Annotated in this window: 103 protein-coding genes, 2 tRNA genes and 1 other RNA gene (2 of these 106 running past the window's edge); 59 read left to right on the top strand and 47 right to left on the bottom strand. The window is 40.2% G+C overall.

The features are described 5' to 3' along the window. The 6 genes in view from pspF to ACOB80_RS02780 are tightly spaced (at most 9 nt apart) and all read left to right on the top strand, a layout consistent with a single transcriptional unit that may run on beyond the window. A protein-coding gene (gene pspF, locus ACOB80_RS02805) for a phage shock protein operon transcriptional activator (protein WP_473164280.1) crosses the window boundary here: on the top strand, positions 1 to 301 show its 3' end. 803 nt of this gene lie to the left of the window's left edge; 301 of the gene's 1104 nt are visible here — the last part of the coding sequence; the start codon falls outside the window, past its left edge; the stop codon is at positions 299 to 301. A 9-nt stretch (positions 302 to 310) separates the two neighbouring features. Next, entirely contained in the window at positions 311 to 1942 is a 1632-nt protein-coding gene (locus ACOB80_RS02800; RefSeq protein WP_473164279.1) for an ABC transporter substrate-binding protein, read from the top strand. After that, positions 1942 to 2973 (top strand): ABC transporter permease, encoded by a 1032-nt coding sequence (locus tag ACOB80_RS02795; protein WP_473164278.1) that lies wholly within the window; start codon positions 1942 to 1944, stop codon positions 2971 to 2973. The genes ACOB80_RS02800 and ACOB80_RS02795 overlap by 1 nt, the downstream gene beginning before the upstream one ends. Then, the gene (locus tag ACOB80_RS02790) at positions 2960 to 3853 is read left to right on the top strand and encodes an ABC transporter permease subunit (protein WP_473164277.1); all 894 of its coding nucleotides are present in this window, start codon (positions 2960 to 2962) and stop codon (positions 3851 to 3853) included. The genes ACOB80_RS02795 and ACOB80_RS02790 overlap by 14 nt, the downstream gene beginning before the upstream one ends. Beyond that, on the top strand, positions 3853 to 4842 hold the full coding sequence (locus ACOB80_RS02785; protein ID WP_473164276.1) for a peptide ABC transporter ATP-binding protein: 990 nt from the start codon (positions 3853 to 3855) through the stop codon (positions 4840 to 4842). Before ACOB80_RS02790 ends, ACOB80_RS02785 begins: the two co-directional genes overlap by 1 nt. Then, on the top strand, positions 4843 to 5625 hold the full coding sequence (locus ACOB80_RS02780; RefSeq protein ID WP_473164275.1) for a peptide ABC transporter ATP-binding protein: 783 nt from the start codon (positions 4843 to 4845) through the stop codon (positions 5623 to 5625). Between the two features lie 91 nt (positions 5626 to 5716). On the opposite strand, the gene ACOB80_RS02775 is transcribed toward ACOB80_RS02780, so the two are convergent. After that, positions 5717 to 6121 (bottom strand): HvfA family oxazolone/thioamide-modified RiPP metallophore, encoded by a 405-nt coding sequence (locus ACOB80_RS02775; RefSeq protein WP_473164274.1) that lies wholly within the window; start codon positions 6119 to 6121, stop codon positions 5717 to 5719. A gap of 147 nt (positions 6122 to 6268) precedes the next feature. Between ACOB80_RS02775 and ACOB80_RS02770 the strand changes: the two genes are divergently transcribed. The 7 genes from ACOB80_RS02770 (at position 6269) to ACOB80_RS02740 (ending at position 10555) form a co-directional block, all read left to right on the top strand. After that, positions 6269 to 7234: a tRNA-dihydrouridine synthase gene (locus tag ACOB80_RS02770; protein WP_473164273.1), complete on the top strand. Its 966-nt coding sequence runs from the start codon at positions 6269 to 6271 to the stop codon at positions 7232 to 7234. Between the two features lie 60 nt (positions 7235 to 7294). Then, positions 7295 to 8005, top strand: coding sequence for a substrate-binding periplasmic protein (locus ACOB80_RS02765; protein WP_473164272.1), 711 nt, complete (start codon positions 7295 to 7297; stop codon positions 8003 to 8005). Between the two features lie 93 nt (positions 8006 to 8098). Beyond that, positions 8099 to 9073, top strand: coding sequence for a methylenetetrahydrofolate reductase (locus ACOB80_RS02760; RefSeq protein WP_473164271.1), 975 nt, complete (start codon positions 8099 to 8101; stop codon positions 9071 to 9073). 8 nt (positions 9074 to 9081) lie between these two features. Further along, a complete protein-coding gene (locus tag ACOB80_RS02755; RefSeq protein WP_473164270.1) occupies positions 9082 to 9324 on the top strand; it encodes a hypothetical protein in 243 nt (80 codons plus the stop codon). Between the two features lie 20 nt (positions 9325 to 9344). Then, complete coding sequence (locus tag ACOB80_RS02750) at positions 9345 to 9524, top strand: hypothetical protein (RefSeq protein ID WP_473164269.1); 180 nt, start codon at positions 9345 to 9347, stop codon at positions 9522 to 9524. 169 nt (positions 9525 to 9693) lie between these two features. Continuing rightward, positions 9694 to 9981 (top strand): hypothetical protein, encoded by a 288-nt coding sequence (locus ACOB80_RS02745; RefSeq protein ID WP_473164268.1) that lies wholly within the window; start codon positions 9694 to 9696, stop codon positions 9979 to 9981. A 199-nt stretch (positions 9982 to 10180) separates the two neighbouring features. After that, the gene (locus tag ACOB80_RS02740) at positions 10181 to 10555 is read left to right on the top strand and encodes a hypothetical protein (RefSeq protein WP_473164267.1); all 375 of its coding nucleotides are present in this window, start codon (positions 10181 to 10183) and stop codon (positions 10553 to 10555) included. Positions 10556 to 10648: 93 nt separating this feature from the next. On the opposite strand, the gene fahA is transcribed toward ACOB80_RS02740, so the two are convergent. After that, entirely contained in the window at positions 10649 to 11971 is a 1323-nt protein-coding gene (fahA, locus tag ACOB80_RS02735) for a fumarylacetoacetase (protein ID WP_473164266.1), read from the bottom strand. A gap of 310 nt (positions 11972 to 12281) precedes the next feature. Between fahA and ACOB80_RS02730 the strand changes: the two genes are divergently transcribed. After that, positions 12282 to 13805 carry an HD domain-containing phosphohydrolase gene (locus ACOB80_RS02730; protein ID WP_473164265.1) on the top strand — a complete coding sequence of 508 codons (1524 nt, stop codon included), beginning with the start codon at positions 12282 to 12284 and terminating at the stop codon, positions 13803 to 13805. A gap of 93 nt (positions 13806 to 13898) precedes the next feature. Here the strand turns inward: ACOB80_RS02730 and ACOB80_RS02725 are convergent, their stop codons facing one another. From ACOB80_RS02725 to ACOB80_RS02690, 8 genes are all read right to left on the bottom strand, one after another. Further along, complete coding sequence (locus tag ACOB80_RS02725; protein WP_473164264.1) at positions 13899 to 16340, bottom strand: TonB-dependent receptor plug domain-containing protein; 2442 nt, start codon at positions 16338 to 16340, stop codon at positions 13899 to 13901. Positions 16341 to 16529: 189 nt separating this feature from the next. Further along, positions 16530 to 17969 (bottom strand): GAF domain-containing sensor histidine kinase, encoded by a 1440-nt coding sequence (locus tag ACOB80_RS02720; protein WP_473164263.1) that lies wholly within the window; start codon positions 17967 to 17969, stop codon positions 16530 to 16532. Positions 17970 to 18001: 32 nt separating this feature from the next. Further along, positions 18002 to 18202, bottom strand: coding sequence for a hypothetical protein (locus tag ACOB80_RS02715; RefSeq protein WP_473164262.1), 201 nt, complete (start codon positions 18200 to 18202; stop codon positions 18002 to 18004). Positions 18203 to 18278: 76 nt separating this feature from the next. Continuing rightward, positions 18279 to 18581 carry a DUF1289 domain-containing protein gene (locus tag ACOB80_RS02710; RefSeq protein WP_473164261.1) on the bottom strand — a complete coding sequence of 101 codons (303 nt, stop codon included), beginning with the start codon at positions 18579 to 18581 and terminating at the stop codon, positions 18279 to 18281. A gap of 62 nt (positions 18582 to 18643) precedes the next feature. Continuing rightward, a complete protein-coding gene (locus ACOB80_RS02705) occupies positions 18644 to 20200 on the bottom strand; it encodes a SulP family inorganic anion transporter (RefSeq protein ID WP_473164260.1) in 1557 nt (518 codons plus the stop codon). Positions 20201 to 20415: 215 nt separating this feature from the next. Next, positions 20416 to 21078, bottom strand: a complete 663-nt coding sequence (locus ACOB80_RS02700) for a GntR family transcriptional regulator (protein WP_473164259.1) — start codon at positions 21076 to 21078, stop codon at positions 20416 to 20418. Positions 21079 to 21191: 113 nt separating this feature from the next. Further along, positions 21192 to 22715, bottom strand: a complete 1524-nt coding sequence (locus ACOB80_RS02695) for an aldehyde dehydrogenase (NADP(+)) (RefSeq protein WP_473164258.1) — start codon at positions 22713 to 22715, stop codon at positions 21192 to 21194. 49 nt (positions 22716 to 22764) lie between these two features. Further along, positions 22765 to 23778 (bottom strand): 4-hydroxyproline epimerase, encoded by a 1014-nt coding sequence (locus ACOB80_RS02690; RefSeq protein ID WP_473164257.1) that lies wholly within the window; start codon positions 23776 to 23778, stop codon positions 22765 to 22767. Positions 23779 to 24089: 311 nt separating this feature from the next. On the opposite strand from ACOB80_RS02690, the gene ACOB80_RS02685 reads away from it, so the two are divergent. The 6 genes from ACOB80_RS02685 (at position 24090) to ACOB80_RS02660 (ending at position 28828) form a co-directional block, all read left to right on the top strand. Continuing rightward, the gene (locus tag ACOB80_RS02685; RefSeq protein WP_473164256.1) at positions 24090 to 25118 is read left to right on the top strand and encodes a proline racemase family protein; all 1029 of its coding nucleotides are present in this window, start codon (positions 24090 to 24092) and stop codon (positions 25116 to 25118) included. 7 nt (positions 25119 to 25125) lie between these two features. Beyond that, positions 25126 to 26394, top strand: coding sequence for an NAD(P)/FAD-dependent oxidoreductase (locus ACOB80_RS02680; protein ID WP_473164255.1), 1269 nt, complete (start codon positions 25126 to 25128; stop codon positions 26392 to 26394). Positions 26395 to 26567: 173 nt separating this feature from the next. Then, positions 26568 to 27308, top strand: a complete 741-nt coding sequence (locus ACOB80_RS02675; protein WP_473164254.1) for a DUF1538 family protein — start codon at positions 26568 to 26570, stop codon at positions 27306 to 27308. A 1-nt stretch (position 27309) separates the two neighbouring features. Then, positions 27310 to 28077, top strand: a complete 768-nt coding sequence (locus ACOB80_RS02670) for a DUF1538 domain-containing protein (protein WP_473164253.1) — start codon at positions 27310 to 27312, stop codon at positions 28075 to 28077. 11 nt (positions 28078 to 28088) lie between these two features. Further along, on the top strand, positions 28089 to 28439 hold the full coding sequence (locus ACOB80_RS02665) for a P-II family nitrogen regulator (protein ID WP_473164252.1): 351 nt from the start codon (positions 28089 to 28091) through the stop codon (positions 28437 to 28439). Next, positions 28436 to 28828 (top strand): CBS domain-containing protein, encoded by a 393-nt coding sequence (locus ACOB80_RS02660; protein ID WP_473164251.1) that lies wholly within the window; start codon positions 28436 to 28438, stop codon positions 28826 to 28828. Before ACOB80_RS02665 ends, ACOB80_RS02660 begins: the two co-directional genes overlap by 4 nt. Positions 28829 to 28845: 17 nt before the next feature. Here ACOB80_RS02660 and ACOB80_RS02655 read toward each other — a convergent pair whose 3' ends face one another. Further along, on the bottom strand, positions 28846 to 30426 hold the full coding sequence (locus tag ACOB80_RS02655; RefSeq protein ID WP_473164250.1) for an ATP-binding protein: 1581 nt from the start codon (positions 30424 to 30426) through the stop codon (positions 28846 to 28848). Positions 30427 to 30554: 128 nt separating this feature from the next. Next, the gene (lhpI, locus tag ACOB80_RS02650) at positions 30555 to 31499 is read right to left on the bottom strand and encodes a bifunctional Delta(1)-pyrroline-2-carboxylate/Delta(1)-piperideine-2-carboxylate reductase (protein WP_473164249.1); all 945 of its coding nucleotides are present in this window, start codon (positions 31497 to 31499) and stop codon (positions 30555 to 30557) included. A gap of 184 nt (positions 31500 to 31683) precedes the next feature. Here lhpI and ACOB80_RS02645 point away from each other — a divergent pair, with 184 nt between their 5' ends. The 3 genes from ACOB80_RS02645 (at position 31684) to ACOB80_RS02635 (ending at position 36489) form a co-directional block, all read left to right on the top strand. Further along, entirely contained in the window at positions 31684 to 33141 is a 1458-nt protein-coding gene (locus tag ACOB80_RS02645; protein WP_473164248.1) for an NAD-dependent succinate-semialdehyde dehydrogenase, read from the top strand. Between the two features lie 365 nt (positions 33142 to 33506). Beyond that, positions 33507 to 35015 (top strand): MATE family efflux transporter, encoded by a 1509-nt coding sequence (locus ACOB80_RS02640; RefSeq protein WP_473164247.1) that lies wholly within the window; start codon positions 33507 to 33509, stop codon positions 35013 to 35015. Positions 35016 to 35154: 139 nt separating this feature from the next. Then, on the top strand, positions 35155 to 36489 hold the full coding sequence (locus tag ACOB80_RS02635) for a patatin-like phospholipase family protein (RefSeq protein ID WP_473164246.1): 1335 nt from the start codon (positions 35155 to 35157) through the stop codon (positions 36487 to 36489). Positions 36490 to 36608: 119 nt separating this feature from the next. Here the strand turns inward: ACOB80_RS02635 and ACOB80_RS02630 are convergent, their stop codons facing one another. The 5 genes from ACOB80_RS02630 to ACOB80_RS02610 all read right to left on the bottom strand — a co-directional run bounded on the left by ACOB80_RS02630 (position 36609) and on the right by ACOB80_RS02610 (position 44010). Further along, positions 36609 to 38126 (bottom strand): parallel beta-helix domain-containing protein, encoded by a 1518-nt coding sequence (locus tag ACOB80_RS02630; protein WP_473164245.1) that lies wholly within the window; start codon positions 38124 to 38126, stop codon positions 36609 to 36611. Between the two features lies 1 nt (position 38127). Then, a complete protein-coding gene (locus tag ACOB80_RS02625; protein ID WP_473164244.1) occupies positions 38128 to 39408 on the bottom strand; it encodes a cytochrome-c peroxidase in 1281 nt (426 codons plus the stop codon). Between the two features lie 8 nt (positions 39409 to 39416). Continuing rightward, positions 39417 to 40052 (bottom strand): c-type cytochrome, encoded by a 636-nt coding sequence (locus tag ACOB80_RS02620; protein WP_473164243.1) that lies wholly within the window; start codon positions 40050 to 40052, stop codon positions 39417 to 39419. A 161-nt stretch (positions 40053 to 40213) separates the two neighbouring features. After that, positions 40214 to 41254 carry an AraC family transcriptional regulator gene (locus ACOB80_RS02615; protein ID WP_473164242.1) on the bottom strand — a complete coding sequence of 347 codons (1041 nt, stop codon included), beginning with the start codon at positions 41252 to 41254 and terminating at the stop codon, positions 40214 to 40216. Between the two features lie 125 nt (positions 41255 to 41379). Further along, positions 41380 to 44010, bottom strand: a complete 2631-nt coding sequence (locus ACOB80_RS02610) for a TonB-dependent receptor (protein ID WP_473164241.1) — start codon at positions 44008 to 44010, stop codon at positions 41380 to 41382. A gap of 360 nt (positions 44011 to 44370) precedes the next feature. Here ACOB80_RS02610 and ACOB80_RS02605 point away from each other — a divergent pair, with 360 nt between their 5' ends. Together ACOB80_RS02605 and ACOB80_RS02600 are read left to right on the top strand one after the other, a co-directional pair. Further along, on the top strand, positions 44371 to 45798 hold the full coding sequence (locus ACOB80_RS02605; protein WP_473164240.1) for a DNA-3-methyladenine glycosylase 2 family protein: 1428 nt from the start codon (positions 44371 to 44373) through the stop codon (positions 45796 to 45798). Between the two features lie 14 nt (positions 45799 to 45812). Beyond that, positions 45813 to 46292 carry a methylated-DNA--[protein]-cysteine S-methyltransferase gene (locus ACOB80_RS02600; protein ID WP_473164239.1) on the top strand — a complete coding sequence of 160 codons (480 nt, stop codon included), beginning with the start codon at positions 45813 to 45815 and terminating at the stop codon, positions 46290 to 46292. Positions 46293 to 46332: 40 nt separating this feature from the next. Here ACOB80_RS02600 and ACOB80_RS02595 read toward each other — a convergent pair whose 3' ends face one another. Continuing rightward, complete coding sequence (locus ACOB80_RS02595) at positions 46333 to 47361, bottom strand: S1C family serine protease (protein ID WP_473164238.1); 1029 nt, start codon at positions 47359 to 47361, stop codon at positions 46333 to 46335. Between the two features lie 123 nt (positions 47362 to 47484). Here ACOB80_RS02595 and ACOB80_RS02590 point away from each other — a divergent pair, with 123 nt between their 5' ends. Next, a complete protein-coding gene (locus tag ACOB80_RS02590; RefSeq protein WP_473164237.1) occupies positions 47485 to 47868 on the top strand; it encodes a hypothetical protein in 384 nt (127 codons plus the stop codon). Here the strand turns inward: ACOB80_RS02590 and trmB are convergent. Then, positions 47845 to 48570: a tRNA (guanosine(46)-N7)-methyltransferase TrmB gene (gene trmB, locus ACOB80_RS02585; RefSeq protein WP_473164236.1), complete on the bottom strand. Its 726-nt coding sequence runs from the start codon at positions 48568 to 48570 to the stop codon at positions 47845 to 47847. The genes ACOB80_RS02590 and trmB overlap by 24 nt on opposite strands. A gap of 122 nt (positions 48571 to 48692) precedes the next feature. On the opposite strand from trmB, the gene ACOB80_RS02580 reads away from it, so the two are divergent. Further along, positions 48693 to 49379, top strand: coding sequence for a nucleoside-binding protein (locus ACOB80_RS02580; RefSeq protein ID WP_473164235.1), 687 nt, complete (start codon positions 48693 to 48695; stop codon positions 49377 to 49379). A 90-nt stretch (positions 49380 to 49469) separates the two neighbouring features. Here ACOB80_RS02580 and ACOB80_RS02575 read toward each other — a convergent pair whose 3' ends face one another. Then, positions 49470 to 49817, bottom strand: a complete 348-nt coding sequence (locus tag ACOB80_RS02575) for a 50S ribosome-binding protein YggL (RefSeq protein WP_473164234.1) — start codon at positions 49815 to 49817, stop codon at positions 49470 to 49472. Positions 49818 to 49923: 106 nt separating this feature from the next. On the opposite strand from ACOB80_RS02575, the gene mutY reads away from it, so the two are divergent. The 6 genes from mutY (at position 49924) to ACOB80_RS02545 (ending at position 53083) form a co-directional block, all read left to right on the top strand. Next, on the top strand, positions 49924 to 51009 hold the full coding sequence (mutY, locus tag ACOB80_RS02570) for an A/G-specific adenine glycosylase (protein ID WP_473164233.1): 1086 nt from the start codon (positions 49924 to 49926) through the stop codon (positions 51007 to 51009). 71 nt (positions 51010 to 51080) lie between these two features. Beyond that, positions 51081 to 51353 carry an oxidative damage protection protein gene (locus ACOB80_RS02565; protein WP_473164232.1) on the top strand — a complete coding sequence of 91 codons (273 nt, stop codon included), beginning with the start codon at positions 51081 to 51083 and terminating at the stop codon, positions 51351 to 51353. Further along, entirely contained in the window at positions 51353 to 51637 is a 285-nt protein-coding gene (locus tag ACOB80_RS02560) for a TMEM165/GDT1 family protein (RefSeq protein WP_473164231.1), read from the top strand. The genes ACOB80_RS02565 and ACOB80_RS02560 overlap by 1 nt, the downstream gene beginning before the upstream one ends. Positions 51638 to 51795: 158 nt before the next feature. Next, positions 51796 to 51871, top strand: a tRNA-Phe gene (locus tag ACOB80_RS02555). 75 nt (positions 51872 to 51946) lie between these two features. Continuing rightward, positions 51947 to 52022 (top strand) — tRNA-Thr (locus ACOB80_RS02550). A 443-nt stretch (positions 52023 to 52465) separates the two neighbouring features. After that, on the top strand, positions 52466 to 53083 hold the full coding sequence (locus ACOB80_RS02545; RefSeq protein ID WP_473164230.1) for a hypothetical protein: 618 nt from the start codon (positions 52466 to 52468) through the stop codon (positions 53081 to 53083). A 14-nt stretch (positions 53084 to 53097) separates the two neighbouring features. Here the strand turns inward: ACOB80_RS02545 and ACOB80_RS02540 are convergent, their stop codons facing one another. The 3 genes from ACOB80_RS02540 to ACOB80_RS02530 form a co-directional block, all read right to left on the bottom strand. Next, positions 53098 to 53754 carry a hypothetical protein gene (locus tag ACOB80_RS02540; RefSeq protein ID WP_473164229.1) on the bottom strand — a complete coding sequence of 219 codons (657 nt, stop codon included), beginning with the start codon at positions 53752 to 53754 and terminating at the stop codon, positions 53098 to 53100. Positions 53755 to 53889: 135 nt separating this feature from the next. Then, positions 53890 to 54258 (bottom strand): RnfH family protein, encoded by a 369-nt coding sequence (locus ACOB80_RS02535; RefSeq protein WP_473164228.1) that lies wholly within the window; start codon positions 54256 to 54258, stop codon positions 53890 to 53892. Further along, complete coding sequence (locus tag ACOB80_RS02530; RefSeq protein ID WP_473164227.1) at positions 54251 to 54694, bottom strand: type II toxin-antitoxin system RatA family toxin; 444 nt, start codon at positions 54692 to 54694, stop codon at positions 54251 to 54253. The genes ACOB80_RS02535 and ACOB80_RS02530 overlap by 8 nt, the downstream gene beginning before the upstream one ends. A gap of 134 nt (positions 54695 to 54828) precedes the next feature. Between ACOB80_RS02530 and smpB the strand changes: the two genes are divergently transcribed. The 4 genes from smpB (at position 54829) to ACOB80_RS02510 (ending at position 57862) form a co-directional block, all read left to right on the top strand. Continuing rightward, positions 54829 to 55317, top strand: a complete 489-nt coding sequence (gene smpB / locus ACOB80_RS02525; RefSeq protein WP_473164226.1) for an SsrA-binding protein SmpB — start codon at positions 54829 to 54831, stop codon at positions 55315 to 55317. A gap of 91 nt (positions 55318 to 55408) precedes the next feature. Further along, positions 55409 to 55760: a transfer-messenger RNA gene (gene ssrA / locus ACOB80_RS02520) on the top strand. Between the two features lie 392 nt (positions 55761 to 56152). Beyond that, on the top strand, positions 56153 to 57502 hold the full coding sequence (locus ACOB80_RS02515) for a replication endonuclease (protein ID WP_473164225.1): 1350 nt from the start codon (positions 56153 to 56155) through the stop codon (positions 57500 to 57502). A 117-nt stretch (positions 57503 to 57619) separates the two neighbouring features. After that, a complete protein-coding gene (locus ACOB80_RS02510) occupies positions 57620 to 57862 on the top strand; it encodes a hypothetical protein (protein ID WP_473164224.1) in 243 nt (80 codons plus the stop codon). 62 nt (positions 57863 to 57924) lie between these two features. On the opposite strand, the gene ACOB80_RS02505 is transcribed toward ACOB80_RS02510, so the two are convergent. The 3 genes from ACOB80_RS02505 to ACOB80_RS02495 all read right to left on the bottom strand — a co-directional run bounded on the left by ACOB80_RS02505 (position 57925) and on the right by ACOB80_RS02495 (position 61932). Continuing rightward, on the bottom strand, positions 57925 to 59094 hold the full coding sequence (locus ACOB80_RS02505; protein WP_473164223.1) for a hypothetical protein: 1170 nt from the start codon (positions 59092 to 59094) through the stop codon (positions 57925 to 57927). Then, positions 59075 to 60886, bottom strand: a complete 1812-nt coding sequence (locus ACOB80_RS02500; protein WP_473164222.1) for an AAA family ATPase — start codon at positions 60884 to 60886, stop codon at positions 59075 to 59077. The genes ACOB80_RS02505 and ACOB80_RS02500 overlap by 20 nt, the downstream gene beginning before the upstream one ends. Positions 60887 to 60975: 89 nt before the next feature. Beyond that, positions 60976 to 61932 carry a hypothetical protein gene (locus ACOB80_RS02495; RefSeq protein WP_473164221.1) on the bottom strand — a complete coding sequence of 319 codons (957 nt, stop codon included), beginning with the start codon at positions 61930 to 61932 and terminating at the stop codon, positions 60976 to 60978. 118 nt (positions 61933 to 62050) lie between these two features. On the opposite strand from ACOB80_RS02495, the gene xisR reads away from it, so the two are divergent. The 6 genes from xisR to ACOB80_RS02465 all read left to right on the top strand — a co-directional run bounded on the left by xisR (position 62051) and on the right by ACOB80_RS02465 (position 65901). Next, complete coding sequence (xisR, locus tag ACOB80_RS02490) at positions 62051 to 62221, top strand: excisionase family protein (RefSeq protein WP_473164220.1); 171 nt, start codon at positions 62051 to 62053, stop codon at positions 62219 to 62221. Next, positions 62206 to 63288, top strand: coding sequence for an Arm DNA-binding domain-containing protein (locus tag ACOB80_RS02485; RefSeq protein WP_473164219.1), 1083 nt, complete (start codon positions 62206 to 62208; stop codon positions 63286 to 63288). The genes xisR and ACOB80_RS02485 overlap by 16 nt, the downstream gene beginning before the upstream one ends. A 189-nt stretch (positions 63289 to 63477) precedes the next feature. Further along, complete coding sequence (locus tag ACOB80_RS02480; protein WP_473164218.1) at positions 63478 to 63792, top strand: hypothetical protein; 315 nt, start codon at positions 63478 to 63480, stop codon at positions 63790 to 63792. A gap of 15 nt (positions 63793 to 63807) precedes the next feature. Next, positions 63808 to 64353, top strand: coding sequence for a YgiT-type zinc finger protein (locus ACOB80_RS02475; RefSeq protein WP_473164217.1), 546 nt, complete (start codon positions 63808 to 63810; stop codon positions 64351 to 64353). Positions 64354 to 64382: 29 nt separating this feature from the next. Next, positions 64383 to 64814, top strand: coding sequence for a hypothetical protein (locus tag ACOB80_RS02470; protein ID WP_473164216.1), 432 nt, complete (start codon positions 64383 to 64385; stop codon positions 64812 to 64814). Between the two features lie 313 nt (positions 64815 to 65127). Continuing rightward, positions 65128 to 65901 carry a substrate-binding periplasmic protein gene (locus ACOB80_RS02465; protein ID WP_473164215.1) on the top strand — a complete coding sequence of 258 codons (774 nt, stop codon included), beginning with the start codon at positions 65128 to 65130 and terminating at the stop codon, positions 65899 to 65901. Here the strand turns inward: ACOB80_RS02465 and ACOB80_RS02460 are convergent. Further along, positions 65890 to 67023 carry an alpha/beta hydrolase gene (locus ACOB80_RS02460; protein ID WP_473164214.1) on the bottom strand — a complete coding sequence of 378 codons (1134 nt, stop codon included), beginning with the start codon at positions 67021 to 67023 and terminating at the stop codon, positions 65890 to 65892. The two genes, ACOB80_RS02465 and ACOB80_RS02460, sit on opposite strands and share 12 nt — an antisense overlap. A gap of 193 nt (positions 67024 to 67216) precedes the next feature. On the opposite strand from ACOB80_RS02460, the gene ACOB80_RS02455 reads away from it, so the two are divergent. From ACOB80_RS02455 to ACOB80_RS02445, 3 genes are all read left to right on the top strand, one after another. Continuing rightward, on the top strand, positions 67217 to 68428 hold the full coding sequence (locus ACOB80_RS02455) for a serine hydrolase domain-containing protein (RefSeq protein ID WP_473164213.1): 1212 nt from the start codon (positions 67217 to 67219) through the stop codon (positions 68426 to 68428). A 170-nt stretch (positions 68429 to 68598) separates the two neighbouring features. Next, positions 68599 to 69015, top strand: coding sequence for a hypothetical protein (locus tag ACOB80_RS02450; protein WP_473164212.1), 417 nt, complete (start codon positions 68599 to 68601; stop codon positions 69013 to 69015). Between the two features lie 210 nt (positions 69016 to 69225). After that, a complete protein-coding gene (locus ACOB80_RS02445) occupies positions 69226 to 69744 on the top strand; it encodes a prepilin-type N-terminal cleavage/methylation domain-containing protein (protein ID WP_473164211.1) in 519 nt (172 codons plus the stop codon). A gap of 127 nt (positions 69745 to 69871) precedes the next feature. Here ACOB80_RS02445 and ACOB80_RS02440 read toward each other — a convergent pair whose 3' ends face one another. The 11 genes from ACOB80_RS02440 to ACOB80_RS02390 all read right to left on the bottom strand — a co-directional run bounded on the left by ACOB80_RS02440 (position 69872) and on the right by ACOB80_RS02390 (position 84360). After that, positions 69872 to 70567, bottom strand: a complete 696-nt coding sequence (locus tag ACOB80_RS02440) for a potassium channel family protein (RefSeq protein WP_473164210.1) — start codon at positions 70565 to 70567, stop codon at positions 69872 to 69874. A 157-nt stretch (positions 70568 to 70724) separates the two neighbouring features. Continuing rightward, the gene (locus tag ACOB80_RS02435; RefSeq protein ID WP_473164209.1) at positions 70725 to 73457 is read right to left on the bottom strand and encodes a nitrate reductase; all 2733 of its coding nucleotides are present in this window, start codon (positions 73455 to 73457) and stop codon (positions 70725 to 70727) included. Between the two features lie 24 nt (positions 73458 to 73481). Beyond that, on the bottom strand, positions 73482 to 73826 hold the full coding sequence (nirD, locus tag ACOB80_RS02430; protein ID WP_473164208.1) for a nitrite reductase small subunit NirD: 345 nt from the start codon (positions 73824 to 73826) through the stop codon (positions 73482 to 73484). Beyond that, a complete protein-coding gene (nirB, locus tag ACOB80_RS02425; RefSeq protein WP_473164207.1) occupies positions 73826 to 76477 on the bottom strand; it encodes a nitrite reductase large subunit NirB in 2652 nt (883 codons plus the stop codon). Before nirB ends, nirD begins: the two co-directional genes overlap by 1 nt. A gap of 361 nt (positions 76478 to 76838) precedes the next feature. Next, entirely contained in the window at positions 76839 to 77975 is a 1137-nt protein-coding gene (locus tag ACOB80_RS02420; RefSeq protein WP_473164781.1) for an alginate export family protein, read from the bottom strand. Between the two features lie 71 nt (positions 77976 to 78046). Next, a complete protein-coding gene (locus tag ACOB80_RS02415) occupies positions 78047 to 78922 on the bottom strand; it encodes an ABC transporter ATP-binding protein (RefSeq protein WP_473164206.1) in 876 nt (291 codons plus the stop codon). 39 nt (positions 78923 to 78961) lie between these two features. After that, a complete protein-coding gene (locus tag ACOB80_RS02410; RefSeq protein ID WP_473164780.1) occupies positions 78962 to 79912 on the bottom strand; it encodes an ABC transporter permease in 951 nt (316 codons plus the stop codon). A gap of 89 nt (positions 79913 to 80001) precedes the next feature. Then, complete coding sequence (locus ACOB80_RS02405; RefSeq protein WP_473164205.1) at positions 80002 to 81444, bottom strand: CmpA/NrtA family ABC transporter substrate-binding protein; 1443 nt, start codon at positions 81442 to 81444, stop codon at positions 80002 to 80004. A gap of 395 nt (positions 81445 to 81839) precedes the next feature. Further along, positions 81840 to 82958, bottom strand: a complete 1119-nt coding sequence (locus ACOB80_RS02400; protein WP_473164204.1) for a CmpA/NrtA family ABC transporter substrate-binding protein — start codon at positions 82956 to 82958, stop codon at positions 81840 to 81842. Further along, on the bottom strand, positions 82955 to 83539 hold the full coding sequence (locus ACOB80_RS02395; protein ID WP_473164203.1) for an ANTAR domain-containing response regulator: 585 nt from the start codon (positions 83537 to 83539) through the stop codon (positions 82955 to 82957). Before ACOB80_RS02395 ends, ACOB80_RS02400 begins: the two co-directional genes overlap by 4 nt. Positions 83540 to 83778: 239 nt before the next feature. Next, positions 83779 to 84360 (bottom strand): hypothetical protein, encoded by a 582-nt coding sequence (locus ACOB80_RS02390; RefSeq protein WP_473164202.1) that lies wholly within the window; start codon positions 84358 to 84360, stop codon positions 83779 to 83781. Between the two features lie 335 nt (positions 84361 to 84695). Between ACOB80_RS02390 and ACOB80_RS02385 the strand changes: the two genes are divergently transcribed. Together ACOB80_RS02385 and ACOB80_RS02380 are read left to right on the top strand one after the other, a co-directional pair. After that, positions 84696 to 85214 (top strand): hypothetical protein, encoded by a 519-nt coding sequence (locus tag ACOB80_RS02385; protein WP_473164201.1) that lies wholly within the window; start codon positions 84696 to 84698, stop codon positions 85212 to 85214. An 89-nt stretch (positions 85215 to 85303) separates the two neighbouring features. Then, entirely contained in the window at positions 85304 to 86896 is a 1593-nt protein-coding gene (locus ACOB80_RS02380; protein ID WP_473164200.1) for a phospholipase D family protein, read from the top strand. Positions 86897 to 86967: 71 nt separating this feature from the next. On the opposite strand, the gene ACOB80_RS02375 is transcribed toward ACOB80_RS02380, so the two are convergent. Continuing rightward, the gene (locus ACOB80_RS02375; RefSeq protein ID WP_473164199.1) at positions 86968 to 87492 is read right to left on the bottom strand and encodes a hypothetical protein; all 525 of its coding nucleotides are present in this window, start codon (positions 87490 to 87492) and stop codon (positions 86968 to 86970) included. Between the two features lie 33 nt (positions 87493 to 87525). Then, a complete protein-coding gene (locus ACOB80_RS02370; RefSeq protein ID WP_473164198.1) occupies positions 87526 to 90090 on the bottom strand; it encodes an ExeM/NucH family extracellular endonuclease in 2565 nt (854 codons plus the stop codon). Between the two features lie 351 nt (positions 90091 to 90441). On the opposite strand from ACOB80_RS02370, the gene ACOB80_RS02365 reads away from it, so the two are divergent. The 4 genes from ACOB80_RS02365 (at position 90442) to ACOB80_RS02350 (ending at position 94970) form a co-directional block, all read left to right on the top strand. Further along, complete coding sequence (locus ACOB80_RS02365; RefSeq protein WP_473164197.1) at positions 90442 to 91260, top strand: hypothetical protein; 819 nt, start codon at positions 90442 to 90444, stop codon at positions 91258 to 91260. 22 nt (positions 91261 to 91282) lie between these two features. Then, the gene (locus tag ACOB80_RS02360) at positions 91283 to 92164 is read left to right on the top strand and encodes a hypothetical protein (RefSeq protein ID WP_473164196.1); all 882 of its coding nucleotides are present in this window, start codon (positions 91283 to 91285) and stop codon (positions 92162 to 92164) included. A 230-nt stretch (positions 92165 to 92394) separates the two neighbouring features. Continuing rightward, positions 92395 to 93117: a hypothetical protein gene (locus ACOB80_RS02355; RefSeq protein ID WP_473164195.1), complete on the top strand. Its 723-nt coding sequence runs from the start codon at positions 92395 to 92397 to the stop codon at positions 93115 to 93117. A gap of 128 nt (positions 93118 to 93245) precedes the next feature. Beyond that, entirely contained in the window at positions 93246 to 94970 is a 1725-nt protein-coding gene (locus ACOB80_RS02350; protein ID WP_473164194.1) for a hybrid sensor histidine kinase/response regulator, read from the top strand. 28 nt (positions 94971 to 94998) lie between these two features. Here the strand turns inward: ACOB80_RS02350 and ACOB80_RS02345 are convergent, their stop codons facing one another. The 6 genes from ACOB80_RS02345 to ACOB80_RS02320 form a co-directional block, all read right to left on the bottom strand. Beyond that, entirely contained in the window at positions 94999 to 95619 is a 621-nt protein-coding gene (locus tag ACOB80_RS02345) for a response regulator (RefSeq protein WP_473164193.1), read from the bottom strand. Positions 95620 to 95759: 140 nt separating this feature from the next. Continuing rightward, entirely contained in the window at positions 95760 to 97256 is a 1497-nt protein-coding gene (nhaC, locus tag ACOB80_RS02340) for a Na+/H+ antiporter NhaC (protein WP_473164192.1), read from the bottom strand. A gap of 62 nt (positions 97257 to 97318) precedes the next feature. Beyond that, positions 97319 to 98470 carry a saccharopine dehydrogenase family protein gene (locus ACOB80_RS02335; protein ID WP_473164191.1) on the bottom strand — a complete coding sequence of 384 codons (1152 nt, stop codon included), beginning with the start codon at positions 98468 to 98470 and terminating at the stop codon, positions 97319 to 97321. A gap of 9 nt (positions 98471 to 98479) precedes the next feature. Then, positions 98480 to 99547, bottom strand: coding sequence for a saccharopine dehydrogenase (locus ACOB80_RS02330; RefSeq protein WP_473164190.1), 1068 nt, complete (start codon positions 99545 to 99547; stop codon positions 98480 to 98482). A gap of 109 nt (positions 99548 to 99656) precedes the next feature. After that, the gene (locus tag ACOB80_RS02325; RefSeq protein ID WP_473164189.1) at positions 99657 to 101225 is read right to left on the bottom strand and encodes a sodium/sugar symporter; all 1569 of its coding nucleotides are present in this window, start codon (positions 101223 to 101225) and stop codon (positions 99657 to 99659) included. Positions 101226 to 101624: 399 nt separating this feature from the next. Continuing rightward, positions 101625 to 102350: a FadR/GntR family transcriptional regulator gene (locus tag ACOB80_RS02320; RefSeq protein WP_473164188.1), complete on the bottom strand. Its 726-nt coding sequence runs from the start codon at positions 102348 to 102350 to the stop codon at positions 101625 to 101627. Positions 102351 to 102572: 222 nt separating this feature from the next. On the opposite strand from ACOB80_RS02320, the gene lacZ reads away from it, so the two are divergent. After that, positions 102573 to 105764, top strand: coding sequence for a beta-galactosidase, LacZ type (gene lacZ, locus ACOB80_RS02315; RefSeq protein WP_473164187.1), 3192 nt, complete (start codon positions 102573 to 102575; stop codon positions 105762 to 105764). Between the two features lie 52 nt (positions 105765 to 105816). Beyond that, entirely contained in the window at positions 105817 to 108162 is a 2346-nt protein-coding gene (locus ACOB80_RS02310; protein WP_473164186.1) for an aminotransferase class III-fold pyridoxal phosphate-dependent enzyme, read from the top strand. Positions 108163 to 108258: 96 nt separating this feature from the next. Here the strand turns inward: ACOB80_RS02310 and ACOB80_RS02305 are convergent, their stop codons facing one another. Further along, positions 108259 to 109434, bottom strand: coding sequence for an ROK family protein (locus ACOB80_RS02305; protein WP_473164185.1), 1176 nt, complete (start codon positions 109432 to 109434; stop codon positions 108259 to 108261). Positions 109435 to 109661: 227 nt separating this feature from the next. On the opposite strand from ACOB80_RS02305, the gene ACOB80_RS02300 reads away from it, so the two are divergent. The 5 genes from ACOB80_RS02300 to ACOB80_RS02280 form a co-directional block, all read left to right on the top strand. Beyond that, a complete protein-coding gene (locus ACOB80_RS02300; RefSeq protein WP_473164184.1) occupies positions 109662 to 110732 on the top strand; it encodes a substrate-binding domain-containing protein in 1071 nt (356 codons plus the stop codon). Between the two features lie 9 nt (positions 110733 to 110741). Beyond that, on the top strand, positions 110742 to 111710 hold the full coding sequence (locus ACOB80_RS02295) for an ABC transporter permease (protein WP_473164183.1): 969 nt from the start codon (positions 110742 to 110744) through the stop codon (positions 111708 to 111710). Continuing rightward, the gene (locus tag ACOB80_RS02290) at positions 111703 to 112479 is read left to right on the top strand and encodes an ATP-binding cassette domain-containing protein (protein WP_473164182.1); all 777 of its coding nucleotides are present in this window, start codon (positions 111703 to 111705) and stop codon (positions 112477 to 112479) included. Before ACOB80_RS02295 ends, ACOB80_RS02290 begins: the two co-directional genes overlap by 8 nt. A gap of 122 nt (positions 112480 to 112601) precedes the next feature. Next, a complete protein-coding gene (locus ACOB80_RS02285; protein ID WP_473164181.1) occupies positions 112602 to 114215 on the top strand; it encodes a glycoside hydrolase family 3 protein in 1614 nt (537 codons plus the stop codon). Between the two features lie 186 nt (positions 114216 to 114401). After that, on the top strand, positions 114402 to 115343 hold the beginning of the coding sequence (locus ACOB80_RS02280; RefSeq protein ID WP_473164180.1) for a TonB-dependent receptor. 1668 nt of this gene lie beyond the right edge of the window; the window shows 942 of its 2610 coding nt (coding positions 1-942); the start codon lies at positions 114402 to 114404; its stop codon lies off the right edge, out of view.

The following is a 115343-nucleotide window of genomic DNA, read 5'->3' as shown; positions in this document are numbered from 1 at the left end:
GACACAAGACAGAGTTGCTGCGCCAGCACCTGTTGTACAGCCAGTTGCAAATGTAGAAAGCGCTGAACTATCTACGATTCAAAGCAATGAACCATTAGTGAAGCCTGAAATTAAACCTTCTTTCCCTGTAAACTTAAAATCATTGTCTCAAGACTACGAAGTTGATTTAATTCAAGCAGCGTTAAAAAATTGCCAGTATAATCAAAAGAAAACAGCGGATGCACTTGAACTAACCTACCATCAATTAAGAGGTTATTTGAAAAAGTATAATTTGCTAGATAGTCAAAACGTTGAAGATTAACCTATAGGCATGAAAAGTTTTTTTCAGCAATTACAATCAGGTAAAGTATTACTAGCCAGTATACTGGCATTGAGTGTATTTGCTTGCGATAACCCGAATAAACAGTTACTCAGTGAAAGAAGCTTAATTTACTGTAGTGAAGGCTCACCTGAAACGTTAAACCCACAGATTATCACCTCAGGTGTAACTGCTGACGCTACATCTAAGCAATTATATAACCAGCTTATCGTTTTCGATCCTAACGATAACAGTATTGCTCCTTCACTAGCAAAGTCTTGGCACATCACCCAAGACAATAAAAAGATTACTTTTTATTTGCGTAAAAACGTTGCCTTCCATACCACAGATTATTTTACGCCAACCAGAGCGTTAAATGCAGATGATGTGTTATTTAGTTTTAATCGAATTTTAAAAAGCGATAATTTATTTCATCATGTTTCTGGTGGGAAATACCCGTACTTCCAAAGCGTCGGTTTTTCTGAATTAATTGAAGATATCGAACGCATTAACGATTACACCATTAGATTTACTTTACGACGTGCTGACAGCTCATTTATGGCAAATTTAGCCAATGATTTTGCGGTTATTTTATCAAAAGAATACGCACAATCATTGGTATCAAAAAATAAGCTGACACAAATTGATAGTTTCCCTATTGGAACCGGCCCATTTAAATTTAAAGAATATCGCACAGGTGCTTATATTAGATATCAACCTCATCAAGAATATTGGGGCGAAAAGTCGTCGTTAAGCCAATTAATTTACGATATATCACCAGGAAACAGTAGTAGGTTAACCAAGCTTTTAGCTGGCGAATGTGATGTAATTGCATACCCTATCGCCCATGAAAAAATTAAAGCTAACCCGAACCTAGTGTTAGAAAGCGTAACGGCGCTAAATATTGGTTACCTCGGCTTTAATACGGCAAAGCCACCATTTAACAATAAATCAATTCGCTTAGCAGTGGCTCACGCAATAGACACGCAAGCCATTTTAAATACCGTGTATTTTGGTGACGCAGAAGCTGAGCCTGCTCACAGTTTGTTACCCCCTTCATCGTGGGCACACGAAAGCTCAATTACTGCGCCGACCTATGATTTAGAAAAAGCTAAAGAGTTGCTTGAAGAAGCAAATATTTCATCGCCTATAAAAATTGATTTATGGGCAATGCCGGTACAACGCTCGTACAACCCCGATGCTGTAACCATGGCAAAACTAATTCAGGAAGACCTTAAGAAAATTAATATTGAAGTGAATATCGTTTCTTATAACTGGCAAGAATTTTTAAGACGCTTGTCATTAGGTGAACACAATGCAGTGCTCTTGGGTTGGTCTGCCGATCACCCTGATCCTGACAACTTTTTAACACCTTTACTTAGTTGCGCGTCTGCAGAAATCGGAAACAATCGAACTTTTTGGTGTAACAATCAATTTGACAGCTTGCTCAAAAAAGCCCTTGATACAGCAGACGTAAAGCAGAGAAAACAACTCTATAGAGAAGCACAAAAAATAGCGGCTCAAGAACTTCCGCTTTTTCCGATAGCACATTCAAAACGCTTCCAAGCCCGTAAAAGCAATATAGAAGGACCTATTTTAAGTTCTTTTGGCGGAATTACTTTTGGTGAGGTGAGAAAAGAATAATGCTCATTTTTACTTTAAGACGGCTAAATTTATTCTTTTTAACAATGTTTTTGTTAACGATATTGACGTTCGCCCTAAGCTATTTATTTCCAGGTGAACAAATCGTTAATGTGTCGGGGCGAATCCACGCATCTCCAGATCAACTAACGTTAATTGCGCTAAATTATGGACAACATGAATCGATTGCATGGCAGTATTGGTATTATCTCAATAAACTGTTAAGCGGCGACTGGGGCGTGTCGATGACATCTCAACTACCAATTGCTGACGAAATCATGGCCCACTTACCAGCAACAATTGAATTAACACTCGTTGCTTTGATTTTAGCCATGGCGTTTGGTATTCCAATAGGTTTTCTCGCAGCGATTCACCATCGAAAAAACACAGATAACATGATTCTTTCAATGGCGATGATCGGCTATTCAATTCCTGTTTTTTGGTTAGCAATTTTATCGATTCTGGTATTTTCAGTTCAGTTAGGTTGGTTGCCATCAGCAGGACAAATCAGCTTAATTTATGAAGTTGAACAAGTCACCGGTATTTTGTTTATCGACATTTTGCTTAGCGACAATGAATACAAATGGCAAGCTTTCCAAGATGCATCCGCGCATATTATCTTACCAGCATGTGTTGTCGCGTTAGCGCCTGCTACAATTTTTATCCGCTTGGCACGAACGGCCATGCTCTCAGTACTAGAAAGTCACTACATTAAGGCCGCAATGGCGAAAGGGTTAAGTTATACGCAGATAATTCTGCGTCACGCCGTAAGAAATGCTTTTATCAAAGTAATACGAGATGTGGGTTTACAATTCGCCAATATTGTGACACTGGCAATGGTGACAGAAATCATTTTCAACTGGCCAGGTATTGGTCATTGGCTTATTCAAAGTATTTATCAACGTGACTATACGGCAATACAAGGAGGGCTTTTAGCACTATCTAGTTTTATATTTATTGTCCATATCGTCATTGATTTTATTTATGCTGGGTTAAACCCGTTAGCGAGGGAGTCCCGTTATGGCGCGAGATAAGATTTATCAGGAAGAGGAATTTCCATCTCCTATCGCTCAGTTGTGGCTTAACTTTAAAAACTCGCCTGCGGTTGTTATTGGCTTTAGTTGTTTTATCTTCCTAACTATCATGGCGATTTTAGGGCCATTTATTGCACCCTATTCACCAACAGAAAACAACCTTGAGCTTATTCTTCTGCCACCTGCCTGGCATGATGAAGGTAATGTGAGCTTTTTACTTGGCACCGACAATCTTGGCCGTGATATGTTATCTCGTCTTATCCACGGAACTTCATTAACGTTTGGTTTAAGCTTTATCGTGGTCATCGTTTCGCTAATTATCGGGGTAGTAATAGGTTCATTAGCTGCGCTAACCAAAGGGGTAAAGTCGAGCTTTCTAAACCACTTTTTAGATTTGATTCTATCTATTCCTTCACTGTTATTGGCCATTATTATCGTCGCTATTTTAGGTCCAGGATTAAGTAATACTCTATGGGCGATAGTAATGGTGTTAATTCCTCAGTTTATTCACATTACCCGAAACGCTGTAGCCGAAGAATTTAAAAAAGATTACGTACTTGCCTCTCGACTCGATGGCGCAGGCTCATTGCGTATTCTTTATTATTCAATTTTCCCCAATATAACTGAAAAGATTATTTCTCAGGCGACGTTAGCGCAATCAGCCGCAATACTAGACATTGCAACACTTGGTTTCTTAGGACTAGGAGCACCTATTCCAATGCCAGAATGGGGGGCTATGTTAGCCAATGGTTTAGATTTGTTTTATATCGCGCCCTGGACAGTATACTTGCCAGGATTAACCATTTTATTTGCGGTTGTAGTAACGAATTTAGTTGGTGAAGGTATTCGCCATGCGCTAAAACTTAGGAAGGAACACTAATGAATCTACTCGACATTAGAAACCTCTCTATTCAGCTGATGTCTGCTACATCCCCTATATTAGCGGTAGACAGAGTGAGCTTGACTATGAAAGAGGGGGAAGTTCGTGGTCTAGTAGGTGAATCTGGCTCAGGTAAATCTCTGCTCGCACAAGCCATAATGGGGGTACTCGACGACAAATGGAAAGTCGACGCTGATAGGTTTCATTGGCGCGGACAAGATTTAATGCGTTTAAGCCCTGATGAGCGTAAAGCGGTTATTACTAAAGATGTTGCTATCATTTTCCAAGAGCCAATGGCGTGCTTGGATCCAACAACAACCATTGGTGAGCAATTAGATGAAGCCGTTGCAGAAGACTCAAGTAAAGGTAGTTTTTGGCAACGCAGAAAAGAAAGAAAGCTGGCAACAGCTAACTTACTGCACAAAGTTGGCATTAAAAATCATGAGCTGTGTACGAAGAGCTACCCTCACCAATTAACAGAAGCTTTGTGTCAACGAGTGATGATCGCCATGGCACTTGCAAGAAAGCCATTATTACTGATAGCCGATGAACCCACAGCGGCAATGGAAAGCACCAATCAAGGACAAATATTTAGGCTGCTCGCTAGTTTAAATCAGCTTAAAAACATGTCTATTTTGCTGATTAGTCATGACTTAGAAAACGTAACGCACTGGACAAATACCATTACGGTAATGTATTCAGGGCAATTTGTTGAAGCAGGAACCACAGAACAAATTTTTGAAACGCCTTTTCACCCTTATACACGGGCTTTAGTTGATAGCAGTCCCAAAGCGAGCAGAAATATACCGGCGAAATCTAGATTGATGACTTTGCCTGGCAGTATTCCTATTTTGCAGCATTTACCCATTGGTTGTCGATTAGGCCCTCGTTGTCCAAAAGCCCAGCAAGCTTGTGTAAAAGCACCTAATGTTAAAAACTATCATGGCCACCAAGTAAGTTGTCATTATTCACTAAAGGACACTTACTAAATGACAGAGTTATTAAAAGTTAGTAATTTAAGTAAAACCTATCGCATAAAAGGAGAATGGTTTAAGCGAGAATCTGTCGTTGCCTTAGAGCCTTTATCTTTTGCATTAGAAGCCCACAAGACATTAGCTATTGTTGGAGAAACAGGCTCAGGAAAGTCTACGTTAGCAAAGTTACTTGTTGGCGCCGAAAAGCCAACGACAGGAAACATCAAACTTAACGGACAAGCTTTACAACACGGGAACTTCAAACAACGTTGTCAGCATGTCAGAATGATTTTTCAAGACTCAGGAACTACATTAAATCCAAGTTTAACCATCCAGCAATTGCTAGATGAGCCACTAAGCCTCAATACCTCTTTAACAGAGGATGAAAGAACTGAGCTTATCATCGCGACACTGAAAAAAGTTGGACTGTTAGCTGAGCATATGAATTTTTATCCTCATATGTTTTCAGGGGGACAAAAGCAAAGAATATCTCTAGCGCGAGCGATCATCCTAGATCCACAAGTGGTGATTTTAGACGAGGCACTTGCCGCTCTCGATCCGTCATTACGTTCACAAATGATCAATTTGTTGTTAGATCTTCAACAGCAAATGGGACTCGCGTTTATTTTAATTTCTCACAATTTGGGAATCGTAAGGCACTTCAGTGATGAAATCATGGTGCTATGTAATGGCCAAGTCGTGGAAATGGGACAAACTCAAGAAATTCTGAAGAACCCAAAACATAAATACACCAAAAAGCTGATCATGAGCCAGCACTTTTCACTCATGCATAGATAGCAGCAATCACTCTGGTTCACGTTGATAATAATTTACTTATAAAAAAAGCCGCATAAAGCGGCTTTTTTTGTAATAGTTCTAGCTTAGTAGCTTATTCACCACACTTGCTTTTTTTCTTACCTTCGCCGCACTTACCTTCGCCGCACTTGCCTTTTTTCTTACCTTCGCCGCACTTACCTTCGCCGCATTTGCCTTTTTTCTTGCCTTCGCCGCACTTACCTTCGCCGCACTTGCCTTTTTTCTTGCCTTCGCCGCACTTACCTTCGCCGCACTTGCCTTTTTTCTTGCCTTCGCCGCACTTACCTTCGCCGCACTTGCCTTTTTTATCTTTGCCTTCGCCGCAAGAATGATCTTGGTGAGCGTCATCAACGTAGGATAGCTGAACATTTTCAACTTCAAATGGGTTATTGTTAGCTTTCGCTGGCATTGAAATGAAACTCATCAATGCAAAAATAGCGAATACCAAAGCTAGAGGTGATTTGTTAAATGTCTTCATCTTGTTTCCCTTATTAATAAAAGTAAAATTCAGTTATCATACAACTCTAAATAACTAGACCCGACAAGCCATAATAAATTTCACTAAAAGTGATAATTTTAACTCTATGACAATAAGTTAAACTTGTCTAATTTCTTCAGTTTGCACATGAAACAAAATATTACCGTTGAAAAAATCGTTCTAGCACCAATGGAAGGTGTCGCAGATGCATTAATGAGGGAGTTACTCACGTCAATAAACCACTACGACTTATGCATCACAGAATTTGTGCGCGTAGTGAAAGGAAAAGTGCCTAAACATGTCTTTAAAAAAATTGCACCAGAGTTAAATAACAAAGGCTTTACTTCAAGCGGTACACCTGTTCGAGTGCAATTGTTAGGACAAGATCCTCAGTGGATGGGAGAAAACGCTATCCGTGCGATAGAGCTAGGCTCTCAGGGGGTTGATATAAACTTTGGTTGCCCGGCCAAAACGGTTAATAAGAGTAAAGGTGGAGCTGTATTATTGAAAACGCCTGAAACCATTTATCAGGTAGTCAAAAGCGTTCGCGATTCAGTGGCAAACGAGCATATAGTATCTGCTAAAATCCGCCTAGGATTTGATGACGCAAGTAAATTTTCAGAAATTGTTGACGCAGTCTATCAAGCAGGAGCGCAAGAACTAACCGTTCATGCACGCACCAAAAAAGATGGCTATAAGCCCCCTGCATATTGGCACCATATAGGCGAAGTCGTCGACAACTACTCAATGCCGATTTGCGCAAATGGCGAAATTTGGGATAAACAATCTGCATTGTTGTGTATCAAACAATCTAAAACTAACAGACTAATGTTAGGGCGAGGTGCTTTAGCGATGCCAAATCTTGCAAATGTGATTCGAAATAATGAAGCACCGTTGCCTTGGCTAGAGTTATGCTCGCTATTAAAACGCTTTGCAGAGCTAGAACTTAAAGGTGAAAAAAGCTTTTACTTTTCAAGTAGATTAAAACAATGGTTACGCTACTTAAAACTGCAATACCAACAAGCAGACGAGCTTTTTCTTGCTATCAAAACACTCAATAACAAAGACGAAATATTAGCGCAGCTAAACAAATTTATCTCTAATGCCGAATAACTTTATACGAATTTCGTCTTTTGGCTATACTAGAGATAAAGTATCGAAAAGAGACGCATTTTGAAGTGTATTTTAATACTGCTACTCATCTTAATCTCAACAAAAAGTAGCGCAGAAGAATTAAAAATAGCTTTACCTTTTGCTGGAAACCCTCCTTATTCCTACGGGGCATCTTTGCCGCCGCAAGGCATATATGTTGATATGCTCAACGAAATTTTCGCGCTAACGCCATACACACCAGTATATGTATATCTGCCAAACGCAAGAATTAGAGCTGCTTTTAAAGCAGGCGAAATAGACATTGAGTGTTGTCCCATTCCAAGTTGGCGACAAGAAGAGCAAGCTATATCTCATTACACTTTCAATTTTTTCGATACGACAGATTTGTATATCAGCAAACATAAAATACCTAGCGGCAAATTGAACGCAACTCCTATAGGCACTGTACGAGGATATGGATATAAGCAACAAGAGCAGTTTGCACGATTTGATGTTGAAAGCGAATTAGAAATTTTGCAGCTGATTAACAATCAACGAATTCAAGCTGGCATTGTCGACCAACAAGTTGCCAACTACTTAATAAAACAACATGGATTTGACTTAGTTGACAGCGGCGTTCACGATAATATTAGCCGTCGGCTAAGGGTACACCACAACAAACAACATGTTATTTTTAAAATAAATGAGGCGATTAACGCCCTAAAAAAAACACAAACATTTACTCAAATTCTCAACACCTACTTAACAAAAACACCAGCTAAAGAAAAATAACTAATTTATTGCCAATTCGACTAGTCGTACCCAAGATTTTTAGCCGTAATAGAGTTATTATACTGCTTTTCCAGCTATTAAAGATGTTTCCACGTGGACAAGAGTTCTGAATTAAGAGCGCGTTATAATGACGTAAATCGCGGTGTTTACTTTATCGGTACAACGCCACCTAAAAGTGATACACCAATCGAAAAAGTTGATGAAATAGCGACTAAGCTATTAGAGCGCGTAAGCGATATCGACTTTGACGGTTTAATTGTTTACGACATTCAAAATGAAGATTCTAGAACCAATAAAAAGCGCCCTTTTCCATTTAAATCAACACATGATCCACGACACTATTCCGCGTTACTTAACCAGAAATCGTCTCGTCCTGTAATTACCTATAAAAGCGTCGTACAGTCAGATGTTTCTGACTTTGAGAAATGGGCCAATGAGGCATGGCAAGATTACGGTATCCGTGACGTCGTGTTAGTTGGAAGCCCTTCTAGCCAAAACAATGTATCGCTACCGTTGGCTGATGCTTATAAAGCGTTAGTTGACAACGCACACCCTTTTTTCATCGGTGGTGTAACCATAGCAGAACGTCATGCGAAAAAGGGCACTGAACACGACCGTTTAGTAGAAAAATTCCATCAGGGTTGTAACTTTTTTGTATCACAAGCAATTTACAACCCACAAGCAACTATAGACATGCTAACTCGGTATGCACTTGAGTGTAAAAAGCAAGGCATTAAGCCACAGCGAATTATTTTAACCTTCTCGCCATGTGGAAGTGAAAAAACACTCGAATTTATCGAGTGGTTAGGCGTAAGTGTGCCTGAAGCAACAAGTTTGCGTATTTTAAATGCAGAGAAACCGCTTTATGAATCTATTCGCATTTGTGCTAACAGCCTTCATCAAATACTCGACGCAGTGCTTCCCTATCAACTTCCGCTTGGCTTAAACATTGAAAGTTTAACCAATCGCAAAGAAGAAATTGACGGTTCGATTTTGCTTTATAAATTGTTACGCTCTACTATGGATAACTATCTGGCGAAACAAGAACTGCAACATTTGATTGTATAGGAGGCGTTATGACTGGCACGACAATGGTTGTTCTTATCGTATTGATTTCGGTAGGTTTTGGCGTTTTGTACGATATGTATAAGAAGCACCTAGAATTTAAAGAGAAAACCTTAAAATATGAAGCAAGTACGACAGAAAAAACTAACTCCATGAGCCAAAAAGTTGCGCAACTTGAACAACGGGTACAAACGTTAGAAAAAATTGTGACCGATGAAGGTTATCAAGTAAATAAAGATATTAATAACCTTTAGTCACTATAATGAAACTAATTATGAGGTCTGAGTTTGATAACTTACGCAATAACGATGCGCACAGTTATCAAGCTGACAAAAATGGCGATAAACAAGTGGTGAAAATTTTTCGAAACGAAATTCTCATAGCTAAAAAAGTCACCGTAAAAAAGTCTATCCGTTATTTTGGTATAAAAGGATATCAAGAGTTTTTAGAATAAAAACTTTCGATCACCACTCTCAGCCGAACACCAACCAACTAAAATAAAACTGTCCACTTATGTGGACATTACAAGTTATTTCCAAAAAGTTACAGTTTGCTACAAATTTTACAACTCCTACCTGTACAATTTATACTCAACAGATAAGAGTAACGTATAGAGAGTTAGTATGAAAAATAGTATGTTAGTTGTTTTTTTCATGTTCTTCGTTGCAGGGTGTGCGTCGAATGGCGATGTAACACATTGGCAAGGGGAGTCGTTAAGCGCACTCATTGAAAAGTACGGTACGCCAGACTCTTTTCTTAAATTAAATGACGGTAGCAAAGTGCTTGAATATGACAAAGCTACTTCTAGAAATTTAGCTGGAAATTTTTGCTCGGTTACCTTTATGGTAGACAGTCAAAATAAAATTTTGGGTGCTAGTCGTCAAGGAGACGGTCAAAACTGTACTCCTTAATTGCCCTATCAACGAATAAATAGCCAATAGAGTGTGTTAAGCACTCTATTGCTTTACTTACCAAATTATCCTTTTCTAAAAAATAAATTTCCCGGTAGTTCAAATAGATAGCTTTTTTTTCGAATTTTTTTAAACTTTTCTGAACTTTTTTACGTTTTATAACGACTAGATAGGTAATAACAGCGTTAAGGAAAGCAAAATGTCAAAAGTAACCGGCTTTAAAATTTTACTCGCCATAGCCAGTAGTGTTGTCTATTTAGGATTGTTTAGTTTATTTACGCCGCAGGCATCAGCCAGTAATAAGCTAAACATGCAATCAATTGGCACGAGTCACATAGAGGTTGTTCATTCAGAAGCGTTTTCACTTGCAGATACAGGGTTTAAAACGGTAAGCCCTAGTGTGGAATCTTTGTGGGAAAGCGCGAGTATTCTGAAATTAGTGAAAGCGGAAAGAGATAGGATTCAGCCATTTAAAGAATACCTAGAAGCGAGCATCAAGCAAAATATAGAGTCTAGCGAGCAAATTGTTAGATTAGCTGACGAGCTTTTGGCTATCTCTCAAACACAAGACTAGCTCAATGACAGGGTCTACTTTGTACCTTAACCAGCATAAAAAAAGCGCCTTAGCTCACAGAGCTAAAAGGCGCTTTTTACTTAGATACTTCTCTTAATCAGCTGGTAAAATAACAGCCTCTACTTTACCAAAGCCAATTCGTTTTGCGCCCTCGCGCTCACAGAAGCCACTTAAAATAACATTATCGCCATCTTCTAAGAATGTTCTGCTTTCACCATTTGGTAATTGTACAGGTTCACTTCCAGCATTAGATAACTCCAATAACGAACCAGCTTCTTCAGGGTTTGGACCAGATTGAGTACCAGAGCCAAACATATCCCCCGGCTTTAAATTACAACCATTCACTGTGTGGTGCGCAACCATTTGAGCAACAGTCCAGTAGCTATCAATAAAGTTTGATTGAGATAACTGTACCGCCGGCTCTGATGCGTTTCTCATTGATTCGGTTTCAAGCAACACTTGCAATTGAATATCAAAACCACCCGCGTCGCGGTTTTGCGCAGACTCTAAATACGCTAAAGGTTGTGGATCGGCTTCGTCACGTGTCCAGGATGCTCGGTAAGGCGCTAACGCTTCAGTTGTCACAATCCATGGAGAAATAGTAGACGCAAAGTTCTTCGACAAGAAAGGTCCTAGCGGTTGATACTCCCACCCTTGAATGTCACGAGCAGACCAATCATTGAACAAACATAAACCAAACACATGATCTTCTGCATTTTCAATAGAAATAGCTTCACCTAATTCATTACCTGAACCGATAAATATACCTACTTCTAGCTCGTAATCTAGTCGCTTACATGGACCGAAGCTTGGTTCAGTTGCTGTTGGTGCTTTGGTTTGCCCTTTTGGTCTTTTAAAATCACTACCGCTAACTTCAATTGACGATGAACGACCGTGATAGCCAATAGGCACCCACTTGTAGTTAGGAAGCAGTGGATTGTCTGGTCTAAATTTCTTACCTACCGATGTAGCGTGATGAATAGAGGTATAAAAGTCAGTGTAGTCACCGATAGTACATGGAAGAGCAAACTCTGCCTGAGCTTGTGACACTAAGCAAGCTGATAGAGCCGATTCTAGTTCTGAACCTGACTGTAAAGCTTTAGATAACGCAGCTCTCAGCGTAGACCAAGCTACTTTTCCCATAGCCATATAATCGTTTAATTGCTCTTTTGCACAAGCAGACACTGCTTCTTGAACGTCGCCATCAAATATCTGAGCATTTTTTAACGCCAACATATCCAAAATTTGATCTCCAATAGCAACACCACCGCGAAATGGTTGCTCACTACCTTTTACTCGAAAAACGGCAAATGGTAAGTTTTGAATAGGAAAGTCAGTTCCTTGTTGGTTTGCTGACTCGACCCAACTCGTTAATGTTGGGTTATGGGTGTCGTTGAGTAACGCCTTATTAGTCATTAATTCTATGCTCCAAAATCATACTAAGACCTAATATTCTTAATAGGTTAAGTAAATTACATTAGGCTAAAAACGCAAGCATTATATCAGCCAACATTTTAAAGGAAACGCTTCGCCCTAAGACAAGTAATTCAATAGCGTATAGCAAAGCGGACAAATATCTTTACACTCAATGTAAAAATAACAAGTAATTTACGAAAGCAAATTCAACAAGTTAAAAGTAGCTTGTATAAACTGGATTTTTGGTAATTTCACATCGATTTGCTATACCTAAAGTATAGACATTAAATCTAGCCGTTAAGTAGGTAGAATGCCGTTATCTTTTCTCGCTAAAGACAATAAGCCAACTCTTCCTCCGTGGAAAGTACTAATTGTTGATGATGAAGCCGACATACACGATATAACCACATTAGCGCTTAAACGCTTCAGTTTAGATAATAAATCGCTGCACTTTTTGCACGCTTATTCAGCAGCAGACGCCAAATCTATTTTGAGTGAAGAATCAGATATAGCGCTGATTTTTCTGGATGTTGTTATGGAAACTGATGATGCGGGGTTATCACTTGCTCACTGGATTCGGAAAACACTAAACAACCATTTTGTCCGTATCGTGTTAAGAACTGGCCAGCCGGGTCAAGCGCCCGAAGAACAAGTTATAGTTGACTACGACATTAACGACTACAAAGAGAAAACAGAGCTCGATCGCAAAAAACTGTTCACCACAGTATTTTCTTCTCTTAGGGCATACAGAGATATCATTGAGGTAGAAAAAGCACGAAGGTATCAAGAACAATACCGAGCAGGCTTAGAACGCGTTATAAGCTCTACGAGTAACGTTTTAGAAGGACGCTCTTTAACAGAATTTTTCAGCGGCCTGTTACAACAGATAATGTCTTTACTGCAATTGAACCATAATAGCTTACTGTTACAGGTCACGGGGCTTGGTGCAATCTACTCAGAGAACGATTTTCAGATTATCGCCCAAATTTCAGATGATAGTGGCGATGACGCCATTGACGCGACTGCATACCAATATTTAAACAAAGCGATTGAGCAGAAATCGAGTATTTTCGAAGATGATATTTTAGTTGGCTACTTTCCCAGCCAAACGGAAAAAGTCAGTTTACTTTACTTAAAAGGTATTCAAGAACTATCTTCTATCGATGCTAAGTTGTTAGAGATATTCTCAGGCAATGTCAGTTTGGCTTTTGACAACTTGCTATTAAACAAAGAAATAGTAGACACACAAGAAGAACTTATTTATCGCTTAGGGGATGTTGTAGAGTCTCGCTCGAACGAAGCGGGAAACCACATTCGCAGAATGGCTGAAGTGTCTTATATGCTTGCCGAAAAATTAGGACTCTCTGCTGAAGACGCTGAATTGTTAAAACAAGCAGCACCTATGCACGATATTGGGAAAATAGCTACCCCAGACAAAATACTGCTCAAGCCAGGAAAATTAACAGAAGAAGAAATGGAAGAGATGCGTCGTCACCCGGCTATAGGCTTTGATATATTAGACGGCTCGAAGCGCCCTATTTTACAAGCAGCGGCCACTATATCTCAGCAGCATCATGAAAAATATGATGGGACAGGCTACCCTTCAGGGTTAAAAGGTGAAGAGATTCACATCTTTGCTCGTATTGTTGCCGTAGCCGATGTATTTGATGCGTTGAGTCATAAGCGTTGTTACAAAGAAGCTTGGCCAACCGAGCAAGTCATGCAGTTTTTAGCTGAAGCAGCAGGTGCTCATTTAGACCCTGTAGTTGTCGAAAAAATGCTAGACAATATTGACCTTGCTATTGCGATTAACAACCTTTATAAAGACGACTAAATAAGCCTTAACCACTATTTTGCTAGCACTAAGCTATATACCAAACATAAAAAAGCCCAGCATTTGCTGGGCTTTTTAACAATAGCGTTACTATTAGAAGTTGTAACTTGCTCTAATATAGTATTCTCTACCCGCTAAAGAGAACGGGAAGCTAGTCCAACCATATTTAAATCCTAACTCAGTAAATGGCGTACCTTCCTCTCCCCACTCATCTGGCATCTCATCCGTTACGTTTAAGATACCGGCATCTAGTGTAATTTGGTTTGTTACTCGCCATTGACCTGTGATATCAAATAAAGCTTTAGCACCCCAGGTATTAGCCGGCGTGCCATAAGAAGCAGTCGTCACTTCACCGTAGTGAGTCATGCGACCTGTTACAGACCACATATCCGCTTGATACATTGCAGATAAGCTAAAACGATCTTCTGGTTGTGCTTTCTCTACTAACAGAGCTTGTGACTCGTTAAAAACGATATCGTTAGGCACTATGCTAGAGGATGTATTAATACCGTCAATGTCATTAGTATTATAGCTATACGAGAATTCGTAAACCATTTGCCCGCCAGAGGCTAAATCTTGCGTATATTGGTTTACCCAATCAATACCGAAGGTTTCAGTATCAATCGCATTAGTAAACAAGGATACATTTTTAACGCCATCTAGTTGACCACCAGGTACTGCATACTTGGCAAAAAATGCTTCAACTTCAGCATTGATACCTGCACTGATACTACCTGAATAAACAATGCGATCTTCGATGTTAATTTGATAAGTATCTAACGTCATTGAGTAGCCGCCAGAATTATATATCACACCAAATGATAAACTGGTCGAAGACTCTTCTTCTAGTTCATTAAAGCCTAGCTCTTGTGCTAACGGCTCATGAGGGCGCAATGTAACAAGGTCAGCCAATTCACCATTATCCAAAGAAATCGAGCGTTGTGTAAAGTTAGCTTGTTGCATACCAGGAGCACGGTAGCCAGTCGACGCTGATGCTCGAATAGAGAGATTGTCAGATATAGAGTAATGCGTGGCTAACTTTCCAATTAAAGTATCACCAAAGTCATCGTAATCTTCAAAACGCGCAGCAACACTGACTAACCACTCTTCGGTAATTTGTGTTTCAGAGTCGATATAAACAGCGTAGCTATCCCGCTCAGCATCTATAACCATTTCAGGGCTGTAGCCTTGGAATCCTTGCATGCCTGGCGTAGTAACCGCGCCACCACAATCTGTCATAGACGGGTCGCCGGTAGGGTTTACGCTTTCTGCACACAGGGTATCACCACGTGCATAAGACACTTCGTCACCCGCTTCTTGCTCGAAGCCGTCAGTACGGAATTCAAAGCCAATAGCAATTGACGTGTCAGAATCAAAGCCGAAATCAACGTAGGTGACCGCATCAACATTAAACGTTGTTTGAGAGAAAATGAGTGCACCGTCATAAGCGGTTGTCGGGCTATCAGGACCATAACTAGCGTTTACCGATTCTAGGTTTCTAAACTCAAAGCGGTTTTCACCTGTTACCACGCTAAAGTCTAATTCCCAATCATTAACTTCTGTTCGGTAACCAATCGCAAAAGACGTATCTTCTGAGTCGGTACCAAGTTTTGGCGTAACACCTTCAGGAAATAATTGTGACCAAACACGGTCATCAGCAGCACCACGATAAAAACCAAGCGACTCACCTTCTTTTTGGGTCATACCACCAAAAGCATACAACTCGCCTTCACCTATTTCATAAGTAAAGTTCCCCCAAAAACTTGTCATTTGCGTTTCGGCTTCACCAATTAACAACAGCTGACGAGGCTCGTCAATTGCTCCAAACCAAGTCGTTGGCTCTGCACGGTTCATAACGTCGTTGTCAGCATGCTCGAAGGTTAGATTTAGCATACCTTTGTCGCCAATTTCGAAACCATAATTAAGGCCAACTTGTGTTTTTTCACCGTCACCTTCAGCAGTTTCGCCATATTGCACCCAGCCATTTCCGCCGGCTTTGTCTTTAAGTATTAAATTAATAACACCCGCAATTGCATCAGAGCCATATTGAGCTGCCGCGCCATCGCGAAGGATTTGTACACTCTCAATGGCCGTTAAGGGAATTGAACTTAAGTCGGTTCCAGCACTACCACGACCAACGTTTTCTTGAACAGCAACAACCGCCTGTTGATGACGTCGCTTACCGTTAACTAATACCAATACTTGGTCAGGCCCCAAACGACGTAAAGTGGCAGGCCGCATTAAATCTTGACCATCAGAAGTCGTTGTATTGTTCATGTTAAAGGAAGGTGCTAACGCTCGTAACATTTCAGGTGTACTCGTAACACCTGAGCTTCTGATTGCATCGCCAGAAATAATATCAACTGGAGCAGGACTTTCTGCCACAGTTCTATTTGATAGGCGAGTACCTAGCGTAACGATTCGTTCGATATCTTCGACTTTTGCTTTGTCTTCTTCTGCAAAAGTTTGAGGGGCGTGTAATAAAGCTAAACCGACAGCTACAGCTAAGCTACTCGTTTTAAAAGATGTAGACATATTGTTATTCCCTATTTTATGTTTTTATTTCTGCTTTTTATTGTTGTTTGCTCTCAAGCAGTTTTAGCCTTAATTAGGCTAAATTCATAGAAAGTTATAGGTTAATGAATAGGTTATTACAAGTTGTTAACGTAACAAAATTGCAACTTGTGTAAATTTAGTAACATTTCCGACTACAAATTAGTCGATTTAGGTTTTTCCTATCATTTCTTTAGGTAAGGTGACGAGGTAAGCGAGTCCTTTATCAATTTCACTTTTTACCTTTATTTTTCCTTGAAGTGACTGAACTAAGTTATAAATCAAATGAGTACCTAAACCACTGCCGCCTTCACCTCGTTTGGTAGTATAAAATGGCTCAAAGAGCATATTGAGAGAATCTGCAGACATGCCTCGGCCATCATCAGCGTAATGAATGTTTACCGAAAATTCTTTTTCTTGGACTTTGATCATGATTCGCCCTTGCTCTATACCCTCGAATCCATGAATAAGCGAATTCATAATCATGTTACTAACGATTTGCGACAGGGCACCTGCATTTAGGGTCATTTGAAGTGCAACCGGACATTCGATTTTTATCGTATGTTTTGTTCTTTTTAGCGTAGGCTTTAACGACATCACAATTTCATCTAAGTATTGCGCTAGATCTATCTCTCTAACTTCATTTGATGATTGGTCAACGGCAACCTGCTTAAAACTTCTCACTAAGCTTGTTGCTTTTTGCGTATTACTAAACAGAATATTTAAGCCTTGATTAAGATCCTCAAAAAACTCCACTAACCGCGATTCCGTCAAGGTATTATTGTCAATTGCAGCTTTTGTATGTTTAATTTCTTCCATTAAATGACTTGCACCGGTAACACATATTCCAAGCGGCGTATTGATTTCGTGAGCGATTCCAGCCACTAGTCCACCCAAAGAGGCCATTTTCTCCTTTTGTACGAGTTCCTGTTGAGTCTTCTCTAACGCTTCAATAGAATTATTTAGCTCGGTATTTTGCTGTTCCAACAAGCGGTGTTGTTCCGCGAGGCGTTGTTGTGCCTCTCGCCGTTGTGACTCATTAAAATTATTTTCCAACGCATTCGCTATTTGATTGGCTACAAAATCTAATAAGCGCACGTCACGCTCACTGTAACTGCTACCTTCTTCATAATTTTGCACAGTTATAACACCATGAAGCGTGCCCCCATTAATCATAGGTGCACCTAACCAGCAGCTAAAATCAAATGACCCTTTTACATCTGCTACTTCGCCTGTTTCAACTAAATCCCTCACCTCTTTCGAGGTACACAGTTTAGGTTTTCTACTCCTCACAACAAGGGAAGTCAGCCCTTCCCCTAATGGCATAGTAAAGTTAGTAAGATCTTTGTCTCCTTTATCCTTTTCATCGACAAAATAAGGAAAGTGAATCGTTTGGGAGTCTTCATCAAAAATGGCGATATAAAAATTTTTAGCGTTAATGACTTCGTTAACTATTTCATGAATTTGCCGGTACAGATCATTCAAACGTACATCAGCATGAGAAATTGAAGCAATTTTATAAAGAGCGTGTTGTAACTTTTCGCTGTATTTTAATTCTTCAACTTGTTTTTCTAGTATCGCTATATAAGAAGATTTACCTTGCTCTGACATTGTATAACCCCCTTTACCAACCTTAGTTCACTTTAAATAAAAACATCATTGTCTATTGAATAGCTAACACAACAGCCTACATCATCAGAAGATGTATAAAGTGCCAGTGTTTTAGATTGCCAAGTGGCTTTAGCAACAAAAGATCGTTCTATTTTTCTTAGGTGAGCAGAAAAGCTTGAAAAGGAAAGTGCTAAACAGTGGAAAATAAATGTCGTGACTTTAGAAAGGTTCATTCGATAACCACACACAAGAAATAACTTTAACTATGGTTAACAAATTGAATATTATCAACAAGGTGATTGATAATATTTAGAGTTCAAAATCTCCAAAATCCATATCAGAAGATTTTTCAACTTGTGTTGGCGGGTCGAAAAGAGACGCTTGTTGGTTTTCAGCGTCTGGCGCCAATTCCTTTGCTTTTACTCCCTTTCCATCTTTACGTCTTTTACGCTGAATACAGCGCTTAATTACTTTTTGTTTATCATCTGTGGTGAGCGATATCCAGTTTTGTCGTTCATCGCGTGTACGCATACAGCCCAAGCAATAGCCTTTCTCATCGGATTGGCATATTCCTATACAAGGGCTGGGAACATCAAAAAATTCTAACTGCATCTTTATCGCAAACGTAATCGCCTATAAAGCTACTATAACCCATAGGCGATATAAACGAAACGTTAAGCAAGCTTATCGGTAGCAATATGGTAATCTGGGTCCTCAACCACATTAACTTCCACTAAGTCCCCTGCTTTTTCGAGTAATTGTAAACACTCTTTACTTAAATGTTTGAGGTGAACTTTTTTACCACGAGAGGTGTATCTTTCAGCAAGGGTATCAATCGCTTCGATAGCTGAATGATCAGCAACTCGCGAGTTTCTAAACTCGACGATAACATCTTCGCTGTCGTTATCCATATCGAACTGATCAAGAAAATGAGTAACAGAGCCAAAGAATAATGGGCCGTTCACGTCATAAACGGTAGAGCCATTTTCATCTGTAGAGCGTGTTACTTGAACGTGTTTCGCATGTTCCCATGCAAAGACTAATGCAGAGACAATTACACCTACCACAACGGCAACAGCTAAGTCGGTTGCTACTGTAACACCTGACACTAACACAATAACAAACGCGTCAGCTTTAGGGACCTTGCTCATAATACGGAAACTTGACCATTCGAAAGTACCTATCACAACGATAAACATAACGCCGACAAGCGCAGCTAATGGAATTTGTTCAATTAAATTTGAAGCAAACAAAATAAAGCATAGTAAACCAACTGCGGCAGTAATACCCGATGCTCTGCCACGCCCACCTGAGTTAACGTTAATCATAGATTGACCAATCATGGCACAACCACCCATGCCGCCAAAGAAGCCGTTAACCGTGTTAGACACACCTTGCGCCACACATTCTTTGTTTCCTCGACCGCGCGTTCCAGTCAGTTCATCAATTAATGTTAGTGTTAATAAAGATTCAATCAAACCAATAGCAGCTAAAACGATAGCAAATGGGAAAATTATTTTCAGCGTTTCTAAGTTAAACGGTACTTGAGGGATACTAAACTGAGGCAAGCCGCCAGCAATAGAAGCAGCAGGATCATTAGTCATGTCTCGTACGTAATCAACAACGGTACGAGCGTCCAAATCCATGCTTTGTGCTAATACTGTCACCACAATAATTGCCACCAACGAAGACGGTACCGCTTTTGTTAGTTTTGGTAAAAAGTGGATAATCGCCATTGTTAAGACAATTAACCCCACCATAGTGTATAGCTGGTTACCTTGCATCCAGACAAAAATGCCTTCGGCATTGGCAACTTTAAATTGCCCTAATTGAGCTAAGAAAATAACGATAGCTAGACCATTAACGAAGCCAAGCATAACGGGATGTGGAACCAAGCGAATAAATTTCCCGAGCTTAAAAATACCCGCGAGAATTTGTAAAACACCCGTTAGCACCACACAGGCAAACAGGTATTCAACACCATGCAAAGCAACAAGAGATACCATGACCACGGCCATCGCGCCAGTTGCCCCAGAAATCATTCCTGGGCGACCGCCAAACACTGAGGTAATTAATCCCACCATGAATGCTGCATACAAGCCAACTAAAGGCTCTACACCAGCGACGAAAGCAAACGCTACCGCTTCCGGCACAAGTGCTAATGCAACAGTAATGCCTGACAAGACATCGTTTTTAAGGTTGCCAACTTTACTGGCTTTTAATTCAAACATGTGAATCCCGCTATTTTGAGCTGTTATTACATTGCTAGCGTTTCGACTAGCAAAGAATGTGCTTTCCTTCCTATAAGCTTAGAAGAAAAATATGAACAAAAAATAATAGGAGGGAAAAGCGCGGGAATACTATAGATAAGTATAAGAAATGTCAATCACTGCCTTACTTTAAGCTCTTGAATAAAGAGGCATAACTAAGGCAGTGAAATTGCAGACTATAAGTTCTCGCGTTGCTGCAAAAACTCTTTAATTTCGTCTCTTGAGCCAAGAATATGCTGTTTGATCATTGCAACGGCACCATCCACATCACGCGCTTTACATAAACGTAATAATTCATTGTGTTCATGTTCAGCTTTAGAAATTCCACCGGCCCACAATAAATGCATACGAATATAGCGATCAGCGTTCTTGTTTAACGTGTTAACAATTTCTTGAGTTTGTGGGCGATTTGCCCCCGAGTATAAACAGTTGTGATAGTTTGAGTTTAACTCACTCCAAGTGTTAGCACTGTTCTCTTTACCTAACGCTTTGTCTAATTTATTTAATAACTCAGTTGCTTCGTCCAACTTTTCATCACTAATTGACGGAATAGAAGCAGCCAATAAATCAGCTTCTAAGATAGCACGTAGTTCAAATAACTCATCGACTTGATCAATATTAAGTTCAGTTGCAGTTGCACCTTTATGCGGTTCGAAAGCAACTAAACCTTCCGCTTCTAATTGTAATAATGCTTCACGAACGGGAATACGACTTACATTTAATTCCTCAGCTAATGCAGCTTGACGTAATGGTTGACCTGCTTTTATTTCGCCACTGAGAATCTTCTCTCTTAACGTCTCAACCACAAGTTGTGTACGTGTTTTATAAACTATGCTCATATATCTTTTCCTACTCAAGTTGCAGACCATTATAAGCATTTCGACATTAAAAAAAAGGAGCTTATTAAATTAGCTCCTTTTTTCATCAATTTATATGGTCTATTTCGCCTTTATTAGCTTTTTAGTAAAGCTGGCAATAACTCATTTGGCATGTTCTGATAACAAATTGGGCGTTGGAAACGTTTAATCGCTTCGCTGCCGACAGACGTTGTTCTTAAGTCTGTAGAAGCAGGGAATGGACCACCGTGGTTCATAGAAGCACATACCTCTACACCTGTAGGCATTTGGTTATAGATCAGACGGCCAACTTTGTGAGCAACCAATTGAGCCAAAGCTTGGCTATCAGCTAAATCAGCATCAGTTCCGTGAATGCTTGCAGTTAAGTTACCTTTAAGTAAGCTAACAAACTCTTGCATTTGTGCGTTATCGGCTACACGAACTAATAATGCGGTTGAACCAAACACTTCTTCGTGTAGTTCATGATTATTCTTGAACGTCTCGAAATCAGTAACAAACAAGGCCGCTTGGCAGAAATGTTCTACACCAGCTTTACCTTGAGCAATCATTTCAACGCCATCGATAGCTTGCCAGTTTTTAACAGCTTCTTGATAAGAGCCTGCAATACCCGGAGTAAGCATAACACCTGCTTCCGTTGCATTTACTGCTTCAGCAGCAGCTTGTTCAAATGCAGCAGCTGAGTCATCATTTTGGTAAACCCAAATACCAGGACTTGTACAAAACTGACCTTGACCCATCATTAAAGAAGCAACAAGTGCTTGTGCTGTCTCAACACCTTGAGAAGCCATTTTATCAGCCATAAGGAATTGAGGGTTTACACTACCTAACTCACCGTAAAATGGAATTGGTTCAGGACGCTCGTTAATTTGACGTTGTAAGATCATACCAACACGCTCAGAGCCAGTGAAACCAACAGCTTTAACTAATGGGTGAGTAACGATTTGGCTAGAGATAGCGTAATTTTTACCTTGAATTAAAGAAAATACGCCTGCATCTAATTCACAAATTTCAATCGCTTTGCTAATTGCACGAGCAACTAATTCGGCAGTACCTGGGTGAGCAGCATGCGCCTTCATTACTACTGGACAACCTGCTGCTAAGGCAGAAGCAGTATCGCCACCAGCTGTAGAGAAAGCTAATGGGAAGTTACTTGCAGCAAAAACGCCAACCACACCTAAAGGAAGGTAGCCTAAGCGTGTATCTGGCTTAGGAAGCGGCTGACGCTCAGCATCTGCTTGGTCGAATACTGGTTGATATTCACCACTTTCTAGTAAATCGGCAAATAAGCCTAACTGGCCAACAGTTCTGCCACGCTCGCCTTGAATACGCATTGCTGGCAAACCTGTTTCAGCCGTAGCCATATCAACAAGTTCATCGCCTAGCTCTAAAATTTGCTCACCGATAGTGCGTAAAAATTTGGCACGTTCCGCTGCTGGTAATGCGCTGTAGCTTGCAAAAGCCGTGTTTGCACGACTAATTGCTGTATCAATTTCAGTTTCAGTTGCATCGGCAAATGTCGCTGACATTTTTTCGTTATTTACTGCGTGAAACGCTGAGAAACCACCTTCAGGGTTACCTGACCATTCGCCAGCGATTAGATTTTTACCTGTAATAGACATGATCACCTCATTCTCTATTTAAAAAATTAAAATAATTAAGCGACTCGGTTTACTTAACAGTAAAGCCAAATGCATAAGGGTCGTCGTCATCAATCGTGATGCAATTCTTACCAAAAACTTTTGCCCAGCCTTGTATGCTCGGCTTAATGGCTTTAATTTTGCCATTAGGTGTATCTAGCTCTACAACTTCTTCCACTTTACCGATGAATTGACTACCGATATAACTTTCGTGAGTAAAAGTTTGACCAACATCTAATTGGCCTTTCGCATAGAGTTGCGCCATTCTCGCACTTGTACCAGTGCCACACGGTGAGCGATCAATCGCTTTGTCGCCATAAAAAACAGCGTTAGCCGCGTCAGATCCTTCAGTTTGCGTTTTTCCAGTCCATAGAACATGGCTTACGCCGTTAACAGTAGGATCTTCAGGGTGAACGCAATCTAATACTTCACTCGCGATTTCTCTCACAACAGGGCTCCAACGAAGGATATCGCCAGCTGTCCATTCATCAATGCCAGGGAAGTTTTCTTGAGGTTCAACGATAACGTAATAGTTACCACCATAAGAAACATCCACTTTGAGCTTGCCTAAGCCCGGAATGTCTAATTCCACGTCAGAATGCGCCAAATAAGCCGCTACGTTATAAATTTTTACCGAAGAGACTTTGCCGTCTGCCATTTCGTATTCAAGCTGAATTTGACCGGCTGGGACGTCTAACGTTAATTTCCCCGGCGTTCTTGGGTTTAGCAATCCAGCCTCTAAAGCCGCAGTAACCGTGCCAATGGTACCGTGACCACACATAGGTAAACAGCCAGAAGTTTCAATAAACAAGATAGAACCGTCAGCATTTTCACTGCACGGTGGATACAAAAATGAGCCTGACATCATGTCGTGGCCGCGTGGTTCGAACATTAAACCTTGACGAATCCAATCGTAATTGGCAAGAAAGTCTTGACGCTTTTCACTCATGGTTTGCCCTTTCAAATTAGGGTGTCCACTTGTGACTAATCTCACTGGATTTCCGCATGTATGAGCGTCTATGCAGAAAAATGTACCTTTAATCATTTACGTCCTTCATTAAATCGCTTAGCAGCCCTAATTCTTCCTGATGGGCTTACTTTTGTTTTTTTGATTAAGTAAGCAACTTTTAACATCCACTTGCTACTTACACTTGCTATATTCTCTGTGGGCAACATGACAAAATTGCAAGTGAAAAAAACATTGCACTTATCAATTTTCAATCACCACAATTGCCGCATTTAGTATAGGTCGAAGACTTTTTTCAAAGTATTCGTAGAATTTTTTTCGCATATTGTATACAATAATTTTAAACAAACAAGTAAAATATAAATAAAATCTTGTAAAGGTAATTGTACATGAAGTTTAACGACAGTAATTTTAATAACTATCAATCAATTAAAACAATTGATGCACATACTGAGGGCGAACCATTAAGAATAATCACTGAAGGTTACCCGGAAATTATTGGTTCCACAATTCTCGAAAAACGCCAGTATCTTACTGAAAAATTAGATCACTTACGACAACTATTAATGTATGAGCCGCGCGGCCATGCAGATATGTATGGTGCGCTTATTACCGAACCGTGTACGGCAGACGCAGATTTCGGCATTTTATTTATGCATAACGAAGGTTATTCAAGCATGTGTGGCCACGGTATTATCGCCGCTGTTTCTATCGGAATCGAATCCAAATCATTGCCAATGCCAGCCAAGGGTGAATATATAGGGATTGACTCTCCAGCTGGATTTATTAAAGCGTATGCAGAGGAAGAAAATGGCGACTTGAACGTTAGTTTCGATAATGTTTCGTCATTCGTTGAAGTACTTGACCAAACCGCAGAAGTAGAAGGATTAGGCCAAGTAGAATACGACATTGCCTTTGGTGGCGCTTATTATGCGTATGTTGACGCCGATAAGCTTGGCATTTCCTGCACCCCAGACAACCAACAGCAACTGATTAACGCAGGTAGAGCCATCAAGCATGCGGTTATGGCATCTTACCCGCTTAACCACCCTGTTGAAGAAGACCTAGGCTTCTTGTATGGCACGATCTTCTATTCTAAAAACACACAAGATCCAAATGCTCACTCTAAGCATGTGTGCATATTTGCTGACGGAGAAGTTGATCGCTCACCAACAGGGACAGGCGTTTCAGCGAGAGCTGCGCTACTTCGTGCGAAAGAAGGCTTAAGTGTTGGCCAAAGGGTAACTATAGAAAGCATTGTTGGTGGTAGAATGATAGTGTCGATAGTAGATGAGCATAACTTCCACGACAAAGATGCCGTTACACCGCGTGTTGAAGGACGCGCTTTTGTGACAGGTGTGCATCAATTTTTACTCGGTGAACAGGATATTTTCCCACAAGGGTTTTTCTTAAGGTAGTACGATAATGACAACCCCCTCTTCTTCTAATAAAGGCACTGTAGGTATTATTGGTGCTGGTATTGTTGGTATTAATTGCGCATTGGCGCTACAAAGCAGAGGCTTTGACGTTACCCTTATCGATCGCGAGCAACCTGGTGAAGGTTGTTCTAAAGGTAATGCGGGTCATTTTGCAACAGAACAAGTATTTCCACTCGCTGAATTTAGCGTGTTATGGCAGTTGCCGAAAATGATGTTAGATCCGCTAGGACCAGTAGCTATTTCACCTACATATTTTCCAAAAGCCATCCCTTGGTTTTTACGCTTTATTGCTAATATGTTTGCGAGTAATCGCACTAAGAATACTAAAGCGCTGCGTGGGTTGAACGAACTTGCAATCGATGCTTACCGCCCTGTATTGGCCCAAGCAAATGCCGAGTACTTGTTTGTAGACCAAGGTAGTTTGTTAGTCTTTGAATCAACGCCGATAGAACAAGTAAAAGCTCACATGGCGGTGTACCAAAGTGAAGGAGTATCTACCAAGCTGTTAAACCGAGAAGAACTAATGGCTTTAGAACCAAACTTAGCTGACGGTATTCAGTACGGGATATTTTTCGACGAAGTCGCGCATACCATTAACCCGCTAGAGCTTAGTCAAAAGCTTGCTGAGCATGCGAAAAATATCGGCGTTAAGGTCATTCAACAAGAAGTGACGGAAATTGAACATTTTGAAAATAAAGTTACCGTTTCTACTGACCAAGGTTTAACGAGTTTTGATCAAATCATTGTTGCAACAGGCGCTTGGTCTGAAGGTTTACTGAACTCACTCGGTTATAAGCTACCCATTGAAGGAGAGCGAGGGTACAGCTTAGATATGCCCGAGCACACAGCTAATCAATTAACGCGACCAGTAGCATCTGCGGAGAGAAGATTTATCATCACACCAATGAAGCAAGGTTTGCGCTTAGCAGGAACAGTTGAATTTGCCGGCCTAAAACGCAAAGCGAATATGAAGCGTGCTGAAATGCTGTACAAAAATGCACAACATATCGTTAAAGATATGCCTGATAGAGACGAAGTGAAAAACGAAGGCTGGCTTGGTTTTAGGCCCTCATTGCCTGATTCTCTCCCTGTCATTGGCAGAGCACCGCAGCACAACAATATCGTTTTTGCGCTAGGTCATCAGCATTTAGGACTAACGTTAGGTGCAATTACGGGCAAAATCATCGGTCAAATTTTTGATAATGAACAAACTGATGTTGATATTAGTCCATTTTGCATTAGTCGCTTTAACTAAAATGAATCTTAAATAAGATATTCTTTAACAATTATTTTTCCTTCAAAAAAGGTTTATTGATATCCATCAATAAACCTTTTTTTCTATTCGCTACCATAGTCCTTACTAAAACAATTAACGAGCTTAGTTTCACAGTAACTAAGTGAGTAATAGGGTAAGCAAACAAAGTTACAATGCCTCAACAATTAACTATTTTTCTCAAGTCATTGCTTGGAAGTTGCAAAGATCTATTGCCTATAATCTTGGTGATTGCTTTTTTTCAATTTTTTGTCCTGCAGCAACCAATGCCTAACATTTTCGATATATTTATCGGCTTAGTGTTAGTCGTTCTCGGGCTTACTTTTTTTATATATGGCTTGGAAATGGGTTTGTTTCCAATTGGCGAATCCATGGCTAAAGCCTTTGCCAAAAAAGGCAGCATTTTTTGGATAATTGCTTTTGCATTCTGCCTGGGGTTTGGTACAACAATCGCCGAACCAGCCTTGATTGCCGTCGCTAAGGAAGCGGCGAACGTCGCTGCTACCGGCGGTGTAATTGAACAAACGGAATCAGCCCAACAAAGTTATGCTTCTGGATTAAGATTTACCGTTGCCCTTTCTGTTGGTTTAGCCATTGTGCTTGGTGTAATTCGCATTATTCGCGGCTGGCCTATCCATTACCTTATTATCGGCGGCTACATCATGGTGGTTATAATGACCGCTATGGCACCTAAATGGATTATAGGAATCGCCTATGATTCTGGTGGTGTTACCACTTCCACTATAACCGTACCATTAGTTACAGCGCTTGGCGTTGGCTTAGCGTCTTCAATCAAAGGCAGAAACCCTATGATAGATGGCTTTGGTTTGATCGCATTTGCATCTTTAACCCCTATGATTTTTGTCATGGGTTATGGCATGTTTATCGGGGCTTAATATGGATATTTTACTTGCATTTATCGACACCTTATTAGCAACGGTATTAGATGTTTTACCGATACTAGCGATACTTATTTCTTTTCAACTATTAGTGATCAGACAACCAATCCCTAAAATGAAGCAAGTAGGATTTGGTTTTATCTACGTATTAATAGGCTTAGCACTATTTTTATTAGGTTTGGAAAAAGCACTATTTCCTCTCGGTAAAATGATGGCAGAGCAATTAACTGCCCCCAGCTTCATCTTTGGAGATTCGCTGCCTACAACCACTGCTCATTGGTTTGATTATGCTTGGGTTTATGTGTTTGCGGCTGCGATAGGGTTTAGTACAACCATTGCTGAACCCTCTCTTATTGCTGTAGCCATTAAAGCGCAAGAAGTATCAGGTGGAGCAATCAAAGCCACAGCGTTACGAATTGCCGTAGCCATAGGGGTCGCAATAGGTATAAGTTTGGGCACATATCGAATAGTAGTAGGCGATCCTATTCACTACTACATAATAGCCGGTTACATAGTCGTTGTTATCCAAACACTTTACTGCCCTAAGTTAATTATTCCACTCGCTTATGACTCTGGCGGTGTTACCACATCAACGGTAACTGTGCCTCTTGTGGCCGCTCTTGGTTTAGGCTTAGCAACAACAATTCCGGGTAGAAGCCCGCTCATTGATGGCTTTGGTTTAATTGCCTTTGCCAGTTTATTCCCAATCATCACTGTTATGGCATATGCTCAATTAACAGAGATGCGAAGCAAAGGAAAAATATAAGGTAGCTCACTATGCAATTTAAACTCATTATTGCTTTCGTCGACGATGAATCTACCGATGAAGTAATGAAAGCAGCGAGAAAAGCCGGTGCGACCGGCGCTACAGTAATTAACAACGCTCGCGGCGAAGGCTTGAACAAACAGAGAACATTTTTCGGAATGCAATTAGAAACTCAGCGAGATGTCATTCTCTTTGTCGTTGAGGAGCACCTTTGCAGAAAGGTTCTTGAACGAATTTCTGATATCGCAGGGTTAGATGACAACCCTGGCAAAGGCATAGCATTTCAGATAAACATTGAAGACGCAGTAGGCGTTGCACATCAAGTCGAACGACTTAAAAATACAGTTGAGGAAGAATTATGAGTGGCCCTTTAATTCAAGTAAAAGATGCGATGAAAACTAACGGCTTTTATTTTGCGGACGGAATGCTCACTGTCGCTGAAGGCATGAAGTTAGCTAGAGAGCACCAAGCATCAGCTTTGATCATCAATAAACGTAACGAAAACGACGAATTTGGTATGGTCATGTTGGCTGATATTGCTAAACAAGTCATTGCTAAAGATCGGTCTCCAGAGCGCGTAAATTTGTATGAAATTATGGCTAAGCCTTTAATTACAGTACCACCAACAATGGACGTTAGATATTGTACTCGCTTGTTCGAAAACTTTGGTATTCATACCGCGCCAGTTCAAGACAATGGACAAATTATTGGTATGGTCGATTATACAGAAATGGTGCTGGCCCACGTATAAGGTCAGCCAGCAATATGCTAGTCAGATGGTGCCTGCTCAGTCGTTAATTCATGTGCGATAGGCACCTTCACTTGGAAGCAACACCCTTTTTCGACATCTAAGCATTTAATTGTCCCGCCTAGCTTAGCTGTCACTAAGTTATAAACAATATTCATGCCTAAGCCTGAGCCACCCTGCCCTCTTTTAGTAGTGACAAATGGATCAAAAATTCGATGTTTAATATCGTCTGAAAGGCCTTTCCCATCATCAGTGTAGGTTAACGTTAAAAAGCCATTGTTTTCTTTGAAATCTATATGAATCTCACCTTTTTCACGTTCTTCAAAACCGTGTACGTGGGAGTTAGTCATAAAGTTAGTTAGAATTTGGTTCCAAGCACTTGGGTAAGTCACTAAATTAAGTTGCTCATCCACAGATAAATTAATTGAGTACTTTTTACGTTTAAACAAGGTTTTAACTGTGTTTACAACATCGTTAACATGCTGAGCTAAATTAATTTTTAGCTCGGGATCCGTATGCTGCTCAACAGCAACCGATTTAAAGCCTCGGATCAAATCTACAGCCTTGTTTAAGCTTCTTTCGATTATCTGCTGGTATTCCATTAACAAGGTTAATGTATTATTTAGCTGTGATTTAGTTAGGTTTTCTGTTTCTACCGCTTCAGCTAATACCGCAACTTTTTCTTTTAACGCGGTAATAGAAGTAACGCATATGCCTAATGGCGTATTAACTTCGTGCGCTACACCTGCCACCAGTTGACCTAATGATGCCATCTTCTCTGACTGAACAAGCTGATCTTTTGCTAGTGTTAAATCGTCAAGAGATTGTTGAAGTTGCTGATTACTTGCAGCAAGTTTCGCTGTACGGTCATATACCTTAACTTCCAACTCGCCGTTCAATTTAATAAGGGCATTTTCGGCTTCCTCTAACTTGACGATATCGTTTTTAAGCGCAATACGCATGTTATTAATAGCGTCAGCTAAATCATCTAACTCATCGGTATTATCGGTTCGATTTTGCAGGACCAATGGCTTATCCAAATTATTGGCGTTTATTTGTTGAGAGTAAGCGGTAATGCGATAAAGATGTCGAGTCACTGTCCAGTGAAAAACCACCATAATGCACAAAGCGACTAGAAATATTTTAATAAACTCAGAAGTAATAATAAAACCTGCTTGTTGCCAAATATGGTCGTATATATCTCTAAAGTCAGTTGCTATGTGGATTACACCTAAGTCATTTTCACCATAAAATATAGGATATTCCACCACACGTTTGGCTTCGACTTGCTCGTCACCGTATTGGTACACTTTACCAAAGCCCGTGGTTATTTTTACAAAGCGAATATCAGGTAAATTAACAATTCCTTGGATCTGTTGCTGTACTAAAGACTCATTAAAATCCCATAAGCTGGTAGAAATCGATTGGATATAGCTCGTTTCAATATTGTCTAATTGCTTATCTAAGCGCACCAGATCGTCTTGATAAGCGATATAGAGTTGGATAGAGGTTGAGATCACCGAGAAGACAGAGCTACACAGCAAAATATAAATCAAGACTCGTCGACTTAACTTATTATTGAAAGAGACTGCACCGCTCATTAAATAAAAAACCCTTTGCGCTTTAATATTCTAATTAAAAGCAGCAAAGGGTCGATTGTCAATAAATAACCGCTACTATTACAGTTTTTATCTTTATTTATGCAGTTTTTATCGCAAAAACTAATTTGCTAAGCACCAATGTGGCTAGCAACCAGCTTAGCTGCAGCCAAATCTTCAAGAGCATGACCAACAGATTTAAACACGGTTATTTCTTGTGCTTCACGCTCAATAGTGAACTCACCACGACATAAAGCAAAAAGATCAGCTTCGATTTGCTCACGTTGGATCACGCCTTCTTTTAAAGGAATGGCGATATCACCCGTTTCACGCAAAGCGCCTTCAAAGTTATCAACAAATATACGTGAGCGAGTTAAGCACTCATCGTCCATTTCACGCATATCTGGTCGATATGCACCAACCATGTCGATATGCTGACCAGGTACTAACCACTTACCAAAAACAAGCGGGTCTTGGCTCAAGGTTGCGCAGGAGATAATATCTACTTTGCCTGCGTAATCTTCAATACTGTCAACAGCTACTGTTTCAATATCCAAATGAGCAACTTGATCACATACTTGCTGAGCTTTGTCGATGCTACGTCCCCACACATATACTTTATTGATAGGTCTTACACTTGCATGCGCAGCGATCAATTGTGGAGATAAAGTCCCTGTTCCAACCATTAACATTGAGCTACTGTCATGACGAGATAAAAGAGAAGAAGCTAAAGCCGAAGCTGCAGCGGTGCGCTTAGCCGTAAGCATAGGTGCGTCCATCATCGCTTTCATTGAACCAGTATCTACATCTAAAAGTAAGTAAGTGCCTTGAATAGATGGTAAGTTTTTCGCGCTGTTTTCAGGCGCCACCGTAACTAATTTAATTCCTGCGACATCGCCTGCTTGCCAAGCTGGCATCATGAGCAATGTTGTTTCACGGCTTGCTTTTGGATTTTCCATATCAAAGTGCAAACGCGGTGGGACAGTAACGTCAGACGCGAACGCATCTTTTAGTGCAGGAACTAACGCTTTAAAATCTAGTGCTTTTTCGACAGTTTCAGCAGAAACAGTTAACATGGTAATACATCTCTTATGTTGCCTTTCGTGACATTATTGCATAATGTATACAGATATAAAATACTACCTGTAGTTTCTTTCCCAGTTTACATTTAATTTTAAAGTTTTTGTCACACTTTGATAACTTCTCACTCAAGGGCTAGTGTCGTAAACTAACGTATTGGCTAACTAAACGGAGCTAAAAATGGAAGATTTAAAAAACCCGTCTCTTTTTCAAACAAACTCTTTTATTAACGGGCAGTGGTTAACTAGCGAAAATAAATTCAATCTATACAACCCAGGTAATGAATCGCTAATTTGCCAGTTAAGTGAAGTAACAGAAGCTCAAATAGAATTAGCCATCGCATCAGCTAAAAACGCACAAAATGCCTGGCAGAAAAAAACGCCATTTGAACGTGCTGAACTTATGCATAATTGGGCAGCGCTCATCGATGAAAACAAAGATGATTTAGCCTTAATTATGAGCCGAGAACAAGGTAAACCAGTATACGATGCATTAGGAGAAGTGGTTTACGGCAACACATTTCTTACTTGGTTTGCTGAAGAAGGAAAGCGCGTATATGGCGATGTTATGACGTCGCCATTACCTAACAAACATATCCAAGTGATTAAGCAGCCTGTCGGCGTTGTTGCGGCAATAACACCATGGAATTTTCCAAATGCGATGATCACGCGAAAAGCGGCTGCTGCGCTAGGAGCCGGATGTAGTTTTATCGTAAAACCTGCGGCTGAAACTCCACTAAGCGCCCTGGCACTTGCTTATCTAGCACAACTAGCTGGTTTACCTGATGGGTTAATCAATGTCGTTGTTGGTGAAAATGCGCCAGCTATAGGCAACTTATTAACAACACACCCTGACATTAGTAAATTTACTTTCACAGGCTCTACCAGAGTTGGAAAAATTTTAACTGCTCAATGTGCTTCTACTGTGAAAAAAGTCACCATGGAATTAGGCGGAAATGCTCCATTTATCGTTTTCGACGATGGCGATATCGACCTAGCCGTTAATGCACTTGCCAACGCAAAAATTCGCAACAACGGCCAAGTGTGTACTTGCCCTAATAGAATTTATTTACATGAAGCAATCGCCGATGAATTTTCGAGAAAGCTGGTTGATAAGTTAAGTACAGTAAAACAAGGCTACGGCGAGGATGAGGGTGTTGAAATTGGTAGTTTGATCCACAACACAGCCGCGCAAAATGTGCATCGCCTTGTCGACATAGCGAGACAAGAAGGTGCCAACCTTTTGTTAGGCGGATTGACCGAAGCCCCAAAAAACAGTGTGTACCCACTAACGGTGCTTTCAGGTGTTTCTCACGGTGATTCTATTACCCGAGAAGAAATATTTGGCCCTGTTTTTCCGATAATAACATTCTCTGATGAGCAAGAAGTTATTAAGTGTGCAAACGATGTTGAGTATGGGCTTGCCAGTTACTTTTATACCAACAACATTCATCGTGTATATCGCGTTGCGGAGCAGCTTGATTTTGGCATGATAGGCATAAATGACACGCTAATATCAAATGCTGTTGCGCCATTTGGTGGTATCAAAGAATCTGGTTACGGTAAAGAAGGTTCAAAATATGGCCTTGACGACTACCTAGTAGTTAAAGCACTTACCCTTGGTATTCAACAAAATTAACTTCGACAAAGTAAAAACGATATTTTTTAACCTTTTTACAAACAGCCATTGACAATCTTGTCGATGGCTGACACTCTAACCACCTATTCACTATTCCTTGGAGAGCAAGACAATGAGCAAGTCACCTTATTCTTACATCGCTATTGTTGATAATGTATCTTCGGGGATCTCGTGTTGCTCCCCTCTCGCTTAAACACTTAAGCATTGCAAAAATACTTTTTTTAACACTTTAGCGTTTGGCAAATGCTTTAAAGCTGTGCCGTTCGCAAAAAATTCGCAATCGCTGATGTAACACTTGTCTGTCGACCTTTGCTGGTTGGCACCTGTTTTCCTGCTAGCTTAGCAGTTCACACAAGGTATTTATTGTGACGACATCAAAAACAACAAACGTTTCGAATAACGAAAATATAGAAAAACTAACGAATTCAACTGAAACACAAACAGAAACTAAACAAGAACAACTTATGCAAGAAAATACAACAGAGGAAAAAATCGGATTTTTCCAACTTTTTCGCCGTGCTTTACGTGGTGAACAAAAGGACTTTACTACAGGCTCTATCGGAATCGCAGCCTTTATGCTCGCCGTACCTATGGTACTAGAAATGCTAATGGAATCGGTATTTGCGATTACCGATATTTTTTTCGTCTCAGGTTTAGGTGCAACCGCAGTTGCCGTTGTTGGCTTAACTGAAGCCGTGCTTACTCTTTTATATGCTTTGGCTATTGGCCTGAGTATGGCGGTTACGGCGACGATAGCCCGCAGATATGGCGAAAAGGACATTGAAAAGGCCAATGAAGTTGCAGGTCAAACCCTATGGATCGGCATGTTAGTCGCTCTACTGGTAGGCTTTGTTGGTCTTAATTTTGCGGAAGACATTCTAGCATTAATGGGCGGAGACCAAGCACTAATTGAACAAGGCAAAAGCTACACGAGTATTATGCTTGGCGGTTCAATTACCATCCTGTACCTATTTCTAATAAACGCTATTTTTCGAGGTGCTGGTGACGCATCAATAGCCATGAAGTCATTATGGATAGCAAACGGTATTAACATTGTTCTTGATCCTATGTTGATATACGGCATCGGTCCATTTCCAGAAATGGGACTAACCGGTGCTGCGGTTGCCACAAATATCGGCCGAGGTGTCGGTGTACTTTTTCAACTTTACTATTTGTTCGGAATGAATGGCCGTGTCCAAGTGGCGTTAAAACATTTGGCCCTCCACATAGAGGTTTGTGTAAAACTACTAAAAGTATCTTTTTGGGGAGTCATTCAGTTTATTATTGCAACCGCTAGCTGGATTGCACTAGTGCGAATCGTATCTACATATGGAAATGATGCTGTAGCAGGCTATACCATTGCCATCCGACTCATCATGTTTGTCATATTACCAGCGTGGGGGTTAAGTAATGCGGTAGCCACTTTAGTGGGCCAAAATCTAGGTGCACAGCAGCCTGAGCGTGCGGAAATGTCGGTAAGGCGAGTTGCCAAATACAACGTATTTTATTTAGTTGCGGTAGCCATTGTATTTTTACTTATACCTGAACAAATAGTGGGATTGTTTACTCAAAACCCTGCTGTAATTGCCTACGGTGCTGATTGTTTGCAGCTCATTAGTTACGGAAATGCCTTTTTTGCATTAGGTATGATTTTAGTACAAGCATTTAATGGCGCGGGAGATACCATGACACCAACGAAAGTAAACTTCCTGTGTTATTGGTTAGTACAGATACCACTTGCCTATAGCTTAGCTAAGCTAATCGCATTAGGACCAAATGGCGTGTTTATTTCAATCACCATTTCGCAAGGGTTATTTGCAATCGTCGGTTGGTATCTCTTTAAAAAAGGAGCGTGGAAACAACAAACCGTTTAAGGTAATTCACGTATGGCCGCTTTCGCCATGGAAGCGGCCTCTTCAATATGAACTAAGCTAAGTTGCAAAGCACTGGTTAAATAATCTACTATAAATTTTACTGAGTTGTACCGAACTCCCCTACTCATAAGGATGTGATATGTCCGTATTAAACGATGAAAATTGGGTTGAGCACGCAATTGCAGTTGCCGATGCCCGAATAGAGCAAGCTAGAAGTACCTACCCTGAACTTGACGATAAACGCGACAATTATGGCTTTTCCTCGATTGTTGATTCTGAGACAAACCACCAATATGTCGATATCGTTTTCGAAGGTGGCGGCATGCTTGGCATTGCATTAGTTGGTTACACGTATGCCTTGGAAGCCTTGGGGATTCGATTTAGATCCGTGGCAGGGACTTCAGCAGGTGCTATTAACGCTGTTTTGCAAGCAAGTGTTAATCCCTCAAAAGATGGCACCAAGAGTAAAAAACTGCTCAATATTATGGCCGATACTGTATTCTTCGACTTCGTCGATGGCATCGAGTCAGGCGCTAGAAAACCTCTTGTTCAAGAATATGTAAATGGCGCACTCAATGGTTCATTGACACAACAGTGGCAAGATAAAGGTATGTTCGGTAAAGCATGGATGGCTTATAAAAAACTGGACGATATCAAGTCACTTTTTGGTAATGTTAAAGGCCATTTTGGTTTAAATAGTGGAAATGCATTTGAAAACTGGTTAGCTGATATTCTTTATAATGAGCAAGCTCATACCGTTGGTTTGTTAAAGCAGCGATTAAATGACTTGCCTGAATTTTCATTTTGGGACGGTACAGAGTTAATTCCTATTTCATCAAATGATTTAGGTGCAGAGTTGAAAGTTATCGCTTCAGACATTACCACCTCTAGTCGCGCTATTTTCCCACAGGACGCGCCTTTGTATTTTAATAAAGGTGATGAAACATCTGTCGCTAAGTTTGCGCGTGCTTCGATGGCGATACCGTTTTTCTTTACGCCTTTAGTTGCCTCGGAGCCATCTCAAGACCTTGCCGATTGGCAAACCTATAGAAAGTTTGGCAAAGAAGAGTTACCTAGTGGAAAGCCTCCGAGTAAAGTGCATTTTGTCGACGGCGGGTTAATTTCAAACTTTCCTTTTGACGTATTGCATTCACCTCCTCCTAATAAACCTAGATTACCTACCTTCGGTGTCAAGTTAGAGGTCGACTATCGCTTTTCAGAAGTCGATAGTCTCGGGGCTTTTTTAGGTGGCATTGTTGGCAGCGCCCGCAGAGCACTCGACAACAGATACACAGACAAATACTACCAAGAATATCGTGCATTAGTTGAAGAAGTTCCCATAAGAAAAGGCATCTCTTGGCTAGATTTTGACATGTCGCCTACGCACAAAAAACAACTATTTGAGGACGGTGTAATAGCGGCGTTGAACTTTGCGAGACGCTTCGATTGGCAAGAATATCAGCAAATGCGTTGAAGCAATAAATATACAGAAACATGAGTACAGAATAGAAAATGCTAACTTAAAGCGCGAAATCTAAAACAGGCACTAAATAGTGCCTGTTTTTTAAGGATTAACCTTTCTTATCCTGTTACTTAATTGGTTCTACTCAGTAGATGTTTGGCTACCGCTAAACGAGTTTCTTCATCTAAATAATCTTGTGGTGGCATTTCAGGATAGTCATCACGCTTTTTGGTTGGCTTAGCAATCCAGTCAGCAAGCCCTTGCGGGTTATCCATATATAACGCTTGGATTATTTGAACTGGCGGACCAATCATGCGACCAGTATAAGTATGACAGCCGGCACAAATGCCCATATAAACAACCTTTCCTCGCTCAGAAGGGTCAATCACACGAGCAGGTACTGGTTCATCGAGAATGTAACTATCAATTGAAGCCGTATTAGTAAAACCACACTCTTTCCAGTCTGAAACCCCAACGGTAACATAACGGTGGCGATTGATAATACAACTGTCACGGCTAGTACCAACCCGAATAATGTCTGGATTACCTTGCTTAAACTCTGTCAGCATTAACGCCTTGGCTTCATCAATTGTATCGTAGCCATTATTATCCATAAGGTTATCTAAAATCATGACTTTGTCTGGCGCAGGATCAGATTCAGGATCAATCGTGGTATTTGGCGCATTTTGGTGGTCGGTGATAATTATACCAGCTGTTTTATTGCCCGTAATGATGTTACCTTCAACAATGACTTCATCCGCTGCCATAATCAAGATACCCGTACCCGCTGGAATACCTGCTACTGTAGATCCTGGCGCACCAAAGTTAGCCGTATTGTTATTAACAACGAAGTTATTTCTAAGAATAACGTCATAAGTGGTTTTTATGGGCAAACCTGGAGTGATGAAAGCTAGGATACCGCCAGTGTTATTGTGAACATAGTTATTCTCAACAATCGCATGGCGAGAATTTTCTATTTCGATACCGGCGACACTATCAAAAACTTCGTTGTGGGCAACGTGGATATTGTCGCTCATCCCCACATAAATCGCCGCATCTTCGATACCAGAAATAATGTTGTGCTCAACAATACCGTTCTTACCTAATTGAGGAAAAATACCATAAACACCGGTATCTACAATGATGTTGTTACGAATCTCAAAGTTGTTTCCTGCTTGCCCCATAATGGCATTGCCTTTGTATTTAGTAATAAGTAAGTTTTCAACAACAATGTTATTACCTGAATACAAAATGGCATCGTTCAATGTGCCTTGTCCATCTAATGTCGCTCGCTTACCTTCTTGGATGACACCGCGAATACGAATATCGTCTTTATCTATATATACAGTCTCGTGGTAAGTTCCTGGCATTATCTGAATCGTGTCACCCGGGTTTGCAGCTTTAACTGCCGCCATGATAGAGTCGCCTTGCTCAATAACATGGACTTTTCCTTCAACGGTGCGCTTAACTACCGCGCTTTTGCCTGACACTGTTTGCTGATCATCAGCTTTGTTATAACCGCCACTATAGCTTGCCCCTTCACTGCTACTGGTAATAGTTGGCGCAGATTGATTTCCGCTACCTAAGTACATGCCAAATGCAAAGGCGCCAATAGCAATAGCTATCGTCACTGTTTTTTTAGAGCTCATATTATTCCCCGTTCCCACTTGCCTGTTGATGGAATTGTAAATGTTGTTGTTTTTGTAATACGTGTTGTTGCGTTTCCAATTGCTGTTGTCTTATCTGATATTTGCTGTCGACAACAGGTAATCCGGATGGAACCGATTTCGGAATTTCAGGTGTTAAACTCTCGTCAGTTAACGTACCTAAAAATTCCACTATCAGTTGAATTTCTTCCTTGGTTAAATTTGGCTCCCAAATATGCCAATGCAGTTGCATCTTCTCGCCTTCGGGTACGGCATGTCCTCGTCCTTTGGTATAAAACTCAACGGTATCAAATAGGTTTTCAAATTTTCCTGAGTGCATGTAGGGCGCTGTTTTGGCGATATTTCTTAAGGTTGGCACTTTAAAGCCACCACGTAACTTTTCTGCATTAAAGGTTTTTTGTGCACCAATATCTCTTGGCAAACCATCTGGCTCAGGTGTACCGATAACGGCTATTTGGTTATTCGTGAAAAGAGGCGGTTGATGGCATTCTGCACAACGTGCCACAAAAGAGCGAAATACATTCATACCAGCGATTTCTCGCTCAGTTAGTACATGATGAGCACCATGGGCATATCGGTCATACCGACTGTTAAGTGAAATAAGTGAACTCTGAAATGCCGCTAGTGCTTTAGCCACTTGTGATAAGTTTATGTCAGTTGAATTAGGAAAGGCTTTTTTAAATAGTTGTTGGTAAATAATGTTGCTGTTCAAACTATATAAAAGCTTTTCCGGTGTATTGCCCATTTCTTTAGGGTCAAATAATGGCCCTATTGCTTGCTCTTCTAACGTATTGGCTCTGGCATCCCAAAAGAACTTGTCTAAGAACGCCACGTTCCAAAGTGTAGGAGCTGAACGAGCAACCTTTTCACCCGTAATGCCAATACTTCTATCTAAGTCGTCACTAAAGCCTTTATCAGGTTGATGACAACTCGCGCAAGAAAGGCTGCCATCAGCCGAAAGTGCCGGATCAAAAAACAAATAGCGACCTAGATCTATTTCCGCTGGTGTATAACCATCCTTGTGAGCTGGTAAAGCAGTTTGCGTACCGCCAACACCTCGACCTTGCACCGAATCGTAAAATTGATACAAATTGACTAAGCGGCAAACACCCGCTTCTGTCAGTTCAAAACTAGCAGGGCAATTTTTTGCCAAAGAGAAGCCTTTCTCGCCCAGACTTGTTTCTACACTAAAAGATTGCGAATGGATGGCAAAGTTAGCTGACAACATCAGTAACAATGCAGTGAATAGATTAATGGCTCTCATATACATTCTTACTGTTGTTTACTGATATAAAATAAGATGTCGGCAAGTTCTTGTTCATTAACTGTTTTAGCCATCATTGCCATCTGTTTACCAAATGTGTCTTGCGCATCAGCACCGCGAATTCCAGCGGTAAAATTTTTCATTTGGCGTAGCAAATAATCGTTATTTTGACCTGCCAATCTAGGAGCATTAAAACTAGGGTTTCCTTCAGCTTTACCACCATGACATGCACCGCATTTTGCTTGGTAATAGCGACTGCCATTTTTCATATCACCATTGAGATTATTATTGATAAATACAGGTTCTAGCTTCGATATATAGTCAGCTAACTCTTTTATGTCACTCTCAGATAAATTCTTAGCAAAAGCATTCATTTGCATGCCTAAAATATCTTTTGAATGGCTTCCTCGAACGCCTTTAGCAAAGTGTTCTAGTTGGCGAGTAACGTACACCTTAGATTGCCCAGCAATAGCAGGAGATTTTACTGCTGCATTACCCTGCCCTTTTATTCCATGACAGGCGATACACTGTTTAAATGCTTTGGGCGGGGTTTGAGTGGCTTGAGATTGTCCTACCACTAATAGCGAGGTCGCGATTAGCGTTGTAATAGTAGCGATTCGTTTAATAGGCACAGAGAACTTCATTTACTCACCAAAATAATAGGTCGATGTATTGACTATAAATGGCAACATTGAAGGATGCTGACGAATAATAAAAAAAAGCTGACGCATTCTAAAAATACGTCAGCTTTTCTCTACGAATTGATTAACTTTCAGTTAGTTACAAATCAGTTGTTTTCTTAATTTTAGATTTCACTTAGGTGTTTTTTACGAAATTCTGTTGGTGTAATACCGTGAATTGTTTTAAATGCTTTATTAAAAGAACTTAAACTTCTAAAACCACTTTCAAGAGCCAAGGTCAAAACAGGCGTTGATTTAAATTCAACTTTAATCAGTGACTCGCTGACTTCTTTGATGCGGTAATGGTTAAGAAAATCGTTGAAGTTTCGATAGTTTAATTCACCGTTGATCAAGTTTCGAAGTTTATACTCATGAATCGCTAAATGCTTCGCAAGTGCCGCGATTGTCATGCCATCTTGTTGATACAGTTTCTCTTGTTCCATTGACGCCAAAACTTTTGCCAGTTCTGGAGAATTTTGTTCTATCGAAGGCTCATTAATTTTAACGCTGGATGACAACGAGAACAATGAATCAGGTTTTACTTTGAATAACAGTAAGTTAATGGTCAACATTAATGCCGCAAGACAAGCACTTTCGACAAGGTCAATCCAACCACCTGTAATGTTAAGTAACTGCTCAGTAACGATAACCAACATAATATAAACGGCCGCAAATGAGATTACCCCACCGCGCATATATCGGCGATTCTGCACTAAATCATCGCGCCATTGCTTGGCCGCAATATATAAACCATGACCGATCAAGCCTAACTCTAACATCAAGCTAGCATTTTTTATGTATATATCGAATGCAAAAAGTTGCTCAGCACCAACCACTAGCCTTAGTGCTTCAATCACAGTAGGAATAATTAGCGTTAATGATGCAATAGCTAAGTGTTTCTTTTTAATCACCTTACTATCACCAAAAACACTCAAACATACGAGCCAAAATAACCCAGGTAAAGCGTTACCACCTATGTGGCCTAACCACCAAAGTACAGAATAATTTGCGATTGGAGAAACCAATTCACTGATTAGATAAAAACAAGCTGAATACATTAAGGCGATAAATACCTTTACAGAAAAATCGTCCTTTGCCGCAGGGATTAATAGCAAGGCACACAGCAACATTTGAGAAAAGGAAAAATGGAAAAATAGCTCTGTCATTTGATTGTTATCATTATATAGAAGCAGTAACTCAGTCTAAACACTCTGATTTTAAAAAGAAAGCTGCTTTCAAAGATAAAAAAGCCAGGAATTATCCTGGCTTAGTTTTTTAAAAGTTAACTGATTTAAAAAGCAAATTTAAAATCAATACCCGCTTCAAGTCCTCGATTAATCCTTCCTTGTGGAGTACCTAGCACGTCAGCAGTTAACCCGCCAATGCTCAGCATATAGCGGTTATCTAACAAGTTTCGTCCCCAAAGACCTATTTCGTAAACATCGTTATCATCTGTCCAAGAAATACGGGCATTTAAAAGCTCATGATCTTCAAAGTATTCATCAACTGCTAGCTTATAATCTTCTAAGCCTGGTTGATCGCGATTAGTGTTCTCTCTAAACACGTAATCTATATGAACATTTGCTTGACCCACAGATACCTCTGGCATCCAGTTCAAGGTAAATGTCATATTCTTCTCAGCATTTGTCGACGTTTTTGTTGCTTCGATAAGCTCACCCTCACCATTATAAAATTCTGGAGAGTAATTATCAGTTGAGCGAATTTCTGTTAATACATGGAACTCAAGTGAATCTGTTGCCAACCAACGCAAATCAATTTCGATGCCAGTAATTTCACGATCTTCATTAATAATTGTAGGAACGGCCTGTGGAGAGCCTGGCGGTTTTGAATCGACAGACCTTTGAAGGTTATCCAGCTCTAGATAGTAAGCACTTACATTAGCAACCAATTCTCCCCATAAAACCGCTTTATAGCCAATTTCATAGTTAGTGGTATCTTCCGGCTCGAAAGATTGCATACTTGGCGTAAGGGAGTCGAAACCACCCGATTTGTACCCTGTCGAAAACGAAGCAAACAACATTTGATCGTCATCCACTTGGTAACTGGTAACTAAGCGCCCGGTTACCTTATCCCAAGTATCAGAGGCCGCCATATTTACTTGCGGGAATAGGAGATTACCAACGCCCGGTCGCACAGCAGCAAATGATGTTTCAGGAATAAACCAGGTAAAATCTTTTTCATCTTTTGAATAACGTAAGCCGCCGATAATGTTCCATTTATCATCAATCTTATAATCTACATCGGCAAAAATACCCCAGTTGGTAAAATCACCTGTGTTATTCACGCTTTCTTCCCAAAACTGACCGGTAAAACTAGGGCCAAATATCTCTGGAAAGCCAAGCTGGCTCGCGACGATATCGTAAGTAACATCGCCAGTCATGGTAACAATTTCAGGTGTTAGCGGCACACCAGGCATGCCAATTCCTGCCATGATGTCATCTGCAAAACCTAAGGCATTTAATGCTCCAGCCCATTCATTTGCATCCCAAATATGGGTCATTGGAAAGCCGTTTAATTCGTAAAACGTATCTACAGCGCCGTCAAACGTAACACCAGAGCCAAATGCAGCTTCAGCATGAGCATCGGTATTACCACCGATCATGGCAGCAACCTGCTCAGCTACACCACCATAAATAAAGTTGTTTACTTCGCCAGTGACCAGACGCGCTGCGGTATCAGCCGTCATATTCAACTCACTGGTTTGCTTCACTTTTTCCTTTGAATAAGAAAAGCCGGCAACCGCATTAATTTTGTCCGTTAAATAATTAATCTGTAGCTCTGTATATAGAATGTCTGAATCTTCATTATTGGATGTGTCGAAATAACGCGTAATATCCGCAGTACCATCTTCATCTTGGCGATTTTCAGTTTCCCAATCACGATAGGCGAGAACGTATTTCATTGACCAATGTTGATCAAAGTCATGGAAGAGCTTCGCCGTAACGCCATACATATCGCGTGCTTCGACACCTTGCCTAACATCATTTTCCGCCTTTGAATTAAAAGGCGTTTTTCCTTGATTATAAGCGTACTCACTTACACCAACAGCCATTGGCGGGCCTTGCTCTAAATCATCCCAATCGTATGCGAGCTGAAACTGAGTAGCTTCACTAATATCCCACAATAGTGATACGCGCGCAGCGTTATGGCCGCGCTCTCCGAGGTCCCAAATTTTATTGTTTTGATTCCACTCAGGTGACGCCACATTTTCAACGATACCGTCTTGCGCATTCGTTAAAAAGTTAGCTCGCATATAAATAGAATCTGATAGCGGCAAGTTAACCATGCCTTCATATTTTTGTAGATTATCCGTGCCGATTGTCGCTTTAATGAAACCCTCAAAGTCTTCATGCGGAGACTTAGGTACCATATTTACAACGCCCATTGCGGCATTTCGACCAAACAAGGTCCCTTGTGGACCCTTTAAAACTTCGATGCGCTCCATATCAGAAAACAGGACATTTTGTGCAGCGCGCGGCATATATACATCATCATAAAAAGTTGCAGAAGAAGGGTCACCACCTACGCTGATATTGGGGCTAGAGATGCCGCGCATGGTTATGCCTGCTTGGGTCATATTGCCATCGCTAAAATCAAAGCCCGGAATAAATTTATCGATATCACTCAAATTAACTGAACCAGACTCTTCAATAAGGTCTTCACCTACCGTGCCAACAGTCACCGGCACTTTTAAGATATTCTGAACACGTTTTTGCGCGGTAACTGTAATGACTTCAATTTCACTTTCAGTTGCTTTTGTCTCTTCGGCAAACGCAGCTGGTGCTGAAAATATCAAAGAGGTAATAATGGCTTGGGCTAGTGGACTTTTCTTGGTGGTGAAATGATTTGTGTGAGTTGCTCTACTCTTTAACACTCGTTCGAGCAAATAGCGATTTGCCATACTCTCTCTCCCCTTATTGAACCGATTATTTATAATTTTTATCTTTCCGATAACTTTTCAATAGCGTCAAACGCGTTATCGATAGCTTCGTTTTTTTTATTATCAAAATCACTATAGGTGTCCACCACAACAAAAGCTTGTTAAAAGCTAAAAAAACACTGACGAAATCTTAAAATTCACTGAGCAATTCCTTAAATAGCGTTTATTTTTCGCTAACTACACCTAGTGAAGCTTTAACCACCTTGCAGATGAACAAGTTGAAAACCTGTGTATTTTTTTACATTCATGTCGTAATTTCGCCAGTTTTTCTCGACAAATTCGTTATGCTAATTTGCAAATCACATAGGTATAATGACCGTTATGAATCAAGAATTAGATGTCGCGGTATGCGAACAAGCAAGGTTAAGCAGAGACGCTAGATTTGACGGAAAATTTTTTACCGCAGTTCTAACCACGGGTATTTTCTGCCGACCTGTTTGCCCTGCACGGCCACCAAAACCTGAAAATGTTCAGTACTATTTAAGTGCAGAGCAAGCGCAATTAGCAGGATTTGCTCCATGCAAACGTTGTTTCCCCGAGCGCGCAGCGAATAAAAGCCTGCCTGTAGACCTGAGATCTGCGCTGGGTCGCTTCGATGCCAGCCTGCAATCACTAGATGATTTAGCAAATATGTTAAACATTGGCCCGCGTCAGCTACAACGGAAGTTTTTGCAGCACTTTGGTGTCTCCCCAAAGGCGTATTTTCAGCAACAAAGGCTACTCCAAGCAAGAAAGCTCATTACTACCACGAACTTACCTTTTACCGACGTTTGCTACGCCAGTGGCTTTAACAGTGTTAGGCGATTTAATGAAGCAATAAAATCTAACTATGGCAGTACACCTAAAGATCTAAGAAAAGGCAAAGCACTAGCGGATACACCAAGCATTAAAATCAGTTTAAGTTATCGACCCCCTCTTGATTGGCCATTAATGCTGTCTTTTTTCCAAACCCGACAAATTAGTGGCTTAGAAAAAGTTACCGATACAAGCTACCAACGCAGCGTTCATATCGACAATTGTACTGGCTGGCTTAAAGTTACTCATGACGAAAATAAATCGGCACTAAACCTTGAGGTATATTTGTCTGATTATCGACATTTAAACCAAGTAATTTTGCGTGTTCGACGTATGTTTGATTTAGATGCGGACATGGCGATTATTCACGAAAATTTAAGCAAACACCCAATATTAGCAAAAGCTATCAATAACAACCCAGGATTACGATTACCTGGAAGCTGGGATACGTTTGAGTTTTCTATTCGTGCCATTTTGGGTCAGCAAGTTTCGGTTAAGGCGGCAACGACGCTCGCTCGTCGTATCGTTGAAAAATACGGCGCGCAAGATACATCATTACCCGAAGAAATGAGTTATAGCTTTCCGTCACCAGAGAAGCTACACCAACAATCCTTTGAAGGGCTAGGGTTAACAGGCTCGCGTATTAGCACCTTACAAAATTGGGTCGATTTTTGGGTTAATCATCCCGACTATTTTAATACCAATAGAACACTAATAGAGCTGCAAAATGACTTATGCCAGATAAAAGGCATTGGCCCGTGGACAGTTAACTATTTAGCAATGCGTGGCTTAAGTGACCCTGATGCGTTTCCAGCTGCGGACTTAGGGGTTATTAAAGCGTTATCAAACGAAGAAAAACGGTTAACCCCAAAAGTTATTGAAGCCATGTCTTTGCCGTGGCAGCCATGGCGAGCATATGCCACCATGCATTTGTGGTATTCAAAGACCAAATAACAAAGAGATTGCACATGAAAAACACTTCAATTTACTATCAAACAGTGATTAATTCGCCTTTTGGTAAGATTCACCTGACTTCATCTGAACAAGGGTTAACTTCCTTAACTTTCGTTGATGATGACTTTAGTTGCCCTGATAATATAAATACCGTTATTGAAAAAACCGTGATGCAATTGAACGAGTATTTCAATAAACAAAGAACAGCTTTTGACATTCCATTAGATGCAGGTGGCACTGCGTTTCAACAACAAGTTTGGCAAGCTCTTACGGAAATCGAATGTGGTACAACAACCAGTTATGGTTCGCTAGCAACAAAAATTAAAAACCCTAAAGCGGTAAGGGCTGTAGGTTTAGCTAATGGAAAAAATCCTATTGCCTTAATTGTACCTTGCCATAGAGTGATAGGAAGTAATGGTAAGCTTACCGGATACGCAGGAGGGTTAGCATTAAAGGCGAAACTACTAACTCATGAAGGCGCAGAGTTTATTTAGGAATAAACTCTGCTAGGTAATAACTCTCTGCAGAAACAAACTATTCTATTTCCCACATTACGCGTTTTTCTTCGCCTTCTCGAATAAAGAATACTTCGACTTTGTCTCCGCGTTCGTATTCTCTCAAACGATCAATAATAGTAACAACAGAGTTCAGATCTTTTAGAGGCCTATTGGCAATTTTTATAATGATGTCACCACCTAAAAGTAGTGGTCGTTCACCAATCATCACATTCAGGTGCCCACCTCGAAAACCCATATGATCTGCAGCTGTACCAGGAATAACTTGCTGGATTAGTAAACCAAAACCATAAGGATTGTTTATTGCTTTTGATTCCTGGTCTGTTAATAGGTGAGGAATAAAACCAGCAAATGTGCCTGGATCACTCTCGATAACTTCATGAACAGAATCAATAGAGACGACAAAACCTAATCCTTGGCTCCCGCCTGATTGAGAAAGGATATAACTCACTACACCGATGATTTCGCCCTTTTCATTAAACATAGGGCCGCCTGAATTACCGGTATTTATCGCGGCATCTGTTTGTAAAAAGCGTGGCGCTATACCTCCATCAGTTACTGCCTCTTCATCGCGAATACCACTTAAATAACCTACCGACAAACTGTGACTGATCCCGTATGGTGCACCAATAACGACAACTTGGTCACCAATTTGATAATCACCTGCTTTAGCGAGTGGCAATGCTGGAATTTCTTCTGGCTTTTTTGCCGCTTGAATCATGGCTAAATCAATTAACGGATTAACCCAAACCACGTGACCTGATGTTTCTACACCATTGGCGTAAATAACTTTTATTTTGGTTGCTCTGTCAACCACATGTGCTGCGGTTAAAATTCTACCTTTATCATCAATAACAGAGCCTGAGCCCAATGAGTTGAAAGTAGTGGCCTTATAATTAACCTGTCCAGGCTTAGGCTCTGCAAGTGATCTGACATGCAATTCAACGACGCCACTGTTTACGGACTGGTATAGAGACTTTACACTATTAGCCATTGCGCTAGTGCTATTTAGCATTAAGATAAAAATTAAAAACGCTAACTTGTACATCTGACTTTGTTTTCCTTTTTTAAAGGTAGAGTTATTTTATAAGCGGTTGCCACTGAGCAGGCCTATTACACTTAAATAATTTTCAAGAAGTTGGAATTTAGCATATTTCTCGATAGGAAAAACATGGAAATTATTAGCCTTATTGCCATCACTTTTTTAATTTGGATGATATGGCAGCTATATCGTGCCAAGCAATTTACTCAATTTAAACGGTTTATTAATGAAGAGATGTCGAAAAAAGTGCTTCAACATGTTGAAGAAAAACTGACTACGGAGCGCTCAGAGCTTTTTCCGAACAATGACGAACACATAAAGGCAGCGCAATTCTATTGGACACAATACCCAGTGAGAACATTGCAATATGCACTTAATTTTCAATTAATTTCTAGCGAACAATTAAAAAAGAACGGTCAATATCGACATAGCCAACACCTTTTTCATACACAAGGCCATTGGCTACATCAATTTTCTAACGAAGAGGAACTAGTCGATTCTAGAGAACTGTAAATCCCATACGCCATGCCCTAAGCGGTGACCGCGATCTTCGAATTTAGTTAACGGACGGTTATTTGGGCGAGGAACATAGTCATTCGTTTCCGAAAGATTTTTATAGCCTTCTGACGACTGCATATCTTCTAACATACATTCAGCGTAGTTTTCCCAGTCTGTCGCCATATGGAATACACCGCCAACTTTCAATTTTTGTCGAATCGTTTCCACGAATTCAGGCGATACAATGCGACGTTTGTGATGCTTTTTCTTATGCCAAGGATCAGGGAAGAATAACTGAACCGTCGTTAAGCTCGCAGAAGGAATACAATCAGCAAGAATTTCAATTGCATCATGCTCGTATACGCGTAAGTTTTCTACGCCTTCTTCTTTTGCTAGCGCGATACATGCACCCACACCTGGGCGATGCACTTCAACACCAACAAAATTTAGCTCAGGGGCATTTTTCGCCATTTCAACAAGTGACTTACCCATGCCAAAACCAATTTCTAATACCACTGGATTGTCGTTGCCAAACACTTTGGTAAAGTCAACTAAGCCATCGGTATGATTTAAGCCCATTGTTCCCCAGTAAAGCTCTAAAGCTTTGGCTTGCCCTTTGGTTAAGCGCCCTTCGCGTTTAACAAAGCTGCGTACTTTGCGGATATATTTACCTTCTTGCTCCGCCTGCTCAATGGTTTTATGGGTTCTTTCACTCATAGCTTTTCTTTAACTGATAAAAATTAATAACATTTTAGGGCGCGTATTATCCTTGTTTATGGGTGGAAACTCAATCAAGGATGCTATAATAGAGCTTTTACAGCTAATCCATTTACATCACTATGATAAAACGCCCTTTATTATTAACTGCTTGTTTACTTTTGCCGCAGCTTTCTGCAAACGCAGACACCTTATGGTCTGATTTTAGTTTAACTTTACTAAAAGGTGATAATTACCAAGTTGGCGATAACGAACGTACTGTGGCGACATTTGAATACGCTTCTGGTCACAATTGGGGTGACAGCTTCTTCTTCATGGATAGATTAGAGTCAGATAATGGCGATACAGAAACTTACGCGGAATGGTCGCCTAGAATTAAGTTTTCAAACACAAAACTCGGCTTTATCGAGAATCTATATTTTGCTGGAACAGTAGAAATTGGCGATGGTTTTACCAACTACTTATACGGCGTTGGTACCGATTTTAAAATTCCTGGTTTCGATTTTTTCAAAGCAAACGCCTACATTAGAAATAATGACGGTATAGATAACGGCTCTCAAGTAACCTTATCTTGGGGTGTGCCTGTAGGCCCGCTTTATTACGATGGCTTTATTGATTATGCCAGCTCAACGGACGACACCGAAACACACATGAACTTCACGTCTCAGTTAAAGTACAACTTAGCGCCTGCTTTAAACTTAAAAACAAAGCTTTTTGTTGGTATTGAGTATGTTTACTGGAATAACAAATTTGGTATAGACGGTGTCGACGAAAGAAACGTTAATGCCCTTGTAAAATATCACTTTTAATACTGAAGCATTCGCTTATAAACGCTAATTAACAAAAAGCCGGATAACGATAATCGTTATCCGGCTTTTTTGATAAAATATTTGTGCAGGTTAAGCGTCGTTGCCCGCCCACCAGATATCGTATAAGTCGCTTACAGATACTGCTGTTGCGCCATTACTGCTTAACCAGCTTTCTACTGCTTTACGATGTTCTTCAGTACAGCTTCCTAGTTTTTGTGTACAAATAAGGCCATGCCAAATAGTGTCACCTTCACCAGCAAAGCCAAGCCCGTTAGGCTCAATCGCTTCAGCAAAAAACTTATCGATAAACGCATCTAATGTGTCGCCATCAATACCATCTTCAAGTTTCCAGGCAACATCAAAACCTAACTCCTGAAACTCATCAACTCTTAATTTTTTTCTCAGACGTCTATTTCTGTTTTTCGCTTGCGCTTTCATAGTAAGTCTCGCTTAGTAAATATCGCCGCCAATATAGTGATTTTTAGCGCAAATATCCATAGAATTTTAATGAATTTGTTCAATGAATTGGCTACACTGCGCCGTTATGAATATAACAACACATCTATCTGCAGCCTCGTGCAAACAATTTGGTGAACAAGTTGTTTCTTGGTATCACGAGCAAGGGCGAAAGCACTTACCTTGGCAACAAAATAAAACCCCTTATCGCGTTTGGATTTCTGAAATCATGCTACAACAAACGCAAGTAGCAACTGTTATTCCGTACTACCAGCGATTTATGGAAAGCTTTCCAACCGTTGTTGATTTAGCAAATGCGGACCAAGATACCGTATTGCACCATTGGACAGGGCTAGGCTATTACGCTAGAGCAAGAAACCTACATAAAGCCGCACAAATAATTAGAGATGAATACAAAGGTGAGTTTCCAACCGATATAGACCAAGTTATTGCCCTTCCAGGCATAGGACGTTCTACTGCTGGAGCTATATTAAGTTTGTCTCTAGGGCAACATCACCCTATTTTAGATGGTAATGTAAAGCGCGTATTATCTCGCTTCTTACTGGTAGAAGGTCATAACGGGCAAGCTAAATACGAAAAAGCGCTTTGGCCAATAGCGGAGGCGGTTACGCCAGCTAAAGAAGTTTCAGCGTTCAATCAAGCCATGATGGATTTAGGTGCTACCGTATGCACTAGAACAAAGCCAAGCTGCCCACTTTGTCCGTTGGAAAAAACATGCCTAGCTAACTTAGGCTCTGAACAAGCGAACTTTCCACAGAAAAAACCAAAGAAAACCATCCCTGAAAAGCAAACTTTAATGGTTATTTTTCAACATCAAGACAAAATTCTGTTAGAAAAGCGCCCTCCTTCAGGCATTTGGGGCGGACTGTGGTGTTTTCCTGAAGCAAGTGAGCAAGGTGAAATCGAAAAATTAGCTCAAGCGAATAACTTAACGGTTCACTCAACAACTAAATTAGAGACTTTCAGACACACCTTTAGCCATTACCATTTAGACATTACCCCTATGATTGTCTCTGTAAAAACAAGTGGCTCACAGGTACGAGAAACGCAAGATGTGACTTGGTTAGCTCATCACGAAAATTCCGAGCTTGGTTTTGCAGCGCCAACAATAAAACTATTAAAAATTGTAAAAGACCACGCAATGTTTAGCTAAAACACGAGCATTGCTTCACTCATATCGCTATAATGTCGGCCATTATAGCTTTATCATTTTAGAGAGTTCCCATGAGCAGAGTTGTTTTTTGTCAAAAACTTAAAAAAGAAGCACCAGGTTTAGGTTTTCAGCTTTATCCAGGTGATGTTGGTAAGCGTATTTTCGACAATATTAGTCAAGAAGCTTGGACAGATTGGCAGAAGAAACAAACCATGCTGATCAACGAACATAAAATGAATATGATGAACCCTGATGATCGCGCGGTATTAGAAAAAACAATGGTAGATTACTTGTTTAATGATATCGAGCCTAAAATTGAAGGCTACGTTCCTCAAGGTAAATAGTGGATTTTTCTTTTGATTGGCGTATTTTCGTCACAATATTTGCTTCGGTATTTATCGCTGAATTAGGTGATAAAACCCAACTTGCGACTATGTTATTTGCTGCCGATAAAGAGGTAAGTAAATGGATGGTATTCTTTGCGGCATCAGCTGCTTTGATTGTAGCGACTGCGGCAGGTGTTTTAGCTGGAACTTTTTTAAGTGAATATATCAGTGAAAAAGTTTTATCTTATATTGCAGGAATCGGCTTCATCGCCATTGGCGCATTTACCCTATACAATGCCTAATGGTTTTAAGGAAATTTAGCCAGATTTCGAAGTATAATCCAACAATCCGAAGAAAAAAGCGTCAAACGATAATTTTTTCAAAAAAAAGTGTTGACCTTGTTTGAGAAAAACAGTTTAATACGCCCCGTCTTCAGGACAACGCAGTTTTTCTGAAAGATGCCCAGATAGCTCAGTCGGTAGAGCAGGGGATTGAAAATCCCCGTGTCGGTGGTTCGATTCCGCCTCTGGGCACCATTATTTTGAGATATTGAGACAATCAATATTTCGGTGCCAAGATAAACACATGTTTATCGCACACAAGTTTCGTGTGCCGACTTAGCTCAGTTGGTAGAGCAACTGACTTGTAATCAGTAGGTCGCCAGTTCGACTCCGGCAGTCGGCACCATTTATCAGATAAGCCCAGCATTAGCTGGGCTTTTTTGTTTCCACTCCTGCCCTCGTCTTCGATTACAATTTACTTCCATGTAAATTGCCCTTCGGGCCACACAAGTGTGTTCAAAATTGCTCCTGACAATTTTGTCCGGCAGTCGGCACCATTTATAAGAAAGCTTCAATAGCAATATTGAGGCTTTTTTTTCATCTCAATTTTAGAGAACTGCCCTACTGATGAATCAGTAGCTAAGTAGATTTGGCAGTTCGACCCAACCGTTGGCACCATTTATCAGATAAGCCCAGCATTAGCTGTTTTTTGTTTCCGCTCCTGCCCTCGTCTTCAAATACAATTTACATTCTTTTTAACATCTTAATCTCATTATATTTTTGCAAAAAATGCTAGTTGTGTTACCTTCTGTGCTGCGCTCAAACCTAGCAAGATTAAAGGAAGTTTTCATGCCATTTAAGTACAAACCCTCTCAAATAAAATGGCGCGCAATATTTGCAGAATCTGCGTTTATCAGCGCAAGTATATTATTAGCATTCGCCCTACAAGACTGGGATGAAGACAAAGATATAGAACAGCGCACTATGATCGCTTTGTGTAACGTAAAATCTGAGCTTACCTTCAACCGAGGGTTGCTTAAAGACGACTATATTCCGCGCCAGCAAGGCATGCTTTCCTTATCTGAAGCTGCGGTTATCGAGCTTCAAGCTCAGTCTGAAACCCAAATTAAATTAAGCCAATTTCAAGACATGTTGCTTAGTGAACCTTTAAGGTATTCGGCATGGACACTTGCCGGCGAATCAGGCTATTTAGTTTATGCTAATTTTCAGTTAGCAACTGAAATAGGCGCGCTCATTGATTACCAAGAAGACAGATATAAGAAGATCGTTGAACGTATGAATAACACTGTCGTAGACTTAAAAATGTATGGCGAAAAAACGCCATTAGCAAGTTATAAGGCGTTGACTGACCTTACTAATGCGTGGATCAGCCAAACCCAGTATTTGGAAGCAAAATACGATGCGCTTTTTCAACGCAAAGACTTTATCGCGCTGTCCTGTAGCTAATCAATAAGCATTAATTAACGGTTATGTGTAATTCGAGTTAACCCTTTATTGGGGCAAAACGTATAGTTATTGTCACTATTTTTTCCCTTACCTTTGCCAAGAGTCCATCTAAACGTTAGGCAGTCTTTCTCATCGCTAAGCTCTAGGATTTCAATTCGCACCGGCTTCTTTGTACCGTAATGCCTTACTTCACCTTGCTGCCAGTATCCAAGCGGAAATTTACTACTCAAACCACTGTAAGTTCTTTCGCCCCATTGTTTACGTTTATCGTAAATTCTGACTAAGCCATCTTTAGAATTGTTGATAGTAAAGTGTGAGATAACCTCACCTCGGCTGGGAATGAAAAATGTTCTCAAGTAATAAGTAAGCTGCTCACCTGCCCAAGCAATTTTAGTGTTGTTTTCTTTTGTCTTAAAAGGTCCTTTAATATGGTATTTATCACACTGCTTACCATCAGCAGATGCACAAGTAGTCGTTGAAACGCTGTTTAGCTTCAGTTCGTGTTTTCCATCCCACTCTGCACCAGTAAAAAGCTCAACGGGGATAAAACGGCGATTAGACTCAGCCGCTTGCTGCATAGGTTCACTAGACGTCGCTATTTGATCAGCAGCGACTTGGAGAGGCAATAACAACGAAAGACAAGTAAGAGAGAAAGTGGTGAGTAATTTCATTGATATCCTTTTCTATAACAAACTTTGTTTGATTCATTAATAAGAGACATCAAAGTTAGAAAAGGTTTAAATGTATTAAAATTTATATTATTCGGGTATTTAAATTCAAAGCCATAACCCTTGTATTGAAAAAGCTTACTCGTCTTTACCACCGCGAAGCGGGTTTACTCTGCCGCCAGTAACTTTATCAGCGCGCCCTTCCTGTTTGGCTTTTTCAGCGCGGCGTTTGCGCACTTCTTTCGGGTCGGCAATAAGTGGACGATACACTTCAATACGATCTAAATCGTTCACTTCATCTTTTAACTTAGCAGCACGGTTCCAAATACCAACTTTATTTACGGCTAAATCAATTTCAGGAAATAATGAAATAATGCCTGATTCGTTGATCACTTCTTCTACGGTTAAACCCGCTTTAACTGAAACTGTGAGCAACTCTTGGCGAGTTGGCGTGCCGTAAACGACTTCCACCTGGATATTTTCAGACACTTGAGAACCCTCAGACATTTGCCGCTCCGTAAACTTCCTTCGCTCTGTTAGTAAATGCTTGAACCATGTTATTGGCGATGCCGTTAAATACTCTTCCAAACGCTAAATCTAACATTTTGTTTGAAAACTCGTAGTCCAAGTCTAACGTGACTTTACACGCTTCATCCGACAACGGAATTAAGTTCCAAGTGCCCGTTAAATACTTAAAAGGGCCATCCACTAACGACATGGTAATTTTTGAATTACTTTCTAATTGATTTTCTGTGGTAAACCACTTCTTAATGCCGCCCTTTGCCACTAACAAAGACGCAACCATTTTAGAATCTTGGTGAGAAATAATTTTACTGTCGCCACAATCAGGTAAAAACTTAGGATACGACAACACATCATTGATTAATTGATACATCTGCTCAGCGGTATGCATAACAAGCGCATTTCGACTAATTGTAGGCATTTATTCCCCCATAAATAACCGCGCTATCATACCAGAGGTAGTTCAATTGGCATAGGCTTACGCTAATTAACAGAAAAATCGTTTCTTTCCCTGATTCTCTTTGTATAATGTGCGCCGTTAAAGATGGAGCGATAATGGCTAAAAAGAAATCGAAACAATCTAACAGTAATACCATAGCGCTAAATAAAAAGGCGAGGCACAACTACACCCTAACCGACAAGTTCGAAGCAGGTATGAGTTTGCAAGGATGGGAAATTAAGAGTATTCGCAGCGGTAAAGTTAATATCTCTGACTGCTACGTAATGCTTAAAGACGGCGAAGCTTACCTAGTAGGTTCGGAAATCCTTCCGTTAAATGCAGCCTCTTCACATGTCGTATGTGACCCTGTTCGCTCAAGAAAGTTATTGCTTAATCGCCGAGAGCTAGACCGTTTAATTGGTTCAGTAGAACGTGATGGCTATTCACTTATTGCTACTGCGATGTACTGGAAACAGTGCTGGGTAAAACTAGAGTTTTACTTAGGTAAAGGTAAGAAAACTCACGATAAGCGTGCAGATATTAAAGACAGAGAGTGGCAAATTGATAAAGGCCGCTTGATGAAAAACAAGAACTTGAATAACTAAACAGCACAATTTGGTTAAAAATTACCACGTTGTGTAATTACGCAATACGCAGTAAAATGTGTGTTGCTAAGTCATAGACTTAACAAACTTTGGGGCGGATTTAGGATTCGACGGGATTCGCGAAACCCAAGGTGCATGCCCAGGGGCGGTTGGCCTGGTAAAAAGCCGCAAAACCATAATTGCAAACGACGACTCGTTCGCACTAGCAGCTTAATGCTAGCCATCCTCTCATAGACTCGCCTATTGTCTAGAGATGCCGATGGTCACCCCAAGTAGGCTAGCGAGGGAACCTTGTCTGAGGGTGAACCGCGAAACAGTATCAGACTCACCAGAAAGTAGCCTGTCGTTCGGCGACTGACTGGTTAAATAAAAGAACGACTAAGCATGTAGGACCGAGGATGTAGGTTTTTCGGACGGGGGTTCAACTCCCCCCCGCTCCACCAAATCCCATTTTGGCGAGAGCCAACAAAATCAAGCTGCGGCCTTTGATAATAAGGACTGCGGCTTTTTTGTATCTAAAAGCCAAGTAGTCTCAGATAGTCCTGATTGGGCTTCAAAATGGCACTGTGGTGACACTAATTTACTCCAAGCCATTTCAGAAATCGGTACTAAAGAATGTAGTGCTTTCCGAAACCGAATATTTTCAAAACACCCATATTTAGCAAAAGCCTTAGCCACCCAATATCTCAAAATCGCAAACAGTCGCGAATATACTGAAGCAAACTTATTCTTAGGCAGAATTGATAAAGAACTTCAATTCAACGATTTAAATTTATCTGAATCCAGTGAAGACATTAAAAAGTTCTGCGAAGAAAAGTCTAGAACTTGCCAATTGGTGATTGCTGAATTGGGTAAGAATGAAATTGCTTACGCCACCTGTCGAAAACTAGCAACCAAATATAAAATAGAAGTCCCTCTGCATCAGGAAATTACATCAATTGAACCAACATTAAATAAACTCAGTTGCTCAAAATGGTGGTTCAAGCAGATCAATGACCTTCGCTTAACTCATATAGAGCAAGTCCATCGAAAATTAAATTTAGTCAACAACGCTGCCAGCACGTATGCCAGCAATTTCGCTTGTGAAAATCGCAGAAACCAATTAAGGAATTCTTATGAATACTTGATGGAAAATCAAATAATCAATCAATACGGACAGTCGTACACACTTCTAGAGCTATTTAAGAAAACAGTCGCCAACCCTAAAGTCCGAAAGTCCGAATTAATGACAAGAATTAGAGGATTTGAGGAAGTATCAAAGGAACTTGGACATGTAGGAGAGTTTTACACTTTAACAGCCCCCTCTAAAATGCACGCCGTAATAAAAGGTGGGAAGCCTAATACTAAATATGAGGGTAAAACACCTAAACAAGTAAATGATTATTTTAATTCAATTTGGCAACTAATACGTTCGGCTCTTCACAAGAAAAACATTCATCCATATGGCTTTAGAGTAGTTGAACCACATCATGACGGAACACCTCACTGGCACCTCTTACTTTTTATGCACCCTGATGATGTCGAATTGTCCCGCAGTATATTTGAAAAATACGCTATGAAAGAGAGCGCATATGAACAAGGCGCTAAAAAGCATCGATTCAATTTTAAGAGTATTGATCCAAATAAAGGCAGTGCAGCGGGCTATATTGCCAAATACATATCAAAGAATATTGACGGTTCAAATATTGATGAAGATCTCTATGGTAACAACGGTAAATCAGCTGCAAATAGAATAGATGCATGGGCATCAACTTGGAAAATTCGTCAGTTCCAGCAGATTGGTGGACCATCAGTCACAATTTGGAGAGAGCTACGTCGCTTAAAAGAAATTAAGCAAAAAGAGTTAGGACAACCCTTTAGGGCCGCTGACTCTGGCGACTGGGCTGCTTACGTGTTAGCGATGGGTGGCCCTGTGCTTCCTAGAAGAAATAGGCCATTAAAACCCGCTTATGAAATAAAAACCACAGAGCAAATAGATACTGAAACAGGTGAAGTTTTAGAGAACAAACTCACACGTTACGGTGATCCTAAAAAGCCATCTGTCATTGGTTTACTTTGTAACGGCATAACTACCAGAACTCGCCTTAACATTTGGACTCCTTATACGGAGCCGATGACAACGTGTGGTACTCGTGAGGAGGACCACACGGTGGAATTGGCAAATATTAACCCCTTACCAACATGATTGAAGCGCTTTGGCGACGACGAGTGCGGAGCCTGAGCGACGAGGAGAAGCGCGAAGCGCTCTTGGACTTGTGTAAATAACTGTACCACCCCTTATCGGAAACTGGACTTATGAAAAATGAACATTGAACAATTCGGATTTACAGAGCAATTCACCATAGAAGAAGCGGTTGAATTGCTAAATAGTCACGTCATCAAGAAAGAAGACGCTCACAAACACCACTTAGAGATTGAAGATATAGCATTTGTTGCTGGTGTCATTACATTGAATGATGAAATTGAAATTATTCTTAAGTTTTCAAACGAGTTATTACAAGTAACAAAGCTCAATTTTGAAAACAATTTTTCGCTATTGGGTTAACTCCAATAGCTCTCGCTCTTTAAAAATTTGGATTTCTTTTTTTAGGTTTTCACTTTTAAAACCTAATAGAGTTGATGGTTACGTTCAAGTATTTCATTCATTAAATCTACGTTGAATTTTTTTGCCCTTGATTTGATAGGAGGTTTATTCAAAACAACGTCCCTATTTAACATTTTCTCTAAGAGCTCCAATTTAAAGCTCTTTATAGATTGCTTTCCTTCAATAATAGTTATCAATTTTTCTTTGTATTCGTCCTGATTATAGCGATATTTGATATCAAATAGCTCTATATTGCGCTCCAATTTCTCTTCTTGCTCAATCATTAAAATTGCTACATCAGAAACTTCGAGCGGATCATAGGCTTCTTTCACTACACCAATTTCATATGAGAATAATGGAGCATTATCAACTCCTTGAAGGAACGGCATAGCATATTCTTGCGTATAGGTGTCTAAGCTTTTCTTTCTGTTCCCATTACAAAAATCACATGAAGGAATTAAATTGTATAAAGACAATGCTAAAAAAGGATATTTTGACTTAGGATAAAAATGGTCCAAACTAGGTTTATAACATCCATCCTTTATATGAAGAGTGTTTTCGTTACAATAAGGACAGACAACTATATTTGTAAAGCCTACGACTTTGAACGCTACCTGGCTCTGCATAGACTCATAATCAAAAACTTTTGCAAGTTCTCTAACCCATAAAGGAAAAACATTATCTTCCTTGATTGTACCTGACATGGATGACTTCAAACGCTTAATAATCATTTTAGATTCACTAGGGTTTGATATATTTCCTAAATTGTTAATCGCTGAATCAACCAACAGAGAATTCGGAAAACGTTTAATCAAATCTTTTATGTAGCAATGTAAATGCCCGTCAAAATCTTTTTTATCCAACTTATTTCGAAAATCAAAGCTTTGATATTTAAAATCTGGAAGTTTAAGGTTAGAAAAATATAATGTAGGCGCAAAATATTCGATCACCTCTGGAAAACTTTCAAAAACTCGATTGATAAGCGGTTTAAAAGATGTAGGCTTAGCAGATATATATGATTTAATTGTTCTTGAATTCCAAAATAAAAGTATCTTATTTCTATAATCTTGATCGGTAACTTGTTCTAAGACTTCTTTAAACTTTTCTAACCTTTGTTCCAAGAACGAGTCAAAAAGAGACCCGATATAGTCATTGATAAATCGAGGTGAATATTTATGATTTAACTTGATCATTATTCAATAACTCCAAGAGCTTTTCTCTTACAAAACGATCACCAATTCGCTCTATTAGTAATTTATCTTCACTTGAGACCTTATCAGTATTGATAGTTTCAAGTATACGTTGAAGTGATTCCCTAGAATATTCTCCTATAGAAGACTCAAGAGCAAAACTCTTAGCATAAAGTTGATTAATACTTGCTCCAAAGCCTATACTTTTTTCTACCACGAATGTTCTACCATTTCTTTTCACTAAAGTTATTATATCTTCTGGTAAAAAATCACTAGCAATGAGTGGTGAGTGAGATGACAAAATTATCTGCACCTTTCCGAATTTATTATCTAAAGACTCTATGAAAAGTAATAACCTTTTTAACAATGACCTTTGCCATTCGGGGTGAAGATATAAGTCAACTTCATCCATTACAATTACGACGGTCGAATGAGGAGTTTGCTCACAAATTTTATTTATTCCATATTGTAATCTTGAAAACATCTTTATAAGAGCAGATTCTCCTGAACTAAACCCAGTCCAACCAAACTCAACATTAGATATTAGGAAATAATTTAGTGAGTTAAACAAATCAGTTAGTTCAGTAATAATTTCCTCATTTTCTACACTGAAGGTAACACTATGGTTCTCCACGTAAAGCTGGATACCGTTCTCGTCTATTAGTGCAGAAATAGCAAGCAATAATTTTGAAGCATCGAATATTAAATCATAAACAAATTCAGGCTCTTCCAATGAGGTGTGAAGTTTTTTCGGAATATAGTTGGTTCCATCTAATGAAATATTTGATAAATCGCTAAATGTGTAGATCAATGTCGCGAGATAAAAGTGGTCTCTTTTCAATTTATCTGTATAAAACTCATTCGCTGTTTTCCAAAATAAGTCACTTAAAAAGAATATTGTTAAATTCCAAAATGAATCTATTGGAGAGTCACAAATACTCGTGTATATGTCTCTATTAAAAATTGTATCAACAGCATTTTTGACTTCATATTCAAATATTTCCTGTTTTGTCTTTTTAACTTCAGACTTGAAAAAAAGGTCTGTCGGAAATTTATCGGCCCTACTTTTTCTCGCTGCTTCATTTATGGAGTTGAACATACTATTTCTATGAAGTCGGTCCCTAAAGACTGATACTTCAAATTCTAAATCTTTAGCTAACTCCGGATTAGCGTTAATAACATTAGTGGCTCGTTTTTTCTGTGGGATTGGGATAGAAAATTGATATTTTGGATTAGGGTTTCCGATACTATCCAAAAATGTTGTGTTTCTCTTGAAAAATGCTAGTTCTCTCCCGATTTCATTTTCAAATACCTTTTTTCTGGAGCTTCCCATAATTGCATTTGGTGATATGTTCAAATGCATCTGACTTTTATTCTGCTTTTCGCCAAAAACATATTTACTAATATCGAATACATTATTAACAGATAAAATCGACCCAATACGTTTATCCTTCTGTTCAATGTATTGAACTTCTCGGTCAAACTCGAAATTTGGTTCAACTGAAAGGTTTGAAATGATGCTATAAGTATTGCCATTTGAAAAGACGGCAAAACCTTCTCCCTTCATTCCAGAATATAACCCTTCAATAAACTCAATAATGCTAGTTTTTCCTGTGCCATTTTGGCCTAGTATTAAAGAAAATGCATTGCCTTGATAATATTGACCCAGCTCTGAGCCTTGATGACTTAAACGAAAAATACGTCCATCGTATTCATGTAAATAAGAACTGTTCAAACTAATGAATAGGTTTCTCAGGCTCTTATACTCATATATGAATATTGCTACTAGTTCCATTTTACTTTTCTAACTCTGTCTAGTTGATTCGTTTTCTTGATATAGTGCTAACCGTGACTTTTATCGCGCTATGATACATGTATCGCGATTTAACAATTAGAAATACTGTTTCCTATTTGTGTTATATGATCAAAACTGAATATATGTTCTCTTGGTGATTCATCACATACACCAATAAGTCGCCCTTTAAGCGCATGCTCTCCGTTTTCGATGAATACCTTGCTACCACAAATAGGGCACACTCCTTCATATACTACGCATTCAAGCTTTCTGTAATTGCGCCCGTTAGGCCTGATTTTATCAAGTTTTACTGATTCTAGTTGTGCATCTCCCTGCCCCCAACGAATCATCCAATCGGGAGCCATGGCTATTCGCTTAAAAGACGCTTCATAAAAAGGCTTCATTAAGGTCCATGCAATAAAAGCAACAGTTACAAATGATGTTAGCGCTAGAATTGATTGACTACTTAACAAAAATGCGACAGACGTGAACAACATAAACCCAAGAAAAATTCCAGCTATTGGTAAAAATAGAAATAACAGCCTTCGCCATCCAGTTAACTCTATCGACAAAAATGGTTTAGCAATCCACCGAGGACTTGGTAATGCTACCGCACTATAAATAATATCATGGCTTTTTTGATCAGATTTAACTTTATCAAACGTGCCCTCTGTGCTTTTAAAGCTAAGCAGGTGAAACTTCTTGTTCCTCGCTCCACCTTTAGACACTGTTTCAATAAGTTCGATGCGAACAAAGTCGACAAAATTAACTTGTTGAATAGCACTAAGCAGTATTTTTGCTTCTTCGTAATGATCTGACTTGAACTTTTTGGCTTGTGAAGTTGAATACGTTCCTGTTTTAACAAGTGATATCAATTCACTTTGTTCGAACATAATATCTTCGATGTGATCACCTTTATCAATTCGACTTTTAGTTTCCTCAAAAAGCCTTCGAAGTAGTTCTTTTGGTGTTGGTTTCGAATAATCACTATCGTCTATAACCGAAATAGCATATTCACATGCCTCTTTTATCAATCTGACATCCATATCACAACCATTTGAAATTTATAAATAAGTAACAGTTACGTATCAGTTACGGTCCTATTTTTTCAACATACTACGCCACAAACTCCACACAAGTCCAGTACAGACCAAAGGAGACAAAATGAACTGGGTAACTATTAAAAAGCTTTCGCAACTATGTGGCTATAGCGAAGAAGCGATAAGAGCAAAAATCAAAAAAGGCCAATGGCAAATAGATAAACAATTTAAGAAAGCCCCAGACGGGAGAATATTCATTAGCATTAGCGAGGTAGAAAAGTGGATAGCAAATTAACAGGCATCACAATTAAGCCAAATCACGTTCAGATATCTTTCATGTACAAAGGTGTTCGCTGTCGCGAATCCATTAGAGTTAAAAATCCAACATCAACACAACTCAAAGAAATTCAACGTAAGAGAGACGTAATTCTTTACGAGATAGATATGGGAAAATTTGATTACCTGTCACACTTCCCAGAGAGCAAGTTAGGCGCACGAATAACAGGTCAAGATAAGCTAGGCCTCACTATTAAAGATATTATTGATAGCTGGTTTAAGTTAAAACAAAGTAACTGGGAGTACTCAACAAAACGTGGCTACATAAGCAAAGTAAATAATCACATAGAGCCTGTTTTCGGAGCAATAAAAGTATGTGAATTTAAACCTAACATCTATCTTGACTGGGCTTCTACCGTCAAACTTTCAGGTAAAACCAAAAATGAAATTCATTCAATAATGAAAGCAGCTTTTCAGCTAATCTATAACAATGGTGACATTGATGAGAACCCATTTAATAGAATAGAGAGATCAAAGCATACCAAAAAAGAGCCAGAGCCATTTAATGCCATAGAACGAGAAGCAATCCTAAATCAAATGACAGGAATGGTTAAAAACCTGTATGGGTTTGCTTTTTGGACAGGCCTACGCACTAGTGAACTATTAGCTCTACGCCGACAAGACATCGATTTAGATCGAGAAGTGATTTTTGTTCGTCAAGCACTTGTTCATGGTCGTATCAAGGGGACAAAAACCAAGTCAGGTGAACGTACACATGAACTTCATCCAAACGCACTGAAGGCGTTACAAAAACAGCTTTCTACTATTCCTAAAGGTGTTGAACGTATATTTCTAAACCCTAAAACTATGCAGCCTTGGAGAGATGATAGACAACTATATAATCAATGTTGGTGTCCTACCTTAGTTAAATCAGGTGTGAGATTTCGAAAGCAATACAATACAAGACATACATACGCATCTACAATGCTCAGCGAAAACAGGCCTGTAGCTTGGGTTGCCAAACAATTAGGGCATAGTGATATAGGTATGACTTTAAGTGCATACGGCAGATGGGTTGAAAATTGATTTATTCGTCGCCAAATCATTGTTATATTAAAAATAGTTCATATAGTTTTGTACAATTACGCAAGATGCTGTACAAATTTTAACATAAACAACTTGCACAAATTTAACGTGACGTTAAAATACCGCGGATTAAAATTTTAACGTGACGTTAAACTTGGCTTGTAATTTTTATAAGTTGCATTAATAATTATGAGTAATGGAATACAAAATCCCCATTCTTTAGAGGAAGCGACGAGAGTAATTAATGAATATGCTTTCTCTGATAAAACCGAGTGGATTTACTCAGTTCACGCTGAAGAAAGAGCTGAGGAACGACTTATTTGTAATGATTGGATCGAAAAGACACTGGAAAATGGCTCTGCAGTTGCTGTTAGAGAACATAGATTAAGAAGTGGAAAGGTTCAGTATAGGTATAAAGTAAGATACACAAACGTAATTGGTAAGACAGAAGTCATTACGGTTATACCTTCAGAATACAAATTAGTTATTATTACAGAATGGTAATATAAGGAGTGAACCATGCAATGCCCTGTGTGTGAATCAGATGCTATAGAAACAACATACGAAACTATTCAGTTAGAAAATATAGGTTTAAACCGTGTGTTTCTTGAAAATGTCCCTGTAACTTATTGCGAAGATTGTGGACACGTATCTAAATCTTTGCCGAAACAAAAACTAATTAAAAAAGAAATTGCAGAGTCTCTTTGTTGCATAAAAAGGCCTCTTTTATCTCATGAATTTTCTTTTTTAAGAAGCTATTTGAAATATACAGGTCTTGATATTGCTCAAATGTTAGGAGCAACTAACGTATCTGTTAGTCGTTGGGAATCCGGCGAGCATGCGATAAACCCTCAAGCAGATAGATGTATCCGTGCACTTGTATTGTCAAACCTAAAAAGAACTTCAAGTTTGAAAGAAATATATAAAGCCATATCGCTAAATATTGAAGAAGATATAGTGATAAATGTGGATAGATATGCTCATCAAGATAGGTATCAGTTTAAAACTTGTTACACTTTTGGAAATAAACCAGCTTGGGTATTTCAAAACATCGTAAACCAATAATGCTTTGTTAAATTGAAAGGATAAATTTAATGGCTAAATATTTGGCTCAATGTTCGCAACTAGCAAATATTTGTTTAAAGAGCTCATTTTTTGAAGTAACTGACGAAGATGTTCAAGAAGGTAGTTCTCTTGGAATATCTATTGCAATAGACCATGAGTTCAAAGGTGAAAAAGAAAATCCATCTTTTGTATGCGATTACTCTTTGGATATTGAGGGGCTTAATCCAGAAAAAGAAAGCATTTTTAGTTTGAAAATGGTATTTCAAGCAGTTTATGGTCTTTCTGAGATGTTAGATTGGTCAGAAGAAGAAGTCTCTGTTTTTATAGATAAGTGTGTAAATTTTCATGTATGGCCATACGCTAGGGAGCATGCTCATTACACATCAGCAAAAGCAAACATTCCAACGGTATTATTACCTTTGCTACCTAGTTCAGTTACAAAACCTCATGAAAGTGACTAACAGAGATGTATAAAGTTGAAAATAAAGAAGAAATAGAGAGTTCAACTCCCCCCCGCTCCACCAAATTTAAGCCTTTGTAATCAACAGATTGCAAAGGCTTTTTCGTTTATTGACCCAAAATTGACCACCCCCAAATACCACTTTAGTACCACACTATTCTACTTAGGGTCGAATAAATTAATAAATTGGGGTCTGTAATTCTCAAACACTTATACTTACACTTTAGCTAAACATAGCAAAAACAAACCAACGCAGCGTCTTTTTCAATATGTTATATTGTTTCATTCAGCAGTATTTGAAATGCCCTTACATAATGACCCGCACTTGCATCTGTTCACTATTATTTATCTCTACTCTCTTTTTCAGTAGTGGCTTGTTCGCTAATGGAGAAAACAACAGATCATGCAAAGATTCAGTCACTGTTAGTGTTGCAAACAACTGGCCGCCATTTTCTTATCTAGAAGATGGAGAATACCATGGGCTCGATATTGAGATTTTGGAGCTCATTCTGCGAAAGCTAAATAAATGTCCCGAATATGTGTTTTTCTCCTCATCGAGCAGAGCTTTTAAAGAATTTCAAAAAGGTAACATTGACCTAATATTTGCAGCGAGTAAAAGCAAGGCCAGAGAAAGCTTCTCCGTTTTCTCTATGCCTTACAGAATGGAAAATATGCAGCTGTTTTCACACACAGATAGAGTTGACGTAACTACAATTTCAAATTCTGACTTAATCGCCATTAATCGAGGAAGTGTTTATGGCGAAAAATTTGAATTACTCAAAGAAAACTGTGAAGAATGCATTGTTGAAACTAACTTATTAAAAGAGCGCATAGAGTTAGTTAAACGTAAACGCGTAGACTTCACTATCGAAGATCAATTGGCAGGAAATTACTATATCAAACAAGCGAAATTGGTAAACGAAGTAAAATCCACCAATATTTCAATTCACTTAAACCCAGTCCATTACATGTTAAGACCGAGCTATTTTTCGCCATCAGAAATAGAAATGTTTAACGGTACAATTGAGGCAAGTCAAAATGAAATAAAGCTACTTGTTGAAAAATATACCAATAAGCTAAGTAAATAACCTTGTAAGTTCTTCTTTCTGTTCTGAAGTTAACCCTTTTACCGATTTAATCGCCTCTTCTAGCGCAACTGCTGCTGCATCAACTAGTTTAAAATGCAGATATGCCTGTATTAGTGCCTTGTGCGCACTAATTGATTGAGGGTAAGTTTGTCGATTCCATGTAAACAAAGCTAAAGCATCGTCTTGGCGGCCTAAATATTGTAACCACTGCCCGTAACCATTCGCTCTATCTTCTGGAATTAACATGGTTGTCCCAAGCATCTTAGACCTAGCATCATAAATAGCCTGTAAGTCGGTTAATGTTTGAGGATTACTGGGAATCGCCCAACCAGAAAACAAATGCTTTAAACCGTAATATTGGCCCAATAACGTTGTTGAATCATGGCTTTCATTGGCAAAAGTTTTCGCAACTAGATTAAGTGATGTTGTTGGATATTTATTTGTTAAGTCTACAAAGGCTTGGAACGACTCTGTCATGATTGGCTGTTCATCTGCGATAGAGATAAACAAACGCCCTTTTAATGTCTGCTTGGTTAACGCTTGTTCCATTAAGCCAAGTAGTTGATTGTTATTCCAATATAATGATGGGCTGATAGCAATCACACCATCAAATAAGTGAGGCTTTTTAATCAATGCGTTTATTGCAAATTGACCTCCGTGAGACGTGCCTGATAAAGCTTGATAATCTAAGGTGCGATAACGGCTTTTAATGAAAGGAATAACCTCTTTCTCAACGAAGGCCAGAAACCTGTCTGCACCTTCCATATTTTCAGAAAGTTCTTTATTAACCTTCGCTAAGGTTAAGTCACTATTTCGTTTATTTCTTGGATTAACTAATCCAACGACAATCATGTTTGGAATTTGATCAAACTTTGATAAATAATCGATAGAGCCTGCGGTATGAGGGCCTTGTATGTCGCCGTCTGTCATGTATAAAACAGGGTAACTCTGCTTGTCATTTTCGTACCCTGCCGGCAAGTAAACAACTAACTCTCGCTTTTCGCCTAAAACTTTACTATCGATAGTTGTTTCTTCAACTTTACCAAACTTTGTAAAAGCACTAACGCTCAAGTGAGTAAAGCACAGCATTACTAAGACTAATTTGGCGATTATTCTTTTCATTATATTTCTTATTATTGATTTCAAGTGTTCACTTAGATGGATGTGCTCGGGGAATGGTTTAAAGCATTAGAAAGAATTTGAATCTTTTACTCAATTGAAAACGATAAAATTTAGTTAATTTTCCTTACATTCAAACTATTTCCCTACCTAAACCGACTTAGTATATTAATAATAAAATTTAAGGATCGAATTCATGAAGCTAAGCATTATATCCTTTGTAGTTACAGGGCTTTTATTAACCCTTGCTTCTGGTGAAACCCATGGCCGAATAAGCGACATCAAGAATGTTGAAAGCGAAGCTACAAAAGCGCAGCTAACATTTGAAAATAGTGTAAGAGGTATAAACTGGCTTGGCTCAAACAGTCGCAAGAAAAGCACTTTACTTGCGCGAATGGAAAAGCATAATGTGCCAGGTGTTAGCATAGCTGTATTTGATAATAATCAGATTATTTGGTCGAAAGGCTATGGTTATGCAAACAAAGAAACAGGTGAAAAAGTAACACCTGCTACCATCTTTCAAGCCGCATCTATTTCTAAACCCGTTACTGCGGCTGCCGCGTTTCAAATGATAGATAACGGCTATTTTTCTTTAGACGAAAATGTAAATAACAAGCTAGTAAAGTGGCAAGTACCGGAAAATAAATACACGCGAAATCAGAAAGTAACCCCTAGCAATATTATGAGTCACACCTCAGGTTTGGGTGTCTCAGGTTTTGCGGGCTACAACAAAAACGCAGAGATCCCATCAATTGTTCAAGTACTGCAAGGCAGCAATATCTCTAACTCAGATCCAGTTCGAGTATTTCAAGAACCTAACAAATCAGAACGCTACTCTGGTGGAGGCACTTCTGTTCTCCAGCTACTCATGGAAGATACAGCAAAGCAGCCATTTACCGAGTTAATGCAACTAAGAGTGCTAAAACCGCTTGGTATGACTAATAGCACATTTGCTCTACTGCCAACTAACCTTGCTTCTTCTTCAGTTGCCTATGGTTACGACAATGATGGCGACATGATCAAAGGCGGTTTTCATTTATACCCTGAAAAAGCAGCTGCGGGGCTTTGGACGACCCCCACTGATTTAGCCAAGTTTATGATCAAATTAGGCCAAGCTTATCGAGGTGAAGATGAAACCTTGTTATCGCAAGAGTCTGCTAAGACAATGATGACCAGAGTACCTGATGCTGGAGGCATCGGCATAGGTATTGACGGTGAAGGTGAAGCCTTTCGGTTTAGACATACCGGTGGTAATGCAGGGTTTTCTTGTTACGCTGTTTCATTTGCGGATACTGGTCGCGGCTTTATCGTAATGACCAACTCAGATAATGGCTTTGCGCTCCTTCATGAAATTAGCCGCGCTATGTCTGATGCATATGATTGGCCAGCCACGTGGATGCGTGAGTAAATGGTTAAGTATTGGTGAGATTAGGGGCTAGAGCGCAAAGCCCCTGTTTCATTACGACTAAGTGAATTAATTTCACTTATCGAGTAAATTTCAATCGTTTGTCAAAACAGTTCTCATCACTTAAATTTCTCCTATCCCTTAATTGAAGGGACAATTGAAGGAGAACAGACATGAAACTTAATACCCTCGTACTAATGTCATTAATCACATTAACAACTGCTGCAAAAGCTGAAAGTGATACCTTTAAATTCTTTCTCGTGAAGAAAAGTGCACCGCAAGAATTCAGTGAAAGTAAAAAGTACTATGAAGATTTCTTATCTGACTGTTTATCTTTAGCTAAAAGCAATGCGCATAGCGAAGCGGAGCAAGCTTGCAGCAAAGCCATTCGAAGTGCAAAAAGCGAATTTAGCATTAACTCTACTAAAGCCATGGCTTACGCATACAATAACAGAGCAGTTGTTAGAGTGTTGGCAAACAACAAAGTAGGCGCTTTAGATGACTTACGCAAAGCCAATAGCTATCAAGAACTTGAACTTATTCAAAGCAACCTAATCATGCTTACCGAGCAAATTAACCAAATAAACTAAACATGAACTTAGCGATAACAACAAACGTAACAACGATTTTCGAAGCTGTCTTTACTTTTAGTTAACGACAGCTTTTTTTATTGCACTTGCTACAAGTATTCAAAAATTCCGCCTTTTCAAAAATATGTCTTTAAAAAACCATTGTTTTAATGGTCGGACAAGATTTATACTGGTTACAAATAAAAAACATAAAAACGCAGTACCCTTATCATGTTGTTAACATCTCGCACTCGCGGCTTTACACTTATTGAACTCGTTGTTGTTATTGTTATTCTTGGTATTATTGCAGCGACAGCAGCACCTAAATTTATCGACCTCTCTACTGACGCTAAGGTGGCTACCTTACATTCAGTAAAAGGTACATTGGAATCCACAATTAATCTGGCCAAGGCGAAAGCACGTGTTGAAGGCCTTAACCCTGTATCTTCTAACCCAGGAACTGCGCAATCAGAATACGTCGTAGATTTTGGTTTTGGCTCTGCCGAAGTCGACTTTAGAAACTTATGTCCAGAAAGCAGCGCTGAAATGGGCGATCAGCTGGATATGAAAGACTTTCTACAAATTGACTCCGAAGACTTTGAAGCCACAGTCACCACTAACCAATACACATTTATTGGTTATGACATTCCAAGTAATAGTTCGCCAGTAACAACTCAAGGTTGTTATGTTATTTATGACTCTTTCGGTGAACCAAATTGCACAGTAACAGTCGTCACTGCTGACTGCTAAACCCCATAAAGTGAAAAAGGGTTAGATTTCACTAACCCTTATTCTATTTCTTTCCCTTTTCTGTTGTATTTATCCTAGGCTCTTAAACCTGACTATTTTACGAACGACTTAAGCTTAGTTAAGCCATTTAATCTTGTTTGTTTCGTTTATTGTTCGATATTGTGCTCATTCGAGAGCCAACCAAACTTGCAACAAGTATCGCTAGATACAGCTGCCCTACAACAGCTTGTGAATACACTAAGTATCGAGACAAAGGTAAGGTTGGTGAAATATCACCAAAGCCTAAAGTTGTTAGGGTAACAAAGGAAAAATAAATAAAATCAGGAAAAACTAAGTACCATTGTGTAGTATCCTCTATACCATCAAATGCCCCTATAAAATTAAGATGGACTAAGGTATACAATAAAGCCCATATCAAGCCAAAAAGTAAGTACATACAAATGGCTCCCAATAATTTATTACCGTCAATCTCCCCAGAGAACATCACTTGTTTAGATGTTTGATACGCTGTGCTAATAAAAAACACCAACATCAGAACAAGGTGAAGAAACTCTAAACCAAGTACATCTAAATAGTACCCAGCCAATGAGCTAATAATAATAGCGAGTGGAAAAATAAACGCCTTGGCAAAAATGAAGTCATCTTTTTTTACCCCCCACACAGCAACTAACAAGGTAACAACGGTTACAGACTGCACGAATCGCTGTGCTGATGGATCGAAAAACTGCTGGGCAATCGCGGTACTCAACAGCAATAAAATTAAGGCAAAGGTCAAATAGATGAAATTGTCGTGATGACTCATTTTTCTCAAATGTGCGCGCATAACTCCCCTTAAAACAATCAAGTAATCTATAGAATCTAATAACGACCTTAAATCTAACGAATATTTCCCAAAAAACAAAGCTTAGGGTGCAGAGTTTCACTGAAGAAATCATTAGAATGAGATACTTTACTTTTAGAGTTATGACATTGCCAAGTAGCTACGTAGCCTCTACTACAACATTGATTAGCATGTCATCTTCAATTTTGTGTTTTGCAAGCAGTGTAGAAAGTTCAGGCTTGCATGAGCCGCAATTCGTACCGCACTTTAACCTTTCACCCAATTCATTAACACTTTTAGCACCTTGCTCTATTTGATTAACTATCGTCTTCTCTGACACATTAAAGCAACTACAAATTTGCTTACTGGCGTCTTGAAGCTCTTTGTTAAGCAATTTACTAATGGTTGTAAACGAAACCACGGGCTCTGCAAAAACATTATCTAACTCATAACTAATGTCTTTCACTAAGGCTGTACTCAAATAAACAACAGCTTTTAATTGCCCATCTGCAATCGCCACTGAATAAGTTTGGTTTGATTCGTTCCCGCTAAATGTCATCCATTGCCAACTTTTCTGGTCGTCGCACAATTGCTTTAACCTAAGTTCAACCTCAGCAGCATCACCTTTGGCAGCGATTTGATAAAAATGACTGTGTTCAAGCTTATTGGTAAACCAAAAGTTTTTCTCATTCGACATTTCTAAAGCTTGTTTCACGTATATTTCACCATAAAAGTCATAGTGCTCTGGCACAATTGCAACCGCAGTTTGCTTACTCTCTGGCTGCCCCGAAATTGAGTCCACTACACTTGGGTAAGAGAAAGATACACTTGAGTTAGCACTAAACGACTGGCTCCAATGAATTGGCATAAAGCACTGGCCTTGAGCTAAATCTGAAGTGATTCGAGCAATTGCTGACACTTTGCCAACTTGAGATTGAATTGACACCACCGCTTCGTTTTCAATGTCAAAACTCTTAGCATCACTAGGATGAATATCGATATAAGGCTTTGCCGTGTGCTTATTGAGTTTTGCCGCCTTTGCGGTGCGCGTCATGGTATGCCACTGGTCGCGAATTCGGCCCGAATTAAGAACTAAAGGAAACTCAGCGTTCACCTTAGCATGCGGTAATTGCGGCGTTATTGAAATAAAACAGGCTTTGTTATCTGGCGTCGAGAATTGACCGTCAGCAAATGGCCGCTCAATTTGTCTATCGCTAGTCAAAGGCCAGGCGGTAGGCAACAAGCTGTTGTAATCTTGCGCTGATAAATTAGACATTTTAGTTAAATCTAATAACCTACGACCTTGATTAGCGACACCGGTTAATGCCGCATATTCATTAAACACCTGATAACTATGGTTAAATTCAAAGCCATCAAAGCCCATTGCACGAGCTACATCGCAAATAATTTGCCAGTCGGGTTTGGCGTTACCTGTCGGCGGCATGATAGCGCGTTGACGAGACATACGTCTTTCAGAATTGGTCACCATACCGTCTTTTTCCGCCCACGGCGTTGCTGGTAACTTAATATCTGCAAAACTAAGCGTATCGTTTTGCTCAACACAGTCAGACACGACGACTAGCTCACATTGCTTGAGGGCTTTTTCTATTTGACGGCGATTAGGTAAGCTCACTACAGGGTTAGTTGCCATTATCCAAATGGCTTTTATTTTTCCTTGTTCAATAGCGTCAAACAACTCAACCGCTTTAAGCCCTTGTCCTGTACAAATATCAGGAGATTGCCAAAATGCTTGCACAGCACTGCGATGTACAGGGTTTTCTATATCCATATGACAGGTAAGCTGGTTAGCAAGCGCACCTACTTCTCTCCCGCCCATCGCATTAGGTTGTCCTGTAATAGAAAATGGGCCACAACCTAGCTTACCTATCTTTCCAGTCGCCAAATGGACATTAATAATGGCATTACATTTATCCACCCCTGTCGACGACTGGTTAATCCCCATCGAATAAAAGCTCACAGCCTTTTCGCTGTCAGCAAATAACTGATAAAACTCGATTAATACATTTTGTTCAAGCTGACAAAAACTAGCTACCTTATCTAAAGTCCAAGACGAGACATTGTCTGTTAACTTATCGAAACCATTGGTGTGAGCGTCAATATAGGTTTTATCTACCCCTTTGTTCTCGATAAGATAATGCAACAGACCACAATATAGCCCCGCATCAGCTCCTGGGGCGATTGGTAAGTGTAAATCTGCTGACTGGGCCGTTGGCGTTGTTCTTGGATCAATAACCACAAGCTTAAAATTTGGGTTAATACTTCTAGCTCGCTCAATGCGTTGAAAAAGAACAGGGTGCGTCCACGCAGCATTTGAACCCACCATAACCAATAAATCTGCGTGTTCTAAATCTTCATAGTTACAAGGTACGACATCTTCACCAAAAGCCCGTTTATACGCACTGACTGCCGAAGACATACACAAGCGAGAATTAGTATCTATGTTAGCTGTGCCGATATATCCCTTCATCAGTTTGTTGGCGACGTAATAGTCTTCCGTTAACAACTGGCCCGACACATAAAAAGCGACAGATTCTTTACCATGTTTCGCTATGATTTGTGAGAAGCGTTTAGCCACTTCAGCGGTGGCAGCATGCCAATTGGTGGTTTTTCCATAAACTTCTGGCTCAAGCAATCTGCCGGTTATATCAACCGTATCAAGTAAGTGAGAGCCTTTTACACATAAACGCCCAAAGTTTGCCGCATGCTCAGGAGTACCCGATAACGATTGTGGGCTATTATTTTCTACGTGAATATCTAGCCCACAACCAACGCCGCAATAAGCACAAGTACTTTGTACTAATCGTGAGTTTTTCTTTTGTAATGAGCTTGCCCGAGCACGCGTCTGAAAGTCTCTGGTATCGTTAATTCCCATCTCATCTCATCCTATACCACTGGCTTATAACAAGAGCTGCACTACGTCTTCAGTTATTCTTGCTTGATATGCTGGCACCTGTGCTTCTTCTTGTAAGCACTTACCTGTCGTCAGCGAAAACTGCTGCTTATACAAAGGAGAAGCTACGACTAACTCTTCTTTATTAGAGCCAACAATGCCGCGGTACAAGACATTCGCCTTACCTATTGGGTCGTAATTACCGATAGCGAATACTTGCTGTTCTGTGCTAGGAATATTAAACAGGGCTACTTGGGAATTATCTGACAGCAAAGCGCATACGCCAGAGTTCTCGACTAAATCGCTCACGTGACAAACGGTTTGCCAAGTTAAGTTTTCCGCTAAAGACATTAGGCTTCCTCCTCTGTTATTAACTCTTTTTCACTTTTATCTAAGGCTGGTACAGAAGCGGAAGTTGAGACTGACGACTGGCTGCTCGCATCGATTATTTCCACCACGGAAATACGTTCCTCTTCTCTTGCTGGACGAACTTGCTGACGCTCCTCCACAAACACAATATGGCTATCGGTTTCGTCTGAATTAACAAATTGTCTAAATCGTTTGAGGGCTTCAGGATTTTCTAGAGTTGTCTTCCATTCGCATTGATACTTACCCACTAGAGAGTCCATGTGTTGTTCTAGTGATGCAGCGATACCGAGGCTATCTTCGATAACCACCTGTTTTAAATACTCCAGACCACCTTCTAAATTCTCAAGCCAAACAGAGGTGCGCTGTAACCTGTCCGCTGTTTGAATATAAAAACTCAAGATGCGATCTATGTATTTAACCAAAGTGAGATCATCTATATCTGTGGCAAACAAATCTGCATGACGCGGACGCATACCTCCATTTCCACACACATATAAATTCCAGCCATTATCCGTTGCGATAACACCTATATCTTTACTCTGAGCTTCAGCGCATTCTCGTGTACAGCCAGACACTGCCATTTTTATTTTGTGTGGTGAGCGAATGCCTTTATAGCGATTTTCAATATATATGGCCTTTCCGACACTGTCCTGCACTCCGTAGCGGCACCAAGTACTACCAACACAAGACTTCACGGTACGCAATGCTTTACCGTAGGCATGACCGGTTTCGAGACCAGCTGCTATCAACTCTCCCCAGATATCAGGCAGCTGGTCTACGCGAGCGCCAAAAAGGTCTACCCGCTGACCCCCGGTAATTTTGGTATATAGATTATATTTCTTCGCAACTTGGCCAATGGTGATGAGCTTATCTGGTGTAATTTCCCCTCCTGGAATACGCGGTACCACTGAGTAAGTGCCATCTTTTTGCAGGTTAGCGAGGAAGTTATCGTTAGTATCTTGCAACGCGACTTTATCGGTTTCTAAGATATAGTCATTCCACACCGATGCCAGTATTGAACCAATGGTTGGTTTGCATATTTCACAGCCTAATCCTTTGCCATGGGATGACAATAGTTCTTCGAAAGATGCTATTTTTCCTAATCTAACGATATCGAATAGCTCTTGGCGTGAATAAGCAAAATGCTCACAAAGATCCTTTTTAACCTCAACGCCACGGCTTTCTAGTTCTTTATCTACAACGTCTTTTAGTAGTGCCGCACAACCACCACAACCAGTACTTGCTTTCGTGCATGACTTTACATCGGCAACAGAACAAGCGCCTTGGTCAACAGCCGTAATAATATCGCCTTTGGTGACGTTCAAACACGAACAAATCGTGGCAGTATCTGGCAAAGCGTCAGCGCCTAGCATTGGCTTGTCAGCCGCCATAGGTAAGATTAATGCCTCTGGTGTTTCGGGCAGTTCAATCTTGTTTAACATGTATTGCAACAAACTATCGTATTCTGTGGTATCACCAATCAGAACGGCACCTAGCAAAGACTTTTTGTCATTGGAGACAACAATTTTTTTGTAGATACCCTCCGGCTGATTTTCATAGGTATAAGACAACGAATCAGCGGTTCTGCCATGGGCATCACCAATAGAGCCAACATCGACTCCCATTAGTTTTAGCTTTGTGCTCATATCGGCGCCACTAAATTGCATGTCGCTTTCTTGTTCGCTGCCCCCACTAACAAGGTGATTTGCCGCCACTTTTGCCATGGTATAGCCCGGCGCAACTAGCCCGTAGATCATGTTTTGATAGAGCGCACACTCGCCAATTGCGTAAATATTTTCATCGGATGTTTGGCAATAATCATTGATAACAATACCGCCACGATCACCGACAGTGAGATCAAACTCTCTAGCAAGGTTGTCATACGGTCGAATACCGGCAGAAAATAATACTAAGTCAGTTTCGAGTACGTCACCATCGGCAAAAACCAGTTTGTATCTTGCGCTTTCTCCAGCTTCAATAACTTGTGTTGCTTTTTCCGTGTGCACCTTAACGCCAAGCGCTTCAATTTTATCTTTAAGGATGCGTCCGCCACCCGCATCTACTTGTACAGCCATTAATTGTGGGGCAAATTCAACAACATGGGTTTCCAACCCTAATTGTTTTAACGCGTTTGCGGCTTCAAGCCCTAACAGCCCTCCACCTATGACCACGCCAATTTGACTTACTTCAGCGCTGGCCTTAATCGCCTCTAAATCTTCAATGGTACGATAAACTAGGCAATGCGCTTGATCGCCCCCCGGAATAGGAGGAACGAAAGGATAAGAACCCGTCGCTAAAATTAATTTGTCATAGACATAACATTGGCCATTAGACGTTGTCACTTCATGGCTATCGCGATCAATCGCCACTACTTTAGCGTTCGTGTAAAAATTCACCTGCCAATCGTTATACGTTTGTTCACAAGTTAAGGCTAAGTCTTTCGCACTCTTACCCGCAAAATACTCAGATAGATGAACACGATCATAAGCTAAGCGCTGCTCAGCAGATAATACGGTAATATTAACGTCGCGCTTGCTATTACCCTTAACACTAACAAGTTCATTTAGTTGTTCAACGAAATGATGACCTACCATTCCATTACCAACGACAACAACATTTAAAGGCTGTGACATCTGTCTTCCTCTCTTTGCTCAAAACCTATATAAGGCATACGAATTTTTATTTGGCACAAAAAAAGCCCACAGTGCGCCGAACTAAACCGGCCACTTGTGAGCTTCTTTGCAAAACCTTGTTCTCTACGCCATTGCAGACTGAGGTTTGTACCTAATTGTTTAAATTTTTATTTCTATCTATTTGATACTTATTAATACAAGTTAAGTGCCAAACCTTCCAGAAATCACATATATTTGTTTTTATTAATAATTAATATCTAAACACAACATCCAACAGCGCTTAGTCCTCGCTATTGCATCATAATAGCGCAAAGCGCTAACTAGTTTGGTGCTGATAAAAAATAAAGAGAAAGTGTAAAGTCTAGAATTTCGCACTCACCCATAACCAAAGTTTATCGGTATCAACTTTAGCTGCTGCTTCATCGCCAGCGGAGTAAGCTGCATACTTAAATCCGGCAGAATATGTTTTAGCAAATTTTCGACCGTAAGAAAGGTTTAGCTCACTACCTAAATCATCTACCTCAACACTGTTTTCATCTGTTGAAAAATCATGATAAGTAACTGCCCACTTACCCGACATTACCTTGCCTGAAAAGGAAATGTATATATCACTTAACCCCTGCTTAGGTGTTGTAAGAAATTGATCAGACCAACCATTAAATTTATGAAGTGTGGCTAACGGTGTTGAAAAGCCATACTGGCCATTGTCACTTCCTAAGATTTCGATACCCGCTTTAGCAGTCACTTTACCCAAGCTATACCCAAGCTCTGCCATTAAATAATCGGCGTCATAACTGTCTGCAGTAGTTTTAGATTCTTGCATGGCATATTCTGCGCTATAACTAAGTTTGTCTTTTTTTCCAGCAAAGCGAATTCCAAAAGTATCTAGAGAATTACTCGTATCGTTATCAACTTCCAGCAGATAGCCATACGCAGTTAGCTTACCAAATTCTGTTTTATACGCGGCATTAAACAAATGATCCTTTGAATCTATATCTTTTTCTTGGCCAAAAATTCTATTGCGCTTGCTCAAGTAAGCGTAATTCACAGAAAACGCCTTAGAAGCTTGATAAGAAAAACTTGCGGCATCAAATGTTTGCTTGTCTTGACGCCAGCCAACATGACCAACAAACCTATGGTTATCTAAGGTAATAACTTGTCGGCCAAGTTTGGCGACAAAACCATCTCGCTTATATTGCACATATCCTTGATCTAATTCAGTCGTTTCAGGGTCGGCAATAACCGAGTAATCACCGCCGTTACCATTCGTGTCGTTATAATCATCAATACCCGCTACAACACGCGAGTCTTCAAACTCAACGACACCACTAAAGTTGTTATAGCTTGTAGTTTTAAACGTTAACAGGGTACGAAGTGTTAACGCATTCGCATCTTTTTTCGCGTTATCTTGATCTACCGTTTCGTATCGAAGACGAAAGTCTAACGTTGCACTGCTTTTATCTTCTGAAGCCACAGCGCAAGTTGTCGTGGTAGCCATTAGTGCCAATAAGCTTTTGGTAAATTTGCGTTTCATTATTATTCCTTTCTGTTTCAAGTTTTACTAAAGCATTAAGCTACTTCTGTATTTTGTTGGTCAGAGCCACTTTGCTTTGCTTTAGCCTTGCTGTTTTTATTGTCTTTATCTGAGGCCGAAATAGTTTCGACCTTGCGTTGCTTTTCATATAAAAACGTGAGAACAGAAGAACGTAAACGATTGTATTCTGGGTCTTGAGCTAGAGCTAAACGATCCCTTGGTCTAGGCAGATTCACGTCTAGAATTTCACCTATTGTGGCTTCTGGGCCATTGGTCATCATGACAATTCTATCTGACAGCAACACCGCCTCATCAACGTCATGAGTGATCATAATGACGGTATTATTTAGCTCGTCTTGGATCTCCATCAATGAGTCTTGCATATGAGCGCGAGTCAAAGCATCCAGTGCACCAAATGGCTCATCCATTAACAAAACTTCCGGCTGCATTGCTAAGGCTCTAGCAATGCCAACTCGCTGTTTCATACCACCTGAAATTTCATCTGGTCGCTTATGCATAGCATGATCCATATGCACAAGTTTAAGGTTATGCTCAATCCAATCCTGCATTTCTTTTGGCTGCATTTTCTTTTTGAACACTTGTTTAACCGCTAACTCGACATTCTGGTACGCTGTTAACCAAGGCAATAACGAATGGTTTTGAAAAACCACTGCGCGTTCAGGCCCAGGTTCAGTAACTTCCTTATTATTTAGCAAAACACCACCACTGGTTGCTTGGTGTAAGCCTGCGACAACATTGAGTACCGTTGATTTACCACAACCTGAATGACCAATAAGAGAAATAAACTCCCCTTTTTTGATCTTAAGATCTACATTATCAAGTGCTTTAAATCGACCTTTAGGTGTTGGAAACACCATGTCAATATGACTAATTTCTAATAAAAAACTCATGAATGATTCTCGCTTGTTTCTTTACTGTTTCGTTGCCATTTATCGCTGAGCGCTAGATTTGTCCCAAGAGACAACACGTTGAATTTGCAGCATGATGCGGTCTAGCAAAAAGCCGATAAAACCAATAACGAAAACAGCAGTCATAATTCGGCTTAGCGATTGTGAACTACCATTTTGAAACTCGTCCCAAACAAACTTTCCAAGACCAGGATTTTGAGCCAGCATCTCCGCGGCAATTAACACCATCCACGCAATGCCCAATGACATACGCATTCCCGTAAATATCGCTGGGATAGAAGCAGGTAACACAATTTTTCGCACATGAGTTAAACTCGGTAGTCGTAGCACTTGGCTGACATTGACCCAGTCTTGATTGATCGCTGACACACCAACAGAAGTATTTATCACCATAGGCCACAGACAACATAAGGTCACAGTCACCATAGAGTTGATAAAAGACTTAGCTACTATCGGATCAGGTGAAATATAAAGTGCACTCACCACCATAGTGACCAAAGGCAACCACGCCAAAGGCGAAACAGGTTTGAATATTTGGATAATCGGGTTAATCGCAGTATTTAATCCTTTACTCAAACCAATCGCTATCCCTAATGGAATGGCTATTAGTGCCGCTAAAAAGAAGCCCGACAACACGGTAATCAAACTAGTATTAATCTGATCAACAAAGGTTTCTTTACCGGTATAAGCTCTAATTTTTGGCTGATAAGTAGGATCTAACGCCATGCGTTTTTGATTACGTGCCTCTTGGCGTTGATAAAAAGCCTGAGCTTTTTCTCGCTCTGCATTGTGCTCCTGATACAAGTTAACCACTTGTGTTGCAACGGCAGAAGGCCCAGGAAACTTCCCTAATGAAGTATCGATACTGCTGGCAGCAATCGACCACAAAACTAAGAAACTCAAAATACCAATGGCAGGCAAAATAAGTTGGTAACCAAAAGATGAAATCGATGTTTTCAGCCGGCTCCCCATGCTTTTGCCATTTTCTAGATTAAACAGTTTGCTTGTAAATGTGGTCATGATTACTCCAAAAATCGTTTACGTATTCTGTTCGTGATTAGTTAAATTTTTTCGCCTGCTTTTAGGCCGATGGCGAACTTGTTGATGTATTCATTTGGTTTCGTACCATCGAAAACTATGCCATCAATAAAGTGGGTTTGAGGCGATCTAAAGCCGTCCTCTTCACCCAAGCCACTCACGTCTGAAGGCGTTAGCAGTTTTTCCGCAACTAGCGAGTTGATAGCAGCCATATAAATATCTGGGCGATAGACTTTTTTGGCGATATCAAAGTACCAACTGTCAGGCTTATCATCGCTGATCTGCCCCCAACGACGCATTTGTGTTAAGTACCAAACAGCGTCAGAGTAGTAAGGGTATGTAGCGTTATGGCGGAAGAAAACGTTAAAGTCAGGTACTGATCGCTTATCGCCTTTTTCATATTCAAAAGTACCTGTCATCGAATTAGCAATGACCTCGTAATCGGCACCGACATAATTAGATTGAGACAGTATTTTTACCGCTTCAGGACGATTAGCGTTGTCGTTCTCATCTAACCATTTTGCTGCACGAATAAGGGCTCTCGTTAAACGAATAGTGGTATTAGGATACTTTTCAGCAAATTGCTTAGTAATTCCAAACACTTTTTCAGGGTTGTTCTTCCAGATTTCGTAGTCGGTCACCACAGGAACACCGATACCTTTAAATACCGCTTGCTGATTCCAAGGCTCACCAACACAATATCCATAAATAGTGCCAGCTTCTAAGGTCGCTGGCATTTGTGGTGGTGGAGTAACTGATAACAAAGCATCTGCGTCTATTTGACCAGAGGTATCACCTTTATGTGGCGCGTAAAAGCCAGGCTTAATTCCGCCCGCAGCTAACCAATAACGTAATTCGTAGTTATGGGTAGACACTGGAAACACCATGCCCATATTAAAAGGCTTTCCTTTTGCTTTAAAACTCTCGACAACAGGCTTCAAAGCATCGGCTTTAATGGGGTGTTGAGGCTTTCCGTCCGCACGCTTTGGAATATGTGGCTTCATTTGTTTCCAAACGTCATTGGAAACCGTGATACCATTACCATTTAAATCCATTGAAAAAGGCGTGATTATTTCTGCCTTTGTGCCATAGCCAATAGACGCAGCAATAGGCTGCCCTGCCAACATGTGCGCACCATCTAAACGACCATCGATGACACCATCTAAGAGTACTTTCCAATTCGCTTGCGCTTCGATAGTGACATACAAGCCTTCATCTTCGAAAAAGCCTTTTTCATAGGCTATAGCTATTGGCGCCATATCAGTCAGCTTAATAAAGCCAAAAGTAAGTTCTTCTTTTTCCGGATAACCTAACTTTACAGGCTCAGCAGAAGCTACCGATAGTGACAACGACGTTATGCACGTACCAACTAACGCAACTTGTGCAGTAAATCGCTTTGCAACTGCCAAGGAAGACGCTAAGTTTTGGCAGAGTCTTTTACTGTTTTTTAATGTGTTAAATAACATAAGTTTTCTCCATAAAAAAAGCCCACGGCGAGCTGAAAATTGTCAGTCGTCTCGTGAGCTTCGATGCCAAACTAATTGTTACTACGCCATTGCAGTTTAATTAGCAGCTTATACCCAAAAGGGTAAATTCATTCGTGTTAGTTGGTACGCTTTGCACTCTTTGCTTGATACCTGAGCAGTTTAATGTGAATTAAGTCACACTCACTCGCTAACACAGCTTTTATCTGTTTACATGAACTGGTTTACTTGTTCTTATTAAACAAGTTCAGTGCCAAATAGGCATTTTTTATATTTTCCTTACAATTACAAGCTCTTATCGATAGTTGAATTTTATTCAACTATTACAACTAGTTAGGCTTGCATCAATTTAGCGCATTAAAGCGCTAAAACAGTGCTTACTCGAGCCTTTCATGTTGGCGTACCTGATGCTGCATTTGTTGGTTTAGCATGGCTTGTTCAAAAATATCTTGTCGATAGACCTGCTTTATTACCTGCTCAATATCTGTGTCAGATGCTATGTGCTTATGCTGACGCATTTGGTTTAACAACCATTCACCGTGAAATAACTCCGGTTTATTAATATTGTCTGCGCCAGTGCTCGAAAATCGATTGTATTTAGGCACATCTCTAGGCGACTCCCCTTGGCGTATTAAACAACTACCAATTAAAGACGGTGCAATAACAGAAAGAGGCAAATCCAAATAATGATGTTGAGCAAGAATGCGCGCAGCTTCAAAACGATTCGCGACACTTTCAAGCCATTGACATGCTTGGTATAAGGCGGCAACTAAGTCTAGAGTCGCGTCTTGATTTTCATCATTCCATTGACGCTTAATCGCTAGCACTTTTTCCGGCATATCTGGCCAAATATCGCAAGAAGTAAGCACTGTTACCCCAATACCATCTCGCACCGCTTTTGCATTCCAAGGACCGCCGACACAAAAACCATCAATGTCTTCACAAGCTAGGGCATCTACCATATTCGAGGGCGGGATCACTTTTATGTCGATATCTTCTAAAGCAATATTATTCTGTAAAAACCAAGAAGTTAACTGATAGTAATGACAGCTATATGGGTATACGGTGGCAAATACTAGCTTTTTCCCCAGCCTTTTCCGGTGGTTGATAACGCCTTTTAATAGCGCGGCACTAAGCGGAATATCGAGGCTTTTTAGTTGATTAACAAACTTTATTTCTTCATACAATGCCGTGGATAACGTGATGCCATTACCGTTTTGACTGAGAATCAATGGAGCTATCACTTCCACTGGTGCGCACCCTAAACCCAAAGTACTAGCAATAGGCATAGGAGCAAGAAACTGGGCACCATCAAGAACACCAGCGTGTAACTTATCCCGCATTGTCGCCCAAGAGCTTTGCTTTTTAAGTGAAACACTGAGGTTAAAATGTTCAAAGAACCCCTTTTCCTGAGCGATGACAATAGGGGCACAGTCGATTAACGGCATAAAGCCGATATTAATCTCCGTTAACGAGCTTACTTTCGATTGATTCATGAGCTCGCCTCCAGCATTTGCGCTAAAGACAAGATGTTCTTAGCGACATCTTCTAACTTCTGGCCATTGTCCATCGCCATTTTTCGAATGCTATGGTATGCGTCTTTTTCCGAGAGCCCTTTGGTTTGCATCAACCAAATCTTAGCTTGTTCAATTGTTTTTTGATGGGTGAGCTTTTCTTTGGTTTTAGCTAGCTCTTGCTTTAATTGTTGGTATTCACTAAACCGTGCGATAGCAGTGTCTAGAATAGAACGCACTCGATTAATAGCGACATCTCCTACCATGTATGCGCTAACCCCTGACTTTATTAATTGGTTAATCATTTCCGTATCGCCTTGTTCAGAGAACATCACGATGGGCTTTGGGTTATCTACAGAAATGATATTAAGGCTATCTAATACATCTCTATCTGGCGCTTCGATATCCATAATAATCACATCAGGTTGCATACGTTCAACGACAACTAACAAAGGGATGGAAGATTTACTAATGTGTTTAATCACATAGTTGGTATTGTCTAACACGTCGATAAAGGCATTTGCTTTATCTTGGTCATCTTCAATTAACAGTACTTGCAGCAAATTTGGGGTCCTTACATCAGGCTAGCTAACCGCCAACAGTTGTTTAACAAACCTAGATACAAAATACAGACCAACTAACTTTATGTATTATTTTTCAGAAAGTTAGAGAAATACCGTTCTGATAACAAGACAAAACTTAAATAACTTTGCCCCATTTTAGCGCACTCAAAAGTAAAAAAGCGGAACCCAATTCAGTTCCGCTTCAATTACGTTATTTCAATATCGCACTAATTAGCGTATCAACATGGAACGTTTCCACACATAATTGGACCAACGTTTCTTGGTGTTACCGTTTTCGTTGATGTATGCGTATAACCATCGTTGTCAGTTACCTTAACTTTAACGGTGAAAGGTACCGTACTATTAACCATGGTGTAATTGCTTGTTGCGGTTCTGTTTGGCTTTTTAACACCATCGATCCATAACTCTGTTTTTACTACATTACCGTCATAATCTTTACCAGATACACGAACATATGTTTCCCAAAACTCATGTGGACTCGCAGAAATAGAAGAGACAGGCTTATAGTCACACTGAGTAGTTGTCACATTTGAATAATGTGAAAATGGCACGCTTGCCAAACAGCTACGAAAGCTTCCCTCAGAGTATTGATGAATAAACACTACTGACTGTGGCGTTGGTGATACATATTGTGAAATAGGGAAATTGGCCCCAGGAGGAGTACAATAAGCCCAACCTGCATAAATTGGTAATTGAGAGGTAGTGCTTCGACAATTTACTTTTTCGCCAAACTCATCGCCAGCGTTTGCGGTAAAAGACAAGCTTGCCAGCAGCAAAGAAAGTAACGCTATATATTTCATTATAATTATCCTTAATTTTTAAATTAAAAATGTGTTTAACACCAGACTTTAGATCGGGTATTCAACACATCTGAAGCAATTCACTTCGCTCCAAATACTAGAGTTAAATTTAAGTCAAAACATCCATGTGCTATCAATTAGCATTGTTACCTTTATTATTCCCAAAACATTTAAAAAACAAATTCAATATAACAAGCAAATAAGAAAAATAATTTCAAATATAACAAAAATAAATAAAGAAAACTCATTTACCCCTCAGCTTATTACATTTGCTATTTTTAAATTTTCATTCTATTTATTAGTGAGTTATAAAGAGTTTATTACATGGAATATTTATGAAGGATCATCAGCACATCAAGCTTTTAACTTTAGCTTTTACCTGTTGTTTATATACAAGCAATACTACAGCAAAGTGCGAACAGGAATATAAAGCGCTTCAAAACCAACAAACCTTGATGAAAAAAGGCCATAGTGCTTCAACAATGGAATGGTTAAAAACTAAAGAACACAAGCTTGCTAAGACGTATCAAAATTGTAGATCAGGTAAGAATCGTTCAGCTAAAAAGAAAACTAAAATCAATAAGCAAACCTCCGCCTCAAATAGCGCTAAAAGTAAAGCTCAAAGCTACAGAAAATTAATATCTAATACAAAAAACTCCACCTTCTCTCGCCCAATAATGTTTAAAACTAAATTTGACGGCGACAAGCAAAAAGCATGGATTGCCCACTACAAAACACCGAAAATTTGTTTAAAACCCAAGTCTACAGCTAAGTTTGCCGAATGCATTCAACATCGAAATGTTGCAGCTGAACAGTTTAGTCAACAATGGGAGGCTACTAACAGAATGAAATAAATAGCTTTTTAAAGTTCACATAGCTTAGGTAATTAAACTAAGATGAAAGCAATAAAGATAAAAGCCATCGGATAAAAAACGAGAACTCAATGCTACTCAAGCACTTTAGTAAAACACAGTTTCCTCAGCTCCTCTCATTTACTGTTTTACTTCTTGTGTTAAGTGGCTGTGCTCAGCTTCCTGATAATTCTAAAAAAGAATCGAGTTACGCCATTGCAGATGATGTTCCTAGTCAGCTCGCTAATGATGTTCAGGTTAGTAAGTTAAAGCATAACGTTTCTCCCTCGAAATCTGGGGTAATGCCGCTAGCAAATGGCATTGATGCTTTTGTCGCTCGCGCGGCAATGGCAAAGTTGGCCGAAAAAACCTTAGATGTTCAATATTACCTGTACCACAGTGATTTAACAGGAACCTTATTCACAGCGACTTTGTGGCAAGCAGCAGAGCGCGGCGTTAGAGTTCGAATCTTATTAGATGATATGGACATGGGTGACCGCGATCGCGCGTTAGCCGTACTCAATGGCCACCAAAATATTCAAGTGCGACTTTTTAATCCGTTTATTCGTGGAAAGCTTAAAGCGCCGCAGTTTGTGACTCGCTTTGGCAGCGTAACTAGGCGCTCTCATAACAAAGCTATGATTGCTGATAATCAACTTGCTGTCCTAGGTGGAAGAAATATCGGTGATGAGTACTTTGCCGCTGATCCTAACTTATCCTTTGGCGACCTTGATGTATTGGTCACTCAGCCCGCAACTAACGAAGTCTCTAAGCAATTTGACCTGTATTGGAACAGTCCTTTAGCTTATCCAGTAGAGAGCTTAATAGACCATCAACCTAGCAAAGAAGAGCTGAGCTCCATTGAAGGCTACATACAATCTTTCTACAAAGAAAATACCAGTACTCAATACATTGAACGATTAAAACAAAGCCCGTTATTAAACAAAGAGTCAAAACAAAATAGCAATTACTTCTGGGGAAAAACCGACGTTATCTATGATCTTCCCGAGAAAATTTCCGCAGATAGAGATGAAACTCACCTTCATTTATCTCCGCAACTCGCCCCTTATTTTAAGGCGGCAGAACAAGAACTGCTGGTAGTTTCCCCCTATTTTGTGCCAGGAAAAGAAGGCGTTGAGTTTTTTCGAACGCTACAAGAAAAAGGTGTTCAGGTTAAAATCCTTACCAACTCTTTAACGTCAAACGACGTCCCTATTGTCCATGTTGGCTATTCGAGATATCGAAAAGATCTATTGGCTGCTGGAGTAAAGTTATACGAACTAGACAAAAATACCTTGGGGCCAAATTATCAACGAGAAAAAAGTAAAACAACACGCGAGGGAAGATCGGGCTCCAAAGCAAGTTTACACGCTAAATACTTTGTCATTGATAACAAATATACCTTCATTGGCTCGTTAAATTTAGACCCACGTTCCGTTATCGAAAATACAGAAGTGGGCGTAGTTATCCACCAAGATAAATTAGCGTCTCTTTTACATACTACCTTTGATAGGCAAATTCTCAAGCACGCTTTTGAATTGCAATTAGTGAACAATAAACTGGTTTGGCGAAAGCATCAGCCCAATGGACAGGTTAAAGAATATTATTCAGAACCCTACAGCAGCTTCTGGGATAAAATAAGCCAATTCTTTATGAGTTTATTACCCATAGAGTCACAAATATAATGCAGGTATTAATGAAGAAAAAAGGCATGCTAAGTACGAGAGCAACTTAACATGCCCAAAAAGGTTTTGAATTATTGAGAGGATTTACGTTTAATGATCACCATTGACAGTAAAGCCATTAACATGATGAAAATCATCAAAACATTTGGTTCACTCACTTGTTGAGGGTTAGCAACAGGAGCACCTGTTACATCACCAGCAAAAATAAGCTGGGAAGACAAAACAGGTGTCGCCTCTGAGTTTGCCGTTAATGCCAACTGACCAAAAACAAAGGTGCTATCTGGAACTTCGCTAGCGTCAAACCAAATACTAAATAGATTTAATTGGCCACTACCTAGGTATTGGTTGTCAGTTAAAAACGCTGATAAAAACACGTCATTTGAAAACTCAAAAGAATCAAAAGTAAATAAGCTATCGTCAAATAGTAGGTCAAACTCTAGCTCAGCTACTTCCGGATTTACGTCATTAATAACAACATCAATAACAACTTGTTGACCGGCTGAAACCGTCCCCGCAATGTTAGGCTCAAATGTAATTAAACCCGCAAAGCTTTGTAGTGAAATCAGCGCTAAAAATACACTCACTATTTTTTTCATTTTTCTTTCCTTGTTATCTTATATCTGCGTTAATTATTCAGTGGCACATCGGCTGCGAGTGCACAGTGCCATCAAACTTCTAACATCACGACGATCTACCTTGTTGTCATTGTTAAAGTCATAAGCACTATCTAACGGACCGCCAGCCATAATCATGCTGTTAAAAATAGTGACGTCGTTTTTGTCAACATCTTGGTCTTGATCGAAATCGCCCGGTAGCGCTTGTTGAGCATCTAATGTTAAATGAACAATGATAGGGTCATGATCCGATGAACGATACGCATCTGGAGAAAAGAAGTTAGCCTGTTGAGACGCACTCTTATTCTCGGTATTGTAATCAAGTACACGAGGTTCATCAGCGTTAATATGCCAAACATGTGCAGCTTCAATTACGGCCTGCATCTGAGTATTCGCTAAAGCATGATCTAACTGACCTAATTGGCCGCCATAAATGTAGCTATAACTCTCGCTTGGTAAAATGCTGTCAAATCCTTGCGAAGCTAACATTGTAATAGGGTCTTCTTTTGCGTATGCATTTAAGTCACCTAAAATTAGCACTGGAGTATCAGCATACTGTTGAGTAATAAACTGCCCTATTGCATTTGCCGCACGAGTACGGGTTTGGTTACAGTTGCCCTGTCCGTCACCCAAATCTGGGTCGTTTAACGAGTTACAGTTACTGCCTTTAGATTTCAAATGGTTTACCGCCACAACAAAAGCTTGCTCGGCTCCTATGCGAGTAAATTTTTGCGTCAACATAGGACGGTTTTTATTGTCTAAAAATAAAGGCCCTTGTCCGTCACTAACAGAATTTGAACTATCTAAAATCGCTGCGTTTCCAATAGGTTGAACGACTTGATGGCGATAAACAATGCCAACGGTAATATCATCATCACCTATTTGTGCTGCACTTGGATTTAACACACTGTATTGATCTGAACCCACCAAAGCATTTAAGCCTGAAACTAAATCCACAATGGCTGAATGTTGTCCATAGCCATCATTTTCAATTTCCATGAGTCCTACAATGTCAGCATCTAGTGCGGCAATTGCAGCAATAATTTTAGTGCGTTGACGCTCAAACTCATTAGCATTGTGTGCGCCACGTGGAGTCGGGAAGCCTGCACCTTGGCCATTACCGTTAAAGTAATTAAGTACGTTGTAACTAGCAACGGTCACATTCGCTTGATCCGGTTTAGCAGGAGCTGCCGTTCTAGCGTTAGACTTTTCAACGTTAAGCACAGATATTGGCATTAACTGGTATTTACCGTAAGCAAAAGCTAATACGGCATCAACATTGATCACTTTATCACCGGAACGAATTGAATTAGTACCAGAAAGAGCAGGCGCCGGATAAGGCAAGCTCTCAGGGTTTTGAGATGTTTCAACATCATCTAACCAAATAACTTTCGCTGCATTTTCCGCTGCTAATTGCTGTGCTGCAGCACCTGGAGCAACAACCTGTGTTGGCGTCATCAATCGTTCAGAGGCTAAACCTAGTTGACCATATCGACCATAGTTATATGTGTCTGTTACATATAGAGGTTGGGTAAAGGTAACACGCATACCTTCAGCAGCTTCTTTTTGACTATCTGATAACGGTAAGGTTAATGGTAGTGCTGCTGGCAATGCTTGGTTTGACGAACACACGGTAAGCTGTTGAACGCTACTTAACTGAGTTTGATCGTTAAATTCGCCAGCCGTTGCTTGAATACGAACACGATCACCTGCATTGACTGCATTGGTTGAGTCATAAACAAATAATGCTTCTGACGTGCTAGCGTTATCGTCTTTTTCAGCATCTGCACTTTGAATATAAAAACCACGATAGCCACTCGACTGAAAGTCTGCCGTTACTATGCCTTCCACCCATACAGAGCTTCCTGACATATTGGTTGAAAGGCCACTACCTTGGATAGTTGAAATAGCAGTGAATGTCTCACCACAATTATTATTGCCACCTGAGTCACCACCACCATTATTTCCACCATCGTCTCCGCCGGAATCGCCGCCACCATTGTCGCCGCCACCTGAATCACCGCCATCAGCATCTATAAATTCACCGGTAAACGTGTGGTCACCTAAACCCGTTAATGTGTCTTTAGCAAATCCTTGCCACTGGCTAGAAATTTCAAACGCCGTGCTGCCCGCATTAATTGGCGAGTGCCTTACAATAGAATTGTCTTTAGTGCTCTCTAAGCCACTTCCCCATTGGCTACCAGGATCGGTTCCTATTTCACCAATGATATCTATCAACTCTGCACCGCGATAAAGAGCAATCGCATCGTCGCCATTGTGCTTTAAAGAGCCCGTTTTAAAGTCGACATGCGCACTACTACTGATTCCAGTATTCGCAATAACGTAAGTTTTTCCTGAATCAACAGAGCCACTAAGTGAAATAGTGTTACCTGCTGACGTCTTACCGTTGTAATACACTTTTAACTGATAATCACTTAAATCAATCGAGCCAGTCGTCGGATTGAAAAGTTCAATTGCTTTGTTGTAACCGCCACCTTCTACATACTCTGAGATGAGCAACTGCGCGCTAACGTGCAGCGGTAAACAACAAGCCATCGCTAAAACGATCTTGTTTTTCATTTTTATTTCTACCGTGTTGTGTGAATAAGAGAACTTACTGCAACGACATTAAAACAATAAGTTGACCAAATAGTAAGTATTATTTGTTAAAAATTTATGACCATAAATTTGAACATAAATGAAATTTACTCGACAGATTTATTAAACACCTTACCAAATGGTTAATTTTCAATTCTTTCGTCACCTAGCATTATGTAGGGTATAGAAACAGACGAAAGTATGGGGCAGCACACACTAATAGCCGTCTTGTTCAGCCTTGTCACAAGAATACAATCAGCCTTGAATTCACGAGTTACGGTAACGCAACCCAATAGCTAGCCCGTACCTCATTCACTATCAAGGAGCTAGATAATGACTTCAAACCACTTTATGGGAAAGCACCCTATTCATCCCTCTAAGGTTGCAGCAGCCCTGCCCATTCCTGCAACTAATTTAAATATTAGTTCAGTCGTTCTTTCGCAGATCTCAGTTGATTTAGCGATAGAACTTGGGTTCGGTAGCCTATTCAACAATAGTACGAATGTTAATTACACCGCATTTTTAGTAGACGTAGTCGCCACTATGCCAGAAATCCAAATGCCAACGAACGGCACAGTATTTGATGGTAACGTTTATGGTACAGGGTTAAGAGCCTGCCTCTCGGCAGTAAATTTCGATACGAAAAATACATTGTCCCTATCAGGAATTACTTTTGAGATGCAGTCAAAAGCGATAACAGCAAGTTGTGATGTCCAAATATTTGGTTTGCCTCAAGCAGTTAGTGTTGATATTGCCACCTACTTAAACCTTGCCAGTATCGACTCTCACTTTATGGTGAACTTCGGTCGAGCGATCCAATTAGTTATGGACGCACTTTCAACACCCAATGCTTCACTAGAAGCATACCCTTTGTACAATTTGCCAGCATCGACTAGTGAATTAATGATACAAGCGTTAGCCGCATCTCAAGGTTATGCACTACACCGAATAAACAAGGGTGATAGCTTTGACGAAGCCATGACACGATTGTCGAAAGCACCAAAGCTAAACAAAGGCTATCCATATAATCTAGTCGATGAATTTGTGACCAGAGGGGTTTACTTCAACATATTGGCCACCACAGACGACAACGCTAAGCCCTCTAGCTATGACAAAAGTGTCGCAAACGATATTGCTAACCTGAAAAAATAGCTGACATAAAAGGAGTTTTCCCATGACAACGATGAAAATAGATGTTTCACCCTACTACATTAGCAACACCAACTCACCCGCAACAGCAGTCATTGCATGCCTCGTACCTTTGCTTTCAGAAAATTCGAGTGATCTGTCACTAATTTCTGCTTCCCCTATCGAATCAACGATAGACTTCGGCCCAAAACTTACTTTAACGAGTAAATCAGTTTCGGTAAATACAGCAGCTTCGATGGGATTTTCTTCGGCCATGGTAAGTGCGGATGTCGATTACTCTTATGTATTGGTTGAGTATAATTGGGACGGATTAGAGCAAGCCAATACTGTTCCTAATAGTGCCATTTTAACCACTTATTACAAAGCAGGTATGCGAGCATTAGTGAAGTCAATCAACGTAGACTCTAAAAACAGCGGCAATATCTATGGTGTTTCTTTTGACGTACAAGGTAAAGGCGCAAGCGCACAAATTGAATTTCAGTTCTATGGTATCCCTAATTCAGAACTTTCTGAGATTTCAAATCTATTAAGTACGAGTACAGGTGAATTTAATTTCAACTCTATGACGATTCTAGGGCAAATATGTGAACTTATCGATAATATCGATATAGCAAAGTTAAGCCCAGAGTTATCCGCCGTCGAAGTAGATCCAGCGTTGCTATTTGCTAATAGTTACCAACTTTCGACAACTTCATGTTATGCATTAAATGAGATACAAAAGGGAAAAAGTGTCGCCGATGCCATTACAGATAGTAGCAATTTAAAATATAGCGACAAAATACCCGTTGATTTACAAACTATCAATTCGGGAGTTTTACAAGATATCTATTCGTCGGTCGTACCTTCTCCACCAGTAAATAGCAATGACAAAACCTTAGCAAAGCAATTGTTGTTTTCAGGTGAATAGTCAGGACTAATGATCTGCCCCTTCAATAGTAGTTACTTAACATTAACAATAAAAGAAGCTCTCGTATCCCTAGAGCTTTTTTTATTGCTTTAACGAGAACTTAGCTTTCTTTCCTAATCTAACTAATACAGACTTTAGTCGGTATAGCACTATACTATTTTCTATCTTGTACCATCACCTAAACCATTTAACATTGAGTCAGTTTATAACTTTAATGAAAGGACTCAACAATGCGTTCTATTAATAGAAATAAATGGCTTATAGCGCTAATTACCATGCTCTTTGTCAATCAAGCATTTGCTACATTAATTGGCAGGGAAACAAGTGACATTTATACCGACTATACCTACAACAACGAAGTTATTCTTGATGTTGTTGGCGAAGGAGATAACCGAGAATTAGTCGGAGCATTTAATATCAACATTGGCGGTACCTTATGGGATGTACGTTTTTTAGATGCAACGTTAGCTGATTTATTTGGAGACGCATCTGGACTTGATGCTGTTGGAGAAGCAGAAGGGCAAAAATTTTCCAACAAACTTAACCATCAAGTGCTGTATTACAAATTTTCCGGTTATGGCTATTTTTCACAAAACCCTATGGCCATTCGGGGCTGCGGCTTTTATCGTCAAGATGTTAATCAATGTTTACTCTTGACTCCTTATAATTATAACGAAACCACACATGAATTTTTGTCAGCCGGCGTTGAAGCCCGCCCACATGACATCTCGCCTTATGGTAGAGTAACTGTTACTAAATCGCCTTCACATAGAGACTCGCAAGGATACATTAATTCTAACCTTACAACGTTAGTTGATTGGGCAACCGCTGAGTCAGGAGAATTTAGACAGTCATCTGTCCCTCCTCAATTGCCAGAGCCATCTGTGCTATTACTGCTGTTGTTTGTTGTTCCAACGTTGATAAAACGAAGTTCCTTCCAGTCAAACATCTAAAAAGGGCTTATAAACTTCATTTAACCGCTTAACATTAGCTATTCGATAGCTGATGTTAGGTCATGTTCTTTCAAGTTAAGCAGTTTAGATTTATGATGAAGTTACCCTAGATAATGGAATATCAATGAATGAGCGACCTATCTTCCAACGAGACGATTTTGCATGCTCGTATTACAGCTTGTTGTCGACCTCATTATGAGATATTTTTTTCTGCGCTTTTAGCTATTGTTTTCGTTATTTTTCTATCGATGCCGAAAGCTGAGCTATGGTTAGTGTCAACTTGGGCTATTGTTTCAGTTGCAATTCTACTGACTCGCTTTTTATTCATCCTTTATTTCAACCGTTTACCTCAAGAAAAAATAACGAGAACACATGGTACTTCCTTTACATTAATCATGCTGATATGGGGTTGTTGTTGGGGCGTCGCCACCTTGTTATTTTTCTCAGCGTTAACCACGTTAGAGCAAGCCGCTTGGTTTGCCATGTTTATGGTGATGATCGCTGCTTCAGCCTCCTCTCACGCTATTTACTTACGCGCCTTTTATGCTTTCGCATTACCTTATTTTACCGGGATATTGTATGAAGTAGCGATGAACTACCCGAGTACTTATCACATTAATGCAGTTATTTTGTTTTTAGTGATGGTGACACAAGTGGGCGCTGCTAAAAAGGCTAAGAAAGTAATGTTAGAGTCACTAACCTTACGTTTTGAAAACATTGCACTTATTGATCAATTACGAGAACAAAAAGAGCAAGCTGAAACAGCTAATTTAGCAAAGTCGAAATTTCTCGCTGCCGCTTCACACGATTTAAGGCAACCTTTACATGCCTTAACCTTATTTTCCGCATCGTTAGAGCAAGCCGCGAACAATCAAGAAAAAACGCTAGAAATTGCCAGCCAAATTGGTAAATCAGTAGATGCATTGCAGAGTTTATTTAACGCCTTACTCGACATTTCTAGATTAGACGCAGGCACACTGGAAAACCAACCTTGCCATTATGATATTACCGATCTACTGTCTAAACTCGAACAAGAGTTTAGCTCTATCGCTCAAACAAAAGCATTAACGCTTGAGTTGCCACAAAGCCCATCCATCGTCTTTTGCGATCAAACCTTAACTGAGCTAATGCTGCGAAACTTGTTAAGTAACGCCATCCGCTACACGGAAAAAGGTAGTATTAAAGTTCGCCTCAACAAAGAATGTAATAATGTTTGGGTCGAAATTATCGATACTGGTATTGGCATTGATGAAAGCGATCAACAACAAATATTCGATGAATTTGTGCAGCTTAGTAATCCAGAACGCGACAGAACCAAAGGGTTAGGGTTAGGACTGTCTATTGTTAAACGGGTCGCCAAATTACTCGACTCAACAATTGCACTAACTTCAACCAAACAACAAGGCAGCACCTTTGCATTCACCCTTCCCATAGGCGATAAAAACTTAGTTCAACAACAACCAGCACCTATTCAGTCACTAAATAATAAAAACTTACCCTACGTAGTAGTTATCGATGATGAAGAAACAATTTTAATGGCAATGGAAACCCTGCTGACGGGGTGGCACTACCAAACAGTTTGTGCACGTTCTAGTAGTGAGGCACAGCAAGCGATAAGTAATTTTCAAGGCTCCCCATCGTGTATTATTGCCGACTATCGTCTTCAAGAAAACAAGTCTGGTATTGAAGCAATTGCTGATATCCGCACACATTTTCAAAAAAATATTCCCGCTCTGATAGTGTCTGGTGATATAGCCAAGGAAAGAATTAAAGAAGTAAAGCAAGCAGAGCTTGCCATGTTACACAAACCAATAGCTCCAGCAAAATTAAGAGCCTTTTTAAATAACCTATAGCGCAGTTATATTCCCAATTCTTTTATTATCAAAATGCAGCTACATTAAGCTGAGAAAGTTTAGCAATTGCAGAGGTTCGATTATGGACATTAAGCTTTTCATATACGGCGGTTAAATGCATTTTTACGGTCGCTTCCGACAAATTGAGCTTGTCAGCAATAATTTTATTCGGGTGCCCTTGAGTTACTAAAGAAATGACATCTAACTGTCTTGGGGTAAAACGGACTCTACTCTCTGTATTAGCGCGACGTTCCGCATGCATAATCTCATAAGGTACGTAAACTTCGCCGGCCATAATTAATTTGAGCGCATTGTGAACCACAGATGCTTTTGTTGATTTGGAAATAAACCCTAAAGCACCTAAAGCTAATGCTTTATCAACATCACTTCTGTTTGTTGAAGCTGACAAAATAACGCAAGGTAAAGTCGGGTAATGTTTAGATAGGTGAGATAGAACTTCAAAGCCATTGTGTACAGGCAAGTCTAAATCAATCAACACAAGATCCAATGAAGTATTATCTTCTACTTGCTCGAGGGCAGAATCAAAAGATCCTGCCTCGCATATAACGATATCAGTATCGATAAGTTGCAATGCGCACTGTAATCCTTCACGAAATAAAGCGTGATCGTCGATAAGCAAAATATTCAAATTGATCGCAGCCGTTTGAAATCCCTGTACTGGTTTACCAGATTAGTCAAACATCCGCATAAAAACAATGCTTATCGACACTAACAATAACCTAGCAAGGTGCAATTTCACTATTTTTACATCCTCTAAGTATAGTCTCCTTATGCCTCAACACCTTTTTCTGTTGAAGTCGTTGAAGATTGAGTAACTTCGCCATCTTCTCGTTTAATCAATTTTTTCACTCTAAACCCTATCAATGCACAAGCAATACCAATTAACGGACTTAACCAGTTAAAGAAGCAGTAAACGGCAAATTCAAGAGGGTTCACCATCAGTACCGACTGCATATAGGCGCCACAGGTATTCCATGGCACCAATACAGACGTGACTGTGCCACCATCTTCTAAGGCACGTGATAAGTTTTCAGGCGCAAGTTCTTTCTCTTGATAGGCTTCTTTAAACATTCTGCCTGGCATCACAATCGCAATGTATTGATCTGCGGAAATCACGTTAGTACCGAAGGCAGTAACAATAGTGGTAGAAATAAGAGAACCGGCTTTTTGCGTGACCGCATACAAGCTTTCAACTAAGCGTTTTAACAGGCCGACTCGCTCCATGATAGAGCCAAAAGTCATCGCACAAATGACTAGCCAAATAGTATTGAGCATAGAGCCCATACCACCACCACTGAGTAAATCATTGACCATCGCATTATTGGTATTAATTTCGATACCCGCATACATCACTTGCCATACCGTTTTAATGTTGGCCGCTAGGCCATGGAAGCTATCACCGGCCATATCAATGACTAATTGTTGTTGGAATAAACAGGCAAACACGCCGCCGACTATCGCGCCAATACCCACGGCAGGAAAAGCAGGCATTTTCTTGTAAGCCAAAAACAACACCAATAACAAGGGCACAAGTAAATACCAAGCAATGGTAAATTGCGCTGATAAGTCTTGAAGCAAGGCATTGATTTGCTCACTCGATACTGCAGTGTCGTTATTAATACCTAAAAAGAAAAACAGAATAAGTGCGATGCTATAAGCAGGCACAGTGCTCCACAGCATGTTCTTAATATGAGAGAACAATTCCGCGTCTGCTACCGCTGCAGCTAAGTTAGTTGTATCTGAAAGTGGTGATAGCTTATCGCCAAAATAGGCACCACTGATAATTGCCCCCGCAGTGACTGCCAACGAGGCATTTAGCCCCGTTGCTACCCCCATTAAGGCAACACCTATGGTTGCTGCAACTGTCCAGCTACTACCAATACACAGTGCAACTAAAGCACAGATAATGCTACAACTTACATAAAAATAATCTGGAGATAAGATCTGCAAGCCATAATAAATCATAGTGGGCACAGTACCCGCAAGTAACCAAGTTCCGATTAAAGCGCCAACGGCAAGCAAAATTAAAATAGCGCCGATAGTTATACTAATACCTTGTACTATGCCTCGTTCAAGGTCTTTGCGTGAATGACCATTTTTAATGCCAACAATGGCCGCGATTCCAGCACACAGTAGTAATGCTATTTGATTTGGCCCTGATGACGAATCGTCACCAAAGAAGAATACCGCTAATGAAAGCATTGCCAGTAGCACGACTACCGGAAACATTGCATCAAACATGCTAGGCGATTTTTTATTTTTCATTGTTGCCCTCCCCAGAAAGAAAAAACCCCCAATAAGCTTTCACCTATTGGGGGCTAACACACTTAAACTAAGTGGTTTTTGTGATGAACTTTTTCACCCAAGTTAGCTAGCTTATCTAACCAACTGTTAATTTGACTTGCTTGGTCAGGCGCTGCACTTACACCTGCGCTTATCTCACCTGATAACACCGATTGAATCGCCAGGCTTACCGGTAAAGACACTAAACGAGCCATCGCTTGACCTTTATCGTTTCCAGCTTCGTCAATAGTGTAGCTTTTGTGCCAAACGGTATTATTGTCGCGCTTAATCTCTAGCTCTACCGCCATAACTACACGGTCTGGCTCACCTTCATCATAAGCATACTTTTTGTCTAACTCAGCACTTATTTCAGTTAATCGTGCTTCGCTTTCTTCTGGCGACATCTTTTCAATTTCATCGAAGAGGTACTGCCAAGCATCTGACCAGCCGTCTAAGCGCAAAGTGCCGCGAACAAATTCTTGAACATCCCATTCTGGCGCGAAGTGATATTGCTTTTTAAATGGCAATGAATCACGGTTTGGATACGCTTGAAACGTTTCTTGGTAATCACCAAAATCCACTGAGTACCGGCTTAGCGCTTCCCAAGGGGCACGAGACGTTTTCGCTTTACCTTCACTTTGCCATTGAGCAGGAGACTTTAACGCCTTTAATACGCCCAGTGGCGACCAGCTAAATTTGTACCGGAAATCATTAACAATTTTAGGAAAACCGCCACAGTACGAGCGAAAATATACTTGGTTATCTGCGCTGCACTCGTCAGACGCTTTGTAATCTTCCACTAACAAGTGTGCGAGCAAGTGATCGATACCCGGATCTAAACCCACTTCATTGACGAAGCATAGTTCAGCTTGCTTTGCTTTCTCATTTAAAGACTGCATTTCAGGAGAAATGTAGCTACTAGAAACAAAGTGACAGCCATGGCGCAAGCAAAATTCAGCGATTTCAATGTGCTTCGTTGCAGGAAGCATAGACACAACGATGTCGCCAGCACTTACGGTTTGCTCTAATGCATCGTAACTTAATTCACGAATGTCGATCTCTGTACCCGCTAACATAGCTTGAGCTTTTGACAAAGTACGGTTCCAAACAATCAAAGCGTGACCTTGTTCGGCTAGCGATTTGATACCTGGTGTTGACGATAAACCGGCACCAAGCCAATGAATCTTATTAGTCATAAATATCCTCTAAATTTCCGCCGTCTTCTCTTGGAAAACGTTAAATGCCCTAGCCCAAACACCTTGTGTTAAATCGTCTAGAGTTAATAAGTGAGGCAATAATTGCGCTCCATAATCTTCACTACTTTCTTTAGGAAGTAGCGATGGCAAGTGATCGATTGCGATCAAGTCCAATAATTTTTCATCGTTTAGGCGTAAACAAGGTGCGTCAAAGGTCGTGCACTCATTGTAAACAGGAACAGGATTGTAACTGCCATACGGATCACAACTTACATCAGCAATAACGGATAATTGTCTATCTTCTGATGCCAACAGCTCTTCAGTGATAAACGGAGGCAAATCTTGATTAACCAAAACACAGTTAACAAAAATATCTGCTTCGATCACTTCCTTAAACGGCCCACCTTTAGCTGTTTCGGCCATATCCCACTCGATAGTCTCTAACCCCAAAGACTTAGCAAGGTCTGCCGCGCCACTACCACTACGTCCTTTTGCCCCAATAACCATTAACTTAGGCTTTTTAGCAAATGGTGCTAACAAATCAGCTAACTCATTAATCAAAAGCGATTTATCTGCATAAGCTGTTACTGGTGATAACGCTGGCGAACTGGCATTGTTTTGCTGATTAGCCCAAGCCTTAACCGCAAGCGCAGCTCCAGCAAAGCCAGCCCAATAACCAAACGCAGCAATACGTCTTTGATTTTCATCGACCAGATACTCAAGATCAAAAAGCTCACCGCCACCACGGGTAAAGCGAGATAAGATATCTTGCCAACCACTTTGCTCTTTGTAGGCATGAGCAAAGTAAATATGCTTGTGCTCAAGTGGGAATGTCGCTTCAGGTAATTCCTTTAAGCCAAGAATAATGGCTGATGCAGGCGCAGAGACCCAAGAGCCTTCTTCTGCTATATCCGCACCAATTTCTTGATATTGTTCAATTGGAAAAATAGACTGCTCAGAGCGCTCTATCGTTACCTTGAAACCTGCATCCAATAAGGCTTTTGCACCTGCTGGAGACAAAGCACTGCGCTCTTCGAGAGGCTTACTTTCAGCTCTCAACCAAATATGAGTTGTCATGATGTTTTTTCCTAAACTGCTCAATAAAGTTTGTTTGCGATGTATGACGAATAGTGACTTTACGAAAAATTTGTTGAAGCGGGCGAGGATCAACCCGCTTCACCTATATTTACCACCACATGGTGTACAGTAATACTAAGATGATAGTCACACCTAATGCGGCGATGTTGAAACTGCGTTGAGTAGTAAAATCAACTTCATCTAAGCTCACACAGTTGTCAGTATCTTTAGTATTGTCTTGGGTTAGTAGTGACACGATAACCATAGTGGCTAAACATGTTAAGAACACAAGGCCCATGCGATCCATGAACGGTAATCCAGCCCATCCCCACTTTAACGCGACAGAGAATATTGCCGAGCCGATTGCTGCAGACAACGCGCCCATAGATGTCGCTTTTTTCCAGAACATACCAAGTAAAAAGATAACCACGATACCCGGCGTAAATACGCCAGTAAATTCTTGAATGTACTGGAATGCCTGATCAAATTTACCTAGTAATGGTTGTGCCATCACTAAACCAATTGCTAACGCGATAAGGGTAACAACACGACCAACCATAACGTAATGGTGCTGGCTTTCTTCTGGCTTGATTGGACGATAGATATCCATGGTAAAGATGGTAGAAATACTGTTGGTCATCGAGGCTAAAGAAGAAACGATGGCAGCAACTAATGCTGCAAAAACTAATCCTTTGATGCCCACCGGCATTAATTCAATCATTGACGGGTAAGCTTGGTCTGCTGCACTTAAGTTAGGGTACAAGATAACCGCGGCAATACCTGGTAGCACAACAATAATTGGCATAAGTAATTTTAAGTAAGCAGCAAATGCAATACCTTTTTGCGCTTCTTGAATGTTTTTCGCCGCTAATGCACGTTGAATAATATATTGGTTAAAACCCCAGTAAGATAAGTTCATTACCCACATACCACCAACAAGTACCGAAATACCAGGCAGGTTCATATACTGTGAATTATCTTCCGATAAAATCATATCAAAGTGAGTTGGCACTTGAGCGGTTAACATCGAGAAGCCTTCAATAACACCGTTACCGCCAGATATAGCATCTAATGCTAAGTAACTCAGCATTAAGCCACCAAATATCAACAACACAACTTGAATAATATCGGTATAAGCAACCGCTTTAAGGCCACCATATAATGAGTAAGCAATTGAGAATACAGCAAGGAATAACATACCGTGCCACCAGCTAACACCAGTAACTGTTTCTATCGCCAAACCACCTAACCATAAAATGGCAGTTAAATTAACGAAGATGTATACCAGTAACCAGAATATCGCCAACGTCGTTTTTACACGGCTGTCAAAGCGCTGCTCCAAATATTGAGGCATGGTAAAAATCTGGTTTTTAAGGAAGATAGGTAATAAATACTTACCTACAATGATCAGCGTAATGGCTGCCATCCATTCGTAAGAGGCAATTGCCATACCTACAACAAAGCCCGATCCAGACATACCAATAATCTGCTCAGCTGAGATGTTTGACGCAATTAACGAGGCACCTATGGCCCACCAAGGAAGTGCTTTACCAGCTAAGAAGTAGTCTTTGGTGTCTGCACCTTCTTTTTTGTCACTTCTAGAAATATATAAAGCGACTAAAATCAGCGCTATCACATAGACGACAAATACGCCGATATCAATGGAGTCTAGTTTCATGGAAATACCTATTTTTATTGTTCGTTTTGGGTGAATTTACCTGCATTCCAGTTTACAGGTTTAATCGAAGACAACCATAGTATTGAATACGTTTTCAATACGCTTATCATTTTTTAACATTATCTGCCCTTTTCCTAATCTACTTAGGGTACAAAGGGTGACAAGGAAGTCCGTTTCCGAGTCGATGTCATTCGAATTCAGGCATTAACTTCACCCCTTTTAGATACTCTTTTTCAATATCCTTTAGAGGTACACCAGTTAACCGCACCTTACACCTAATACTATTTATACTACAATATATTTTATCCCAAAGAAAAGCCCTTAATTTAATTTGCCGATAAAAAACACTATCAACAAAACTTAAGAGCTTGACTTTATTGGCTTTTTATCAGCCGACTTTTATGCTTTTTCTTTTTCGAGCTCTAATTTTTCGATTTGCTCATTAACAATTTGCATCGTAGCTCGTTGTGTTATCTTAGCGGCATCAAATGCTTTTTCAGGTGCCTTTTGTTTAATAAACTCATAAATATCAACATGCGCTTGATATTCTTCTTCCGTTACTCCTTGAGCACGCTCAGTAAACCTTAAATTTACTTTCAATGCGGTCGCTATAAAGTGCTTTAATTGAATAAAGAATGGGTTAGTACTGGCAACCAAAACACTTTGGTGAAATTCTATATCTGCCTCATGGGTATCTTCAATGCTGCTAGACGCGCCTTTCATTTTTGCCAACGCATTCTCTATAGCAACCAAGTCTTCTGGTTGTGCATACTTTGCAGCTAAAAACGCAGCTTCAGGTTCAATAGCAAAACGTAACTGTAGGAAATGACGCAATAAATATAAATCGGGCTTACCGAGTAAAATCCATTGCAGTACATCTATATCAAATAAATTCCAAAATTTACTATCAGCAACACGTATGCCTTGTCGTGGTCTTGAGGTAATTAATCCTTTCGCCGTTAACATTTTAACTGCTTCACGTGTTGCCGTTCTGCTAATGGCAAACTGAGCAGAAAGCTCAGCTTCTGAGGGAAGCTTGTCAGCAACCTGATATTTACCCTGCATTATTTGCTTGCCTAACTCATGCACCATCTGTTGAGTTAGGTTGCGATGTATTGAATCCATATAGACCTACTGCGTGTTTTTAATATTTATATGATAAATGAGCAATTACAATTTAACTAGCGATATTTTTCGACTGAATTTTTGCCTTAATTTAAGCAACGCCGTGTCTAACCAATTTAAAGCAAAATTCAAAAAAACGGTTGTGATTGACAATATCCACTAGGCAAGTCGCAAAATAATTTGTAGTATAAATATTACTGTATACTAATAAGTTCTATCACAATGAAGTCAGTACTTACAAATTTACTTGCCTGTAGCGCAGTTTTATCCGCTTCAGTTTTCGCAAATGAGCGTCAGCCTTGGGAAAATCATCAAGTATTTTCAATTAACAAAGAAGCGCCTCACGCTACCCTATTTCCTTTTGAAAACCAACAGGCCGCTTTAACTATCGATAAAGAAGCCAGTATCAACTATATGGGCCTTAATGGCCTGTGGAAGTTTCACTGGCGAAAAAATCCGGCTGACAAACCTAATGGATTTGAAGCACCAAGCTATGATGACAGCGATTGGTCAGTGATCCCAGTTCCTGGCAACTGGGAAACCAATGGCTTTGGTCGTCCTATATATTTAGATGAACGCTTTCCATTTACAACAAAATGGCCTGATGCCCCAAAAGAATACAACCCAATTGGCTCGTATCGTAAGTCTTTTTCTTTGCCAGATTCATGGAAGAACAAGCAAGTTTTCTTGCATGTTGGCGCAGCAAAGTCTTCTTTAGACGTTTGGCTAAACGGAGAAAAAGTAGGTTTTAGTCAAGGCTCAAAAACACCAGCAGAGTTCGATATCACGCAATATTTAGCAAAAGGCGATAACTTACTTGCTTTTCAATTAAGACGCTGGACAGATGCAAGTTATCTGGAAAGCCAAGATATGCTGCGTATTTCAGGTATCGAGCGCGACGTCTACCTCTACGCAACACCTAAACAGCACGTGTTTGACTTTCACGCTAAACCAACTCTGTCTGATGACTTCAAGCAAGGTAAATTTACCTTAGATATTGATCTTAAAAACTATGAGTCTCGTGACAAGAAAGTCATCGTGGAAAGCCAACTGTTTGACCCTAGACAAGGTATGAAGGCGATTGTTACCAAAAGCCAAACCATTAACTTAGCAAGCAACAGTTCTAAAAACGTATCTTTTACAGCGCCGGTTAAATCACCTGCACTTTGGTCTGCAGAAAGCCCGTCTCTTTATACCTTAGTGATCAATCTTAAAGATAGCAGTGGCAAGGTTATCGAATCCATTAGCGATGACATTGGCTTTCGCCGTATAGAGATTAAAAATGGTCAACTACTGGTTAACGGCAAAGCCATTTATATTCGCGGGGTAGATCGTCATGAAACAGATCCTCACAAAGGGCACGTTGTAGATAAAGCCTCTATGGAAAGAGATATTAAATTGATGAAACAATTTAATATTAACGCTGTACGTTCGGCTCATTACCCTAACAACCCTTACTGGTATGATTTAACAGATAAATATGGCTTATACGTTGTCGATGAAGCCAACATTGAATCTCATCCGCTTGCTATTGATAAGAAAACACAAATTGGTAATGAAAAAAGCTGGATTCCTGCCCACTTAGATCGCACCAAGCGTATGTATGAGCGAGACAAAAACCACCCATCTATTATTATTTGGTCTTTGGGTAACGAAGCAGGTGAAGGTGTTGTTTTTGAAACCACTTATAAATGGTTAAAAGAACAAGATAGTTCTCGTCCTGTGCAATATGAGCCTGCGGGTGAAGAGCATTACACTGATATTTTCGCACCTATGTACCCATCTATTGAGCGCTTAGTTAAATATGCAAAGAAAAATCCTGAGCGCCCAGCAATAATGATCGAATATGCCCATGCTATGGGTAACTCAGTAGGTAACTTAAAAGATTACTGGCAAGCAATTGAACAGTACCCTGCCCTGCAAGGTGGGTTTATTTGGGACTGGGTCGACCAATCTTTAGAATACGTAAACGAAAATGGGGTTAAATACTGGGCTTACGGTAAAGACTTCCATCCTGATTTACCAACCGACGGTAACTTTTTAAACAATGGCTTAGTAAACCCTCATCGCGTACCTAACCCACACGCTTATGAAGTGAAAAAAGTATATCAACCTATTCGTTTTACAGCTGCAAACGCTCAAGCAGGCCAATTTACTATTGAGAATAAGCACTTTTTTATCGGCTTAGACGACTACCAGCTTCATTGGAAGATTGAAGCAAATGGTGAATTAGTTGCCAAAGGTCAGCAAGCGTTTCCAAAGGTTGAGCCACAGCAGTCAAAACCGCTGTCGATTAAGCTACCAACGCTACCAACACAAGATTCTCGTGAGTACTTCATCACGCTTTCAGCTGTTATCGATACGCCACAACCTTTGCTAGACATAGGTCATGAGGTAGCATTTGAACAATTTCCACTATTGGTTAAGCGCGTTGCTGCGCCAATAAAAGATAAAGGGTTACAGCTTGCTAACGTAAAAGAATCTGCTGGTAGCATCATTTTCAATAATGGTGAAACCCGTCTCGAGTTTGATCAAAAAACCGGTTGGTTAACGCAGTATGTTCACAAAGATAAGTCATTATTAAAAGCGCCATTAAAAGCTAACTTCTGGCGCGCGCCAACGGATAATGATTTAGGTAACAACATGCACAGCTGGGCGAGCATCTGGCAAACGGCTGCCGATAGTTTGTCGCTAAAAGATCTCACCTATAAAAAGAATTCTCAAGGCTATCAACTAACCGCTAAATACATTTCAAGTGTATTCGATGGCACTTACCAAGTTGATTACAGCATCGCACACAATGGTCGCGTTCAAGTAAACGCCGCTATTAACTTTGCTAAAGGTCAAAAGTTACCAGACTTACCACGTTTTGGTATGCAGACTGTGCTAAACGGCGACTATAAGAACTTATCTTGGTTTGGCCGCGGTCCTCACGAAAGCTATGCTGATAGAAAAACCTCAGCAGCAATTGGTTTATTCCGCGCGCCAGTGTTAGAACAAATTCAGCACTACCCTCGCCCGCAAGAAAATGCGAATAAAACCGATACTCGTTGGGTTGCCCTAAAAGATCATAACTCTGTTGGCTTACTTGCTGTTGGTGATAAACCACTAAGTGTCAGTGCATGGCCTTATTTACAGCAAGATATCGACTATATCGCAGGGAAAGATGGCAGCGCATCAGCGTCAGGCTTAGTACCCCTTACCTCGAAAAAAGGTGCTGAAGTGCCTATTCGCAACTTAGTTACCTTTAACATAGACGCTAAGCAAATGGGTGTTGGTGGTGATACTTCATGGGGTCGCCCGGTCCATAAGCCTTACCGTATCCCAGCGAAAAATATCAACTATCAGTTTACCTTAATACCGTTTGACGCCACTTCTGAAAAAGAAGCACAATTGGCAACAACGGTGAAGTAAAACATCAATTTAGCCACAGCAGATGAGTGCTGTGGCTTTTAATGAGGCGAATATGACCAACCAGACAGTGTCGAAGTTTTCCGTCGAACAAATTCACGATTTGTTGGCTACCCACTACCAATTAAAAGGTCAACTGACCGAGTTACCGGGATATTGCGATCAAAACTTTCAATTTACCGCTGACAATGGCGACAAATTTATCGTTAAAATTGCCGGCAATGGCGAATCTAAGACTGAACTTGACATGCAAAATGCGGCAATGGCGCATCTAACCGATTATGGCTGCAGTGTTCCAAATGTTTTAACAAATACCAATCGAGCAGGTATTACAGATGTTGAACAACACGGAGTAACTTATTTTCTCCGTGTATTGAGTTATTTGCCTGGCGTATTTTTAGCAGATGCTAATCACAATGAAACACCCGACAAACTCTGGCACTCTATCGGGACATTTATGGGCTCAATTCAACAACGTCTGAGTAACTTCGAGCATGTTGGCGCCTTTCGCTATTTAGAATGGGACCTGGCCAATGGTTTAAGAATTTGCCAAGCCAAAAAGCACCTACTTGAAGGAAAGGAATTAGCGCTTGTTAATCACTTCCTTACTCATTATCAAACTCACACATTACCAACGCTACATCAGCTCCCTGTCGGTGTTATTCACAATGACGCTAATGACTATAATTTATTAGTAAATACCACGGTTGCTGCCGATAGAATGACAGGTTTGATCGACTTCGGCGACATGGTGCATTCGCAGCTAATTAATGAATTAGCTATTACCGCCGCTTATGCTTTAATGCACGGTCCTCAGCAACCTCAAGCAGTGCTATCACGCTTATCGCACCTAGTAAAAGGGTTCAATGAAATTCGCCCGCTAGTAGCTGAAGAAATCGCTTCTTTGTATTCATTAGTTGCCTTGCGATTATGCACCACGGTTTGTAATGCAGCCAAAGCGATCAAAGAAAATCCAGATAATGACTATTTACTCGTGTCGGTAGCACCTGCATGGACATTGTTGAAGGTATTAAAGAAACTAAATCCTACTGCAGTTATTAGCGCGTTAACTGCAGCCTGTAATGATAACGACTTAAACGACAAAGAAGACATTATTGCTTTTCGTAAGAAACATTTGGGCAAAACGTTAAGTTTAAGCTACCAACAACCACTTAAAATTGTACAAGGCCAAGGTGCTTATCTGTTTGATGAAACAGGCACACCTTACCTAGATATGGTGAATAATGTCTGTCATGTTGGTCACTGTCACCCAGATGTGGTTGCAGCAGGTCAAGCGCAAATGGCTAAACTGAATACCAATACGCGTTATCTACACAATAACATTGTCAATTACGCGGAAAAGCTTTTAGCGACCATGCCAGAAAAACTGTCGGTGTGTATGTTGGTTAACTCAGGTAGTGAAGCAAATGAGTTAGCCTTTCGTTTAGCTCGCAATTACAGCAATTCAAAAGAGTTGTTAGTAGTAGACGGCGCTTATCATGGCAATACCAATGCTTGTATAGAAGCAAGCCCGTATAAATTTGATGGTCCAGGCGGCGAAGGTGCGCCAGCACATGTTCACAAAGTGACCTTACCTGATCCGTATCGCGGAAAATATCAAGGAAGCGATTTATCAGCAGGTAAAGCCTATGCTAGTGACGTAAAAGATGTTATCGACTCGCTAGCTGCGCAAGGCAAAAAACCAGGCGCTTTTATTTGTGAATCGCTACAAGGCGTTGCTGGTCAAATCATTATGCCTGAAGGGTACTTACAAGCCACTTATGAACACGTTAGAGCAGCTGGTGGTGTATGTATCGCTGATGAAGTTCAGGTTGGCTTTGGTCGCGTCGGCACACACATGTGGGCTTTTGAAACACAAGGCGTGGTACCTGATATCGTTACTTTAGGTAAGCCAATAGGCAACGGTCACCCTATGGCAGCGGTTATAACCACCCAAGAAATTGCTGATGCGTTTGTTACTGGAATGGAATATTTCAATACCTTTGGTGGAAACCCTGTTTCTTGTGCCATTGGTTCTGCAGTGCTTGACGTAATTGAAAAAGAACAGCTTCGCCAACATGCCCTAGAGACCGGCAACTATTTTAAAGGGAAATTAGCAGCATTAGCAGACGAATTTTCTCTGATAGGTGAAGTGAGAGGGTTAGGTTTATTTCTAGGTGTTGAATTAGTAGAAAATAGAGAGACTAAAAAGCCTGCGACAGATAAAACAAGTTGGCTGGTAGAGTTTTTCAAACAACACCATATTCTTCTGAGTACAGAAGGTCCGTTTTACAACATTTTAAAAATCAAACCGCCGCTAGCTTTTGATAAATCTGATGCAGACAAGTTTATTGAAGTGCTAATTAAAGGATTAACCCAGCTACAATCAGCGACAAAATAATAAGCTTTAACGCTGTAAAAGTTTAATGTTCACCCCAAAGTGCTAATACCTAGGGGTGAACTTTTTTAGGTGAAGCAATCGCTGAAATCATCGACTTTAAGCTTCTACGCCAAACACTAACGCTTGAGTTTGAGTCAACTGACCATTTTCAGGCAAGGATAAATTTGTCATATTTTCAAACGACAATGCTGCATGCAGAGGTAATGTTGCCGCCCCTTTAATGCCCACACCTTCAACATTAGGCGTCTTAATCAAACGAACGACTTCTCTTTCACCATGTTGTGCGATAGAAGGAATATAAGGTCTTAATTGCGTGATAAATCTATCTAAAAACCACGAATCAACATCGCCAGCAAGTATAATTGCTTGGCAGTTTAAGATACTTTCTAAGGTGTGAATAGCGATACGCATCGGCTCCGCAGCATTTTCTATCCATGCCATCACCTTGTCTTGATGCTGCTGACAAAACTCAGTAAAACTGGCATGTGAAGACAATGGCTCACCGACAAATTCCTGTAATGAAGATAAAGAAGCAAAGTCATTTAATCGACCAAGCTCAGCCGTTTTTTCATCGGTTTCCGGGGTAACAAAGGTTTCCCCAATCGCGCCCATCAAACCATTTTGTCCCATTAAGATTTGTCGGTCATAAACCACAGCAGATTCTACGACTTCCGATAAATGTATGTAGATAAAACTGTGTAATTGCTTAGCTTCACCGTAAAGCATTTGATAGGCTGAACATGCCGAAGCGGTGGTCTCACCAGCAACTGGTAGCGACAGAGACTCAGCTAATTGCTGCCTTATCTGGCTCGATGCTTGATAACTCTGTAAGCTGTAATCTTTTGCTACAGCAAAAGAGACCCCTGCCCCCAATATAGCTTGTTCAGGAATATTCGAGCTTTCTAACATTTGATGATAATGGGATTTAATTTGCGCAACTAATTCATCAGCTTGCGAATTTTCTTGCTGATACCCTACTTGCACTTCACTTATTTGCTCACCTAGTAAAGAAAAGATGCCGAGATGAATTTGGGTAGGTAGCACACGAATCGCTAAACTAAATATCTTTTCAGGGTTTATCGACAACATTTTAGAAGGTTTGCCGACCGCGCCTTCTTTTTTTACACCGGTTTCAATAACAAGTTCGCACGCTAACAATTCTTCCACCATATTGGTAATGGTTTGTTTTGTTAAATGCGTTGTGCGTGAAATTTCAACTCGTGATATTGGCGCTTTACGCACGATTTCTGAAAGAACGAGTCGAATATTCAAGGCCTTATTTTGTTTGGAGTTAGAGCCTTTCAACTGTTATCAACCTTTTTATTATTATCTCAATAGTTCATTGTACTTAGTCTGGGATAACAAAGCACTTTTTATGATCTATTTATGACATAAAACCAATCAAAAACGGAAGAAAAAATATTAAGTCAAAATGTTTGACATAATATTTTTACTCACTAAGATAGAAAACATACAAAAAATATACAGGAAGTTTTCTCATGCAAGCTAAAAGAACAAACAAGGCAATTATTCAATTATCTATGTGCCTTAGTTTATTCGTTTGGTCTACATTTTCTCTGGCAAACAAAGGCTATGATTTAAGCAAAGCTGTGGCTGCCGAAACTGTTTCACTAAATCCTCAACAAATCGCAACGATAAAGGACAAACAACTTACTGCCGCATTAGCTTGGCACGGTGCGAGCCCATGGGTCAGTGCAGTGACAAAAGGTGCTCAAGAAACTTTTGAACAGTTGGGCATCAAAGTAATAGCAGTAACAGATGCGCAGTTCGATCCAGCAAAACAAGTAGCCGACTTAGAGAATATTTCCGCGTTAACCCCTGATTTACTGCTTTCCCTTACTGTAGATAGTGTAAGCACCAAACACACCTATGCTCAAGTCGTTAAGCAAGGAACAAAACTCGTCTTGTTGAGTAACCCAATTCAAGGATTTGTCCACCAAAAAGATTACGTGGGCATAGTAACCGACGACATGATAGGCATGGGTAAAGCGGCGGGTGCTGCGTTAGTAGAGGCGACACCAAGCAAGGCGAGTATAGGCGTTATTTATCACGATGCTGATTACTTTATTACCAATACCAGAGACAAAGCTTTCAGAGAATCTTTATCAACAAACACCTCGTTAAGCGTTGTTTCCGAAAAGGGTTTTATTCGTGAAAGTGATACCAACGCTATTGCCGCAGCCATGGTGCTACAACATCCCGACATCCAAGCGATATATGTATCATGGGATGCTGCTGCCGAGGGCGTCATCGAAGCTTTACGCGCTTTAGATCGTCGCGATATTAAAGTCTTTACCCATGATTTAGGCGTCAATAATCTACTCGATATGGCCACTAATGGTAGTTTGCACACAACTATTTCAGACCGACCATATGATATAGGAAAAACAATGGCGTTGATGGCGGCAGGCGCTACTTTAGGTGAACGTTATCCGCAGGTAACTTTGGTGCCATTTGATACGGTAACAAAAACCAATATCGCGCAGATTTGGCAACAAGCTTATAAGTCACCATTGCCAAAATTACTTAACCAAGCATTAGCGCAATAAGGAAATCTCATGACGGTTCTTAGTATGTCACTTCAAGATATTAAACAGCGAGCGTTTAAACGCGATGCGTTCATTTATTATATATTTTTGTTTGTGTTAGCTTTTTTCGCCATCGCATTGCACGACACCGCATTTTTAAGTGTCGCCAATTTCATGAATATTATTAAGCAAACCACACCTATTACAATTATGGCAGTAGGATTAACCTTTGCTTTAGCAGTTGGCCATATCGATTTATCTATAGGCTCTGTCGTTGCTTTAAGTGCTTTAGTAGGCGCTCTATTGCTGCAGCATGTAGGTATTCCATTAGCGGTTTTAGGCGCAATGAGTGTCGGCATTATTGTTGGTTTAATAAATGGCTTATTGGTAGAGCGCCTTCAGGTCTCCTCATTACTTATCACGTTAGGCACCATGGGTGTCGTTACTGGCGTTGCAAGACAACTAACGAACCTTGAGTCTGTGCCTATTATCGACCAAACCTTTACTTTTGTATTTGGCGCTGGCTCTATCTTTGGTATTCCCGTTTTACTTATTTGGACAGTGGTCATCACCCTTATTGGTTATGTAGTACTAAATAAACTGTCTGCAGGTAAACACTTACTAGCCGTTGGCGGCAACCCAGTCGCTGCAAGGGCAATGGGGATAAAGGTAACTCGAATTCGTGTCTACGCCCTTCTCGCCTCCTCGTGCGCCGCAGCGCTTGCTGGTCTTTTATATGCGGGTAGGTTGCATGGCGCTCGCTATACACTAGGTGAAGCTGATTTACTCACGGTTATTGCTGCCGTTGCCATTGGCGGAACCAGCTTGTTTGGCGGTAGAGCTTGTATTGTTGGAGCTATATTGGGTTCTTGGTTAATGGGCATGATAAATAACGGCCTTATTCTTTCAGGCTTTTCTACTAACGAACAAATGATAGCTCGCGGCTTAATTCTCATTGTTGCCGTTGCCATAGGTGTAAAGGAGTATAAAAATGGTTAGAACCGCACTAGATCAAAAAGCGTTAGAGCTTAGCAATATCGCGAAAAGCTTTGGCGGCGTCAAGGCGTTATCAGATGTTAGTTTCACAATTAACAAAGGCGAAGTTGTTGGCCTTTTAGGTGACAACGGCGCTGGTAAATCTACCTTAGTTAAGTGTATCGCCGGTATACATAAACCTGACGCGGGTAACATTGAAGTTAACGGTGAATCAGTTTCTATTAGCTCACCAGAAGATGCACGTATGGCTGGAATTGAAACCGTTTTTCAAGATTTAGCCATTATTCCTGAGTTTGACATTGTACAAAACCTTTTTCTCAATAGAGAAATAAAACACAAAAACCCGCTACTGAGAGCACTCGGCTGGCTAGACACAAAAGCTATGAATCGAAAAGCGCGAAAATCCTTAAACAGGCTCAATACGCGTATTCCATCCTTAGATGAAAAAATTATTAATTTGTCGGGTGGTCAGCGGCAAGCCGTTGCTATAGCTAGAGCAGTTAACTGGGGCGCCGATATCGTTATTATGGATGAACCCACTGCCGCACTTGGTGTTGAGCAAAGTGCCCAGGTTAATGAGCTTATTAAAGTTATCAGCTCGCAAGGCGTCGCGGTTCTATTAATTAGTCATAACATGCAGCATGTTGTAGAAACGTGCGACCGTGCTGTTGTCCTTTATCAGGGGCGCTCTGTCGCAGACGTAGCTGTACCAGATGTTACCAAGGAAGACTTAGTTGGACTAATTACAGGTGCTAAAAGTGTTGCGGCTTAATCAAGCAAGCCGACAACGCTAAAAACACATTTAACTCCAAAAATTAAATACAGACGAAGATAGTCAGTAAGTACCTCTTACTGAAGAGGCTTTCTATTGCCTAAATTTAGCAAGGATATGTAATGAGTGATGCAAAAAAGATAGCTCAGTTGATCGACACATTGAGCATAGAACAAAAGGTAGGACAATTATTTGTTCTCGCCTACGCCGGTGAAGATAGTGACTATGCACATCATTTGGTAAAACAGTTTCACATAGGTGGTTTTTATATCACAGATGACAACGCTCACTCCTGTGACAATGCCCGCCAGTTAGCAACATCATTGCAAAAAGCAGCAGCGCTAAGGGCATGTGATGCGCCCCTACTCTTAGCAGTTGACCAAGAAGGCGCGTGGGGAATTTTAACCCAAGAGACTGACTTAGGCCCAGGTAATCTGGGTTTGGGTAAAGCAGACAATCTCGATGACACACAAACCATGTATCGAATTTTCGCCCAACAGATGCAAGAAGTTGGCTACAACACCTTGTTATCTCCTTGTGCGGACGTAAACAGCAACCCTGACAACCCAATTATCGGACAGCGTTCTTTTGGCGTTAAGGCTCAGCACGTTGCACACCATGTATCCGCCGCTGTTAATGGTATAAAGTCAACAGGTAACCTTTCCTGTGCTAAACACTTCCCAGGTCATGGCGATACTGCACAGGACAGTCATCGCACGCTACCAACCGTCGATAAACCGTTAAATGAATTGATGGAAAATGACCTACTTCCCTTCAAGGCAGCCATTGAACAAGGCGTTAGTTTAATAATGACGGCGCATATTAATTACCCGCATATTGATGCAAACGCGCCAGCGACCCTTTCTTACGCAATATTGACAGAACTTTTAAAAGAGCAACTTGGCTTTAGAGGGTTAATCATTACCGACAGCATGAATATGTGGGCTATGCGACGTCACTATGACCCAGTTGATGCTGCGATCCGTTCATTAAAAGCCGGTGCACACTTGATCATGTTAAGTGAAGAACACTATGAAAATGAAGCAACCGACTATAAGCAAGTTCAGCAAGACACTATTGCCGGCGTTATTAAAGCGGTAAAAGAGGGACAGCTTAGCGAAACCTTGCTCGATGAGCGATTACACACAGTTTTAAGCTATCGTTATCGGCATATTAAGCCCTACTCACTAAACACGCCTTTAACTAGGGAGTTTTGCCAATCACACTCTGCACAAGTTGCTAATAAAGCGGTAAAAATCCTTCGAAATCAGCAAGCCTTGTTACCGCTTGCCCACGAGCCATTCCAACTTGCATTCGCTTGCCCCCCAAGCAACTACAACAAGCTTGTGAATAGCCGAGGAATTGGCCCGAACGACGCAATCAGCGCAGGCGAATATTTTCGAAATACGCTGTCTGCTTTAGGTGCGAGCTTTACCGTTATCGAACACGATACGTTAACTAATATATTGTCAAATTCGATTGATTTAAACCAACGAATCCCTCTGGTCATAGTCACGGAAGATTACCCGTTACCGGGAGAGGACATTGATACCGACATTCAAATTTCGTTAGTCAAAAAGGTCATAGAACTTGGCCATGAAAAGCTTGTCGTCGTTGCCCTTAGAGGAGATGAAGAACTTAGACATTACTCCAAATTGGAGACTTACATTTGTAGTTATTCAAGTCGAAAAGACAGCGCTATATCAATTGCTAAACAACTGATAAAGCAACGTTAATATTTTTTTAATAAAAAACGGTTGACATTTAGTCAATTTGATTGATTAATAGTTAGTAAAAACATTTTACATATTTATAGAAATACAAATTAATTATAAAAAACATAAGGCTTCACTTTGTCGCTGGTTTGAAAAACAAGGGACAGTTTGTAAAGCGAAAGCCAAATCTAGAGGAAAGGAAAAGTTATGTTAATTCACAGTCTAAAACGAACACATCAACAGTCGTTAGCTAAACCAGTTTTTAGCAAGCCAAACATGCTAACTTGCTGCTCTTTAGCGGCTATGCTTGGCATGAGTGGCCAAGCTTTAGCGACAACACCTGAGCCAAGCGCTAAAGACGAAAAAGTTGAAATTATTGAAGTTAAGGGGATTCGAGGTAGCTTAAAAGCTAGCCTTAACAACAAACGTTTTTCTGACACCGTTTTAGACTCTATTTCCGCCGAAGATATAGGTAACTTTCCAGATAAAAACATTGGTGACGCGCTGCAACGCGTGCCGGGTGTCATGGTAGTTCGAGGTTTTGGTGAGGTAAGTGGCGTGACTATTCGCGGTACTGCACCACAACATTCGATGGTGTTATTAAATGATCAAAACGTTGCCAGCGTGGGTTGGTTTGATTTAGGTGGAATTAACCGAAGCTTTAACTTTGAGTTACTGTCTTCAGAACAGATTGCTGGTTTAGATGTTTACAAATCGGTGGAATCAAACATAAACGAAGGTGCGATTGGCGGTACCGTTAATTTAAAAACCCGACGCCCTTTAGATTTGGAAGCAAACACTATTTTTGGCTCAGTTGAAGGCGGATATAGTGACGCAGATGAAGAGTGGGCACCGGCTTATTCAGGCCTATACAGCTGGAAAAACCAAGAAGAAAACTTTGGTATTTTGGTTGCGTACTCATACGAAGAGCAAAATATCAATCGTGAAACTTTGCGCTCATTTGCCGAGCCAGGTGCAGTAAACATGAAAGATGAGCTAGGTAATGATTACAACCTAGCATGGGGCCTAAGCTCAATTTTGTTTGATGAAGAACGTGAACGTGACTCCACGCAAATTACTCTTGAATACTCGCCAAATGACAACTTAGTGGTGGCTTTAGATTACAACAAGTTTAGCTTAGACAATAAG

The organism is Thalassotalea coralli (assembly GCF_055786205.1).
Note: the sequence above shows the minus strand (reverse complement) of the source record. Positions and strands in the feature narration are given on the sequence as shown.

Excerpts from the sequence above, each read along its gene's own strand:
- ACOB80_RS02615 (WP_473164242.1), bottom strand. The coding sequence starts at position 41,254 with ATGACAGAGCTATTTTTCCATTTTTCCTTTTCTCAAATGTTGCTGTGT.
- ACOB80_RS02800 (WP_473164279.1), top strand. The coding sequence starts at position 311 with ATGAAAAGTTTTTTTCAGCAATTACAATCAGGTAAAGTATTACTAGCC.
- ACOB80_RS02740 (WP_473164267.1), top strand. The coding sequence starts at position 10,181 with ATGTCAAAAGTAACCGGCTTTAAAATTTTACTCGCCATAGCCAGTAGT.
- ACOB80_RS02465 (WP_473164215.1), top strand. The coding sequence starts at position 65,128 with ATGACCCGCACTTGCATCTGTTCACTATTATTTATCTCTACTCTCTTT.
- ACOB80_RS02405 (WP_473164205.1), bottom strand. The coding sequence starts at position 81,444 with ATGTTATTTAACACATTAAAAAACAGTAAAAGACTCTGCCAAAACTTA.
- ACOB80_RS02630 (WP_473164245.1), bottom strand. The coding sequence starts at position 38,126 with ATGAGCTCTAAAAAAACAGTGACGATAGCTATTGCTATTGGCGCCTTT.
- ACOB80_RS02410 (WP_473164780.1), bottom strand. The coding sequence starts at position 79,912 with ATGGGGAGCCGGCTGAAAACATCGATTTCATCTTTTGGTTACCAACTT.
- nirB (WP_473164207.1), bottom strand. The coding sequence starts at position 76,477 with ATGTCACAGCCTTTAAATGTTGTTGTCGTTGGTAATGGAATGGTAGGT.
- ACOB80_RS02590 (WP_473164237.1), top strand. The coding sequence starts at position 47,485 with ATGGAAATTATTAGCCTTATTGCCATCACTTTTTTAATTTGGATGATA.
- mutY (WP_473164233.1), top strand. The coding sequence starts at position 49,924 with ATGAATATAACAACACATCTATCTGCAGCCTCGTGCAAACAATTTGGT.
- ACOB80_RS02610 (WP_473164241.1), bottom strand. The coding sequence starts at position 44,010 with ATGGCAAATCGCTATTTGCTCGAACGAGTGTTAAAGAGTAGAGCAACT.
- ACOB80_RS02790 (WP_473164277.1), top strand. The coding sequence starts at position 2,960 with ATGGCGCGAGATAAGATTTATCAGGAAGAGGAATTTCCATCTCCTATC.
- ACOB80_RS02695 (WP_473164258.1), bottom strand. The coding sequence starts at position 22,715 with ATGTCTATTACAGGTAAAAATCTAATCGCTGGCGAATGGTCAGGTAAC.
- ACOB80_RS02390 (WP_473164202.1), bottom strand. The coding sequence starts at position 84,360 with ATGAAATATATAGCGTTACTTTCTTTGCTGCTGGCAAGCTTGTCTTTT.
- ACOB80_RS02325 (WP_473164189.1), bottom strand. The coding sequence starts at position 101,225 with ATGAAACTAGACTCCATTGATATCGGCGTATTTGTCGTCTATGTGATA.
- ACOB80_RS02665 (WP_473164252.1), top strand. The coding sequence starts at position 28,089 with ATGCAATTTAAACTCATTATTGCTTTCGTCGACGATGAATCTACCGAT.
- ACOB80_RS02795 (WP_473164278.1), top strand. The coding sequence starts at position 1,942 with ATGCTCATTTTTACTTTAAGACGGCTAAATTTATTCTTTTTAACAATG.
- ACOB80_RS02565 (WP_473164232.1), top strand. The coding sequence starts at position 51,081 with ATGAGCAGAGTTGTTTTTTGTCAAAAACTTAAAAAAGAAGCACCAGGT.
- ACOB80_RS02670 (WP_473164253.1), top strand. The coding sequence starts at position 27,310 with ATGGATATTTTACTTGCATTTATCGACACCTTATTAGCAACGGTATTA.
- ACOB80_RS02775 (WP_473164274.1), bottom strand. The coding sequence starts at position 6,121 with ATGAAGACATTTAACAAATCACCTCTAGCTTTGGTATTCGCTATTTTT.
- ACOB80_RS02350 (WP_473164194.1), top strand. The coding sequence starts at position 93,246 with ATGAGCGACCTATCTTCCAACGAGACGATTTTGCATGCTCGTATTACA.
- ACOB80_RS02365 (WP_473164197.1), top strand. The coding sequence starts at position 90,442 with ATGACTTCAAACCACTTTATGGGAAAGCACCCTATTCATCCCTCTAAG.
- ACOB80_RS02725 (WP_473164264.1), bottom strand. The coding sequence starts at position 16,340 with ATGTCTACATCTTTTAAAACGAGTAGCTTAGCTGTAGCTGTCGGTTTA.
- ACOB80_RS02545 (WP_473164230.1), top strand. The coding sequence starts at position 52,466 with ATGCCATTTAAGTACAAACCCTCTCAAATAAAATGGCGCGCAATATTT.
- ACOB80_RS02310 (WP_473164186.1), top strand. The coding sequence starts at position 105,817 with ATGACCAACCAGACAGTGTCGAAGTTTTCCGTCGAACAAATTCACGAT.
- nhaC (WP_473164192.1), bottom strand. The coding sequence starts at position 97,256 with ATGAAAAATAAAAAATCGCCTAGCATGTTTGATGCAATGTTTCCGGTA.
- ACOB80_RS02475 (WP_473164217.1), top strand. The coding sequence starts at position 63,808 with ATGCAATGCCCTGTGTGTGAATCAGATGCTATAGAAACAACATACGAA.
- ACOB80_RS02540 (WP_473164229.1), bottom strand. The coding sequence starts at position 53,754 with ATGAAATTACTCACCACTTTCTCTCTTACTTGTCTTTCGTTGTTATTG.
- ACOB80_RS02660 (WP_473164251.1), top strand. The coding sequence starts at position 28,436 with ATGAGTGGCCCTTTAATTCAAGTAAAAGATGCGATGAAAACTAACGGC.
- ACOB80_RS02755 (WP_473164270.1), top strand. The coding sequence starts at position 9,082 with ATGACTGGCACGACAATGGTTGTTCTTATCGTATTGATTTCGGTAGGT.
- ACOB80_RS02600 (WP_473164239.1), top strand. The coding sequence starts at position 45,813 with ATGAAAAACACTTCAATTTACTATCAAACAGTGATTAATTCGCCTTTT.
- ACOB80_RS02495 (WP_473164221.1), bottom strand. The coding sequence starts at position 61,932 with ATGGATGTCAGATTGATAAAAGAGGCATGTGAATATGCTATTTCGGTT.
- fahA (WP_473164266.1), bottom strand. The coding sequence starts at position 11,971 with ATGACTAATAAGGCGTTACTCAACGACACCCATAACCCAACATTAACG.
- ACOB80_RS02335 (WP_473164191.1), bottom strand. The coding sequence starts at position 98,470 with ATGACTAATAAGATTCATTGGCTTGGTGCCGGTTTATCGTCAACACCA.
- ACOB80_RS02770 (WP_473164273.1), top strand. The coding sequence starts at position 6,269 with ATGAAACAAAATATTACCGTTGAAAAAATCGTTCTAGCACCAATGGAA.
- ACOB80_RS02635 (WP_473164246.1), top strand. The coding sequence starts at position 35,155 with ATGTCCGTATTAAACGATGAAAATTGGGTTGAGCACGCAATTGCAGTT.
- ACOB80_RS02295 (WP_473164183.1), top strand. The coding sequence starts at position 110,742 with ATGACGGTTCTTAGTATGTCACTTCAAGATATTAAACAGCGAGCGTTT.
- ACOB80_RS02700 (WP_473164259.1), bottom strand. The coding sequence starts at position 21,078 with ATGAGCATAGTTTATAAAACACGTACACAACTTGTGGTTGAGACGTTA.
- ACOB80_RS02480 (WP_473164218.1), top strand. The coding sequence starts at position 63,478 with ATGAGTAATGGAATACAAAATCCCCATTCTTTAGAGGAAGCGACGAGA.
- ACOB80_RS02705 (WP_473164260.1), bottom strand. The coding sequence starts at position 20,200 with ATGTTTGAATTAAAAGCCAGTAAAGTTGGCAACCTTAAAAACGATGTC.
- ACOB80_RS02785 (WP_473164276.1), top strand. The coding sequence starts at position 3,853 with ATGAATCTACTCGACATTAGAAACCTCTCTATTCAGCTGATGTCTGCT.
- ACOB80_RS02400 (WP_473164204.1), bottom strand. The coding sequence starts at position 82,958 with ATGAATCAATCGAAAGTAAGCTCGTTAACGGAGATTAATATCGGCTTT.
- ACOB80_RS02530 (WP_473164227.1), bottom strand. The coding sequence starts at position 54,694 with ATGCCTACAATTAGTCGAAATGCGCTTGTTATGCATACCGCTGAGCAG.
- ACOB80_RS02535 (WP_473164228.1), bottom strand. The coding sequence starts at position 54,258 with ATGTCTGAGGGTTCTCAAGTGTCTGAAAATATCCAGGTGGAAGTCGTT.
- ACOB80_RS02505 (WP_473164223.1), bottom strand. The coding sequence starts at position 59,094 with ATGATCAAGTTAAATCATAAATATTCACCTCGATTTATCAATGACTAT.
- ACOB80_RS02605 (WP_473164240.1), top strand. The coding sequence starts at position 44,371 with ATGAATCAAGAATTAGATGTCGCGGTATGCGAACAAGCAAGGTTAAGC.
- ACOB80_RS02720 (WP_473164263.1), bottom strand. The coding sequence starts at position 17,969 with ATGTCAGAGCAAGGTAAATCTTCTTATATAGCGATACTAGAAAAACAA.
- ACOB80_RS02360 (WP_473164196.1), top strand. The coding sequence starts at position 91,283 with ATGACAACGATGAAAATAGATGTTTCACCCTACTACATTAGCAACACC.
- ACOB80_RS02385 (WP_473164201.1), top strand. The coding sequence starts at position 84,696 with ATGAAGGATCATCAGCACATCAAGCTTTTAACTTTAGCTTTTACCTGT.
- ACOB80_RS02730 (WP_473164265.1), top strand. The coding sequence starts at position 12,282 with ATGCCGTTATCTTTTCTCGCTAAAGACAATAAGCCAACTCTTCCTCCG.
- ACOB80_RS02470 (WP_473164216.1), top strand. The coding sequence starts at position 64,383 with ATGGCTAAATATTTGGCTCAATGTTCGCAACTAGCAAATATTTGTTTA.
- ACOB80_RS02375 (WP_473164199.1), bottom strand. The coding sequence starts at position 87,492 with ATGAAAAAAATAGTGAGTGTATTTTTAGCGCTGATTTCACTACAAAGC.
- ACOB80_RS02300 (WP_473164184.1), top strand. The coding sequence starts at position 109,662 with ATGCAAGCTAAAAGAACAAACAAGGCAATTATTCAATTATCTATGTGC.
- ACOB80_RS02320 (WP_473164188.1), bottom strand. The coding sequence starts at position 102,350 with ATGGATTCAATACATCGCAACCTAACTCAACAGATGGTGCATGAGTTA.
- xisR (WP_473164220.1), top strand. The coding sequence starts at position 62,051 with ATGAACTGGGTAACTATTAAAAAGCTTTCGCAACTATGTGGCTATAGC.
- ACOB80_RS02450 (WP_473164212.1), top strand. The coding sequence starts at position 68,599 with ATGAAACTTAATACCCTCGTACTAATGTCATTAATCACATTAACAACT.
- ACOB80_RS02330 (WP_473164190.1), bottom strand. The coding sequence starts at position 99,547 with ATGACAACTCATATTTGGTTGAGAGCTGAAAGTAAGCCTCTCGAAGAG.
- lacZ (WP_473164187.1), top strand. The coding sequence starts at position 102,573 with ATGAAGTCAGTACTTACAAATTTACTTGCCTGTAGCGCAGTTTTATCC.
- ACOB80_RS02445 (WP_473164211.1), top strand. The coding sequence starts at position 69,226 with ATGTTGTTAACATCTCGCACTCGCGGCTTTACACTTATTGAACTCGTT.
- ACOB80_RS02645 (WP_473164248.1), top strand. The coding sequence starts at position 31,684 with ATGGAAGATTTAAAAAACCCGTCTCTTTTTCAAACAAACTCTTTTATT.
- lhpI (WP_473164249.1), bottom strand. The coding sequence starts at position 31,499 with ATGTTAACTGTTTCTGCTGAAACTGTCGAAAAAGCACTAGATTTTAAA.
- smpB (WP_473164226.1), top strand. The coding sequence starts at position 54,829 with ATGGCTAAAAAGAAATCGAAACAATCTAACAGTAATACCATAGCGCTA.
- trmB (WP_473164236.1), bottom strand. The coding sequence starts at position 48,570 with ATGAGTGAAAGAACCCATAAAACCATTGAGCAGGCGGAGCAAGAAGGT.
- nirD (WP_473164208.1), bottom strand. The coding sequence starts at position 73,826 with ATGTCTTTAGCGGAAAACTTAACTTGGCAAACCGTTTGTCACGTGAGC.
- ACOB80_RS02710 (WP_473164261.1), bottom strand. The coding sequence starts at position 18,581 with ATGCAGTTAGAATTTTTTGATGTTCCCAGCCCTTGTATAGGAATATGC.
- ACOB80_RS02460 (WP_473164214.1), bottom strand. The coding sequence starts at position 67,023 with ATGAAAAGAATAATCGCCAAATTAGTCTTAGTAATGCTGTGCTTTACT.
- ACOB80_RS02675 (WP_473164254.1), top strand. The coding sequence starts at position 26,568 with ATGCCTCAACAATTAACTATTTTTCTCAAGTCATTGCTTGGAAGTTGC.
- ACOB80_RS02415 (WP_473164206.1), bottom strand. The coding sequence starts at position 78,922 with ATGAGTTTTTTATTAGAAATTAGTCATATTGACATGGTGTTTCCAACA.
- ACOB80_RS02715 (WP_473164262.1), bottom strand. The coding sequence starts at position 18,202 with ATGAACCTTTCTAAAGTCACGACATTTATTTTCCACTGTTTAGCACTT.
- ACOB80_RS02370 (WP_473164198.1), bottom strand. The coding sequence starts at position 90,090 with ATGAAAAACAAGATCGTTTTAGCGATGGCTTGTTGTTTACCGCTGCAC.
- ACOB80_RS02510 (WP_473164224.1), top strand. The coding sequence starts at position 57,620 with ATGAACATTGAACAATTCGGATTTACAGAGCAATTCACCATAGAAGAA.
- ACOB80_RS02780 (WP_473164275.1), top strand. The coding sequence starts at position 4,843 with ATGACAGAGTTATTAAAAGTTAGTAATTTAAGTAAAACCTATCGCATA.
- ACOB80_RS02380 (WP_473164200.1), top strand. The coding sequence starts at position 85,304 with ATGCTACTCAAGCACTTTAGTAAAACACAGTTTCCTCAGCTCCTCTCA.
- ACOB80_RS02750 (WP_473164269.1), top strand. The coding sequence starts at position 9,345 with ATGAGGTCTGAGTTTGATAACTTACGCAATAACGATGCGCACAGTTAT.
- ACOB80_RS02355 (WP_473164195.1), top strand. The coding sequence starts at position 92,395 with ATGCGTTCTATTAATAGAAATAAATGGCTTATAGCGCTAATTACCATG.
- ACOB80_RS02685 (WP_473164256.1), top strand. The coding sequence starts at position 24,090 with ATGAAGTTTAACGACAGTAATTTTAATAACTATCAATCAATTAAAACA.
- ACOB80_RS02500 (WP_473164222.1), bottom strand. The coding sequence starts at position 60,886 with ATGGAACTAGTAGCAATATTCATATATGAGTATAAGAGCCTGAGAAAC.
- ACOB80_RS02690 (WP_473164257.1), bottom strand. The coding sequence starts at position 23,778 with ATGATTAAAGGTACATTTTTCTGCATAGACGCTCATACATGCGGAAAT.
- ACOB80_RS02680 (WP_473164255.1), top strand. The coding sequence starts at position 25,126 with ATGACAACCCCCTCTTCTTCTAATAAAGGCACTGTAGGTATTATTGGT.
- ACOB80_RS02420 (WP_473164781.1), bottom strand. The coding sequence starts at position 77,975 with ATGGCTACCACGACAACTTGCGCTGTGGCTTCAGAAGATAAAAGCAGT.
- ACOB80_RS02455 (WP_473164213.1), top strand. The coding sequence starts at position 67,217 with ATGAAGCTAAGCATTATATCCTTTGTAGTTACAGGGCTTTTATTAACC.
- ACOB80_RS02580 (WP_473164235.1), top strand. The coding sequence starts at position 48,693 with ATGATAAAACGCCCTTTATTATTAACTGCTTGTTTACTTTTGCCGCAG.
- ACOB80_RS02595 (WP_473164238.1), bottom strand. The coding sequence starts at position 47,361 with ATGTACAAGTTAGCGTTTTTAATTTTTATCTTAATGCTAAATAGCACT.
- ACOB80_RS02440 (WP_473164210.1), bottom strand. The coding sequence starts at position 70,567 with ATGCGCGCACATTTGAGAAAAATGAGTCATCACGACAATTTCATCTAT.
- ACOB80_RS02625 (WP_473164244.1), bottom strand. The coding sequence starts at position 39,408 with ATGAGAGCCATTAATCTATTCACTGCATTGTTACTGATGTTGTCAGCT.
- ACOB80_RS02435 (WP_473164209.1), bottom strand. The coding sequence starts at position 73,457 with ATGGGAATTAACGATACCAGAGACTTTCAGACGCGTGCTCGGGCAAGC.
- ACOB80_RS02285 (WP_473164181.1), top strand. The coding sequence starts at position 112,602 with ATGAGTGATGCAAAAAAGATAGCTCAGTTGATCGACACATTGAGCATA.
- ACOB80_RS02620 (WP_473164243.1), bottom strand. The coding sequence starts at position 40,052 with ATGAAGTTCTCTGTGCCTATTAAACGAATCGCTACTATTACAACGCTA.
- ACOB80_RS02290 (WP_473164182.1), top strand. The coding sequence starts at position 111,703 with ATGGTTAGAACCGCACTAGATCAAAAAGCGTTAGAGCTTAGCAATATC.
- ACOB80_RS02745 (WP_473164268.1), top strand. The coding sequence starts at position 9,694 with ATGAAAAATAGTATGTTAGTTGTTTTTTTCATGTTCTTCGTTGCAGGG.
- ACOB80_RS02575 (WP_473164234.1), bottom strand. The coding sequence starts at position 49,817 with ATGAAAGCGCAAGCGAAAAACAGAAATAGACGTCTGAGAAAAAAATTA.
- ACOB80_RS02655 (WP_473164250.1), bottom strand. The coding sequence starts at position 30,426 with ATGAGCGGTGCAGTCTCTTTCAATAATAAGTTAAGTCGACGAGTCTTG.